At 72.9% G+C, this 115,343-nt stretch carries 96 protein-coding genes and 2 tRNA genes (2 of these 98 cut by a window edge); 39 read left to right on the forward strand and 59 right to left on the reverse strand.

Annotated elements, in window-relative coordinates; translation table 11 throughout:
- The 4 genes from ACZ6X9_RS19685 to ACZ6X9_RS19700 all read right to left on the reverse strand — a co-directional run.
- On the reverse strand, window positions 1–319 hold the 5' portion of the coding sequence (locus ACZ6X9_RS19685) for a SurA N-terminal domain-containing protein (protein ID WP_469779276.1). The gene continues 299 nt to the left of window position 1, outside the view; the window shows 319 of its 618 coding nt (coding positions 1–319); it begins with the start codon at window positions 317–319; the stop codon falls past the left edge of the window.
- Between the two features lie 534 nt (window positions 320–853).
- The gene (locus ACZ6X9_RS19690; RefSeq protein ID WP_469779277.1) at window positions 854–2,599 is read right to left on the reverse strand and encodes a protein kinase domain-containing protein; all 1,746 of its coding nucleotides are present in this window, start codon (window positions 2,597–2,599) and stop codon (window positions 854–856) included.
- Window positions 2,596–3,813 carry a hypothetical protein gene (locus ACZ6X9_RS19695; protein ID WP_469779278.1) on the reverse strand — a complete coding sequence of 406 codons (1,218 nt, stop codon included), beginning with the start codon at window positions 3,811–3,813 and terminating at the stop codon, window positions 2,596–2,598. The genes ACZ6X9_RS19690 and ACZ6X9_RS19695 overlap by 4 nt, the downstream gene beginning before the upstream one ends.
- A 610-nt stretch (window positions 3,814–4,423) precedes the next feature.
- Entirely contained in the window at window positions 4,424–6,490 is a 2,067-nt protein-coding gene (locus ACZ6X9_RS19700) for an N-6 DNA methylase (RefSeq protein ID WP_469779279.1), read from the reverse strand.
- Between the two features lie 186 nt (window positions 6,491–6,676).
- Between ACZ6X9_RS19700 and ACZ6X9_RS19705 the strand changes: the two genes are divergently transcribed.
- Both ACZ6X9_RS19705 and ACZ6X9_RS19710 read left to right on the forward strand, forming a co-directional pair.
- Window positions 6,677–7,387, forward strand: coding sequence for a hypothetical protein (locus ACZ6X9_RS19705; RefSeq protein WP_469779280.1), 711 nt, complete (start codon window positions 6,677–6,679; stop codon window positions 7,385–7,387).
- Window positions 7,388–7,486: 99 nt separating this feature from the next.
- Window positions 7,487–8,959 carry a DUF2079 domain-containing protein gene (locus ACZ6X9_RS19710; protein ID WP_469779281.1) on the forward strand — a complete coding sequence of 491 codons (1,473 nt, stop codon included), beginning with the start codon at window positions 7,487–7,489 and terminating at the stop codon, window positions 8,957–8,959.
- A 212-nt stretch (window positions 8,960–9,171) separates the two neighbouring features.
- On the opposite strand, the gene mfd is transcribed toward ACZ6X9_RS19710, so the two are convergent.
- The 3 genes from mfd to ACZ6X9_RS19725 all read right to left on the reverse strand — a co-directional run bounded on the left by mfd (window position 9,172) and on the right by ACZ6X9_RS19725 (window position 16,535).
- Window positions 9,172–12,699, reverse strand: a complete 3,528-nt coding sequence (gene mfd / locus ACZ6X9_RS19715) for a transcription-repair coupling factor (protein ID WP_469779282.1) — start codon at window positions 12,697–12,699, stop codon at window positions 9,172–9,174.
- A 486-nt stretch (window positions 12,700–13,185) separates the two neighbouring features.
- A complete protein-coding gene (locus tag ACZ6X9_RS19720) occupies window positions 13,186–15,750 on the reverse strand; it encodes an ABC transporter permease (RefSeq protein WP_469779283.1) in 2,565 nt (854 codons plus the stop codon).
- A complete protein-coding gene (locus ACZ6X9_RS19725) occupies window positions 15,747–16,535 on the reverse strand; it encodes an ABC transporter ATP-binding protein (RefSeq protein WP_469779284.1) in 789 nt (262 codons plus the stop codon). Before ACZ6X9_RS19725 ends, ACZ6X9_RS19720 begins: the two co-directional genes overlap by 4 nt.
- A gap of 517 nt (window positions 16,536–17,052) precedes the next feature.
- On the opposite strand from ACZ6X9_RS19725, the gene ACZ6X9_RS19730 reads away from it, so the two are divergent.
- The gene (locus tag ACZ6X9_RS19730) at window positions 17,053–18,939 is read left to right on the forward strand and encodes a lytic transglycosylase domain-containing protein (protein ID WP_469779285.1); all 1,887 of its coding nucleotides are present in this window, start codon (window positions 17,053–17,055) and stop codon (window positions 18,937–18,939) included.
- Window positions 18,940–19,000: 61 nt separating this feature from the next.
- On the opposite strand, the gene ACZ6X9_RS19735 is transcribed toward ACZ6X9_RS19730, so the two are convergent.
- The 3 genes from ACZ6X9_RS19735 to ACZ6X9_RS19745 form a co-directional block, all read right to left on the reverse strand.
- Complete coding sequence (locus ACZ6X9_RS19735) at window positions 19,001–19,903, reverse strand: cellulose-binding protein (RefSeq protein ID WP_469779286.1); 903 nt, start codon at window positions 19,901–19,903, stop codon at window positions 19,001–19,003.
- Between the two features lie 195 nt (window positions 19,904–20,098).
- Window positions 20,099–23,011 (reverse strand): SUKH-4 family immunity protein, encoded by a 2,913-nt coding sequence (locus ACZ6X9_RS19740; RefSeq protein ID WP_469779287.1) that lies wholly within the window; start codon window positions 23,009–23,011, stop codon window positions 20,099–20,101.
- Window positions 23,008–23,985: an HNH endonuclease gene (locus ACZ6X9_RS19745; protein ID WP_469779288.1), complete on the reverse strand. Its 978-nt coding sequence runs from the start codon at window positions 23,983–23,985 to the stop codon at window positions 23,008–23,010. Before ACZ6X9_RS19745 ends, ACZ6X9_RS19740 begins: the two co-directional genes overlap by 4 nt.
- A 506-nt stretch (window positions 23,986–24,491) precedes the next feature.
- Here ACZ6X9_RS19745 and ACZ6X9_RS19750 point away from each other — a divergent pair.
- Window positions 24,492–25,043, forward strand: coding sequence for a YwqJ-related putative deaminase (locus tag ACZ6X9_RS19750; protein ID WP_469779289.1), 552 nt, complete (start codon window positions 24,492–24,494; stop codon window positions 25,041–25,043).
- 5 nt (window positions 25,044–25,048) lie between these two features.
- Complete coding sequence (locus ACZ6X9_RS19755) at window positions 25,049–25,549, forward strand: SUKH-3 domain-containing protein (protein ID WP_469779290.1); 501 nt, start codon at window positions 25,049–25,051, stop codon at window positions 25,547–25,549.
- 154 nt (window positions 25,550–25,703) lie between these two features.
- On the opposite strand, the gene ACZ6X9_RS19760 is transcribed toward ACZ6X9_RS19755, so the two are convergent.
- A complete protein-coding gene (locus ACZ6X9_RS19760; RefSeq protein WP_469779291.1) occupies window positions 25,704–27,059 on the reverse strand; it encodes a sensor histidine kinase in 1,356 nt (451 codons plus the stop codon).
- 219 nt (window positions 27,060–27,278) lie between these two features.
- On the opposite strand from ACZ6X9_RS19760, the gene ACZ6X9_RS19765 reads away from it, so the two are divergent.
- The 5 genes from ACZ6X9_RS19765 to pth all read left to right on the forward strand — a co-directional run bounded on the left by ACZ6X9_RS19765 (window position 27,279) and on the right by pth (window position 31,450).
- Window positions 27,279–27,349 (forward strand) — tRNA-Gln (locus ACZ6X9_RS19765).
- Window positions 27,350–27,463: 114 nt separating this feature from the next.
- Window positions 27,464–28,921 carry a bifunctional UDP-N-acetylglucosamine diphosphorylase/glucosamine-1-phosphate N-acetyltransferase GlmU gene (gene glmU, locus ACZ6X9_RS19770; RefSeq protein WP_469779292.1) on the forward strand — a complete coding sequence of 486 codons (1,458 nt, stop codon included), beginning with the start codon at window positions 27,464–27,466 and terminating at the stop codon, window positions 28,919–28,921.
- Between the two features lie 72 nt (window positions 28,922–28,993).
- Window positions 28,994–29,971 carry a ribose-phosphate diphosphokinase gene (locus ACZ6X9_RS19775; protein WP_469779293.1) on the forward strand — a complete coding sequence of 326 codons (978 nt, stop codon included), beginning with the start codon at window positions 28,994–28,996 and terminating at the stop codon, window positions 29,969–29,971.
- 204 nt (window positions 29,972–30,175) lie between these two features.
- A complete protein-coding gene (locus ACZ6X9_RS19780; RefSeq protein ID WP_469779294.1) occupies window positions 30,176–30,754 on the forward strand; it encodes a 50S ribosomal protein L25/general stress protein Ctc in 579 nt (192 codons plus the stop codon).
- 90 nt (window positions 30,755–30,844) lie between these two features.
- Entirely contained in the window at window positions 30,845–31,450 is a 606-nt protein-coding gene (gene pth / locus ACZ6X9_RS19785; RefSeq protein ID WP_469779295.1) for an aminoacyl-tRNA hydrolase, read from the forward strand.
- Between the two features lie 248 nt (window positions 31,451–31,698).
- Here pth and ppc read toward each other — a convergent pair whose 3' ends face one another.
- The gene (gene ppc / locus ACZ6X9_RS19790) at window positions 31,699–34,440 is read right to left on the reverse strand and encodes a phosphoenolpyruvate carboxylase (protein ID WP_469779296.1); all 2,742 of its coding nucleotides are present in this window, start codon (window positions 34,438–34,440) and stop codon (window positions 31,699–31,701) included.
- Between the two features lie 196 nt (window positions 34,441–34,636).
- On the opposite strand from ppc, the gene ACZ6X9_RS19795 reads away from it, so the two are divergent.
- Window positions 34,637–35,665 (forward strand): acyl-CoA desaturase, encoded by a 1,029-nt coding sequence (locus ACZ6X9_RS19795; protein WP_469779297.1) that lies wholly within the window; start codon window positions 34,637–34,639, stop codon window positions 35,663–35,665.
- Window positions 35,662–36,354, forward strand: coding sequence for a TetR family transcriptional regulator (locus tag ACZ6X9_RS19800; protein WP_469779298.1), 693 nt, complete (start codon window positions 35,662–35,664; stop codon window positions 36,352–36,354). Before ACZ6X9_RS19795 ends, ACZ6X9_RS19800 begins: the two co-directional genes overlap by 4 nt.
- Window positions 36,355–36,388: 34 nt before the next feature.
- Here the strand turns inward: ACZ6X9_RS19800 and ACZ6X9_RS19805 are convergent, their stop codons facing one another.
- Complete coding sequence (locus ACZ6X9_RS19805; protein ID WP_469779299.1) at window positions 36,389–37,012, reverse strand: Uma2 family endonuclease; 624 nt, start codon at window positions 37,010–37,012, stop codon at window positions 36,389–36,391.
- A 132-nt stretch (window positions 37,013–37,144) separates the two neighbouring features.
- Window positions 37,145–37,969, reverse strand: a complete 825-nt coding sequence (locus ACZ6X9_RS19810) for a trans-aconitate 2-methyltransferase (protein WP_469779300.1) — start codon at window positions 37,967–37,969, stop codon at window positions 37,145–37,147.
- A 138-nt stretch (window positions 37,970–38,107) separates the two neighbouring features.
- Here ACZ6X9_RS19810 and ACZ6X9_RS19815 point away from each other — a divergent pair, with 138 nt between their 5' ends.
- Complete coding sequence (locus ACZ6X9_RS19815) at window positions 38,108–38,605, forward strand: MarR family winged helix-turn-helix transcriptional regulator (protein WP_469779301.1); 498 nt, start codon at window positions 38,108–38,110, stop codon at window positions 38,603–38,605.
- Here ACZ6X9_RS19815 and ACZ6X9_RS19820 read toward each other — a convergent pair.
- The gene (locus tag ACZ6X9_RS19820) at window positions 38,564–39,352 is read right to left on the reverse strand and encodes a LuxR C-terminal-related transcriptional regulator (protein ID WP_469779302.1); all 789 of its coding nucleotides are present in this window, start codon (window positions 39,350–39,352) and stop codon (window positions 38,564–38,566) included. The two genes, ACZ6X9_RS19815 and ACZ6X9_RS19820, sit on opposite strands and share 42 nt — an antisense overlap.
- A gap of 238 nt (window positions 39,353–39,590) precedes the next feature.
- On the opposite strand from ACZ6X9_RS19820, the gene ACZ6X9_RS19825 reads away from it, so the two are divergent.
- On the forward strand, window positions 39,591–40,043 hold the full coding sequence (locus tag ACZ6X9_RS19825; protein WP_469779303.1) for a GNAT family N-acetyltransferase: 453 nt from the start codon (window positions 39,591–39,593) through the stop codon (window positions 40,041–40,043).
- 14 nt (window positions 40,044–40,057) lie between these two features.
- Here ACZ6X9_RS19825 and galK read toward each other — a convergent pair whose 3' ends face one another.
- The 13 genes from galK to rsmI all read right to left on the reverse strand — a co-directional run bounded on the left by galK (window position 40,058) and on the right by rsmI (window position 58,169).
- Complete coding sequence (gene galK / locus ACZ6X9_RS19830; RefSeq protein WP_469779304.1) at window positions 40,058–41,197, reverse strand: galactokinase; 1,140 nt, start codon at window positions 41,195–41,197, stop codon at window positions 40,058–40,060.
- On the reverse strand, window positions 41,194–42,177 hold the full coding sequence (gene galE / locus ACZ6X9_RS19835; protein WP_469779305.1) for a UDP-glucose 4-epimerase GalE: 984 nt from the start codon (window positions 42,175–42,177) through the stop codon (window positions 41,194–41,196). Before galE ends, galK begins: the two co-directional genes overlap by 4 nt.
- Window positions 42,174–43,223 (reverse strand): galactose-1-phosphate uridylyltransferase, encoded by a 1,050-nt coding sequence (gene galT, locus ACZ6X9_RS19840; protein ID WP_469779622.1) that lies wholly within the window; start codon window positions 43,221–43,223, stop codon window positions 42,174–42,176. Before galT ends, galE begins: the two co-directional genes overlap by 4 nt.
- A gap of 528 nt (window positions 43,224–43,751) precedes the next feature.
- Complete coding sequence (locus tag ACZ6X9_RS19845) at window positions 43,752–44,483, reverse strand: response regulator transcription factor (RefSeq protein ID WP_469779306.1); 732 nt, start codon at window positions 44,481–44,483, stop codon at window positions 43,752–43,754.
- A gap of 282 nt (window positions 44,484–44,765) precedes the next feature.
- Window positions 44,766–46,703 carry a PQQ-binding-like beta-propeller repeat protein gene (locus tag ACZ6X9_RS19850; RefSeq protein ID WP_469779307.1) on the reverse strand — a complete coding sequence of 646 codons (1,938 nt, stop codon included), beginning with the start codon at window positions 46,701–46,703 and terminating at the stop codon, window positions 44,766–44,768.
- A gap of 351 nt (window positions 46,704–47,054) precedes the next feature.
- Window positions 47,055–48,872, reverse strand: coding sequence for an ABC-F family ATP-binding cassette domain-containing protein (locus ACZ6X9_RS19855; RefSeq protein WP_469779308.1), 1,818 nt, complete (start codon window positions 48,870–48,872; stop codon window positions 47,055–47,057).
- 97 nt (window positions 48,873–48,969) lie between these two features.
- The gene (locus tag ACZ6X9_RS19860) at window positions 48,970–51,501 is read right to left on the reverse strand and encodes an ABC transporter permease (protein WP_469779309.1); all 2,532 of its coding nucleotides are present in this window, start codon (window positions 51,499–51,501) and stop codon (window positions 48,970–48,972) included.
- Window positions 51,502–51,762: 261 nt separating this feature from the next.
- Complete coding sequence (locus tag ACZ6X9_RS19865) at window positions 51,763–52,680, reverse strand: 4-(cytidine 5'-diphospho)-2-C-methyl-D-erythritol kinase (RefSeq protein ID WP_469779310.1); 918 nt, start codon at window positions 52,678–52,680, stop codon at window positions 51,763–51,765.
- 129 nt (window positions 52,681–52,809) lie between these two features.
- On the reverse strand, window positions 52,810–53,685 hold the full coding sequence (rsmA, locus tag ACZ6X9_RS19870; protein ID WP_469779311.1) for a 16S rRNA (adenine(1518)-N(6)/adenine(1519)-N(6))-dimethyltransferase RsmA: 876 nt from the start codon (window positions 53,683–53,685) through the stop codon (window positions 52,810–52,812).
- Window positions 53,682–55,280: a ubiquitin-like domain-containing protein gene (locus tag ACZ6X9_RS19875; protein ID WP_469779312.1), complete on the reverse strand. Its 1,599-nt coding sequence runs from the start codon at window positions 55,278–55,280 to the stop codon at window positions 53,682–53,684. Before ACZ6X9_RS19875 ends, rsmA begins: the two co-directional genes overlap by 4 nt.
- A gap of 100 nt (window positions 55,281–55,380) precedes the next feature.
- Window positions 55,381–56,304, reverse strand: coding sequence for a TatD family hydrolase (locus ACZ6X9_RS19880; protein WP_469779313.1), 924 nt, complete (start codon window positions 56,302–56,304; stop codon window positions 55,381–55,383).
- 69 nt (window positions 56,305–56,373) lie between these two features.
- Window positions 56,374–56,820, reverse strand: coding sequence for a hypothetical protein (locus tag ACZ6X9_RS19885; RefSeq protein ID WP_469779314.1), 447 nt, complete (start codon window positions 56,818–56,820; stop codon window positions 56,374–56,376).
- 470 nt (window positions 56,821–57,290) lie between these two features.
- Window positions 57,291–58,169: a 16S rRNA (cytidine(1402)-2'-O)-methyltransferase gene (gene rsmI, locus ACZ6X9_RS19890; RefSeq protein ID WP_469779315.1), complete on the reverse strand. Its 879-nt coding sequence runs from the start codon at window positions 58,167–58,169 to the stop codon at window positions 57,291–57,293.
- A 99-nt stretch (window positions 58,170–58,268) separates the two neighbouring features.
- Between rsmI and ACZ6X9_RS19895 the strand changes: the two genes are divergently transcribed.
- Entirely contained in the window at window positions 58,269–60,041 is a 1,773-nt protein-coding gene (locus tag ACZ6X9_RS19895) for a dolichyl-phosphate-mannose--protein mannosyltransferase (RefSeq protein WP_469779316.1), read from the forward strand.
- 150 nt (window positions 60,042–60,191) lie between these two features.
- On the opposite strand, the gene ACZ6X9_RS19900 is transcribed toward ACZ6X9_RS19895, so the two are convergent.
- Together ACZ6X9_RS19900 and ACZ6X9_RS19905 are read right to left on the reverse strand one after the other, a co-directional pair.
- A complete protein-coding gene (locus ACZ6X9_RS19900; RefSeq protein ID WP_469779317.1) occupies window positions 60,192–60,905 on the reverse strand; it encodes an HAD family hydrolase in 714 nt (237 codons plus the stop codon).
- Window positions 60,895–61,758, reverse strand: coding sequence for a GntR family transcriptional regulator (locus tag ACZ6X9_RS19905; protein WP_469779318.1), 864 nt, complete (start codon window positions 61,756–61,758; stop codon window positions 60,895–60,897). The genes ACZ6X9_RS19900 and ACZ6X9_RS19905 overlap by 11 nt, the downstream gene beginning before the upstream one ends.
- A gap of 864 nt (window positions 61,759–62,622) precedes the next feature.
- Here ACZ6X9_RS19905 and ACZ6X9_RS19910 point away from each other — a divergent pair.
- The 20 genes from ACZ6X9_RS19910 (at window position 62,623) to ACZ6X9_RS20005 (ending at window position 78,712) form a co-directional block, all read left to right on the forward strand.
- Entirely contained in the window at window positions 62,623–62,892 is a 270-nt protein-coding gene (locus ACZ6X9_RS19910; protein WP_469779319.1) for a DUF6284 family protein, read from the forward strand.
- Window positions 62,889–63,335 (forward strand): Pycsar system effector family protein, encoded by a 447-nt coding sequence (locus ACZ6X9_RS19915; protein WP_469779320.1) that lies wholly within the window; start codon window positions 62,889–62,891, stop codon window positions 63,333–63,335. Before ACZ6X9_RS19910 ends, ACZ6X9_RS19915 begins: the two co-directional genes overlap by 4 nt.
- The gene (locus tag ACZ6X9_RS19920) at window positions 63,332–63,616 is read left to right on the forward strand and encodes a hypothetical protein (protein ID WP_469779321.1); all 285 of its coding nucleotides are present in this window, start codon (window positions 63,332–63,334) and stop codon (window positions 63,614–63,616) included. The genes ACZ6X9_RS19915 and ACZ6X9_RS19920 overlap by 4 nt, the downstream gene beginning before the upstream one ends.
- A gap of 29 nt (window positions 63,617–63,645) precedes the next feature.
- Window positions 63,646–64,482 (forward strand): protein spdB, encoded by an 837-nt coding sequence (locus ACZ6X9_RS19925; RefSeq protein WP_469779623.1) that lies wholly within the window; start codon window positions 63,646–63,648, stop codon window positions 64,480–64,482.
- A 72-nt stretch (window positions 64,483–64,554) separates the two neighbouring features.
- The gene (locus ACZ6X9_RS19930; protein WP_469779322.1) at window positions 64,555–64,788 is read left to right on the forward strand and encodes a hypothetical protein; all 234 of its coding nucleotides are present in this window, start codon (window positions 64,555–64,557) and stop codon (window positions 64,786–64,788) included.
- Between the two features lie 97 nt (window positions 64,789–64,885).
- On the forward strand, window positions 64,886–65,203 hold the full coding sequence (locus tag ACZ6X9_RS19935; protein WP_469779323.1) for a hypothetical protein: 318 nt from the start codon (window positions 64,886–64,888) through the stop codon (window positions 65,201–65,203).
- A 2-nt stretch (window positions 65,204–65,205) separates the two neighbouring features.
- Window positions 65,206–65,397 carry a hypothetical protein gene (locus tag ACZ6X9_RS19940; protein ID WP_469779624.1) on the forward strand — a complete coding sequence of 64 codons (192 nt, stop codon included), beginning with the start codon at window positions 65,206–65,208 and terminating at the stop codon, window positions 65,395–65,397.
- Between the two features lie 116 nt (window positions 65,398–65,513).
- Complete coding sequence (locus tag ACZ6X9_RS19945) at window positions 65,514–67,667, forward strand: FtsK/SpoIIIE domain-containing protein (protein ID WP_469779324.1); 2,154 nt, start codon at window positions 65,514–65,516, stop codon at window positions 67,665–67,667.
- A gap of 204 nt (window positions 67,668–67,871) precedes the next feature.
- The gene (locus ACZ6X9_RS19950) at window positions 67,872–68,345 is read left to right on the forward strand and encodes a hypothetical protein (protein WP_469779325.1); all 474 of its coding nucleotides are present in this window, start codon (window positions 67,872–67,874) and stop codon (window positions 68,343–68,345) included.
- A gap of 16 nt (window positions 68,346–68,361) precedes the next feature.
- Entirely contained in the window at window positions 68,362–68,502 is a 141-nt protein-coding gene (locus ACZ6X9_RS19955; RefSeq protein ID WP_469779326.1) for a hypothetical protein, read from the forward strand.
- An 88-nt stretch (window positions 68,503–68,590) separates the two neighbouring features.
- Window positions 68,591–69,847, forward strand: coding sequence for a DNA cytosine methyltransferase (locus ACZ6X9_RS19960; protein WP_469779327.1), 1,257 nt, complete (start codon window positions 68,591–68,593; stop codon window positions 69,845–69,847).
- 83 nt (window positions 69,848–69,930) lie between these two features.
- Complete coding sequence (locus ACZ6X9_RS19965; RefSeq protein ID WP_469779328.1) at window positions 69,931–70,152, forward strand: hypothetical protein; 222 nt, start codon at window positions 69,931–69,933, stop codon at window positions 70,150–70,152.
- 20 nt (window positions 70,153–70,172) lie between these two features.
- Window positions 70,173–70,562, forward strand: coding sequence for a hypothetical protein (locus ACZ6X9_RS19970; protein ID WP_469779329.1), 390 nt, complete (start codon window positions 70,173–70,175; stop codon window positions 70,560–70,562).
- Entirely contained in the window at window positions 70,559–72,430 is a 1,872-nt protein-coding gene (locus ACZ6X9_RS19975; RefSeq protein WP_469779330.1) for a DNA polymerase, read from the forward strand. The genes ACZ6X9_RS19970 and ACZ6X9_RS19975 overlap by 4 nt, the downstream gene beginning before the upstream one ends.
- Window positions 72,431–72,442: 12 nt before the next feature.
- The gene (gene ssb, locus ACZ6X9_RS19980) at window positions 72,443–72,919 is read left to right on the forward strand and encodes a single-stranded DNA-binding protein (RefSeq protein WP_469779331.1); all 477 of its coding nucleotides are present in this window, start codon (window positions 72,443–72,445) and stop codon (window positions 72,917–72,919) included.
- 113 nt (window positions 72,920–73,032) lie between these two features.
- Window positions 73,033–73,962 (forward strand): bifunctional DNA primase/polymerase, encoded by a 930-nt coding sequence (locus tag ACZ6X9_RS19985; protein ID WP_469779332.1) that lies wholly within the window; start codon window positions 73,033–73,035, stop codon window positions 73,960–73,962.
- Complete coding sequence (locus ACZ6X9_RS19990) at window positions 73,959–75,731, forward strand: ATP-binding protein (RefSeq protein WP_469779333.1); 1,773 nt, start codon at window positions 73,959–73,961, stop codon at window positions 75,729–75,731. Before ACZ6X9_RS19985 ends, ACZ6X9_RS19990 begins: the two co-directional genes overlap by 4 nt.
- Before the next feature lie 78 nt (window positions 75,732–75,809).
- Window positions 75,810–76,052, forward strand: coding sequence for a helix-turn-helix domain-containing protein (locus ACZ6X9_RS19995; RefSeq protein WP_469779625.1), 243 nt, complete (start codon window positions 75,810–75,812; stop codon window positions 76,050–76,052).
- A gap of 82 nt (window positions 76,053–76,134) precedes the next feature.
- The gene (locus ACZ6X9_RS20000) at window positions 76,135–77,400 is read left to right on the forward strand and encodes a tyrosine-type recombinase/integrase (RefSeq protein WP_469779334.1); all 1,266 of its coding nucleotides are present in this window, start codon (window positions 76,135–76,137) and stop codon (window positions 77,398–77,400) included.
- A gap of 460 nt (window positions 77,401–77,860) precedes the next feature.
- Window positions 77,861–78,712: an EamA family transporter gene (locus ACZ6X9_RS20005; protein ID WP_469779335.1), complete on the forward strand. Its 852-nt coding sequence runs from the start codon at window positions 77,861–77,863 to the stop codon at window positions 78,710–78,712.
- A 149-nt stretch (window positions 78,713–78,861) separates the two neighbouring features.
- Here the strand turns inward: ACZ6X9_RS20005 and ACZ6X9_RS20010 are convergent, their stop codons facing one another.
- From ACZ6X9_RS20010 to ACZ6X9_RS20045, 8 genes are all read right to left on the reverse strand, one after another.
- Window positions 78,862–79,647, reverse strand: a complete 786-nt coding sequence (locus tag ACZ6X9_RS20010; RefSeq protein ID WP_469779336.1) for an SDR family NAD(P)-dependent oxidoreductase — start codon at window positions 79,645–79,647, stop codon at window positions 78,862–78,864.
- Between the two features lie 45 nt (window positions 79,648–79,692).
- Window positions 79,693–80,868: a serine hydrolase domain-containing protein gene (locus tag ACZ6X9_RS20015; RefSeq protein ID WP_469779337.1), complete on the reverse strand. Its 1,176-nt coding sequence runs from the start codon at window positions 80,866–80,868 to the stop codon at window positions 79,693–79,695.
- Window positions 80,869–81,087: 219 nt separating this feature from the next.
- On the reverse strand, window positions 81,088–81,849 hold the full coding sequence (locus ACZ6X9_RS20020) for an energy-coupling factor ABC transporter ATP-binding protein (RefSeq protein WP_469779338.1): 762 nt from the start codon (window positions 81,847–81,849) through the stop codon (window positions 81,088–81,090).
- Window positions 81,846–82,637: a cobalt ECF transporter T component CbiQ gene (cbiQ, locus tag ACZ6X9_RS20025; RefSeq protein WP_469779339.1), complete on the reverse strand. Its 792-nt coding sequence runs from the start codon at window positions 82,635–82,637 to the stop codon at window positions 81,846–81,848. The genes ACZ6X9_RS20020 and cbiQ overlap by 4 nt, the downstream gene beginning before the upstream one ends.
- A 1-nt stretch (window position 82,638) precedes the next feature.
- Window positions 82,639–83,658, reverse strand: coding sequence for an energy-coupling factor ABC transporter permease (locus ACZ6X9_RS20030; RefSeq protein WP_469779340.1), 1,020 nt, complete (start codon window positions 83,656–83,658; stop codon window positions 82,639–82,641).
- A gap of 286 nt (window positions 83,659–83,944) precedes the next feature.
- Window positions 83,945–85,141, reverse strand: coding sequence for a MarP family serine protease (locus ACZ6X9_RS20035; protein ID WP_469779341.1), 1,197 nt, complete (start codon window positions 85,139–85,141; stop codon window positions 83,945–83,947).
- Between the two features lie 188 nt (window positions 85,142–85,329).
- Entirely contained in the window at window positions 85,330–87,573 is a 2,244-nt protein-coding gene (locus ACZ6X9_RS20040; RefSeq protein WP_469779342.1) for an MMPL family transporter, read from the reverse strand.
- Window positions 87,574–87,724: 151 nt separating this feature from the next.
- Entirely contained in the window at window positions 87,725–88,324 is a 600-nt protein-coding gene (locus tag ACZ6X9_RS20045; protein ID WP_469779343.1) for a TetR/AcrR family transcriptional regulator, read from the reverse strand.
- Window positions 88,325–88,514: 190 nt separating this feature from the next.
- On the opposite strand from ACZ6X9_RS20045, the gene ACZ6X9_RS20050 reads away from it, so the two are divergent.
- Window positions 88,515–91,796 (forward strand): S41 family peptidase, encoded by a 3,282-nt coding sequence (locus ACZ6X9_RS20050; protein ID WP_469779344.1) that lies wholly within the window; start codon window positions 88,515–88,517, stop codon window positions 91,794–91,796.
- 202 nt (window positions 91,797–91,998) lie between these two features.
- Here ACZ6X9_RS20050 and ACZ6X9_RS20055 read toward each other — a convergent pair whose 3' ends face one another.
- The 3 genes from ACZ6X9_RS20055 to ACZ6X9_RS20065 form a co-directional block, all read right to left on the reverse strand.
- On the reverse strand, window positions 91,999–92,175 hold the full coding sequence (locus ACZ6X9_RS20055) for a hypothetical protein (protein WP_469779345.1): 177 nt from the start codon (window positions 92,173–92,175) through the stop codon (window positions 91,999–92,001).
- Window positions 92,176–92,253: 78 nt separating this feature from the next.
- Window positions 92,254–93,165, reverse strand: coding sequence for an SDR family oxidoreductase (locus ACZ6X9_RS20060; RefSeq protein ID WP_469779346.1), 912 nt, complete (start codon window positions 93,163–93,165; stop codon window positions 92,254–92,256).
- Complete coding sequence (locus ACZ6X9_RS20065; protein WP_469779347.1) at window positions 93,162–94,682, reverse strand: flavin-containing monooxygenase; 1,521 nt, start codon at window positions 94,680–94,682, stop codon at window positions 93,162–93,164. Before ACZ6X9_RS20065 ends, ACZ6X9_RS20060 begins: the two co-directional genes overlap by 4 nt.
- A 308-nt stretch (window positions 94,683–94,990) precedes the next feature.
- Here ACZ6X9_RS20065 and ACZ6X9_RS20070 point away from each other — a divergent pair, with 308 nt between their 5' ends.
- Complete coding sequence (locus ACZ6X9_RS20070) at window positions 94,991–95,764, forward strand: MerR family transcriptional regulator (RefSeq protein WP_469779626.1); 774 nt, start codon at window positions 94,991–94,993, stop codon at window positions 95,762–95,764.
- 211 nt (window positions 95,765–95,975) lie between these two features.
- On the opposite strand, the gene ACZ6X9_RS20075 is transcribed toward ACZ6X9_RS20070, so the two are convergent.
- A complete protein-coding gene (locus ACZ6X9_RS20075; RefSeq protein ID WP_469779348.1) occupies window positions 95,976–96,767 on the reverse strand; it encodes an exodeoxyribonuclease III in 792 nt (263 codons plus the stop codon).
- Between the two features lie 66 nt (window positions 96,768–96,833).
- Here ACZ6X9_RS20075 and ACZ6X9_RS20080 point away from each other — a divergent pair, with 66 nt between their 5' ends.
- Window positions 96,834–97,361: a GNAT family N-acetyltransferase gene (locus tag ACZ6X9_RS20080; RefSeq protein ID WP_469779349.1), complete on the forward strand. Its 528-nt coding sequence runs from the start codon at window positions 96,834–96,836 to the stop codon at window positions 97,359–97,361.
- Window positions 97,362–97,552: 191 nt separating this feature from the next.
- Here the strand turns inward: ACZ6X9_RS20080 and ACZ6X9_RS20085 are convergent, their stop codons facing one another.
- Window positions 97,553–98,830 carry an ATP-binding protein gene (locus tag ACZ6X9_RS20085; protein WP_469779350.1) on the reverse strand — a complete coding sequence of 426 codons (1,278 nt, stop codon included), beginning with the start codon at window positions 98,828–98,830 and terminating at the stop codon, window positions 97,553–97,555.
- Window positions 98,831–98,862: 32 nt separating this feature from the next.
- The gene (locus ACZ6X9_RS20090) at window positions 98,863–99,321 is read right to left on the reverse strand and encodes a hypothetical protein (protein ID WP_469779351.1); all 459 of its coding nucleotides are present in this window, start codon (window positions 99,319–99,321) and stop codon (window positions 98,863–98,865) included.
- A gap of 442 nt (window positions 99,322–99,763) precedes the next feature.
- On the opposite strand from ACZ6X9_RS20090, the gene ACZ6X9_RS20095 reads away from it, so the two are divergent.
- Window positions 99,764–102,058: an alpha-N-acetylglucosaminidase gene (locus ACZ6X9_RS20095; protein ID WP_469779352.1), complete on the forward strand. Its 2,295-nt coding sequence runs from the start codon at window positions 99,764–99,766 to the stop codon at window positions 102,056–102,058.
- Between the two features lie 65 nt (window positions 102,059–102,123).
- Here the strand turns inward: ACZ6X9_RS20095 and ACZ6X9_RS20100 are convergent, their stop codons facing one another.
- The 15 genes from ACZ6X9_RS20100 to moaC form a co-directional block, all read right to left on the reverse strand.
- The gene (locus tag ACZ6X9_RS20100; protein WP_469779353.1) at window positions 102,124–103,581 is read right to left on the reverse strand and encodes a hypothetical protein; all 1,458 of its coding nucleotides are present in this window, start codon (window positions 103,579–103,581) and stop codon (window positions 102,124–102,126) included.
- Window positions 103,582–103,780: 199 nt separating this feature from the next.
- Entirely contained in the window at window positions 103,781–104,644 is an 864-nt protein-coding gene (locus ACZ6X9_RS20105; protein ID WP_469779354.1) for a putative RNA methyltransferase, read from the reverse strand.
- Between the two features lie 261 nt (window positions 104,645–104,905).
- Window positions 104,906–105,772: a YwqG family protein gene (locus ACZ6X9_RS20110; RefSeq protein WP_469779355.1), complete on the reverse strand. Its 867-nt coding sequence runs from the start codon at window positions 105,770–105,772 to the stop codon at window positions 104,906–104,908.
- A 148-nt stretch (window positions 105,773–105,920) separates the two neighbouring features.
- Window positions 105,921–107,387, reverse strand: coding sequence for a SulP family inorganic anion transporter (locus ACZ6X9_RS20115; protein ID WP_469779356.1), 1,467 nt, complete (start codon window positions 107,385–107,387; stop codon window positions 105,921–105,923).
- A gap of 65 nt (window positions 107,388–107,452) precedes the next feature.
- Complete coding sequence (locus ACZ6X9_RS20120) at window positions 107,453–108,049, reverse strand: carbonic anhydrase (protein ID WP_469779357.1); 597 nt, start codon at window positions 108,047–108,049, stop codon at window positions 107,453–107,455.
- Window positions 108,050–108,714: 665 nt separating this feature from the next.
- Window positions 108,715–109,299 carry a dihydrofolate reductase family protein gene (locus tag ACZ6X9_RS20125; protein WP_469779358.1) on the reverse strand — a complete coding sequence of 195 codons (585 nt, stop codon included), beginning with the start codon at window positions 109,297–109,299 and terminating at the stop codon, window positions 108,715–108,717.
- A gap of 316 nt (window positions 109,300–109,615) precedes the next feature.
- A complete protein-coding gene (locus ACZ6X9_RS20130) occupies window positions 109,616–110,131 on the reverse strand; it encodes a hypothetical protein (protein ID WP_469779359.1) in 516 nt (171 codons plus the stop codon).
- Between the two features lie 2 nt (window positions 110,132–110,133).
- Window positions 110,134–110,631, reverse strand: coding sequence for a hypothetical protein (locus tag ACZ6X9_RS20135; RefSeq protein WP_469779360.1), 498 nt, complete (start codon window positions 110,629–110,631; stop codon window positions 110,134–110,136).
- Window positions 110,632–110,657: 26 nt separating this feature from the next.
- Entirely contained in the window at window positions 110,658–111,998 is a 1,341-nt protein-coding gene (locus tag ACZ6X9_RS20140) for a hypothetical protein (protein WP_469779361.1), read from the reverse strand.
- A gap of 15 nt (window positions 111,999–112,013) precedes the next feature.
- Window positions 112,014–112,394, reverse strand: coding sequence for a hypothetical protein (locus ACZ6X9_RS20145; protein WP_469779362.1), 381 nt, complete (start codon window positions 112,392–112,394; stop codon window positions 112,014–112,016).
- 253 nt (window positions 112,395–112,647) lie between these two features.
- Window positions 112,648–112,721: transfer RNA gene (locus tag ACZ6X9_RS20150), tRNA-Ala, on the reverse strand.
- A 121-nt stretch (window positions 112,722–112,842) separates the two neighbouring features.
- Entirely contained in the window at window positions 112,843–113,946 is a 1,104-nt protein-coding gene (sepX, locus tag ACZ6X9_RS20155; protein WP_469779363.1) for a divisome protein SepX/GlpR, read from the reverse strand.
- Between the two features lie 151 nt (window positions 113,947–114,097).
- Complete coding sequence (locus ACZ6X9_RS20160; protein WP_469779627.1) at window positions 114,098–114,736, reverse strand: GNAT family N-acetyltransferase; 639 nt, start codon at window positions 114,734–114,736, stop codon at window positions 114,098–114,100.
- Window positions 114,737–114,738: 2 nt separating this feature from the next.
- The gene (locus ACZ6X9_RS20165) at window positions 114,739–115,296 is read right to left on the reverse strand and encodes a MogA/MoaB family molybdenum cofactor biosynthesis protein (protein ID WP_469779364.1); all 558 of its coding nucleotides are present in this window, start codon (window positions 115,294–115,296) and stop codon (window positions 114,739–114,741) included.
- On the reverse strand, window positions 115,293–115,343 hold the 3' end of the coding sequence (gene moaC, locus ACZ6X9_RS20170) for a cyclic pyranopterin monophosphate synthase MoaC (protein WP_469779365.1). Its footprint extends 441 nt past the window's final position; only the last 51 of its 492 coding nucleotides appear in the window; the start codon falls outside the window, past its right edge; it ends in the stop codon at window positions 115,293–115,295. Before moaC ends, ACZ6X9_RS20165 begins: the two co-directional genes overlap by 4 nt.

The raw sequence follows: 115,343 nt of genomic DNA on the forward strand, positions 1-115,343 counted from the left end.
GCTCCTCCTGGAGCTCGCGCCGGGTGACGTCCACCCCGTTGTCGCGCCCGGCCTTCTCGATGATCCGGTACTGGACGAGCCGGATGAGGGTGTCCTGACTGAGCCGCGCGCTGTTGGCCGTGAGCTGCTCACCCTGCGGCGACGACTCCTGCGCGTCGCGCACGTCCTTCACCTGGCGCTGCAACTGCGCCACGGTGATCCGGTCGTCGCCGACGACGGCCGCGGCGCCGGGGTGCGGAGTGGAACCGCAGGCGGTCAGCAGGGGTGTCGCGGCCAACAGCCCGGCGGCGGCGGAGAGCGCGGTCCTTCGGCGGATCATGGAGCCTCCCGGCAGTGCTCGTGCGGCGGTACGGCGATCGACCTGGCGTTGATCGATGGTAGGGAGTCCGTGTGGCGGAGGCCACTGCTTCGACCGACGATTCGCCGATATCCGGGGCGGGTGGGCCTGTTGGGGCTGGCGTGACTGAAGGTGTCTCAGCAACTCGTGTTCTGGCACCGACGTCGGCGTCGGACCGTGCCGGCGGTTCACGTTCCGCCGTCGGCCCGTGCCGGTGGCCGAAGACCCACCGTCCGACCGGCCCGGCGACCGACGCTCCAGGTCAACGGCTCGGACGCCGATGGGATCGCCGCTCAGCGGCCCGCGGTGTGCAGCCTGTTTCGCGGCTTGGTTCGCGGCTTGGTTCGCGGCTTGGTTCGCGGCTTCGTTCGCCGCTTGGCTCGCGGCTTGGCTCGCGACTCGGCTCACGGCTTCGTTCTTGGCTTGGCTCGCGGCTTGGCTCGCGGCTTGGCTCGCGGCTTGGCTCGCGGCCCGCCGTGCGGCCCGCGGGCTCGGAGGAACCGCCGGGCCAACGGCTCACGCCCGGACCTCTCCCAGCCAGCGGAGCGTGTGGCGGATCTCCGCGGGGAGCGGATGGTGCGGCCCGTGCACTCGCTCGGCGTCGAAGAGCAGGGTCATCAGCGTCTCGTGCGCGGCGTGCCGGTCGCCGAGCGACAGCAGGAGGTGACCCGTGCGCCGGCGTATCTCGAACGCGGTGGCCAGGTCGTCCGGATCGCGCTGGAAGTGCGGCAGCAGCGCGCGGTACTCGTCCAGCGCCCCGGCCGCCTCGCCCAGTTGCTCCAGGCACTGGGCGGCGTCGTACCGGAAGCGCAGCACCTGGCGGGCCGCCCGGGGGCCGGTCTCCGCGGCGTAGTCGTCCATCAGCCGGTGCAGTTCGGGGAGAGCGCGGCGGTACTGGCCGTCGTCCATGAGCGTCGCCGCGTACTGCTTGCGCAGACTCCGGACGACGCCGGAGTGCTCGCCGTGCTCGGCCGCGGCGGCCGGGAGGATCGCCCCCAGGATGTCGACGGCCTGGGTGATGCCGCCCTGGTCGAGCAGCCGCTTGACCTCTTCGACGGCACCGGCGACGTCTGCACCGCCGGGGGCGGCGGGGGCCGCGGTGTGGGCGGGAGCGCCGGTGTGGACGGGGGCACCGGTGTGGGCGGGGGCACCGGTGTGGGCGGGGGCCGCGGTTCCGCCCACGGCCACGGCCGCTCCTCCGGCCATGACCGCCGCCCCGGGTACGGCCGCCGCCCCGGGTGCGGGGACTCCGCCGAAGCCGGGGGTTCCCGCGAGGGCCGCCACCCCCGCCGGGGCGGGGACGGTCGTGGAACGGTCGGGCCAGGGGGCGTGCGGCTGGAGGAAGGGGCGCGTGGGGTTCATCGGGCCCATGACGGAACCGGGGTGGCCCGGGGGCCCGTCGTAGGGACCGTCCGTCGTCCGGCCGGGCGTGGGAAGCAGCGGGGCCAGGGCCCGGTAGACCTCCTGGGCGTCGGCGGGGCGGTCCTGCGGATCCTTGGCGAGCAGCCGCAACACCAGTTCCTCCAGCGCTGCGGGCGCCTCGGGCCGGACCCGGCGGACGGGGACGGGCGATTCGTAAAGATGCCGGTGCAGCACCCCGAGCGCCGTCGATCCGGCGAACGGCACCTCTCCGCTGAGCAGTTCGTGCAACAGCACGCCGAGCGCGTAGAGATCGGTGTACGGGCCGACGGCGCCGCCCATCGCCTGCTCGGGCGCCATATAGGCGGGGCTGCCGATCGGCGAGCCGGTACGGGTGAGGCGGGTGGTGTCGGCATCCATGACCGAGGCGACGCCGAGGTCCAGCACGAGCACGGAACCGTCCGGCCGGACCATCACGTTCCGCGGCTTGAGGTCGCGGTGGATGATCGGGACGGCGTGCACCGCCGCGAGCACCGAGCAGAGCTGCGCCGCCACCGAGACGGCCCACTGCCAGGGGTACGGCTCGTGCTCGGCGAGGTGATCGGCGAGGTCGGTGCCTTCGACGTACTGCATGACGAGGTAGAGGTCCTCGCCGTCGCTGCCCGCGTCGTGCACGGTGACCAGGCCGTGGTGGTCCACCTGGGCGGTCACCCGGCACTCACGGACGAAGCGGCGGCGGAGCTCGTCCCCGCCGTCGGTGCCGGCCATCCGGTCGGGGCGCAGCAGTTTCACGGCCACGCGGCGGTCCAGCCGCCGGTCGTAGCCGGTCCACACCTGCCCCATGCCGCCCTGACCGATGACCGTGGCCAGCTCGTACCGGTCGGCGATGACACGCCCGTTCACTGCTCCCGCTCCCCTTGGTGACCCGGCCCCCTACGGAGGAGGTCGCTCAGTTCGTCCAGCTCCGCCCTGACCTCGTGGATCCGCTGCGGACGCCGTGCCCCGTCCGTCGGAGCGGGCGGCGGCCGGCGCGGCCCTTGCGCGTGCGGTCCGTACGGTGCGTGTGGTGCGTGCGGTGTGTGCGAGTTCGGTGCGTGCGGGTCCGCTGCCTGCGACTGCGGTGTGTGCGGCAGGTGGGGTACCTGCGAGTGTGTGGGCGGCTGGTGCGGGATGTGGTGGTGGCCTTGATCGCCGGGATACCGCGCGGGAGATGGGGCGACGGTCTGAGGGGACTGCGCGTGCGGGTATCCGTAGGCCGGCACCTGCCCGGCGAAGGGTGGCCCGCCTTGATCCCCCCTCGAATACGGAGCGCCCTGCGAGGAATGGGACGCGGGCTCCTCGGCCGGGGCAGGTCGCGCGTGCCGCGGCCGGTACGGGCGCTCCGCACCGGCGCCGGTGGCCGAGGTGTCGGGGCGCAGGGCGCCCCCCTGAGGAAAGGCCGGAGGGTGCGTCGCGGAGTTACCGGTCACCGCATGACCAGTCATCAGCTCTCCATAGGGCCCCGCCCCATAACCGCTCGGCGCGGGCCCGGTCGGCCCCAAACCGGGCCGGCCGACGACAGGCTGACCGACGACCGACTGGCCGACGGCTGACTGGCCGACGGCTGACTGGCCGACGACGGGTGCGGCACGGTGGGGTCCGCCGTAGTACGGCGGCGGCAGATGGCCCCCGGCTCCGCCGGCCAACTGCCCGCCGGGATGGGCCTGAGCGTAGGGACCGAGGACGCCACCCGTCGGAAAGACGCCTCGTGCGACACCGGACCGTTCCTCTTCCCACCGGGCCACGGCAGCCCGGTGGTGACGGACGTCGGACCACAGGTAGTGCGCGGTGGTGAGCAGCCCGGTCACGATCGCACAGCTCATACCCACGGTGTTCCAGACCGTCTTGGCGTAACGGTCCCCCAGCATGATGATCCAGGCCACGGAGGCCACCAACACCACCCAGAACAGGGCCCAGTCCCGTGCCCTCCGCCGGACGATGGCCACCCGCAGCGTGGGTATCCAGCTCAGCAGGAACAGCGAGCAGACGGTGATGGCGACGATGACCACGCGGATAGTGACGACCATCGCGCCACCGGGACGGTGGGGCTGCCGCTGTGCCGGGCCGGGGCCATTCATCACTGCTCCTGGGGTACGGGATGTGACAGAGCCTATCCACCGCCCCCTGCACGATCGCGAGGGTCGCCCGGATCAGACGGCGGAGGGGTTGCCCCACAGACCACGATCACATCTTCACGGCCCGTCCGGCCACCCCGCGTCGGCCCGTTCGACCGTCCCGCACTGTGTCCTTGAACTCCCCCTATCGTCGCCTTCGGCTACTCCTTCCGGCCGTCCCGCACCGGACCTCTTAAACACGGGGCCTCTTCAGCACCGGACCTCGTAAGCACGGGACCTCTTCAGCACGGGACCTCTTCAGCACGGGACCTCTTCGGGCATCCTGCGCCGACTCGCCCAACCGGTGCCTCCGCCCGGCCCGGATGGGCCCCACCGACTCGTCCGGCCGGGCTCCGTCGGCTCGTTCACCACTGCCGCCTTGTCCGGTTCGGCCACGCCACCCGGCCCCATTCCGCTTGAAGGCCCGACACATTCCGCCTGGAAGCCGGCTCGGCCCGACTGGTCCGGCCGGTCCGACTGGTCCGGCCAGTCCGCCTGGTCCGGCCGGCCCGACTGCCCGGCTGTCCAGCCGCCCGACCGCCCGGCATCCCGGCTGCCCGGTCATGACACCCCGTCAGTCCGGCCGCACGGTCCCGTCCGTCAGGCCGTCGTACAGCCCTTGGACCAACTGTTCCCCCAGCCGCTCGGTGAGCCGCATCGCTTCCTCGAAGGCGGCCAGGGCGCGGAACCGGGCGCCGTAGCGGCGCTGTTCGGGGAGGGGCAGCCTCGGCACCTGGAGCCGGCGCACGTCGAGCCGGGTCGCCGTGGACGCGTAGCTGCTCGCTTGGCGCTGGTTGGCGGTGCCGCGCAGGAACCCGGCGAGGAACCAGGGGTCGAGCGCCGCCGGGTCGGGCCGGAGCAGGAAGAGCCCCCGGCCGAGGGCCGCCCCTGCGGTGGCCGTGTCGACGACGCGGGCCACCGTGACGTCGCCGAGCACCGGTACCACGACGTCGTCCGTCTCGACCAGCACCGGCTCCTCGGCCGGGCCCTCCGGCAGGGTGCCGGAGGGGGCCGTACCCGCCTTGACGTCGTAGTCGGTGAGCACGGGGGGCGCGTCGGGTCCGGCGGCGGCCCCGGGGCCGCCGGCCCGGAGGACGAGGGCACCGGCCCGTGCGAGCTCCCCCACGGTGGTGGTCGGCCAGCGGGCGCTCGAGCTCTCTTCCGGTATGGCGGGGGCGAGTTCGGCGGCCCGGCCCAGGGCCACGGTGAGCCGGTCCCGGACGTCCGCGAGGTCGGCGACCCCATCGGCCGACGCGGGCGGCGGGAGGTGGCGGGCCGGGGCCAGGTCCACGTCGTCGTCCAGCAGGTCGATCACCGGCAGGGAGCGGTGCTGTCCCGGTTTCTCCTCCACCGTGCCGGACCGGTCGAAGGTCTCCCAGGCTTCCAGCACGGCACCGCTGACGGCCTGCCAGGGCAGCTTGTCGCGGCCGGCCGGGGCGAGGTCGGCGGTGTCGACGAGCAGCACCTGCGGGGTGGGCGACTGCTGCCCGCCGGGCCGGCGCAGCACCCACAGGTGCAGCGGGATGCCGTACGGCGGGGCGGCGCCGGCCGGCAGGGAGATCACGGCGCGCAGCGCGCCGCGGCGGAGCAGGTCGGCGCGGATGCGGCGGCCGGACCGGCGGGAGGCGACGGCCGGTGGCATCAGCAGGACGGCGGTGCCCCCTTCGCGCAGGCGGGCGAGGGCGTGCTGCACCCAGGCGAGCTCCGACTCGGTGCGTGCGGGGAACCCGTACTCCCAGCGCGGGTCGTAGGCCAGCTCCTCGTGACCCCAGTTGCGTTCGTTGAACGGCGGGTGGCAGAGCACGACATCGACGGCCAGGTCCGTGAAGGCGTCCGCGCGCAGGCTGTCGCCCGGGCGCACCCGCACCTGGGCGTCGGAGTGCAGGGCCAGGCGCAGGGCGGTGAGCGCGGCGAGGTCGGGGTCGGCCTCCTGGCCGAGGACGGAGAGCCGCTCGGCAGGGGCGGCCGAACCGGCCGCGCTGAGCAGTCCGCCGGTACCGCAGGCGGGGTCGAGGACCGTGCGGTCCCGCCGGTCACCCTTGGGACCGTGACCCACGGCGGCCATGAGCTCGGCGACGCCCGGCGGAGTGAGGGAGTACTGCCGGGGGTTGGCGTCCAGGTGGCGGCCGAGCAGGAATTCGTAGGCGGGGGCGGCGCCCCGCACCGTGGCGAGGTCGGCGGCGCCGCGCAGCAGGCCGGAGGAGACGGCGAGCTCGGCGGGGCCGGGGACCGCGACGGCGTGGTGCTCGCCGAGGCGGGCGGCCAGCGCCGCTTCCAGAGCGGTGGGCAGAGCCTCGGCGAGCTCGACGTCGGAGAGCTCCACCAGCTCCAGCCAGTCCGTGGGCCGGTCCCGGACCAGGAGCAGGACGGAACCCGCGTAACGGAGAGCGGTGACGGCACCGGCCGGATGCCCGACGAGCTGCTGCCAGACCCGCTCCCGCAGCGGGACCTCCTCGATCTTGCCCTGATCCCTCAGCCACCGCTCGACGTCGGTGAGGTAGAAGGTCGGGCTGGTCTCCGTACCCCCTATGGGCTGAGGAAAGTCCGGGTGGCGGCGGCGCCAGTTGCTGACCGCCGCACGTCCCACTCCGGCCAGCCGGGCGATCCCGGCCGCGGTCACTTCCACCGCGCTCTCCGACACCTGACTCCCCTCCTCCTCGCTGCTTGCCGCAACGTCTGTTGTGGTGCCGAGCATACCCCTGCCTCGCGCACCGACCCATTCACAGGCGTGAAGTCACTCGACCCCGTGAACGCCGTTGACTCGGTTCACAAGAACTGCTGTGATTGACCCATCGGTTCACAGAACTCGCGCCGAAAGGTGTTCGCCATGTATCAGCACGCCCAGCAGAAGCAGCGGAACTGGTTCGCCCGGCACAAGCTGCTCACAGCGGCCGGTGCCGTGGTCGTCATCGTGGGAGCGGGCGCCGCGGTCTCAGGCGGCGACGACGGGGACGGTGCTTCCGGCAAGGTCGTGACCGCCGGCGACGGAAGCACGGCGGGCAAGGGATCCGGCGCCGGCAAGGAGCGGAAGAAGGCCGACATCCCCGGCAGCGGAACGTTCCAGGTCGGGGCGGACATCAAGGCCGGCACCTACCGGAGCGTCGGCAACAAGTCCTCCGGCAACTGTTACTGGGAGCGGGCCAAGGACTCCAAAGGCGACCCCGACTCGATCATCGCCAACGACAATGTCACCGGCTCCAGCTACGTGACCATCAAGGCGGACGACAAGATCTTCAAGTCCCAGGGTTGCAAGGGCTGGGAGCGCGTCCCGGCCAAGGCGGGCGGTGCCCCGCAGACCACCTCGGTGTCCGGTGACGGCATGTACCGGGTGGGGGCCGACATATCCCCCGGCACTTACCGGTCCACCGGCAACAAGGCGGACGGCAACTGCTACTGGGAGCGAGCCAAGGACGCGCTGCACGGCATGGACTCGATAGCGGCCAACGAGAACGTCACCGGCAACGGCATCGTGACGATCACCCCGCAGGACGCCTACTTCAAGACCAGCGGCTGCGCCGACTGGAAGAAGACCGGTTGAGCCGGCACCGGGTGACGACCGGGCCCGCCACGGCCTCCGGCGGTTCCGCGTATCTTTTCGAAGTCGCCCCCGAGAAAACCAGCAGGAGGAGAGAACCCCATGGACTCGGCCGCAGCCGCCGTCTCGGCGCCGGGCCCTGATACGGCCGCCGCCCCGGCCGGGAGCCGGGCGTGGACCAGCACCCTGCGGGCACCGCGGCTCGACCCCTACTGGCTGGCCGGAGCCCTGTTCGTCCTCTACGCCGCCCTCTCGGTGACCCGGCACCGCCGGATGCTGACCATCTCCTGGGACCTCGGGATATTCGAGCAGGCCATCCGGACCTACGCCCACCTCCAGGCGCCCGTCGCCGACCTCAAGGGTCCCGGCGCCAACATCCTCGGCGACCACTTCAGCCCGATCACCGCCCTGGCCGCCCCCTTCTACCGGCTCTTCCCCGGCCCCGTGACCCTGCTCCTCCTCCAGGCCGCGCTCTTCGCGCTGTCCGCCGTCCCCGTCGTCCGGCTCGCCGCCGGAAAGCTGGGCCGGGCCCGCGGGCTGGCGATAGGCATCGCCTACGGCTTCTCCTGGGGCATACAGCGCGCAGTCGACTTCGACTTCCACGAGATCGCCTTCGCCATGCCGCTCCTGGCGTTCTCCCTGGAAGCCGCGGTCGGCCGGCGATGGCGTACGGCCCTGTGGTGGGCCCTGCCCCTGGTCCTGGTCAAGGAAGACCTGGGCGTCACGGTCGCCGCGATCGGTGCGGCGATCCTCCTGCTGGAGCGCCGGGACCGGCGCCACGGCCCGGACGGGGCCGGGCGCGACACCACGGCGACGACGGTCGGCGGCATCCTCGTCGTCTTCGGCCTCGCGGCCAGTGTCCTGGCCCTCGGCGTGGCGATCCCGTCCTTCAACAACACCGGCACCTACGGCTACTGGAACAAGATCGACGGCGGTTCCTCCGCGACCATCCCGCCACTGACGGCACTCCGCACCCTGCTGTGGATACTGCTGCCGACCACTGGCCTGCTGGCTCTCCGGTCACCGGTCGCGGTCGTCGCCCTGCCGACGCTCGCCTGGCGGTTCGTCTCCCACGACGACCACTACTGGGGGACGGACTGGCACTACAACGCCGTCCTGATGCCCGTCGTCCTCATCGCGCTGACCGATGCCCTCGCCACCGCCCACCGCAGCCCGCGGGCCTGGCTGCGCCGGTACGCCCGTCAGCTCCCCGCCGCCGTGGCCGGGGCGGCCCTGGCCTTCAGCGCCTCCCTCCCCCTCTACAGCCTGACCGAGCCCGCCACCTACGAGATACCCGCGAGCGTCAGGGCCACCGAGCGGCTGCTGGCGCGCATACCGGACGACGCCACCGTCGAAGCGTCGGATGTCGCCGCCATAAGCCGACTGACCAGCCGTTGCCGCGTCTTCTGGTGGGGGGACACCCAAGGGATAACGCCCGCCTACATAGCCGAGCGCGCCGACGGCGGCAGGCCGGTCAAGGATCTCGTCGCCGACGCGGCGCGGATGCATCCGGGGGCCCGGTACGCCCTGGTGGGCGTCGAAGGCACGACCGTGGTGCTCAAGCGCGTCGCCTGACACCCCTCGTCTGACGCTCCCCGCCTAGCCCCCCTCGCCTGACCCTCCCCGCCCAGCCCCCCTCGTCTGACGCTCCCCCCCCTGGCCCCCCGCCTGCTACCGGCCGCCGCGCACCCGCCGCCCGGTGCGGGCCGGGCGGCGGGTGTGAAGGCGGCGCCCGGTCCCGGGTTCACCAGGGGGCGGCGGGAACGCCGGCCACGCGGCCCGGCCGGTCAGCCGAGGATGGTCGTGAGGAACTCGCCGGTCCAGGCCAGCAGTTCCCGACCGACCAGCGGCTTGCCGCCGATGGGGCGGGTGGCGGGCCGGGGTACGAGGATCTGCCGGTTGGCGGGCTTCATGACGGTGCGCGGGTAGAGCCGCTTGAGCCGCAGCTCCTGCGACTCGCGCAGTTCGACCGGGCCGAAGCGGACGTTGGAGCCCTGCAGGGTGATGTCCGTGACCCCGCAGGCCCGGGCGAGCATGCGCAGGCCCGCGACGAGCAGCAGGTTCTCCACCGGCTCGGGGAGCTTGCCGTAGCGGTCGGTGAGCTCCTCGCGGACGGCCTTGATGTCCTCCTCGCTGTTGGCGGAGGCGATGGCCCGGTACGCCTGGAGGCGCAGCCGCTCGCCCGGCGCGTAGTCGTGCGGGACGTGCGCGTCCACCGGCAGTTCGATCTTGACCTCGAGTGGCGGCGGCTCCTCCGCGCCGCCGGCCTCCAGGGAGGCGCGGTAGTCCGCGACCGCCTCGCCGACCATGCGGATGTAGAGGTCGAAACCGACGCCGGCGATGTGCCCGGACTGCTCGCCGCCCAGCAGGTTGCCGGCGCCGCGGATCTCCAGGTCCTTCATCGCCACGTACATGCCGGCGCCCATCTCGGTGTGCTGGGCGATGGTGGCCAGCCGCTCGTGGGCGGTCTCGGTGAGCGGCTTCTCCGGCGGATACAGGAAGTAGGCGTACCCCCGCTCGCGGCTGCGGCCGACGCGGCCGCGGAGCTGGTGGAGCTGGGAGAGGCCGAAGTTGTCGCCGCGCTCGACGATGAGGGTGTTGGCGTTGGAGATGTCGATGCCGGATTCCACGATCGTCGTGGAGACCAGCACGTCGAACTTCTTCTCCCAGAAGTCGACCACGACCTGCTCCAGCGCGGACTCCGACATCTGTCCGTGCGCGGTGGCGATCCGGGCCTCCGGCACGATCTCGCGCAGCCGGGCGGCGGCCCGGTCGATGGACTCGACGCGGTTGTGGATGTAGAAGACCTGCCCCTCGCGGAGCAGTTCGCGCCGGATGGCGGCGCCGATCTGCTTGGGGTCGTAGGGGCCGACGAAGGTGAGGACCGGGTGGCGCTCCTCGGGCGGAGTGGTGATCGTGGACATCTCTCGGATGCCGGTGACGGCCATCTCCAGCGTCCGCGGGATCGGCGTCGCGGACATGGTGAGGACGTCCACGTTGGCGCGCAGCTTCTTCAGTTGCTCCTTGTGCTCGACGCCGAAGCGCTGCTCCTCGTCGACGATGACCAGGCCCAGGTCCTTGAACTTGGTCTCGGAGGAGAACAGCCGGTGGGTGCCGATGACGATGTCCACGGACCCCTCGCGCAGCCCCTCCAGCACCGCCTTCGCCTCGGTGTCCGTCTGGAACCGGGAGAGCGCCTTCACCACCACGGGGAACTGGGCGTACCGCTCGGAGAAGGTGCCGAAGTGCTGCTGCACGAGCAGCGTGGTGGGCACCAGCACCGCCACCTGCTTGCCGTCCTGTACCGCCTTGAAGGCGGCGCGCACGGCGATCTCCGTCTTGCCGTAGCCGACGTCGCCGCAGACCAGGCGGTCCATGGGGACGGACTTCTCCATGTCCTCCTTGACCTCGGCGATGGTGGTGAGCTGGTCCGGGGTCTCGGCGTAGGGGAAGGCGTCCTCCAGCTCCCGCTGCCAGGGGGTGTCCGGGCCGAAGGAGTGGCCGGGGGCGGCCATTCGCGCCGAGTAGAGCTTGATCAGGTCGGCGGCGATCTCCTTGACGGCCTTCTTGGCGCGCGCCTTGGTCTTGGTCCAGTCGGCGCCGCCGAGCCGGTGCAGCGTCGGCGCCTCGCCGCCCACGTACTTGGTGACCTGCTCCAGTTGGTCGGTGGGGATGTAGAGGCGGTCGCCGGGCTGGCCGCGCTTGGCGGGGGCGTACTCGACGAGCAGGTACTCGCGGGTGGCGCCCTGGACGGTGCGCTGGACCATCTCGATGTAGCGGCCGACGCCGTGCTGCTCGTGGACGATGTAGTCGCCCGCCTGGAGGGTCAGCGGGTCGATGGTCTTGCGGCGGCGGGCCGGCATCCGGCCCATGTCCTTGCTCGCGGACTTCTGGCCGGACAGGTCGGTCTCGGTGAGGACGGCGATCTTCAGGTCCGGGTGGACGAAGCCGCTGTCGAGGCTGCCGCAGGAGACGTGCACCAGGGCCGGGGAGAAGTCGTCGAGTTCGGGGTCGAGCCGGGCCGGGATGCCTTCGCCGCCCAGCACCTCCACCGTGCGCGCGGCCGGCCCGTGCCCCTCGGTGAGGAACAGCGTCCGCCAGCCGTCGGCCAGCCAGCCCTTGGTGTCGGCCAGGGCGCGGGCGGTGTCGCCGCGGTAGGTCTCGGGGGCGTGCATGCCCAGGGTGAGGGTATCGCCGTCCGGGTCCTCGTCGGCGGCGAAGGGGCTGACGGACCACCACATCATGCCCAGTTCGCGGGCCCGGTCGCGGACGTCGGCGATGCTCCACAGCGAGGCGGCGTCCACATCGATGGGCGCCTTGCCGCCGCCCGCGGTGGCGGCCCACGACGCCTGGAGGAACTCCTGGGAGGTGGCGACGAGGTCCGCGGCGCGGGTCCGCACCCGCTCCGGGTCGCAGACGACGGCCATGCTGCCGGCCGGGAGGACGTCGAGCAGCAGCTCCATGTCGTCCACCAGTACCGGGGCGAGGGACTCCATGCCCTCGACCGCGATGCCCTCGGCGATCTTCCCGAGCAGCTCGCCGAGCTCCGGGTGGTCCTCGGCGAGCGCGGCGGCCCGCTCCCGTACGGCGTCGGTGAGCAGCAGCTCGCGGCAGGGCGGCGCCCACAGTCCGTGCTCGGCGACCTCCAGGGACCGCTGGTCGGCCACCTTGAAGTAGCGGATCTCCTCCACGTCGTCGCCCCAGAACTCCACCCGCAGCGGGTGCTCCTCGGTGGGCGGGAAGACGTCGAGGATGCCACCGCGGACGGCGAACTCGCCGCGCTTCTCGACCAGTTCGACCCGGGCGTACGCGGCGGCGGCCAGCGCCTCCGTGATCTCGCCGAGGTCGGCGCTCTGCCCGCTGCGCAGGCTGACGGGCTCCAGGTCGCCGAGCCCCTTGACCTGCGGCTGGAGGACGGAACGGACGGGCGCGACGACGACGCTGACCGGCCCGGCGGCCGGGTCGTCGGGGCTGGGGTGGGCGAGCCGGCGGAGCACGGCCAGCCGGCGGCCGACGGTGTCCGAGCGCGGGGAGAGGCGCTCATGCGGCAGCGTCTCCCAGGACGGGTACTCCACGACGCCGTCCGGCGGCAGGATCGAGCGCAGCGCCGCGGCCAGGTCCTCGGCCTCCCGCCCGGTGGCGGTGACGGCCAGGACGGGACGGCCCGTGCGGGCCAGGGCGGCGATGGTGAAGGGCCGGGCGGCGGGCGGTCCGACGAGGTCGATGTGCGGCCGGTTGCCGTCGCCCGCGGCCTTCACCGCTTCGGCGAGCGCCGGATCGTTGACGACGGCGTCGAGCAGACCGTGCAGGCTCATGAGGGGCTTCCGTCCCGGGAGGGTGACAACACGAATCGCCCGACGCGTGAGGGACGAGCCGGGTGTGTCTCCAGCGTACGACGCGGCGGTGGGGTCGGTGCGGCCGTCGGGGTCCGGGCGGGTGGGCGGCGCGGGTGGCCCGCGCGGCGGCGGTCGGTGGGCGCCCCCCGGGTGCCCCGGACGGGCTTCCGAGGCGGCCCCGGACGGCCCGAACAGCCCGGACGGCCCGGATGGCCCGGATGGCCCGGACAGCCCGGACGGCTTCGGGGCCGGTGCCCCCAGGGAGAGCTTGCCCCTGTCCCGCCCCTTCCCGTTTCTTGCGGGGGCGAGCCCCCCCGCACCCCCGGAACCGCGCTCCGCGCGGTTGTCCTCAAGCGCCGGACGGGCTGGGTGGTGGGCGGGGGTGCGGGGGTGCGTCCGGGGACAGCAAGGGCCCGGCCGCGCACCCCCGTCGCGCGGTCGGACCCCGGGCGGTCCCCAGTGGGGTCAGTCGGTGGCGATGGCGTTGAGGACGTTCATCCGGCCGGCCCGGAAGGCCGGGACCAGGGCCGCGAGGAGGCCGACCACCGCGGAGCCGAGGAAGACGGCGGTGATCGTCGGCCAGGGGATGTCGAGGACGCCGAGGCCTTCCAGGGCCAGGAGCTTCTGGGCGGTCGTGCCCCAGCCCATGCCGAGGCCGAGGCCCAGCAGGGCGCCGAAGAGGGCGATGACCACCGACTCCAGGCGGATCATGCGGCGCAACTGGCGGCGGGAGAGGCCGATGGCGCGCATCAGGCCGATCTCGCGGGTCCGCTCGACGACCGAGAGGGCGAGGGTGTTCACGACACCGAGGATCGCGACGATGATCGCCAGGGCCAGCAGCCCGTAGATGATGTTGAGGAGCTGGCCGACCTGGTCCTTGATCATGGCCTTGTAGTCGGCCTGGTCACGGACCTTGACCTGCGGGTAGTCGGCGACGGCGGCCTTGAGGGAGGCGGCCGCCTCCGTGGCCCTGCCGTCCTCCGCCTTGGCGAGGATCATGCCGGTCAGCGGCATCGTGCCGGCCGGCATGTACTGCCGGACGGTGGCGATGTCCACGTACATCGCGCCCTTGTCGAGGGCGGTGTCGTCCGAGGTGAGGGCGTTGACCCGGAGCCGGGCGGTCCGGCCGTCGATCATGGCGACGGTCAGCCGGTCGCCACGCCGGATGCCGTGGTCCTTGGCGAAGCCCTCGGGCACGGACATGGCGTCCTTGGTGTAGACGTCCTTCAGCCGGCCCTGGACGGTCTCGGACCGGACGTCGTCGGCGTAGGTGGGGTCGGTGGCGGAGAGCCGCTGGGTGGCGGTCTTGCCGTCGGGGGTGGTGATTTTGGCCATGACGCTGGCGTAGCGGCTGAAGTGCCGGATGTCGTGGGCCGACAGGACGGCCTTCTCCACGGCCGGGCTCAGCGCCTTGTCGCCGCCGTCCTGGATGATGAAGTCCGCTCCGACGGACTTGTCCAATTGGTCGGTGGCGGAGGCGACCATCGAGGAGCCCACCACCGACAGGGCGGCGACCAGCGCGAGGCCGATCATCAGGGCGGAGCCTGTGGCTCCGGTGCGCCGGGGGTTGCGCAGCGCGTTGCGCTCCGCGAGCCGTCCGACGGGGCCGAAGACGCGGAGCACCACGGCGCCGAGGGCGCGGACGAGGAAGCCGGCGAGCAGCGGTCCCACGACGACGAACCCGACGAGGGACAGCAGGACGCCGAGGCCGAGGTACCCCGAACCGGCGGCGGCCTCGTCGGCGTTCCCGGCGGCGAGCAGCGCGGCGGCGCCGGCGGCGGTGAGTGCCAGCCCGATACCGGCCCGGACCCGTCCGGCGCGGCCGTCGGCGGGGGTGCCGGCGTCGCGCAGGGCGGCCATCGGGGAGATCTTCCCGGCCCGGCGGGCGGGCAGGTAGGCGGCGAGCACGGTGACGAGCACGCCGATGGCCAGGCCGACGAGCGGCGTGGTGGCCTTGACGGTCAGTTCGCCGGTGTCCAGGTTCATGCCGAGGGACCGCATGATCTGCATCAGGCCGACGGCCAGGCCGATGCCGCCGCCGATGCCCAGCACCGAGCCGATGACGCCGAGCATCAGCGCCTCGACGAGCACGGACCGGTTGACCTGGCGGCGGCCGGCGCCGATGGCCCGCATCAGGCCGATCTCGCGGGTGCGCTGGGCGACCAGCATGGAGAAGGTGTTGACGATCAGGAAGACGCCCACGAGGACGGCGATGCCGGCGAAGCCCAGCAGCGCGTACTTCATGACGTCGAGGACGGATCCGAAGTCCTTCTTGTTCTCCTTCTTCGTCTCGGCGGCGGTGTGCACGGTCAGGTGCGGGCCGACGGCCGCGGTGACGCGCTCCTTGAGCTGCTCGTGGCTGACGCCGGGGGCGGCGGTCAGCCCGAAGCCGCTGTACGCGCCGCTGGTGCCGAGCAGCCGGGTCTGGGCGGTGCGGGTGTCGAGGTAGACGATCGCGGCGCCCGGGTTGGTGGTCTTGTAGGTGGCGAGGCCGACGACGCGGACGCGGAAGTCGCCCGGGGCCGCGATGACGCGGAGCGTGTCGCCGATCCGCACGCCGCGCTTGTCGGCGGTGTCGGAGTCGAGGACGGCCTCGGCCGCCCCACGCGGCTCGTGGCCGCTGGTGATCTCGACGGACTTCTTCTGCCGCTCGCTCCAGTTGGTGCCCACCGTGGGGGCGCCGGAGTCGGGGCCGATGTCCTTGTTCCGGGCGTCGGCGACGGTGATCTGCTGGTTGCTCGCCTCGGGCTCGACCCGGGCGACGCCGGGCACGGCGGCCAGCTTCCCCTGGAGGGAGGCGGGTACGGTCTGCGGCGTGCCGGTCTGCTGGACGTCGTCCTTCTTCTCGGGCGTGACCGAGACGTCGGACGAGGTGGCCGCGAAGAGCTTGTCGAACGTCGCGTTCATGGTGTCGGTGAACACCAGCGTGCCGCAGACGAACGCCACTGACAGCAGCACGGCCACGGCGGACAGCGCCATCCGGCCCTTGTGGGCCAGGAGGTTGCGCAGGGAGGTCTTGAGGACGGTCACGACACCCGCCCGCGGGCGTCGAAGTGCTTCATGCGCTCGAGGACCATGTCGGCGGTCGGCTGGTGCATCTCGTCGACGATCCGCCCGTCCGCCAGGTAGAGCACGCGATCGGCGTAGGAGGCGGCGACGGCGTCGTGGGTGACCATCACGATGGTCTGGCCGAGTTCGTCCACCGAGCGGCGGAGGAAGCCCAGGACCTCGGCACCGGCGCGGGAGTCGAGGTTGCCGGTCGGCTCGTCACCGAAGATGATCTCGGGCCGGGCGGCGAGCGCGCGGGCCACGGCGACGCGCTGCTGCTGACCGCCGGAGAGCTGGTTGGGCCGGTGCTTGAGGCGTCCCGCCAGGCCGACGGTCTCCACCACCCGGTCCAGCCACGCCCGGTCGGGCTTGCGGCCGGCGATGTCCATGGGGAGCGTGATGTTCTCGAGGGCGTTGAGGGTCGGCAGGAGGTTGAACGCCTGGAAGATGAAGCCGATCCGGTCGCGGCGCAACTGGGTGAGCTTCTTGTCCTTGAGCCGGGTTATCTCCGTCTCGTCGATCCAGATCTCGCCCGAGGTGACCGTGTCGAGTCCGGCGAGGCAGTGCATCAGGGTCGACTTGCCGGAGCCGGACGGGCCCATGATGGCCGTGAACCGCCCGCGGGCGATGTCCACGTCCACGTGGTCCAGCGCGGTGACGCGGGTCTCCCCCGAGCCGTACGCCTTGAGGACCTGACGTGCCCTCGCCGCCACGGCCGTCCGCCCTCCGCCGGTCCCGGTCACGGGAATCGATACAGCCGTCTTCACGGTGAGGTCTCCTGTTTCTGCTTCGCCCGGGGGTTCCGTCCGGGGTGCGTCCGGCGGGCCTCTCCGGCCCTGCTCCAGCCTGCTGTTCCGCGGCGAGCACCGCGATGGGGCCCGGCGGTGTACCGGGGGTGGGGCTGTCCCCACCCCCGGTGCCCCGACGGGCCACAGAACGAGCGTAGGGAGCGGTGGGGCCGTCCCTCCTCCTGCTGGGGGACGAGCGCCACCGGTGGGGACGTAGGGGCCGACCCCTAGGGGACGCACCCCTCCACGCGGGTGCCTTCTCAGGGTCGTGCAGAATCGGAATGCCCTCTTCCGGGCGCCGTGCGCCAAGGGCGAACGGGCGAAACGGCCGAACCGCCGTCCCTTCCGGGGGAACGCGTCGCGAAGAAACCGTGAAGCCCGTCCCGGGGCAAGACAATTGGGGCTTGAGGGAATTAGTGTTCGGGTCTATGGCCGAGGGGGGCGTCCGACAGCCTCCCCTGCGCCCGGCCGCCGGTCTCCCAAGGAAGCAGCCTCAGTGAAGATACTTCGTACGCGCGCTGCCAGCGTCTCCCGACAGGGACTGTGCACTGCTCTGCTCGTCGCCAGCCTCACCACCGCGGCGGTGGGCGCCAGTCCGCCGCACAACGCGGCGGACGCCGGCGACCCCGCCCCCGGGCCCGGCAACCCGCAGAGACTGCCGCATGGCTCCCCCAACCTCGCCCTGCCCGACCTCGTCCCCCCGCCGGGTACACCGGGAGCGCCGGGCAGCGGCACTTCCGACACCGGGCCGGACAAGGCCACCGGCATCCCCGCGACCGCCCTGGCCGCCTACAAGAACGCCGAGAAGCTCGCCAAGGAACAGTGGCCGGACTGCCACGTGCCCTGGGAACTCATCGCGGGCATCGGCAAGGTGGAGTCCGACCACGGCGGCATGGGCGGCGGCCTCCGCCCCGACGGATCCAGCGCGAAGCCCATCGTCGGTCCGCCGCTGACGGGCGAGAAGTTCGCCCTCGTCCGCGACACGGACGGCGGCCGGTACGACGGCGACGGGCAGTTCGACCACGCCGTCGGGCCGATGCAGTTCATCCCGTCCACCTGGCAGGCCTACGCCGCCGACGGGCGCGGAATCGGCAAGAAGGACCCCAACAACATCTTCGACGCGGCGGCCGGCACGGCTCGTTACCTGTGCGCCGGCGGCGTCGATCTGACCAGGCAGGCGGACGTCGAGAAAGCCGTCCTCCGCTACAACTCCTCCCGCGACTACCTCAACACGGTGCTCGCGTGGATGCGGACGTACCAGAACGGCGGCGGGGGTGCCGTGTCCGATCTGCCCGTCGGGTCGCCGTCGGGCGGCACCACCCTGCCGACGATCCCGACGATTCCGACGGTGCCGTCGGTCCCGACCGTCCCCCCGGTTCCCGGCACGACCGGCACCACACCGCCCCGGCCGACGCCCGGGAACACGACGCCGAGCACGCCGAAGCCCACGCCGAAGCCCGACCGGAACAAGCCGGGCGGTGGCGACAAGGACAAGCCCGGCAAGGACAAGCCGGGGGACCACAAGCCGAAGCCGCCGGCCACGGCGGCCCGCTTGGTGCTCGCGAGCAAGCCGAAGCTGGAGATGATCGTCGGCCAGACCTACGGGAACCAGCTCAAGGCGCGCGCGCTCACCGCCGGGGGGAAGGGCGTCAAGGGCACCCAGGTCGAGTTCAAGGTCCTGGAGGAGGGCGGACCGCACTTCGCGGGCGGAGCCACGACAGCCACCGGCTTCACCGACGACAACGGCTACGTCAGCGTTCCCGAGCTCACCGCAGGCGGGAAGACCGACGAGTACACGATTCAGGCGACCATCGCCGGGCGCGAGGACGCGAAGGTCACGTTCACCGCGGTGGTCAAGGCGGCCCCCCATGCCGTCGAGATCTCACAGGTCGACGACACCCCCCTGAAAGCCAAGCCCGGTGGGACCTTCCGGGACATCACCGTCCAGGCGAACTCCGATGGCGCACCCCTGGCCGGAGTGAAGATCACGGCGAGCATCCTCGGCAAGAACGGCGAGAAGATCGAGGCCGGGCCCTACTTCAAGGGTGACGGCTCCAAGGAGCCCCGCACGGTGACGCTCAAGGACCTGACCGACAAGAACGGACAGGTGCGGCTGCCGGAACTGGCAGCCGGCAACCGGACAGGAACCTTCAAGCTCCGCCTCAGTGCCGGCAAGGGCACGTCATTGGACTTGGTTCTGACCGTCGGCAGCAAGCCGGCCGACCCCACCGAGCCCGGCGACAAGGGCAAGGGCAAGGACCAAGGCACCCCCGACAAGGGCGACAAGGGCGGCCGGAGCACGAAGGGAACGCCGAAGAAGGGCACGGCGACCCCGAGCTCCAGCCCCAGCGCCACCCCCAAGGCAGGCCGCACCACCGACTGACCCACAGCCACCACCCCGTACGTCCCGTCCGCCCCACCAGGCGGACGGGACGTGCGGCGTCTCAGTCCTCCAGCGCCGGGTCCTCCGCGACCGGCTTGCCCGTCAGGGCGGCGAGGCTGTGCCGCACATGGGCCATGTGCGATCGCAACTCCTCGCGCCGCTCCTCGTGCTCGCGGAGCACCCGCTCGGTCTCGCGGGCGATCCGCTCCTCGCGCACCCGGGCCTGGGCGATCAGCGACGCGGCCTGGGCCTCCGCGTCCTCCTGGCCGTGCCGGGCCGCCTCCTCGGCGTCCGCGTACCGGCGCTGGGCCTCGTTGAGCGTCGACCGCGCGTACTCCTCCATCGCGGCGACGCGCGCGTCCATGGCGGCCTCACGCTCGGCGTCCTCGCGGCCCGCCGCGTCCCAGCGTTCGGCGTGGTCCTTCTCCTGGTCGGCGAGCATGGCGGCGGTGCGCTCGCGCATCTCCTGGAGGGCCGCCTCGGCGTCGGCGCGCCACTGCTTGGCGTCCTGCCGGGCCGTCGCACGGAGCTCGTCGGCGACCGTCTGGGCCGCCAGTTGCGCCTGCCGGGCCCACTCCTCGGCCTCGGCCCGGACCTCGACCTGGTACTCGTGGGCGGCGTCGCGGACCTTGCGGGCGTAGGCACCGGCCGCGTCGTGCAGCTCCGCGGCCTCGGCCTCGGTGCGCTCCTTCAGGCCGAGCGCCTCCGCCTCGGCGGTGGCGATCAGGCCCTGGGCGCGTGGCCCCAGCGTCTCGTAGGTCTGCGGGGGCAACTGCGCCACCGTCTGGTGGAGGCGCTGGGCCTCGTCCTCCATCTCGCGGGCGAGGACGGTCAGCCGCGCCGCGCGCTCCCAGGCGGTGTCGCGCTGCCGCGCGAACTCGGCGAGGGCGCGCTCAACCTGGTCAGGCCGGTAGCCGCGGCCTCGTACGACAGTGAAACCGTCAGGTGACACCGATGCACTCATGCTTGTAGCCCCTTATATCCGGAAACCCGGTCTGCGACGCGGTCAGGCGCACATCATTCCCGCACGAGGGAAGTGCCCAAAACACGACACTCCGCCTGGTTGTTCTGTCAAGGATGCGCCGACCGACAGGGCAGAGCGCCCGGCTCCCCGTGCGCGGGGCCGAGCGCCCTGCCGCCGTCGTCTCCCGGCCGGCCGCTAGAAGAGACCGTCCCACATCTGCTCCAGCAGCACCGCCCACCAGTTCTCCGGCGAGGAGAAGGCCGCCGGGTCCAGTGCGGCGATCTGGTCCTGGAAATCCACGGTCCAGCGCCCCGCCTGCTCGGGCGTCAGACCGTAGCGCCAGCGCCACATGCGCCCGAGCAACGCCAAAGAGCGTACGAACTGAGGAAGGCTCGTGTTGACGAACTGCGGCACCGCCGGACGGCCGTCGGGGGCCGCTTCCAGCGGCACGGCGACGATGTGCGCCGTCCCGTACTGGACGCACAACTGCCGCCCGAAGTCGCTGCCCATCACCAGGTACGAGCCGGCGTCCGACGCCGGCTGGATCCCCCGTTCGACCGCCAGTTCCGCGAGCGTCGGCACCGGGCGTCCCGGCTGGGCCTGGGCCCAGAAGAACGGTCCGAAGTCGGCCGGCAGACCGGCCCACACCAGCGTCTGGGCCACCACCTCCGGCACGCCCTGCCGGGAGACGGCCCGCTGGTCGAAGCGGAAGACGCCCTGCGGACCGAACGAGTCCAGCAGTTCGCGCGCGATCGCGTCGGCCGCGAGCGGCGGGGCCGGGCGCACCTGGTGCGGCTGCGGCAGCGGCACCCGGTTCGGGGCCGGACGGGCGGGGGCGCCGGCGACCTGGTGCAGCTCGCCCTGGTGCTCCAGCAGGTGACGTACGCCCTGCTGGCGGCCGGCGTGGTCGCTGCCGTACGCCGCGGTGTGGCTGACCCGCACCTGCGGCCAGGTCTCGCGGATCATCCGGGCACAATAACCGCCCGGCAGATCACAGGACTCCAGCTCGGTGTGGAGCTCCAGCACCTGCTGCGGCGGGATGTTCATCGCCCGCAGTTCGTGCAGGATCTGCCACTCCGGATGCGGGGTGCCCGGCGCGCTGCGGCGGATGACCTGCTGCTCCGAGCCGTCCTGGGCGCGGTAGCGGAGGACGGCCATGTAGCCGGGGCCGACGGTCGGGACGCCGGCCGGCGCCTGCGGGTAACCGTAACCGCCGGGCGGCTGCGGGGCGTTGGGCGCCGGCGGGACGCCCGGCGTACCGGGACCCGCGAGCATGGTGGCCGCGGCGTGCACGCCCCCCGGCGGGGTGCCCGGGGCGCCGGGCGCGCCGGGGGCGTGCGGGCCGGGCGCACCGGTGCCGGACGCGGCGCCCGGGATGCCGGGGGCGGCCGGCGGGTGCACGCCGGGGCTCCCCGGAGTGCCCGGCGGCGTGGAACCGCCCGGGGCGCCGGGGGTGTTCGGGACACCCGGGACGCCCGGTGCGGCGGGGGCGTTCGGGACTCCCGGCCCGTTCGGCCCGGCGAGCATCGTCGCGGCGGCGTGCACACCGCCCGGCGGGGTTCCGGGCGGTGTTCCGGGCGGCGCGGGCGGTACGGGGGCGGCACCGGGGGCCATGGGCGCGCCGGGTACGGGCGGGACGCCCGGGGCGGACGGGCCGCCCGAGGGCCCGCCCGACGGGCCGCCACCGGCACCGACCGGGGCGCCGGGAGCGCCGGGCATCCCGGGCGCGGCGGGTGCACCGGGCACACCAGGCGTCGCGAGCATCGTCGCCGCGTAGGCGGCCGACCCGCCCGCGGGGGTCTGCCGACCCGAACCGGCCGGGCCCTCCGGGGCGTTGGGAGTCACCGGCGGCGCGGCCGGCGGTGCGGCCGGCCCCGTGGGCGGCGCCGCGGGCGGCGGGACGGCCGCGCCGGGCGCGGCGGGCGGCACGGCCGGAGCGCCCGGCGCGGACCGCCGGGCCTCCGGGTCCTCCAGCGCGGGGGCCAGTCGCGTTCGCGGCAGCGAACTGCCCCCGGGCATCAGCTCGGTCTTGGCATCCGGCCGTACGCCCGGCGCGGGCGTGTCGTCGTCGTCGGAACCGGACAGCGCCGGCGCGAGGACGGTCGCGGGCAGGTTCCCGGTGTCGTCACCGTCGGCACCGGCCGACACGTCGGCACCGGCCCAGACGGGCTCGGGGGCCGGCGGCGGTGACGCGGCGGGAGCGGAAGAGGCGGAGGCGGAGGAGGCGGCCGGACCGGCCGCGGCGGAAGACGGCGACGAGGGCGACGAGGGCGAGGACGGGCTCGGCTCCTCGCCCGCGCCCGGGGTGCCAGGCGCGCCGGGGGTGCCGGACGGCGCGGATGCGCCGGTCTCACCGGTCGCCCCGGAAGCACGCGCGGCCCCAGCGGCACCAGCAGCACCAGCCGCACCCGACGTACCGCTCGACGACGAAGCGGCGGCAGGCGAAGCGGAGGCAGCGGACCCGGACGTCCCGTTCCCCGGAGCGCCCGGCGCCCGGCCGGCCTCTCCCGCGCCACCGGCGGTGCCGCTGCCCGCCGCCCCGTCCGAGGCGCCCGCCGGCGCCCCACCCGACGCACCCCCGTGGGGCACGCCACCGGACGTACCGCCACCGGTCGTACCGCCACCCGACGTCTCACCCGACCCGCCGGACGCGGACGCGGGCGTCCCGCCCGTACCGGACGACGACGCCACCCCCTCCCGCTCGCGGTCGCGCTTGCGGTCGGGGATGCCCATCGCGTCCGCCGCGTCCTGGAGCCACTGCGGCGGGCTCAGCAGGAACGACGTCGCGTTCAGGTCCACCCGCTGCGGCGGGTCGTCCGCCACCGGCGCCGGCTCGGCCGTGGTGCCGTACTCCTCCTCGTACCGCCGGATCACCTCGCCCACCGGCAGACCGGGCCACAGCGTGGTCTCACCGCTGTCGCGCGCGATGACCAGCCGCGACCGGGCGGTGTCCGTGGAGGCCACGCCCTCGCGGTCCTCGGCCCAGGCGACGAAGCCCAGGTCGAACTCCCGCACCTTCACCTCGCGGTGCAGATACGCCGGAACGTCTCCGTTGACCCAGCGCTCCGCGCGCTCCTGAGCCTGCGCGAAGGTCACCACCGCGCTCATCCCTCCACCGGGACGGCGTACGCGAAGCCGCCGTCGACCATCAGGTTCGCCACCGTCTCCAGCTCGGGCGGCCCGCCCGCGAGCCGGGTGAGGAAGGCGTCGAAGTCCTCACCGCAGGGCAGCAGCAGTCGCTCCACCCGCTCCCGCACCGTCCAGCCGTCCTGGTCCCGGGCGTCGTCGTAGGGGCAGAACCAGACCGAACCGGTCGCCTCGCCCTTCACCTTGACCGCCAGCACACCGCCCTGCACGAAGGCCACCCCGAGGTAGTCCTTGGTGAAGTGGTCGCGCAGGCACTTGTTGACGTAGACGAGGTCGTTGACCGCCGCCTCGTCGCGGACCGTGAAGAACGGCTGGTCCAGCAGCAGCCCCAGCTCGGCGTCGAGCGCGACGCCCACCGGGGCGCAGCCGCCGGCCGCCTTGAGGAACGCCCGGTAGGCGCCGGGCAGCCGGTAGCCGAGGTCCTCCTCGACGCCCTGGACCTGCTCCTCCGTCACCGCCAGTTCCCGCTGCGGGAGCGCGAAGTGCACCGGGCGGGTCTCCTGGAGCGGCCGGGTGCCGCGCTTCTCCTGGTCCACGGCGGCCGTCGCCAGGCCGCCGTGGTGCCGCAGCAGCGCCTTCACCTCGGCCGGCACCAGCTCCAGCCGGCGCGTTCCGGCCACGTGGTGCCAGGTCCAGCCGTGCGGGGTGGCCACCGGGTGCAGGCTCGCCCAGAGTTCGTGGCCCTCCGCGTGCAGCGCGGCGTTGGCCGAGACGTAGTCGGTCAGGCGCAGCTCGTCCACGCCGAAGCCCTCCGGCGGGTCCGCGATCTCGGCGGCGGCCCGGGCGTAGGGGGAGAAGTCGGGGTACCCGTCCTCGTCCACCCGTACGCCCTGGGGGTAACGGCCGTGCCGGACGGGGTCCGGGAAGTGCACGACCTGCCCGGCGTAGGCCGTGTTCGGTGGCGCGGCCTGCTGCCCGAGCCGACCTGTCGTCATGGCGGATGCCCCCTGCTTGACTGGCGTGTTCGGCGACGTTCGCGGCCCCGGCGGCGGGTGACGGAGCCCATGGCCGGGACGGCTTCGTGACGGACAGCCTATGCGGTGGCGCAAGACGGGCTCCCGCCCGTGTGGGGGACGGCGCCGGCGGTACCTCGGGCACCGCGGGCCGGATGCCGGACGGCGAAAGCGGTCTTCGGCGGCCCGGCGGACTCCGGCCGCCTCCGGCGTACCGGAGAACGGCCGCCGCGATCACCGGACGAACCCCCCTGAAACACCCCCCGTAAAGCGGCGGAGTCCCCGGAAGCCGGGAGAACCGCAGAAACCCCTCACGTCCCGGCAAACCCCCGCACCGCGGCCGCCTCACCCCCGTGCCACGACTCGGTCCCCTCTCACCTATTCCGGCACACCAGGCACACGCAACACCGCCCTGCCTTCCACTCCCACCACCCCGTTTGGCAGGCTGATCCCCGCAACAGGGGGATTGCAGGGAGGGAAGAACCACCATGCACACGACGCAGGACCGCCAACCCCTGACCGGGAACGCCGACGGACGCGGCGCGACGCCCGGCGACCCCCGGCTCAGTTGGAGCACGACCGAGGACGCCGAACGTCCACCCGTACTGCTCCACCGCCGCGACGGCATCCTGCCCGCCGTCGCCGCCGCGCTCTCCGTCCGCGGCACCACGCTGACCTGCACCGCGGGCAAGGCCGAACAGCCGCCCGCCCTGCACCCCCTGGTCCAGGACTTCCTGGACACGCTCACCAGCGACCGCCGCGAGCGCTTCACCGGGCGCTGCCCCGAGGCGCTGCTCCTCACCCGCTTCCTCACCACCCACGAGGCGGGCCGCAGCAAACGCGCCTCCCGCAAACCCCTCACCCACGGCGAGGCCCGTCGCGCGCTCAAGCAGTCGAAGATCACCGCCCGGCACATCCGCGAGGACGGCGATCCCCGGCACGGCGCCTACGCCCCGCCCTGCCGGTCCTGTACCGCGCTCCTCGCCCACTTCGGCGTCCGCGCCATCGACCCCACCCCCACGGAACGAGGCAGGCCCTGACCTCCATGCGCGCTTTCGACCGCACCGCAGCCACCCGGTTCCCCGTCGCCGTCGACGCCGCCCTGCGCGAGGCGGGCTGGCAGCCCGGCCGCTGGGACATCAAGGCCGCCGAGAAGTGGGCCGACGCCCTGCGCGCCCACGTGTCGCCCGCCGGGCACCGGCACACCGTCTTCCCCGCCGCCGTCGAGGCCTGGGCGGAGTTCGGCGGTCTGCGCATCGCCGGGCCCGGGTCGGGCAAGCACATCGCGCCGACGCCGTTCCACATCGACCCACTGCACGGGCTGCACCTCGCCCGGACCGTCGCCGACCTCGGCCGGGCGCTCGGCACCGAGGTGTGCCCGCTCGGGCAGGAGCTCGACGGTCAGGCGGTGCTCACGATCGACGCGCACGGGCGGGTGTACAGCCTGGACCACACCGGCGACTGGTACCTCGGCTCCGACATCGACCACGCGATCGGAGCGCTGGTCACGGGGACGCGGCCGGCCCGGCTCTCGTTCGCCGGCTGAGGCGGCGCGCGGGGTGGGCTCGCGGGCGGCTGCCCCAACCCCGTCCCTTCGCCGTTTCCCGGCGGCGGAGCCCCGGCCCCCGGCATCGCGGCCGTGCCGCGAAGTTCTCAACCGCCGGTCGGGCCGTTCACGCCTCAATCGCCGGACGGGCCGTTCACGCCGCGTCCGCCGCCTCCGCCGCGTCCGGGATCACGGCCGAGACCCGGAACCCGCCGCGCTCGGTGGGCCCGGAGACGAACACGCCGCCCAGCGCCGTGACCCGCTCCCGCATGCCGACCAGGCCGTTGCCGCCGCTCGGCAGCCCGGCGTCCGTCCCGCCCTCCGAGGGCCCGTTCTCCACCTGGAGGGCCACCTCGCCCTCCCGGTGCGCCACACGCACCCGGGCCGCCGCCCCCGGGGCGTGCTTGTGGACGTTGGTCAAAGCTTCCTGCACCACCCGGTAGGCGGTGCTCTCCACCCGCGCGGTGTACGTCCGCTGCTCGCCCTCGACGGAGAGCTCGACGGCCATTCCCGCCTGCCGCGACTGTCCCACCAGGTCGGCCAACCGCCCGAGGCACGGGCCGTCCGGGGCGCCGGTGGCCAGGGCGTCGGCAGACCGGCGGACCCGCGCCGAGGCCGCCGCGGCCACCGCCGCCAGCCGCTCCGGTTCCCGGGCCGCCGCCGGCCGGGCCGCGTCGTCGGGTTTCGCCCGCAGTACGCCGAGCATCTCCCGCAGCTCGGTCAGCGCCTGCCGGCCCATGTCCCCGACCAGTTCCGCGTTGCGCGACGCCTTCTCGGGGTCCTTCAGGGCCACGGCCTGGAGCGCCGCCGCGTGCACCACCATCAGGGACACCCGGTGCGCCACCACGTCGTGCATCTCGCGGGCGATCCGCGTGCGCTCCTCGCTCCGGGCCCACTCGGCCCGTTCCTCGGCCCGTTCGGCCAGCAGCGACAGCTCCCGCTCCAGCCCGTCGGCCCGCTCCCGCAGGCTCTCCACCAGCCTCCGGCGGGCGCCCACGTACAGGCCGAGGAGCAGCGGCGGCGCCGTCAGCCCGAGGGCCATCACCGAGGAGAAGAGCAGGGACGCCCCGAGGCCGGGCTGGTAGCCCGACTGCGCGGTGTCGCGGTGGAACCGCGCGGCGGCGACGACCAGCGTGCCGGCCAGGGACGCGACCGCGAGGACGACGATGATGCGCCGCGGCACGTCCGACGCGGCGAGTGTGTACAGCCCGACGACCCCGAGCAGGAACCCCATCTCGGCCGGGGTGACGGCGATCGACACCAGCACCACCGCCACCGGCCACCTCCGGCGCACCAGCAGCGCGCCGCCGACCGGTATCCCCGTCAGCGCTCCGAGCGCCCCGGGCACCCCCACCTCGTGTGCGAACGAGAGCCCCTCGAAGACGCACTCGATCACCGACACCAGCGCCAGTACGACGTCCAGCACCATGCTCCGCCGCCTGGCCCACCACCACGGCCCCGCGGGCGCGCCCCGGGCGCCCGCCTCCGTGATTGCCCCCGTTGTGGTCATACCAACCAGACTACGGGGGCGGGCCAACGGTTTTGGAGAAACTGACAGCGGCACGCAAACGGCAGGAACGGAAGCGAAGCAGGCCCGGACGCGCCCCCGCGCCGTCCGGGACGACCGCACCCGAGCCGTCCGGCACCGTCGCGTCGAGGCCGGGCGGTACGGCATAGTGGTGTCTGCACGTTCGCCCGATCAAGCAATCCGGGCACAACAGGCGAACCATCCCGGGTCGTCTAATGGCAGGACAAATGGTTTTGGTCCATTGAATGAGGGTTCGATTCCTTCCCCGGGAGCCTGCTTCGGGTCCTGACCGCCCTGGTCAGGACCCGTCCGCGTTCCGGCCCTTCTACGCACCGGTATCCTGCGGGTGTCACCCCCTCGTAACCCCGAAGCCGAAGGGCACACCCGTGAGCGCCAACCGCCCGGCAGCCGTCGTCGTTCTCGCAGCGGGTGAGGGCACCCGCATGAAGTCGGCGACCCCCAAGGTCCTGCACACGATCTGCGGCCGGTCCCTCGTCGGGCACGTCGTCGCCGCCGCGCGTGAACTGGAGCCGGAGCAGCTCGTCGTGATCGTCGGGCACGCCCGGGAGCAGGTGTCGGCGCACCTCGGGGAGATCGACGCCGGCGTCCGTACCGCCGTGCAGCTCGAGCAGAACGGCACCGGCCACGCGGTGCGCATGGGCCTGGAGGAGCTGTCCCGGGAGGGCATCCGCCCCGACGGCACGGTGATCGTCGTCTGCGGTGACACCCCCCTGCTCACCGGCGCCACCCTGAAGCGCCTGGCCGACACCCACGCCGCCGACGGCAACGCGGTCACGGTGCTGTCGGCCGAGGTGCCGGACTCCACGGGCTACGGGCGGATCGTCCGGGACGCGGCGACGGGCGCGGTGACGGAGATCGTCGAGCACAAGGACGCCACCGAGGAGCAGCGGGCGATCCGCGAGATCAACTCCGGGGTGTTCGCGTTCGACGGCCGGCTGCTGGCGGACGCGCTGGGCAAGGTGCGGACGGACAACAGCCAGGGCGAGGAGTACCTCACCGACGTGCTGGGGATCCTGCGCGAGGCCGGGCACCGGGTGGGCGCCGCGGTCGCCGGTGACCACCGCGAGATCCTGGGCATCAACAACCGCGTCCAGTTGGCGGAGGCCCGCCGGCTGCTCAACGAGCGGCTGCTGCACGACGCGATGACGAGCGGTGTGACGGTCGTGGACCCGGCGACGACGTGGGTGGACGTCACGGTGACGTTCGAGCCCGACGCGCTGGTGCACCCCGGCACCCAGTTGCTGGGCGCCACGCACGTGGCCGGAGGCGCCGAGGTCGGCCCCCACACCCGTTTGACGGACACGCGGGTCGAGGCCGGTGCCCGGGTGGACAACACGGTGGCCGAGGGCGCGTTCATCGGCGCCGGCGCCACCGTGGGCCCGTTCGCCTATCTGCGGCCCGGCACCCACCTCGGCCCCAAGTCGAAGGCCGGCGCGTACGTGGAGATGAAGAACGCCGAGATCGGCGAGGGCACCAAGGTGCCGCACCTCTCCTACGTGGGCGACGCCACCATCGGCGAGTACACCAACATCGGCGCCGCGAGCGTCTTCGTGAACTACGACGGCGTCAACAAGCACCACACGACGATCGGCTCGCACTGCCGCACCGGGTCGGACAACATGTTTGTGGCTCCGGTCACGATCGGGGACGGCGTGTACACCGCCGCCGGCTCCGTCATCACCAAGGATGTGCCCCCGGGTTCGCTCGCTGTCGCACGCGGCCAGCAGCGGAATATCGAGGGTTGGGTGGCTCGAAAGCGCCCGGGAAGCGCCGCCGCACAGGCCGCTTCCGCCGCTCTCCAGGAGCACGACGGGGAGCAGTGACCTGACACGGGACCGCCGAACGGGGCGTACCGTGATAAGCGCACACAAAGCGACATCCAAGGAGACTGTGCTGTGACCGGGATCAAGACGACCGGCGAGAAGAAGCTGATGCTCTTCTCCGGCCGCGCCCACCCCGAGCTTGCCGAGGAGGTCGCGCACCAGCTTGGCGTCGGCCTGGTCCCGACCAAGGCCTTCGACTTCGCCAACGGTGAGATCTACGTCCGCTTCCAGGAGTCGGCGCGCGGCGCCGACTGCTTCCTGATGCAGAGCCACACGGCCCCCATCAACAAGTGGGTCATGGAACAGCTCATCATGATCGACGCTCTGAAGCGGGCCTCCGCCCGGAGCATCACCGTGATCCTGCCGTTCTACGGCTACGCCCGTCAGGACAAGAAGCACCGCGGCCGCGAGCCCATCTCGGCCCGCCTGATCGCCGACCTGATGAAGACGGCCGGCGCCGACCGCATCCTCACGGTCGACCTGCACACCGACCAGATCCAGGGCTTCTTCGACGGCCCGGTCGACCACCTGTTCGCGCTGCCGATCCTGGCGGACTACGTGGGCGCCAAGGTCGACCGCGACAAGCTCACCGTCGTCTCCCCGGACGCCGGCCGCGTGCGCGTCGCCGACCGCTGGTGCGACCGGCTCGGCGCCCCGCTGGCCATCGTCCACAAGCGCCGCGACAAGGATGTCGCCAACCAGGTCACGGTGCACGAGGTCGTCGGTGACGTGAAGGATCGTGTCTGCGTGCTGGTGGACGACATGATCGACACCGGTGGCACCATCTGCGCCGCGGCGGACGCCCTGTTCGCCCACGGTGCCGCGGACGTCATCGTCACCGCCACCCACGGTGTGCTCTCCGGCCCGGCCGCCGACCGGCTGAAGAACTCCAAGGTCAGCGAGTTCGTGTTCACCAACACCCTGCCGACCCCGGGCGAGCTGGAGCTCGACAAGATCACGGTGCTGTCGATCGCCCCGACGATCGCCCGCGCGGTGCGCGAGGTCTTCGAGGACGGTTCGGTCACGAGCCTCTTCGACGAGCAGGCCTGACGGTCCTCGTGGACCGATCCTGACGGTCCTCGTAGATCGATTTCGGTGCGGCCTCCCGCGCCGGGTAGACTCCTGGAGTTGCTCGGCGAGGGAGGCCGCACCGTTTTCGTGCCGGTGTGGCGGTCCGTTATCGACGCGCTCTTCGTAGCAGGCCGTTCGTGGGCCGGGTGACCCTGTCCGCACACGACCTCCGAGGAGTGCACCATGGCCGAGATCAAGCTCGCCGCCGCCGTCCGCACCGAGTTCGGCAAGGGCTCCGCCCGCCGCATCCGCCGCGCCAACCAGGTTCCCGCCGTCATCTACGGTCACGGTGGCGAGCCGGTCCACGTGTCCCTCCCGGGCCACGACCTGATGATGGCGCTGAAGACCCCCAACGTCCTGCTCTCCCTGGACATCGAGGGCCGCTCCGAGCTCGTCATCCCCAAGCAGGTCCAGCGTGACGCCCTGAAGGGCTTCCTGGAGCACGTCGACCTGCTGGTCGTCGAGCGCGGCGAGAAGGTCACCGTCGAGATCCCGGTGCAGACCGAGGGCGACCTGGCCCCCGGCAACAACCTGCTCGAGCACACCCTGACCGCCCTGCCGGTCCAGGCCGAGGCCACCCACATCCCCGAGGCCGTCACCGTCTCCATCGCGGGCCTCGAGGCCGGTGCCTCCGTCCTCGCCAAGGACGTCGTCCTGCCGGCCGGCATCGAGCTGGCCGTGGACGCCGACGCGGTCGTCCTGCACGTCGTCGCCGGCCAGTCCGCCGCCGCGGACGAGGCCGCCGAGGGCGCCGAGGCCTGAGCCTCGCGCTGAGCCTCACTTTTCCTCCGGCCGCCGCCCCGCTCCTGACCCGGAGCGGGGCGGCGGTCGGCGTATGAAGGAGTTATGCGGATGACGACGACGGACGGCATGAGCACGAGCCCCTGGCTCATCATGGGCCTGGGCAACCCGGGCGCCGAGTACGCGGGCAACCGGCACAACGTGGGCTTCATGGTCGCCGACCTGCTCGCGGAGCGGATCGGCGCGAAGTTCAAGGCGCACAAGGCGGGCCGGGCCCAGGTGGCCGAGGGACGGCTGGGCGCGCCCGGCCCGTCGAGCCGCCGCGTCGTGATCGCCAAGCCGATGTCCTTCATGAACCTGTCCGGCGGGCCGACGGCCGCGCTGCGCGACTTCTACAAGGTCCCGGTCGAGCGGATCGTGGCCGTCCACGACGAGCTGGACATCGACTTCGGGCAGTTGCGGCTGAAGCTCGGAGGTGGGGACAACGGGCACAACGGTCTGAAGTCGATCACCAAGACGCTGGGGTCCGACTACTGCCGGGTGCGGTTCGGGATCGGGCGGCCGCCGGGGCGGATGCAGGTCGCCGACTTCGTGCTGAAGGATTTCTCCGCGGCGGAGCGGAAGGATCTCGCCTTCGAGGTGGACCGGGCCGCGGACGCGGTCGAGTCGCTGATCGTGGACGGGCTGGAGCGGGCGCAGGGGACGTACAACTCGTAGGGGTGCCCCTGTCCCGCCCCTTCCCGTTTCTTGCAGGGGCTGCGCCCCCGCACCCCCGAAACCGCGCTGCGCGCGGTTGTCCTCAAACGCCGGACGGGCTGGAGTGTGCCTGAGGTGGCACTTTCAGCCCGTCCGGCGTTTGAGGACGAGCGGCGAAGCCGCGACAAGCGGGGTCTGGGGCGCAGCCCCAGGAAACGGCGAAGGGGCGGGACCGGGGCGCCGCCCGCCGCAGGCGCCCCACCACGGCCTCACCCGGTGTTGCGCAACCCCGCCGCCACACCGTTCACCGTGAGCAGCAACGCCCGCGCCAGCAGCGGATCGGGCGTCTCCCCACGGGCCGCCGCCTCCCGCTGCCGATGCAGCAGCGTGACCTGGAGGTAGGAGATCGGGTCGAGGTAGGCGTCCCGGATGTGGAACGTCTGCCGCAACACCGGGTTGGAGTCGAGCAGTTCCCGCTCACCCGTGATGCGCAGCACCTCCTGGACGGTCAGCTCGTGCTCGGCCCGGATGGCCTCGAAGACGTGCTTGAGCTCGTCGGGCACGAGCGTGTCGACGTAGTGCCGCGCGATGCGCAGATCGGTCTTCGCGAGCGTCATCTCCACGTTGGAGAGGAAGTTGCGGAAGAAGTGCCAGTGCTCGTGCATCTCCTCCAGGACCGTGTCGAGGCCGGCCTCGCGGGCGGCCTTGAGGCCGGAGCCGACGCCGTACCAGCCGGGGACGATCTGCCGGGACTGGGTCCAGCCGAAGACCCACGGGATGGCCCGGAGTCCGTCGAGGCCGGCGCCGGAGTCGGGGCGGCGGGACGGGCGGGAGCCGAGGTGGAGTTCGGCGAGCTGGTCCACGGGGGTGGAGGCGAAGAAGTACGCGGGCAGGTCGGGGTCCTCGACGAGCCGCCGGTACGCGCCGTGGGCCGCGTCCGACACCGTGTCCATCGCCGCGTCCCAGCGGGCGAGCGCCTCGTCGGACTGGCGGGGCGCGGTGTGCAGGGCGGACGCCTGGAGGGTGGCGGCGACGGTCAGTTCGAGGTTCTCCCGGGCGAGGGCCGGGATCAGGTACTTGTCGGAGATGACCTCGCCCTGCTCGGTGACCTTGATCTCGCCGTCGAGCGTGCCCCAGGGCTGGGCGAGGATCGCGTCGTGGGTGGGGCCGCCGCCGCGGCCGACGGTGCCGCCGCGGCCGTGGAACAGCCGGAGCCGGACGCCGTAGCGGTGGGCGACGTCGCGCAGCCGGCGCTGGGCGCGGTGGATCTCCCACTGGCTGGTGGTGATGCCGCCGAACTTGGAGGAGTCCGAGTAGCCGAGCATGACCTCCTGGACGTCGCCGCGGAGGGCGACGAGCCGCCGGTAGGAGGGGTCGGCGAGCATGTCGTCGAGGATCCGGTCGGCTTCCCTGAGCTCGTCGGTGGTCTCCAGCAGCGGCACGATGCCGATCTTCGCCCAGCCGCCGTGCAGGTCCATCAGCCCGGCCTCGCGGGCGAGGACGGCGGCGGCGAAGACGTCGTCGGCGCCCTGGCACATGGAGATGATGTACGACTCGACGACCTCGGGGCCGAAGCGCTGCAGGGCCTCCCGGACGGTGTGGAAGACGCCGAGGGTCTTCTCGCCGGCCGCGTCGAGCGGGGCCGGGCTGGGGGCGAGCGGGCGGCGTGAGCGCAGCTCCTTGGCGAGCAGCTTGCGGCGGTACTCGCGCGGCATGTCGGCGTAGCGCCAGGACTCCTCGCCGAGCCGGTCGAAGAGCTGGCCGAGGGCGTGGTGGTGGGCGTCGGCGTGCTCGCGGACGTCCATGGTGGCCAGGTGGAGGCCGAACGCGGCGAGGGTGCGCAGGGCGCGCTCCAGCCGGCCGTCGGCGATGAGGCCGCCGCGGTGGGCGCGCAGCGAGTCCTGGATCAACTGGAGGTCGGCGAGCAGGTCGGCGGTGCCGAGGTAGTCGCGGCCCTCCTGGTGGGGGGTGTTGTGGGCCAGGCGCTCGCGGGTGTTGAGGAGCTTCTGGCGGATGCAGGTGGCCTTGAGCCGGTAGGGCTCTTCGGCGTTGAGCCGCTTGTAGCGAGGGCTGATCTCCGGGAGGAGCTCCAGGTCGCGCTGGAGGGAGGCGAGCAGCTCCTCGGTGGCGCCGCTGTTGCGGATGGAGTTGGAGAGGGCGACGCGCAGCTTGTCGACGAGCTCGACGGCGTCGGTGATGCCGTGCTCGTGCTGGAGGATCAGCACGTCCCAGGTGACCTGGGGGGTGACGTTGGGGTTGCCGTCGCGGTCGCCGCCGATCCAGGTGCCGAAGGTGAGCGGGCGGGTGGCGGCGGGCAGCGGGACGCCGACCCGGTCGAGCTCGGCGGCCAGGTCCTCCAGGACGTCGCCGACGGCACCGGCGTGCAGTTCGTCCAGGTAGTAGATGGCGTTGCGGGCCTCGTCGGTGGGCTCCGGGCGGGCGACGCGGAGCTCGTCGGTCTGCCAGAGCAGGTCGATGTTCTCGGCGAGGCGGAGGTCGGTGCGGCGCTTCTCGCCCTCGCCGGTGGCCTGGTGGCCGAGGAGCTCGGCGATGCGCAGGAGCTTGTTGAGGACGCTGCGGCGGGCGGCCTCGGTGGGGTGCGCGGTGAAGACGGGACGGACGCCGAGATGCGCGACGGCTTCCTTGAGGTGCTCGGGGTCGGCGTCCTTCAGCCGGTCCGCCGTACGGGCCAGGATCGAACCCTCGGCGTCGCGCCGGGCGCCGAGCTCCCGGGCGCGGTGCACCTGCTCGGTGACGTTGGCCAGGTGGAAGTAGGTGGAGAAGGCGCGCACCAGCTTGGCGGCGGTCTCCGGGTCGGTCTCCCCCAGCAGGCGAGCGGCGGCCTCGCCGTCGGTCCGGGTGAGCGCCCGGACGCGTTCGACCAGAGCGAGGAGTTCCTCACCTTCCTGGCGGACGAGGGTCGCGCCGAGGAGGTCGCCCAGGCGGCGGATGTCGGCGCGCAGTGCGGCGCTGCGCCGTGCTTCGAGGCTGGTGGGGTCGGCACTGCTCACAGGTGCTGCTCCTAGCGGTGTTTCCGAGCACGTCTGGAGGGGTGTGGCGGACCGCGCTGTCCGACGCCCACCAGCATAGGTCGCCACCCGACGCGCGGTCTCCGACAGCCCTCTTGCCCCCCGCCGGGGCCCTGCCATACTTACGTTGCCGTAGGTTACGGAACCGTAGCCAGCTCCCGACCCCCACGAGGAATCCATGACTGCAAGCCCCGACCTGATCGAGGACGTGCCGAAGGCCCGGGAAGAGACCCCGCTCCCCGTCGCCACGCTGGGTGGAGACAGCAAGCGCTCGATCGAACAGATCACCCTGCTGCTGTTCATCACCATCCCCTTCGTCGCCCTGCTCGCCGCGATCCCCCTGGCCTGGGGCTGGGGAGTCAGTTGGCTGGACCTGGGGCTGATGACGGCGATGTACTTCATCGGCTGCCACGGCATCACCATCGGTTACCACCGCTACTTCACCCACGGTTCGTTCAAGGCCAAACGCCCACTGCGCATCGCCCTGGCGATCATGGGCTCGCTGGCGGTGGAGGGGCCGGTGGTGCGCTGGGTGGCGGACCACCGCAGGCACCACAAGTTCTCCGACGCCGAGGGGGACCCGCACTCGCCGTGGCGTTACGGGGAGACCGTTCCGGCCCTGCTGAAGGGCCTGTGGTGGGCACACGTCGGCTGGATGTTCGACGAGGAGCGGACGCCGCAGCACAAGTACGCGCCGGACCTCATCAAGGACCCGGCGATCCGCTTCGTCTCCCGGACGTTCATCCTGTGGACGACGGTCTCGCTGCTGATCCCTCCGCTGGTCGGCGGGCTGGTGACGTGGTCCTGGCAGGGGGCGGCGACGGCGTTCTTCTGGGGTTCACTGGTCCGGGTGGCGCTGCTGCACCATGTGACCTGGTCGATCAACTCGATCTGCCACGCGGTCGGCAAGCGGCCGTTCAAGTCCCGCGACCGCTCCGGGAACGTCTGGTGGCTGGCGATCCTGTCCTGCGGCGAGTCCTGGCACAACCTGCACCACGCCGACCCGACCTCGGCGCGGCACGGGGTGCTGCGGGGCCAGATCGACTCCAGCGCCCGGCTCATCCGCTGGTTCGAGCTGGCCGGCTGGGCGTCCGACGTCCGCTGGCCGAACGCGGGCCGCATCGCGTCCCGCCGCAAGCCCCGGCCCGGCGAGGAGAGCCTGCCGGCGGCCGACGGCGAGAAGAAGGACGCCGCTCAGGCGGCATGATGGACGGCGTGGCGATCGACAGCAAAACCTCCGGTAAGAAGGACCTGACCCCCGCACAGGGGGCCAGACGCACCCGCCGGGTGCGGATGACCGGCGCGGAGCGCCGGGAGCAGTTGCTGGACATCGGTCGCACACTCTTCGCCGAGCGGGGTTTCGAGGGCACGTCGGTGGAGGAGATCGCGGCCAAGGCCGGGGTCTCCAAACCCGTGGTCTACGAACACTTCGGCGGCAAGGAGGGGCTGTACGCGGTGGTGGTCGACCGCGAGATGCGGCAGCTCCTCGACATGGTGACGGGCGCCCTCACCGCGGGCCACCCGCGCGAGCTCCTGGAACAGGCCGCGTTCGCCCTGCTCGACTACATCGAGACGTTCACGGACGGCTTCCGCATCCTCGTCCGCGACTCCCCCGTGGCCCAGTCGACGGGCACCTTCGCCTCGCTGATCAGCGACATCGCCACGCAGGTCGAGGACATCCTCGGCATGGAGTTCAAGGCCCGCGGCTTCGACCAGAAGCTGGCCCCCCTCTACGCCCAGGCCCTGGTCGGCATGGTGGCCCTGACCGGCCAGTGGTGGCTCGACGTCCGCAAGCCCAAGAAGGCGGAGGTGGCCGCCCACCTGGTCAACCTCGCCTGGCACGGGCTGGACGGCCTGGAACAGCGGCCCCGGCTGGTGGGCCACCGCAAGAGCTGAGCCGCCCCGGCGGGGCGGCAGGCGAGGGCGGCGGTCAGGACGCGGTGATCGCCGCGCCGATGGCGAAGCCTTTCGCCGGGCCGGCGGGGATCACGGCGTCAGTGCCGTAGGGGACGCGGTGCTCCTCCTCGTAGACGGCCTTGTCGGGGTTCGGCTGCGTCAACAGGACGACGGCCCCGTCGCCGTCGAAGTCGTCGACAAGGATGTAAAGCGGGATGCCGGCCCGGGCGTATTCGCGGCGCTTGCGGACGCGATCGCGCTCCAGATTGCGCCGCCCTGGCGAGACGACCTCGATGGCGGCTTCCACAGTGGCCACGGCGACGCCCAGCTCTTCCGGCCCCAGGTCCTCCACCGCGTCGGCCGATGCGATGAAGAGGTCGGGGATCCAGACCTTGCCCTGGTGAATGAGGTTGAGGTCGTGGTGAACCGCATGCTCACCGCCTTCGAGGTGGCTCTCAAGGCGACGTCGGAGACGGTTGATCAGAACGCCGTGACGGACACGGCCGGTGGGCGACACCTCGATGGACCCCTCGATGATCTCAGCGCGGTAGCCCTCGGGGAGATCCATGGCCTTCCACGTCTCCCACAGAAACGTGTCCAGATCGGCCACCGGTTCGTCATCCGCCACCGGGATCACCTCGTGCGCGAGTGCGGTCATCGTGAAGCACCTCCTCCTTCAGTCTGGGCGCGGGCGCCATTGCGGCACAAGCGACGCCACGGACGCTAGGAGCTCCCGAACGGCCCGCACGGCCGTTCCTCGCCTTCTTCACGCGAAAGGGTGATCGGATGATCACCCCTCACCCCCCGGTTTCCGCGCCACCACGAAGATCCGCCGGAACGGGAAGACCGTCCCGTGCGGGCCCGGCGGGTATGCCTCGCGGAGGAGCGTCGCGTACTCGGCGAGGAATGCGTCCCGTTCCTCCGGGTCGTCGGCGAGGGCGGTCAGGACGGGGCGGAGGCCGGTGCCCATGAGCCAGTCGAGGACGGGGTCGGGGCCCGGGAGGAGGTGGGTGTAGGTGGTTTCCCAGGCGTCGACGGTCAGGCCGAGGTCGGTGAGGAGGGTGAGGTAGGCGGCCGGGTCGAGGACGTGGACGGGGCCTCGGGCGGCGCCGGCGAGACGGTCGCGCCGGCGCGGGGTGTCGCAGAGGCGGCGCATCAGGGTGTGTGAGGGCGCGTCCTGGTTGCCGGGGACCTGGAAGGCGAGGACGCCACCGGGGGTGAGCGCCTCGGTCCAGGCGGGGAAGGACGCGGGGTGGTCGGGGACCCACTGGAGCAGGGCGTTGGCGATGAGGAGGTCGAGGGGGCCGTCCGGGGTCCAGTGGGACGCGTCGGCGGCGGCGAAGGCGATCCGGCCGCCGCCGCTGGTGGGGCCCGCATGCGCGGCGGCGGCGCGCAGCATCTCGGGGGAGTTGTCGAGCCCGGTGATCAGGGCGTCAGGCCAGCGTTCGGCGAGCAGGACGGTGGCGTTGCCGGGACCGCAGCCGAGGTCGGTGATCCGAGCCGGGCCGGCACCCGGCAGCTCGGGGACGCGGGCGAGGAGGTCGTGGAAGGGGCGGGCGCGGGGGCCGGAGTGGCGGAGGTACTGCCGCGGGTCCCAGGTCGGGGTGTGGGGCATGGGGGCCTCCCGGGGTGAGGAGGGCGGAGGGCTCTGCTGAACCCAGCACCCTCTGAGGGCTCTGCTGAACCCAGCGTCCTCCCCTAACTATCTTGACGTCAAGAGACTTCATGTCGACAGACCCACTACACTGATCCCATGGAGGACGAGGTCGATCGACTGGTCGCAGCGTGGCGCCGGGAGCGCCCGGACCTCGACGTGGAGCCGCTGGAGGTGCTGAGCCGGGTCAGCCGGCTCGCGCGGCACCTCGACCGGGCACGGCGGATCGCGTTCGCCGAGCACCAGCTCGAGCCCTGGGAGTTCGACGTCCTGACGTCGCTGCGCCGCGCGGGCGAGCCGTATCAACTGTCCCCCGGCCAGTTGCTGACGCAGACCCTGGTCACCTCCGGCACCATGACCAACCGTATCGACCGGCTCGCCAAGAAGGGCCTGGTCCGCCGGGAGCCCGACCCCAACGACCGGCGCGGTGTGCTGGTGCGGCTGACGGAGGAGGGGCGGGACCGCGCGGACGAGGCGCTCGCCGGGCTGCTCGCCCAGGAGCGGGCGATCCTCGCCGAGCTCTCCACCGCGCAGCGCGTGGAACTCGCGGCGCTGCTACGCCAGTTGACCGCCCCGTTCGACAACGTCCCCGGCTAGGTCGACCGGGCCCACCCCGGCCCGGCGGGCCAGCGCGACGGCGGCGAGCGTGGAGTGCACGCCCAGTTTGCCCAGCACGTTCTGCATGTGCGTCCGCACGGTGTGCGGAGAGAGGAACAGCCGTTCGGCCACGGCCTTCCGGCCGAGCCCGGCCACCATGCAGCGGAGCACCTCCCGCTCGCGCGGGGTGAGCGACTCCACCAGCCGCTCGCTCTCCGTACGGTGCTTGCGCGCGGCCGTCAGCTCCCGCAGGACGCCCGTCAGCAGGGCGGGCGGCAGATGCGTCTCGTCCCGCAGCACACCTCGTATCACCGCCAGCAGACGGGACAGCGAGCAGTCCTTCGCCACCCAGCCACCGGCTCCGGCCTGCAGCGCCGCCGCCGCGCGACGTGGATCGTCCCGCTCCGCGAGCACGACCGTGCGCACCCCCGGATGCCCGGAGCGCACCCCGGCCACCAGGGAGATCCCGTCCACCACACCCTCGGGCTGACCCGTCAACGGCCGCCCGGGAGGCCGGCGCTGCTCCGGGACACGGGCCGCTTCCACGGCCGCCGCGCCCAGGTCGGCGTCGATCAACAGGACGTCGAAACGCCGCCCTTCCGCCGCCGCACGCTCCAGGGCGCGCAGCGCCGCCGGCCCACTGCCGGCCGCCGAGACGTCCACGTCCTGCTCGGCCGCGAGGGCGGCGGCGAGCGACTCGGCGAAGATGCGGTGGTCGTCGACCACCAATACCCGAATACGTGCCACAACCACCCCCAAATTCGGGGAGGCGTGCAGTGCGGGTACGGCGCCCGGTACGGAGCCGTCGCACGCGCACGGCCGCCGCCGTGCCCTGACAACTACCCCACCCCGGGCGTCGTACCTGCCTGTCTCGCCCCCTGATCGGCGTCGGCCCCCACCGACGCTGTGCTCAGCGTACGGCCGGGGTCCGACAACGGAAGCCGAATCGCAAAACTGCTTGACTCGGATGTTTATCGTGAGCTTTATGTTCAGTATTGAGGTAGTGAACGACACGGAACGACGCGATGTGGTGAAGAAGCGCCTCATCGCTGACAACTCCGAACGGTCCGCTGTCCTCCGCTCCTTGCGCGGCACCCCCGTCGACGACTGCGTCCCCCTCGAGGTCTACGCCGTGGACGAGAACGGGGAGTTGGCGGGTGGCCTGGCCGGATACGTGCAGTACCGCTGGCTGCACATCGACCTCCTCTGGGTCGACGCGCGGCACCGCGGCACGGGACTCGGCGGCCGGCTCGTCGCCGACGCCGAGGAGAGCGCCCGCCGACGGCACGGCTGCGTCGGCAGCCGGGTGGAGACCTGGGACTTCCAGGCCCCGGACTTCTACCGCAAGCAGGGCTACCGTGTGGTGGCCACGGTGGAGGACTACCCGCCGGGCATCACCGAGTACACATTGATCAAGTCCCTGACCACTCAAGGGTGATCGGGCCGCCCCGGTCAGCCGTCCCGCCGCGCGCCCTCCCCCGCCGACACGGCGAAGACGGCCGGCGTCCCGAACCCGGCGGCGGCGAAGGCCGTGCCGACGGCCCGGGCCACCGCATCCGCCCGCTCCGCCGCCACCAGCGCGATCGCCGACCCGCCGAAGCCCCCGCCGGTCATCCGGGCGCCCAGCGCGCCGGCCGCGAGGGCGGTGTCGACCGCCAGGTCCAGCTCGGGGCAGGAGACGGCGAAGTCGTCGCGGAGCGAGGCGTGCCCGGCGGTGAGCAGCGGCCCGCACGCCCGGAGCTCCCCGGCCGCCAGCAGCGCGGCCACCCGCGCCACCCGCTCGTTCTCCGTGACGACGTGCCGGACCACCGGTCGCAGCTCGGCCGGTAACACACCGAGGGCGTGCGGAAGTTGCGCGGGCGTCACGCCCCGCAGGGCGCGTACGCCGAGCGCCCGCGCGCCCGCCTCGCACGCGGCGCGGCGCGCCGCGTAGGCGCCGTCCGCGAGTGCGTGCCGGACGCCGACGTCGACGACGAGCAGCCGCAGCCCGTGCGCGGCCGGGTCGAACGGCAGGTGGCGGACGGTGAGGTCCCGGGTGTCGAGGTGCAGCGCGTGCCCGGCGCGGCAGTGGGTGGCGGCGGTCTGGTCCATGATCCCGCAGGGGACGCCGACGAAGTCGTGCTCCGCCCGGCGCGCGAGGCGGGCCAGGTCCGCCGGGTCCGGCGCGAGGCCGTGGACGCCGGTGACGGCCAGCGCCGTGGCGACCTCCAGGGCGGCGGACGAGGAGAGGCCGGCCCCCCGCGGCACGTCGCTCTCGACGTGCAGGTCCGCCCCGCCCATGGCGTACCCCGCCGCGCGCAGCGCCCAGACGACGCCCGCCGGGTAGGCGGCCCAGCCCCGGACCCGCCCCGGCACGAGCGCGGCCGGTTCCAGGGTGACCACCCCGCCGGGCACCCGCTCCGAGTGCAGCCGCAGCAGCCCGTCCGGCCGCGCGGCCGCGGCCACCCGGGTGCGCCGCGACAGCGCCACCGGCAGGACCGCGCCCTCGTTGTAGTCGGTGTGTTCACCGATGAGGTTGACGCGGCCGGGTGCCGACCAGACGCCGTCCGGCGCGCGGCCGTAGACCGCCCGGAACCCCTCCGTGGGGTTCACCGCGGCTCCGCGCGGCGGGCGAACTCCCAGGCGTCCGCGACGATCCCGGCCAGTCCGGGGCGCTTGGGCTTCCAGCCGAGGACCTCGCGGGCGCGCTCGGCGGAGGCGACGAGGACGGCCGGGTCGCCGGGCCGGCGGGGGCCCGTACGGCACGGCAGCGGGTGTCCGGTCACCTCGCGGGCGGTCTCGACGACCTGGCGGACGGAGAAGCCGTTGCCGTTGCCGAGGTTGCAGATCAGGTGTTCACCGGGGCGGGCGGCCTCCAGGGCGAGGAGATGCGCCTCGGCCAGGTCGCTCACGTGCAGGTAGTCGCGGACGCAGGTGCCGTCCGGCGTGGGGTAGTCGTCCCCGTGCACGGTGATCTCCGGCCGTGTGCCGAGGGCCGCCTGGAGGACGAGCGGGATCAGGTGGGTCTCGGGGGCGTGCCGCTCGCCGTACCGGCCGTGGGCGCCCGCGACGTTGAAGTAGCGCAGCGAGACGGCGGCGAGTCCGTGGGCCGCGCACTCCCCCGCGATCATGTGGTCGACGGCGAGCTTGGTGGCGCCGTAGGGGTTGTTGGGGGCGGTGGTGTCGGTCTCGGTCAGCGGGACGGGGTCCCGCGGGTCGCCGTAGGTGGCGGCGGTGGAGGAGAAGACCAGGGTGCGGACGCCCGCGGCCCGCATGGCGTCGAGGAGGTCGAGGCTGCCGCCGACGTTGTTGCGCCAGTACTTCTCGGGGGCGGCCACGGACTCCCCCACCTGCGAGCAGGCGGCGAAGTGCAGCACGGCGTCGTACGAGCCGTCCAGCCAGCGCGCGGCGTCCTGCACACGCCCCTCGATGAAGCGCGCGCCGGTCGGGACGGCGTCGCGGTGTCCGGTGGACAGGTCGTCGAGCACGGTCACGGCGTGCCCGGCGGCCAGCAGATGGGCCGCGACGACGCTGCCGATGTACCCCGCGCCGCCCGTGACCAGGCACGTCCTCATGCTCGTGCTCGCGTTCATGGACTCGCCGCCTCTCGCAGTCGCTCCGCCGCGGTCTCCGGCGGCACATCGTTGACGAACACGCTCATGCCGGACTCGGAACCCGCGAGGAATTTGAGCTTGCCGGGAGCCCGTCGGACGGTGAAGAGCTCGGCGTGGAGCGCGAATTCACTCCTGAGGGGGTGGCGCACGGGCGCCTGGTGCCAGCCCGAGACGTACGGCGTGGGCGGCGCGTCCGGTCCGAAGAGGCGGTCGAAGCGGCGGAGCAGCTCCCGGTGGAGGCCCGGCAGCTCGGCACGGGCCGCCGGTCCGAGGGCGGGCAGGTCGGGCACCCGGCACCGCGGGTACAAGTGCACCTCGTACGGCCAGCGGGCGGCGTACGGGACGAAGGCCGTCCAGTGCTCCCCGGCGAGGACGACGCGGCATCCGTCGGCCTCCTCACGGGCCACGACGTCGTCGTACAGGTTCCGTCCGCCGGTGCGCTCGCGGTGGGCGGCGACGGAGGCGAGGGCGCGTTCCGTGCGCGGGGTGACGAAGGGGTAGGCGTAGATCTGGCCGTGCGGATGCGCGAGGGTGACGCCGATCTCCGCGCCGCGGTTCTCGAAGCAGTAGACCTGGGCGGTGCCGGGGCGGGCGGAGAGCTCGGCCGTGCGGTCAATCCAGGCGGCGAGGACGAGGGCGGCCCGTTCGTCGTCCAGTCCGGCGGCCGAGCCGTGGTGGTCGGCGGTGAAGCAGACCACCTCACAGCGGCCTCCCTCGGGACCGGCGAGGGCCGGGAAGCGGTTCTCGAAGACGACGACCTCGTAGTCGGCGTCCGGGATCTCGGTGGGCCGGCCGGGCCGGGAGGGGCAGAGCGGACAGGCGTCGGACGGCGGGTGGTGGGTGCGGCCCTGGCGGTGGGCGGCGACGACGACGGTGTCGCCGAGCAGCGGGTCGGTGCGCAGCTCGCTGCCACGGCCCCCGGCGGCAAGCGGCGGCGTGCCGTCCGCGGGACCGCACGGGGCGGCCGACGCCGGTGTACCCGGCGGGGCCGCACCGGCGGCATGGGCCGCGTCCGCGGCGTCCACCGCCTCGCGGTCCGGCTCAGGGCCGGCACCGGGCCCGCGTGGGCCGGCCGGTGCCGGGGGCCTGGCGCGGGTCCGGGCGGTCGGGCCGGTGACGGCCGGATCCGGCACGACGCCGTCCGGGCACGGGCCGGGCGGGCCCGCGCGCCGGGCGCCGTCCGAGGCGTCCGGCGAGGTGCCGGGCGCCGGCCCCGACGCGTCGGGTCCGTCGCGGCCCGGCCGGCGGCGGTCCACCGCGTCGCGGACCGTGCCGTCCCGGGCGTCGTAGTAGAGCAGCTCGCGGCCGTCGGCGAGCCGGGTGGCCGTTCTCTTCACGTCCGCACTCTGCCCGCTCGTCCCGTCCGGCACACCGGCCCCGCAGCCGGCCGCTCGCGCGCCCGTGAACCCCCGTACGCTCCGCCATCCGACCGGGAGCGGAAGCGTGCCTCCGGGGGACCGGCCCCGTCCCACCGTCGCGCCCGCTCGCCCGCACGCCACACCGCCCGGCCGGAAAGTGGCGGTCCGCCCCGGCGGACCGGCCAGGCCCCGCCGTCAGGGCGCCTGGCGGCCCACCGTGCCTCGCGCCACGGCGGGTGCGGGCATCGCGGCGGGCGGCCGGCCGCCTGCGGCCCGGTCGAGCAGGCCGGTGCGGGCCGCCAGGGCGGCGGCCTCCAGCCGGGAGCCCACGCCCAGCTTCATCAGCACCCGCTGCACATGCGTCCGGGCGGTGCTGGGCGCTATGCCCATGCCGGCCGCGATCAGCCGGGTGTCCTCGCCCTCGGCCACCCGGACCAGCACCTCGACCTCGCGCGGAGTCAGCAACTGGAGCAGCCGGGCGCCCTCGTCGTCCGGCTGGGCGGCCGGGTTGAGCAGCTCGGCGAAGGCTCCCTGGAGGAGCTGGGGCTCCACCGCGGCCTCGCCGGCGCGGGCCTTCATCATGGCGCGCTCGACGCCCTCGATGCGCTCGTTGTGCCGGACGTAGCCGGACGCGCCGGCGGCGAAGGCGGCGGCGATGCCGAGCGGGCTGGGCACCGGGCCGAGCACCACGACGGCGACCTGCGGACGCTCGCGTTTGATCCGGACCACCGGGTCGAAGGCCCCGGGCTCCGCCGGCGCGGCGGTGCCGAGCAGGCACACCTCGGGTGCCCGGCTCACCACCAGATCGGCCGCCCCCGCGCTCGGCGCCGCCGCGGCCAGCACCCGGTGCCCCCGCAACTTCAGCGCCGAGGCGAGCGCCTCGGCCAGCAGCCGGTGGTCGTCGACCACCATGAGCCGCACGCCCATGCGCTGCCCCCCTGTCGCCCGCGTACGTCTCTCGTCGCCCTCTGCCCCCGGAAGCTACACGCTTGTTCGACGTTCCGCGCCCCCTACTCGTGAGAAGTCCCCCGGAATGCCGAAATCCCTGTCAATCACGTGTACTTCGCGTCTGAAACGGATCGTTCAGGCATGTACGCGTGATGGACAGGGATACGGCGCGGAGCGCTCGCGAAATGATCAACTCCCGTAGCGGCAGTGATCGTTCCGTGCGTCGGGGCCGAGGACGCGCCCGGCCCCGGCTCCGTCAGCTCACTCGGCCCCCCAGACCATGGCGACGTACTCCTTGCCGCCCGCGAAAGCGCTGGGCTTGTGCAGGAACTTGCGGCCCAGGTACAGCCGGCCCTGCGCCCAGATCGCCTGCTCGAACAGGGGGGAAATCTGGTTCTCCGTCTGCTGGGTGGCGACCGGGTTCTTCAGCAGCTCTCTGGCGGCGAAGGTCTGCGGGTCGATGCGCAGGACCAGGCCGCCCGCACGCCAGCCGGCGGTCTGGTAGCCGATGACCGCGCCGTCCTTCTCCACGCCCAGGGGCACCAGGGTGGAGCCGAGGCGGCCGTCGGTCTTGCCCTTGGTCTGCCCGTTGGACAGGTCGAAGGCGACGATCTCGTTGATGTTGCCGATGTCGCCGGTCTTGCCGGTCTGGTGGTCGTCCGTGGGCAGGTAGAGGCTGTCCTTGCCGACGGCCAGCTTCGAGCAGGCCTCCACACCGCTCGACGAGCAGCGCGGCTGGTACTTGCCGTTCTCCGTGGAGATCTTGCTGCGCAGCTTGCCGTCGGGGCCGCTGTCGTCGATGGCCATGAAGTCGGAGACGCCGGTACCGCTGTGGTCGCCCACCTTGATGCCGACGACCAGCGGGTCGGTCGACACCACGTGCGCGCCGTCGACGCCGTTCGGCAGGGTGAACGTGGACTTGGTCCGGCCGGACGCCGGGTCGAGCGTCTGGATCTTCATCTGCGGGCGCTCGTAGTCGCCGCAGCGCCGGACCGCGACGAGCTTGCCGCCGCCGCCGTACCCGTCGTCCTTGCAGGTGTCCTCCGGCTTGGGCTTCCACAGCTCCTTGCCGTCCATCGTCCAGGCGGCGCCGCCCTGGAGGCTGCCCGCCGCGACGGTCCCGCCGCCGACGGTGACGTCATCGAACTGGATCGTCCGGTCACCGACCTTGACCGACTTCTGCCACAGCTTCTTCCCGTTGTTCAGGTCGAGGGCCACGACCTGATTGCACGGACCGCCGTAGCGGTTGCCGGAGGACGGCGGCGACTCCTCGACGACCACGGCCGTCCTGCCGTCCTCGGTGACGTGCTTCGGCGCCCAGCAGATGTCGCCCGAGAGCGGGATCTCCCACTGCTTTCCGCCCGCCAGGCCGTAGCCGACGACCTTGTCGAGGTCGCTCTTGGCGAAGACCTTGTCGGTGACCCACATGCCGGCGGCGGACCGGCTGTCCTCGACCACCGGCTGGTCGGCGCCGAAGAGGAGCTTGCCCTCCTTCGGCCGGAGGTCCTCCGTGCCGCCCTTGCCGCCGCCTCCCTTGTTCTGCTCCTGCTTCCCGTTCTTCGCGGCGGAGTTGGCGGGCTTGTCCTTCTTGCCGTCACCGCCCTGGGTGGCGAACCAGACGCCTCCGCCGACGGCGAGCACCAGTGCGGTGACCGCGCTGACGATCACCGTCATCCGCTTCTTGGAGCCCCCGCCGGACGGCGCGGGCGGGGCCGGGTAACCGCCGCCCCCGTACTGCGGGAACGGCTGGACGGGCGTGGGGGCGCCGGGGCCGGCCGGACCGGGGTAACCGTAACCGCCCGCCGGGAAGGGCGGGGTGTGCGGGGCGCCCGGCGGCGGGGCCAGAGGCGCGCCGGGGGGCGCGGGCGGAGCCTGGGGGGCACCCGGCGGCGGTGGGGGCGCCTGCGGATAGCCGTACACCGGCTGGGTCGGCTGCTGCGGTGCGGCCGGCTGCCCGGCCGGCGGCCGCGGCGGCATCGCCGGCGGGGCGCCGAACCCGGGCGCGGTGCCCTGCGGCGCGCCGAAGCCCGGGGCCCCGTCCTGCGGCGCGCCGGACGCGACGACCGTGGGCGTCGGGCCGGGCCGGTCCTGGGGCGCCGCCACCGTCGGGGTGGGGTCCTGGGGCGCGCCGAAGCCTCCGGCCGGCTGCTCCGGGGGCACCCCCTGCGGTGGCTGAGGCGGCTTGGGCGGCTGTGACATCGGCTTTCCTCTTTACGCGCGGGAAGCCGCGGCCCGACCGGCCTCCCCCGCGATCCCGGTGGCGGGCGGCCATCGGGAAGGAGCGCATCGGGTGCGGATCCCGCCAGTGAGCGGCAGGCGAGCGGGGGTTCTTTGTATCACTCCGCTCCGGCGCCGCAGGGAGGGCCGAGGGAGGTGCGGAGCCACCGATACCGGGCTGTGACGAGACCGTTGTGGCTTCGATGGAGGGGGCGCCGGGAACCCGTCGAAGGCCGGCGCGGGCGCGCGGCACTCGCCGCACGCCCGGGCGCGCGCCCCGGACCGAGACGCGTCGTCAGCCCAGGACCGCCACGCGTCATCCGCCCCGGACCGTCACGCGTCGTCGGCCAGCTCCAGCCAGCGCGTCTCCAGTTCCTCGCGCTCCGCGGCGAGTTCGCGCAGCTCGGCGTCGAGCTTGGCCACCGCCTCGAAATCGGTGGCCTGTTCGGCGATGCGCTCGTGCAGCTTCGCCTCCAGCTCGCTCACCTTGTCGAGCCGGCGCTCGATCTTCTGGAGCTCCTTCTTGGCGGCCCGGGCGTCGCCCGAGCTCTTCTGTCCGGCGCCCTTCTGCTTCGCCGGGGCCGCGGCGGCGGGGGCGGCGGGCACCGCCGCGTCGAGGACCGCCTGCCGCCGCTCCAGGTACTCGTCCAGGCCGCGCGGCAGCATCCGCAGGAAGCGGTCGCCGAGCAGGGCGAACACCCGGTCGGTGGTGCGCTCGACGAAGTACCGGTCGTGGCTGATGACGACCATCGAGCCGGGCCAGCCGTCGAGCAGGTCCTCCAACTGGGTCAGGGTCTCGATGTCGAGGTCGTTGGTGGGCTCGTCGAGGAAGAGGACGTTGGGCTCGTCCATCAGCAGCCGCAGGATCTGGAGCCGGCGCCGCTCACCGCCGGAGAGGTCGCCGACGGGCGTCCACTGCTTCTCCTTGGTGAAGCCGAACTTCTCGCAGAGCTGTCCCGCGGTCATCTCCCGGCCCTTGCCGAGGTCGACGCGGTCGCGCACCTGCTGGACGGCCTCCAGCACCCGCAGGGCGGGGTTGAGCTCGGCGACCTCCTGGGAAAGGTAGGCGAGCTTGACGGTCTTGCCCACCACGACCTTCCCCTTGGCGGGCTGCTTCTCGCCCTGGGTCCTGGCGGCCTCGGCGAGGGTGCGCAGCAGCGAGGTCTTGCCCGCGCCGTTGACGCCGACGAGGCCGACCCGGTCGCCGGGGCCGAGCTGCCAGGTCAGGTGCTCGATGAGGACCTTGGGGCCGGCCTGGACGGTCACGTCCTCCAGGTCGAAGACGGTCTTGCCCAGCCGGGAGCTCGCGAACTTCATCAGCTCGGAGCTGTCGCGCGGCGGCGGGACGTCCGCGATCAGCTCGTTGGCGGCCTCGATGCGGAAGCGCGGCTTACTGGTGCGGGCCGGGGCGCCGCGGCGCAGCCAGGCGAGCTCCTTGCGCATCAGGTTCTGCCGCTTGGTCTCCTCGGTGGCGGCGATCCGCTCGCGCTCGGCGCGGGCGAAGACGTAGTCGCTGTAGCCGCCCTCGTAGTCGTGGACGGTGCCGCGCTGGACGTCCCACATGCGGGTGCAGACCTGGTCGAGGAACCAGCGGTCGTGCGTGACGCAGACGAGCGCCGAGCGGCGGGCCCGCAGGTGGCCGGCGAGCCAGGAGATGCCCTCGACGTCCAGGTGGTTGGTGGGCTCGTCGAGGACGATGAGGTCCTGGTCGGCGATCAGCAGCTTGGCGAGCGCGATGCGGCGGCGCTCGCCGCCGGAGAGCGGGCCGATGACGGTGTCCAGGCCCTGCGGGAAACCGGGCAGGTCGAGGCCGCCGAAAAGACCGGTGAGCACGTCGCGGATCTTGGCGTTGCCCGCCCACTCGTGGTCGGCGAGGTCGCCGATGACCTCGTGCCGGACGGTGGCCCCGGGGTCGAGGGAGTCATGCTGGGTGAGCACGCCCAGACGCACGTGGCCCGCGTGGGTGACCCGGCCCTTGTCGGCCTCCTCCAGCTTGGCGAGGATGCGGATCAGAGTGGTCTTGCCGTCGCCGTTGCGGCCGACCACGCCGATCCGGTCGCCCTCGTTGACGCCGAGGGAGACGCCGTCGAGCAGCGCACGGGTGCCGTACACCTTGTCGACGGCTTCCAGATTGACCAGGTTGGCTGCCATTCCGCTCCTCGCTCCGCGGTCTCCCCTTCAGGAGCCCTGTCATCCTCCCTTCAGGATCCCACGCCCGCCGGAGGTCCCGGCCGCGGCGTCTCCCCCGTCACGCCTTCGCCGCCTCCACCGGCCGGGCGCGCAGCGCGGCCCAGGTGGGAACGAGCGTCGAGACGAGCGTCACGGCCACGGCGGCGGCCACCACGGCGAGGTAGATCGAGGCGGGCCCGGACGGCAGCGGGCTGTCCGAGACGGACAGGCAGAACGGGACGAGCGTCGTGGCCGCCGCGAGGGTGCCGAGGATCAGGCCGACCGCGGTCACGTACAGGCTCTCGATCGCCATCATCCGCATCACCTGCCCCTTGGTGGACCCGGTGAGCCGCTGGAGGGCGAACTCCCGGCGCCGGGCGCCGACCGCGACGACCGTCGAGTTGACGACGGCGAGGGTGGTGTAGGCCACGAGCATGCCCACGATGAGGTAGTTCGCCCACATCTGCGTGCGGGTGTTCTCCTTCCGCTGGGCGGTCACCTCGTCCCGGTCGCTGACCTTCAGCCCCGGGTGCCGCGCCGCGAACCGGCTCAGTTCGCCGGTGAGCCGCTCGGCGGGGATCCCGGGCGCGGCCTTGACCAGGATCTGCGCGGGCAGCCCGGCGGTGGTGTGCCGGGCGAGCAGCGAAGCGCTGGTCAGGGCCGTCTCGAAGCCCTCGCGGGCCGGGAAGACGGCCACGATCCGGACGTCGACCGAGGCGCCGTCGCCCATCTTCAGTCCGATGGTGTCGCCGACCCCGCGGTGCATGCGGCGGGCGGCGGCCTCGGGGAGCGCGACGGCGTTCCCCTTCAGGTCGGCCAGCCGGCCGGCCGTCGGCCGGGTCGCGAGGACCTGGCCGGCGCCCTCCGCGTCGATGCCCTGGAGGGCCGTGCCGTGCTTGTTCTCGTCACCGTCGTGCGGACGCACGGTGTACGCGAAGCCGGTGGCCGTCGCGCTCGCGGCGGCGACGCCGGGCAGTCGGCGCACGGCGGTCGCCAGCGCGGGGTCGACGCCGCCGGCCGCCGAGGTGAGCACCGCGTCGGCCCGCAGGTTCCCGGTGAACTCCCGGTCGGTGGCGGCGGCCACGCTGGTCTGGAGGTAGAGCATGCCGGTGGTGATCGCGGCCGCCAGCATCACGGGCGTGGCGACGGCGGCCGTACGGACCGCGCTCGCCCGGCAGTTGAGGGCCGCGAGCCGGCCGGACGCGCCGGTCAGCAGACGCACGGGCCAGTGCAGCAGGACGCTCACGGCCTTCGCGAACCACGGCCCCAGCAGCGCCAGGCCGATGACACAGCACATCACCGTCGGGCCGGCCGTGCTCGCCGCCACCGGGCCGCGCAGGACGAGCGCGGTGACCAGGGCGAGGGCGGTCGCGCCGGCGAGGAACAGCAGCGCGAGGCCCAGCCGCACCGGATGGAACCAGCGCTGCCGCGTGGCCGCCTCGCCCAGCGCCTCGACGGGCTTGGTGCGGACGGCCCGCAGGGTGCCGAAGAGGGTGCCGGCGACGGTCGTCAGCAGGAGGGAGCCGTACGCGGGCAGGGCGGGGATCCAGCCCTGGCTGAACTCGACGGTCTCCGCGACCATGCCGGTGTCCGTCATCCGCCCGAACAGCCACCGGCCGAGCGCGGGGCCCGCGGGCCAGGCGGCGGCCCCGGCGAGCACGGCGACCACCAGGCTCTCGCCGAGGAGCATCCGGCGCACCTGGGCCCTGGTGGTGCCGACCGCCCGCAGCAGGGCCAGCTCCCGGAACCGCTGCTGCGCGGAGAGCCCGACGGTCCCGGCGACGACGAACATCGCCACCGTGACGCCCAGGCCGCCGAAGACCCCGGAGATCGCCACCAGGTCCTCGCCGCCCGCGACCACCTCCGGGTGCTCGACGGCTCCCCGGTCGTCGCCGGTGAGCAGGGTGACGGGCTGTCCGTCGAGTGCCGCCTTGACGCCCTTCCGTACGGCACCGACGTCCGCGCCGGGCTCGGTGACGACCGCGATGTCGGCCACGGTGCCCGGATGGGCGGACAGCCGCTCGGCGTCCGCCGCGGAGAAGAACAGCGTCCGCTGCGGCACCTCCCGGCCCGCGGCGGGCCGGGCCACGCCGCTCACCCGGTACTCGGCAGAACCGCCGTGCGCCGCGACGAGGATCCGGTCGCCCGCCTCGGCCCGGGCCCGCCGGGCGAGGGCCGCGTCGAGAACGACCTCGCCGCGGCGGGGCGCGGCGCCTTCCGCGAGGGCGTACGGGGTGAGGGCCGCGGACTCCCAGGCGTGCGCCCGCGCCGTCCCGCCCCCGCCCGGCAGTGCCGCGTCGAACGTCCGCTCCCCGACGGCCTTGCGAACGCCGGGTACGGCCTCGACCTTGCCCACCAGTCCCGCCGGCAGCTCGACGCGCTCCGCGAGGACCCGCTGCTTCTTGTCTCCCGACTGGTGGTGGATCCGGTCACCCGTGACCAGGATCGGCGCCCCCGCGAGGCGCTGCGGCGGGACGTTGTTGCGGATGCCCGTCTCCATCAGCCCTCCGCAGGCCATCACGATGGTGGCGCCGATGAAGAGGGCGAGGAAAGTGGCGAGGAAGGCGCCGGCTCTGTGGCGGAGGGAGCGGAGGGCGAGTTTGCCGATCATTCCCGCAACGCTAGGTTCCGCGGCGGGGCGCGGCCCATGGGAGCAGCGGGTGGGTGGGGGGTGGGGTTTTCCCCAGTCCCTCCCCCAGAGGGGGCACCCCCACTTCACCGTTTCCTGGGGCTGCGCCCCAGACCCCGCTTTTCGCGGCTTCGCCGCTCGTCCTCAAACGCCGGACGGGCTGAAAGTGCCCGCTCAGGCACCGTTCAGCCCGTCCGGCGTTTGAGGACAAGCGCCGCAGGCGCTTTCACGAGACGCGGGCGCTCAATCCACCACGGTGGCCCCCGCCACCGGCCCCGACGCCACCCGCACCGCCCGGCACGTCCCCGACACCCGCAACGCCGCAGCCACCCGCTCCGCCTCCTCCGCGCTCTTCGCGAGGAAGGCAGTGGTCGGCCCCGACCCCGACACCATCGCCGCGAGCGCACCAGCCGAGGACCCGGCGGACAGCGTGTCCGCCAGCGACGGCCGCAGCGAAACGGCCGCGTCCTGAAGGTCGTTGGAAACGGCCGAAGCCAGCGCACCCGCGTCCCCCGCCGCGAGCGCCTCCAGAAGCGCCGCGGAAGCGGACGGCTGCCCCGGCCCCGGATCCGTCCCCGCCTCGGCCCGCAGCCGGTCGCACTCGGCGTACACGGCCGGTGTGGACAGCCCGCCGTCGGCGACGGCGAAGACCCAGTGGAACGTCCCGCCCGCCTCCAGCGGTGTGAGCCGTTCACCGCGCCCGACCCCGAGTGCCGCCCCGCCGAGCAGGCTGAAGGGCACGTCGCTGCCCAATTCGGCGCAGATGTCGAGGAGTTCCTCTCGCGACGCACCTGTCCCCCACAGCGCTTCGCACGCGAGCAGCGCACCCGCACCGTCCGCGCTGCCGCCGGCCATGCCGCCGGCGACGGGGATGTCCTTGTCGATGTGCAGGTGGACGCGCGCCTCGCGCCCGTACCGTTCGGCGAGGGCGAGGGCCGCGCGGGCGGCGAGGTTGGAGGTGTCGAGGGGCACCTGGCCGGCGTCGGGGCCGGAGCAGGTGACGCGCAGTTCGTCGGCCGGGGTGGCGGTGACGCGGTCGTACAGGGAAACGGCCAGGAAGACGTTGGCGAGGTTGTGGAAGCCGTCGGCGCGCGGGCCGGCGACGGCCAACTGGACGTTGACCTTGGCGGGGACGCGGACGGTGACGGACTGCGCGGTCACGGGGGACGGCTCCTCGGGTCGGGGGCGGCGGGCGGTCGGGCGGATCGTACGGCGGGCGCGACCGCGGGACGGTACGGCGGGCGCGGCCCGCGCGGGGCGGACCGGCACAGCCGCCGGGCCCGCCGCCGCTCAGCCCGCCTTGTGCTCGGCGATGGCCACGAACTCGTAGACCGTCAGCGACTCGCCGCGCGCCTGCGGCGAGATGCCCGCCGCGACCAGTGCGGCCTCCGCGGCGGCCGCGGAGCCCGCCCAGCCGGCGAGGGCCGCGCGCAGCGTCTTGCGGCGCTGGGCGAAGGCCGCGTCGACGACGGCGAAGACCTCTTCCCTCGTCGCCGTGGTGGCGATGGGCTCGGCGCGGCGCACGAGGGAGACGAGGCCGGAGTCGACGTTCGGGGCGGGCCAGAAGACGTTGCGGCCGATGGCGCCGGCCCGCTTGACCTCGGCGTACCAGGCGGCCTTCACCGACGGGACGCCGTACACCTTGGAGCCGGGCGGGGCGGCGAGCCGGTCGGCGACCTCGGCCTGGACCATGACGAGGGTGCGCTCGATGCTGGGGAACCGCTCCAGCATGTGCAGCAGCACGGGGACGGCGACGTTGTAGGGGAGGTTGGCGACCAGGGCGGTGGGCGGCGGGCCGGGCAGCTCGGTGACGCGCAGGGCGTCGCTGTGCACGAGTGCGAAGCGGTCGGCGCGGTCGGGGAGCCGGGCGGCGATGGTCGACGGCAGGGCCGCGGCCAGGACGTCGTCGATCTCGACGGCGGTGACCCGGTCGGCGGCCTCCAGCAGGGCGAGGGTCAGCGAGCCCAGGCCGGGGCCGACCTCGACGACCACGTCGTCGGGGCGCACGCCGGCGGTGCGGACGATGCGCCGGACCGTGTTGGCGTCGATCACGAAGTTCTGACCGCGCTGCTTGGTGGGGCGCACCCCGAGGGCGGCGGCCAGTTCGCGGATGTCGGCGGGGCCGAGCAGGGCGCCGGACTCGTCTGTGCTGGGGCTGGAGCTCACCCGTGAAGTTTACGGCCGCACACGGGCCACGGGCTCGCCCCCCGGCGGACGTAGAGCTTCTTGGCCCGCAGGGTCTGCTCCTCGGCGCTGGCGTCCTGCGGGCGCCCGCTGCCGCCGAGCGACTGCCAGGTGCCGACGTCGAACTGGTACAGGCCGCCGTACGTGCCCGACGGGTCCACCGCGTCCGGGCGTCCGCCGGCCTCGCACTGGGCGAGCCCGTGCCAGTTCAGCCCCTCCGCGCCCTGCACGGTGTCGGGCAACTTCTTGGTGCCCACCCGGATGATCTGGGTGCGGGGTTTGCGGACGATCTCCGAGGAGAGTTTCCGTGGCTTCTGGCGGACGCCGTTGACGGTCCGGAGCGCGTAGGTGATGCGTTCGACGCCCTTCTCGCCGCGCTGGGCGACGACCTCGGTGCCCTTGGCGAGGTGGGGGTCGTCGTGGCGCTCGGTGGGGAAGTCGATGGGCACCTCGCGGACCTCGCGGCCCCCCGTGATGCGCATGATCGAGACGGTCTGGCCGTCGCGCGGGAAGCTGTCGGGGTCGACGGAGGTGGTGTCCTCGCCGTGGAGGGCGATCCCGGCCTGTTCGATGGCCTCGCGGACGGTCGCGGCATTGGTGCGGATGGTGCGGGTGCGGCCGTCGGCCATGAAGGTGAGGGTCCGCTCGGTGCGGACGTCCAGGTCCAGGCCGTGCCGGCCGATGGGCGCCGAACGGGAGGCGGACAGGTAGGCGCCCTCGGCCCGGACGCCGAGCTGGCGCAGGGCGCCGTCCACGGTCCGGGCGGTGGTCCACACCTGGCGGCGCTCCCCGTCGAGGGTGAGGGTGACCGGGCGGCCGTAGCGCACGATGACCCGGTCGCCGGAGGCCAGGTCGTGGTGGCGGCCGGGGGCGACGAGGTCGTGGTCGCCGACGGCCATGCCCTCGTCGGCCAGCAGCTCCTCGACGTCGTCGGCGAAGGTGTGCAGGGTGCGCGGCGCGCCGTCGACGCTGAGCTGGACGGACTTGTCCCCGGCGACGAACGCGGAGGTGCCGCCGGCCAGGAAGGCGACCACCAGGGCCTGCGGGAGCAGCCGGCGCAGCGGGTCGCCGCCCTGCCGGGGCGCCGCCCGGGCCGCCCGCTTGCGGCGCCCGGCCCTGCGGGTGCCCGCCCGGCCGGGCGGCGGGGCCTCGCCGTAGTGCTCGTCGGGGGGCTCGCCGTCGGCTTCGTCGTCGAGGACGCTGAAGGGGCCGCTCCGGACGGCGTCCTCCGGTTCGCCCTCCTCCGAGGGCACGGCCACGGCGGGCGCGTACCCCTCGTACGGGTGACCGTCGTACGGGGTGTGGACGACGCCGGTGAGCACGGTGGCGGAGGGCGGCGCCGTGGCCGTGCCGGACGGCGCGGCGGACTGGCGGGGCACGTACGCCTCGTAGGCGGCGTGCGGTCCCGGGCCCCCTTGCCCGGGCCGGCCGCCCAGCCCGTGCCCGCCGAGGCCCCCGTGGGGTCCGTAGGGGTCGGACGGCTCGTGGCCGTCATGGGGCGGCGCGTACGGACCGTACGGCGGCGGCTCGGCCGCGCCGCGGCGCGCGGCGTGGGGGCTGCCCTGCGGATGGCTCACGACACTCCACTGGGTCCGGACTGACGGGACCGGGACTGTAGCGGAGCATCGGTGACTCTCCAAAGCCCGCCCGTCACCCTGTGTCGTCGGGATTCCGGGGTCAGTACCGGAACACGCGTGCGGTATTCGCCGCGACCGCCGTGGCCAGGGCGTCCTCGTCCACGCCCTTCACCGCCGCCATGGCCCGGAGAGTGACCGGAATGAGGTACGGCGCGTTGGGCCGTCCGCGATACGGGACGGGGGTGAGGAACGGCGCGTCGGTCTCGACGAGGATCCGGTCGAGCGGGGCGACCGCCAGGGCGTCGCGCAGCGGCTGGGCGTTCTTGAAGGTGACGTTCCCGGCGAAGGAGAGGTAGTACCCCGCCTCGGCGCAGACCTTGGCCATCGCCGCGTCACCGGAGAAGCAGTGGAAGACGACCGTCTCGGGCGCCCCCTCCTCCGCGAGTACCCGCAGGACGTCGTCGTGCGCGTCCCGGTCGTGGATGACGAGGGCCTTGCCGTGCCGCTTGGCGATGGCGATGTGCCGGCGGAACGAGCGCTCCTGCGCCGCGACGCCCTCCGGGCCGGTGCGGAAGAAGTCGAGGCCCGTCTCGCCCACGCCGCGCACGTGGTCCAGGGCGGCCAGGGCGTCGATCTCGTCCAGGGCCGCGTCGAGGGCGGCGTCGCCGCCGGGCTCCCGGGCACCCTGGCGGGACCAGCCGTCGGGATCGCCGAGCACGATCCGGGGCGCCTCGTTGGGGTGCAGGGCCACGGTGGCCCAGACGGCGTCGTGGGCCGCGGCCGTCTCGGCGGCCCAGCGGGAGCCGGCCAGGTCGCACCCCACCTGGATCACCGTCGTCACCCCGACCGCGGCGGCCTTGGCCAGGGCGTCGGCGACCGTGCCGCCCTGCATGTCCAGATGGGTGTGCGAGTCGGCCACCGGCACGTTCAGCGGCACCGGCGGGGGCGGAGGGACGTCCTTGTCGGTGTCGTTCTTCTTCCGCCCGCCGTCCGCCGTGCCGCTGTTCGTCGCTCTCGCCGCCATGTCCGGGATTCTAGGGACCGCTCCCGGGCCGTGCCCGGCCGGGCGGGGCCCCCGCCTCCCGGGACCCGCCTATTTGCGGTGGAAGGGGTGCAGCAGGTCGGACAGGTGCCACTGGCGGGGGGCCCGGGGAGCGCGGCGCTGTTCGTTGCCGACCGGGATGCCGCCGCTCATGAACGGTCCGGTGGGGGCGGCCGGCGACACGGTCGTCCGGGAGGCCAGGTGCAGGGCGTCCGCGATCTGGGAGACCTGCCCCGAGCGCATGATGCGGACGACGTGCTCCCCGCAGTTGGGGCAGGTGGGGCGGGTGAGCGGGGACGGGACGCGGTCGCCGTCCGTGTGGTACGTCACGAAGGGCCGGCCCTCCGGGTCCACGTGGTGCTCTATCGCGTACGACTGCTCCCAACTGTGGGCGCACCTCATGCAGGCGAAGGCGTACGACTCGTACACCGTGTCGTACCCGGTACGGACGGCGGTGCCGGTCTCCACGCCTCGTGCGGTCCCTGCGGTCTCGCTCATGGCAGCTCCTCTTGTCCTCCGGACAATTCCCGGTCCGTTCGGACGTTCATCGGGATCGGACGTCCCACACCCAGGGAACGCCCATTCCGGCGTCGACGCAGCAGCCCATTCCTCGAATTGGGGCAAACTTAACCGCTACATGCCCGAAGAGCCCGGGAGCGAGGCCTGGCCTTTGCCTTTCGCTCCAGCCCTTTACTTTACGGCGGGACGCGGCGTCCGGCATTTCGTGACGGACGCCACCGAGGGCAGTGGTCCAGGCCTTTCCGAAGCCGGTACCAGCGGTTCCGGCTCCTTCCGGCGGCGTCCGGCCGATTTCACGGTTCCGAAGGGGAGGCTTCCGGGTAACCGGATCGGGCCGCCCGGAAGAACACGTCCCGCGGTTACCGGCGAGCACCCTTCCGTTACCGCCCGGGAAGACCTTGCGGTACCCCCGGGGAAGACCCGGCGGCACCGCCCGGGAAGACCTTCCGCTACCGCGCGGAGATTTTGCCGTCACCCTCGGATTTCGCCGCCGTTTTCGCCGCCACGACCGCGTCGAACACCTCGCGCTTGGGCAGCCCGGCCTCGGCCGCGACCGCGGCGATGGCCTCCTTGCGGCGCTCGCCCGCCTCCTCGCGGACCCGTACCCGCCGCACCAGTTCGGCGGCGTCGACCTCGCCCGGGCCCTTCTCGGGGGCGCCCTCCACCACGACGGTGATCTCACCGCGGACGCCCTCGGCGGCCCAGGCGGCCAGCTCGGCCAGCGGGCCGCGCCGCACCTCCTCGTAGGTCTTGGTCAGTTCGCGGCAGACCGCGGCCCGCCGCTCGCCGCCGAACACCTCGGCCATCGCGGCCAGGGTGTCGTCCAGCCGGTGCGGCGCCTCGAAGTAGACGAGGGTGCGGCGCTCGTCCGCCACCTCGCGCAGCCGCCCGAGCCGCTCCCCCGCCTTGCGCGGCAGGAAGCCCTCGAAGCAGAACCGGTCCACCGGCAGCCCGGAGACGGCCAGCGCGGTCAGCACGGCGGACGGGCCGGGGACGGCGGTCACCTTGACGCCGCGCTCCACCGCGGCGGCCACCAGCCGGTAGCCGGGGTCGGAGACCGACGGCATCCCGGCGTCGGTCACCAGCAGCACCCGCGCCCCGCCGGTCAGCGCCTCCACCAGCTCGGGCGTGCGAGACGACTCGTTGCCCTCGAAGTAGGAGACGACCCGGCCCGTGGTGTGCACCCCCAGCGCCTGGGTGAGGCGGCGCAGCCGGCGGGTGTCCTCCGCGGCGATCACCTCGGCGGCGGCGAGCTCGGCGGCCAGCCGGGGCGGCGCGTCGGCGACGTCGCCGATGGGAGTTCCTGCGAGTACGAGCGTTCCAGTCACGCCCCCATCCTCGCAGGCGCCCCCCGCGGCCCCCGGGGCGCCGGGCCGCGACCGCGCGCTCCCCGGCGCCCGCGGCCACCCGTTCCCTACGATGGCGCGGTGACCAGTGACACCGCGACCCAGGGCCGGCCGAGCCGCGCGGCGGCCGGGCAGCCGCCTCCGTGGCAGAACCGGCTGCGCCGCTTCGGATACGCGGCCCCCGAGCGCCGGAGCGGCGTACGGGAGCGGCTCGTCCCGCCGTACCCGGAACCGGGCACCGGCGTGTGGACGGCGCTCGGCATCGGTCCGGGGCCCGCGCGGTTGCTCGCGCGCTCCCTGGGCTGGCTCGGGCCGCTGCTGGTCGCGCTGGTCGCGGGGCTGGCCCGGTTCCACAACCTGGGCAGCCCGCGGGCGGTGATATTCGACGAGACGTACTACGCCAAGGACGCCTGGGCGCTCTGGACGTACGGCTACGAGGCCAAGTGGCCCGACGACAAGGACCTCAACCAGCGCATCGTCGACGGGTACGACCACGTCGCCGACGTGCCGTCGTATGTGGTCCACCCGCCGGCCGGCAAGTGGGTCATCGGCCTCGGCGAGCAGTTCTTCGGTCTCACGCCCTTCGGCTGGCGCTTCATGCTCGCGCTGCTCGGCACGCTCTCCGTGCTGATGCTGTGCCGCATCGGCCGGCGGCTGTTCCGCTCCACGCTGCTGGGCTGCGTCGCGGGCGCCCTGATGGCCGTGGACGGCATGCACTTCGTCATGAGCCGCACCTCCCTGCTCGACCTGGTGCTGATGTTCTTCGTCCTGGCGGCCTTCGGCTGCGTGCTCGTCGACCGGGACACGACGCGCGCCCGGCTGGCCGCCGCGCTGCCCGAGGACGCGGCGACCGGCGACGTCCGGCCGGACGCGGAGACCGCCCGGACCCTGCGGCTCGGGTGGCGGCCGTGGCGGATCGCCGCCGGGGTGTTCCTCGGTCTCGCGGCGGCGACGAAGTGGAACGGCGCGGTCTACCTGGCCGCGTTCGGGATCCTCGTCGTGCTGTGGGACGTCGGCTCGCGCCGCCTGGCCGGCGCCCGCCGCCCGTGGCGCGCCGTGCTGCGGCGGGACGCGCCGTGGGCGTTCCTGTCCCTGGTGCCGGTCGCGATCGTGACCTATCTGACCACCTGGACCGGCTGGTTCCTCAACAGCGGCAGCTACAGCAAGACGCAGGGCTGGCAGCACAGCGGCTACTACCGGCACTGGGCGGAGACCGAGGGCGGGTACCGGACGGACGGCTTCCTGGCCGGCGTCCTCAACCCGCTGCGCAGCCTGTGGCACTACGAGGAGGAGGTGTGGAAGTTCAACACCACCCTCTCGTCGCCGCACACCTACCAGTCCAACCCGTGGAGCTGGCTGGTCCAGGGCAGGCCCGTCTCCTACTACTACGACTCGCCCGCCGCGGGCACGGACGGTTGTCCGGCCGACGCCGGGGGGAAGTGCGCGCGCGAGGTGCTGGCCCTGGGCACGCCCCTGCTGTGGTGGGCCGCCTGCTTCGCCCTCGTCTACCTGCTCTTCCGCTGGTTCTTCCGGCGCGACTGGCGGGCCGGCGCGATCCTCTGCGGAGTGGCCGCTGGTCTGCTGCCGTGGTTCAAGTGGCAGGAACGGACCATCTTCGACTTCTACACCGTCGTCTTCGTTCCGTTCCTGTGTCTCGCGGTGGCGATGATGATCGGGGCGATCAGCGGTCCACGGGGCTCGTCCGAACGGCGGCGGGTGACGGGGGTGGTCGGCGCGGGCGCGCTGTTCCTGCTCATCGTCTGGAACTTCATCTACTTCTTCCCCCTCTACACCGGGCAGCCGATCCCGCTCGACGACTGGCGGAACCGGATGTGGCTGGACACCTGGATTTAGCTGCGCAAAGAGACCACAAGCGTCCGCCAGCCGGGCGGGCGCTTGTGGTCGTTGTTGGTCGCTGGCGGGTGCCGGTGGTCGTCTTCAGACGGCCCGAAGACGGCCCGGACCACCGCGACAGGGTGGGCTTACCAGGTACGTGACCGGCAGCTATTGGGGCTGGTCGGGGGCGCGGCCGGCCATGAGTGCGTCTGCGACTACGCCCATGTCGAGTGTGATCGCGTCTGCCCCAGCACGTGACAAGACATCGTGCTTGTGCGGCTTGTTGGCGAACCCGACGACTCGGGTACCAGCGGCGCGCGCGGCTTCGACGTCGGTCACGGAATCGCCAATGAGCACGCAGCGGCGGACGTCCACACCGAGCGCACCAGCGGCGCGGAGGAGAGAGAACGGGTGCGGTTTCATCCGCTCGGGATGATGGAGAGGACGTCCGACGACCTTGTGCACCAAGTCGAGCAGGCCATGGCGCCCGAGGAAAGCCCGCACCGCCTCTTCCGAATTGTTGCTGACGATGGCTACGAGCCGGCCAGATGCAGCGGCCTCGCGGATCGCCTGCACAGCTCCCTTGGTTGGTTCTCCGGATAGCGCCACTGCCGTCAGCTCAGCATCGGTCAGCGCACGCTCAACGGCCGCTGAGAGACGACGGCTGCCCCTGGCGGACAGCTTGAGCACTTCGAGGGGATCCTCCGTTTGCTCATGCTCCGCCCAGAGTTCACCCACCTCCGCGACCACCAGCTTCCTCAACGCTTCGGCGACGTCCCGGGCGGGGTACCCGGCGAACACGTCACAGATCGGCCCGTCGAAGTCGAAGAAGACTCCCGACATGCCCTGAAACGCAGAGGCAAGCTTTGCATCAGCCGTCAAGGTCGAGGTCCCTCCCGATCGTGTCCCATACGCTGTTGAACCACATCTGGGCCTGTTCCACCTGCTGAGCTCCGCCCGACTGCTCGCTGTCGTTCCCGGAGTGGTGGAAGAGGACGGTGTCCACGCCGAGCAGGTCGTAGAACTCGACCACCTCGCCTTGGACGGAAACTTTGTTGGGGCGGACTGGGTAGTACCCGAAGAAAACGTCCTCTTCGTTGATGATGTACAGCTTGAAGAACTGGGTTCCGCCGTACACCCGCACGCGCACCTGAGCTTGCTGGACAAGCCCGAGGTGGGCCAGCTCGTGTATCGCGTTGGCGATACCGCGTGTATGACTGGCCACGATTTCGCGTGCTCGGTTCCGTAGCCGGGGGTCGTCGACCCCGTCTTCGCGCCGCACCGGCACCGGCTGCGGTACAGACATGTCCGGAACAAGGATCCGAACGTTGATGCTCGTCGGCGTGAGGCGCCCTACCCGGATCTTGTCCAAGGGCTCTTGGAGCGCGCCATGCAGGGTTTCGCTGGAAAACCCGGCGAAGTCGATCGACACCTCCTGACGCGCAAACGCCTGCTCAACGTACGGGCGTAGGCCAGACGGGCGCTCCGTCCGGTTCCGCACGAACACACCAGACCCTTTGCGAGAAACGATGAGTCCTTCGTCTTCGAGGTCTCGCAGGGCACGTTGGATCGTCGCGCGAGCGAAGCCGTAGTGCTCGGAAAGCTCCTTCTGAGAAGGGAGCTTCGCCCCGGGCGCCAGCTTCCGGGTACGAATCGCCGCTCCAAGGCTGCTGGCCACCTGTTCGTACGGCGGTCGGTCGTCATCTGGGTCAAGGGACTCCGGGGTGAAGGCCATGGGACCGATGCTACGCGGCGAACGGCCGGTTTGAGCAGGCAGGCTAGCCAGGTGTTGACGTGGCTAGCCAAGCTGGATACCTTCATCTCAATGGCGACCTGACTAGCCAAGCTAGGCAGGCACCGGAGGGCACCACTGTGCGCTCCTATGGCGCGCTGCGGGCCCGCGTTGACCGTTGCTTGAGAACTGAACAGTGATCATGCGGGACTGACGCGAGAGCGCAGGTCGCGGGAGGCGCCTAGGCCGAGGGGCCGGGGGCGAACCGCCGCGATGGACAGTGCTCTCCCCCTACGCACGGCAACGCCGCCCCGGCTATGGGGTGTGGGGATGGACCGGGAGCTGACCAGTGCGATGCACCACCGGCTGGATGGCGAGCGGCATAGACCAGCGGGGTCCCAACGCATGTGGCGAGATGAGACAGATCGCCCCCGCGACGACCGGGTGACGTCGTCCTGGCGGCACGCCAAAGGCCCACGTGAGGGCCGCTGCCTGCTGGCGTCAGAGCAGTGACGATGACGCACCCGACGTTTCCCGGCTCGGGGCCGGTACGCCTTCACCTCGGCGTTCCGGCGAAGCCGACGTGTTCCTGCGACTTGCGGGAGATCGACGTGAAACGACACATCCAGGTGCCGCCGGGCTGGACCGGCCGGCGGTGCCGTACGGCCATCCGGTCCGCTCCGGTCCCGCGGCGCTGACGCCGCGGCCGGCTGCCTCTCCTGCCCGTCCGTCCCGTGTACCGCGTGGGGACGTACGGGTGGGGGTGCGGGGAGCCGGATGTTCCGACCCCAACGGCGAGCACCCCCGGTGCATGAACACCGGGGGCGCGGTTCGGGCCGTTGCCACCTGCTAGGGAGAACACGACCCATGAACATCATCGTCACTGTTCAGGACGCCGTTACCGCGTTCGCCGACTTCATGGAGCCGACGGACGCGGAGCTGAAGGCGATCGAGCGGGAGATGCCCGTGATCCTCGCGCGCGTCGACCTGCTGGACGCCCAGATCACCACGATGGACCGCACACCCACGGAGCTGGACCGGCGCCGGATCCGCCGGGCCCACCGGCGGCTGCTGGCGGCCCGCCGGGCGCTGGCCAACAGCACGGCCGAGACGAGTGTCTCCGGGGGTGCGGCGTGAGCGCCAGCGACCGGGACCTGGTGGCCGCCCACGCCGAGGTGAAGGCGGAGATCGGGCGGACGGACTCCAAGACCGCGCTGTTGCTGGCGTTCGTCGGGGCGGTCCTCGCCGGCGCCTGGACGGTCGCCCGCGACCTGCCCCTGAACCTCCCCGCCCGCGCCGCCGGCGGTGCCGGTATCGCGCTGCTGGTGGTGGCGGCCGGTCTGCTGCTGCGGTCGGTCCGCCCGAACCTGTGCGGCCGGCACGGCTTCCCGCTGTGGGCCACGCTTACGGCCCGGGAAATCAGCGCCACCGTCTCCACGGAGCTGGCCACCGACATCGCCGGGCTCTCCCGCCTGGCGATGGCCAAGTTCACCTGCCTGCGCCGTGCGGTCGACCTGACCATGGCCGGCGGCGCCCTGCTCGTCCTCGCCGCCCTGCTCACCGCGGGAGGTGTGGCGTGAACGAGCCGACCGTAGACCTGTGTGACCTGCCGGAGGCGGCCGTGGCGCTGCTGCGCGCGGTGCACGACGCGCTGGACGTCCCGCTTCCGGGGCTGAGCGATGAGGACGAACGCGCCCATCGTGTGCTGTTGCAGCTCCGGGCCGGCGACGTGCGCGCGATCCTCACCTGCGTCTTGGGCATGGGCCACGACATCGGCCTCTCCGCCCGGACGCTGAGCGCGTGGACGTCCCAGGAACCGGTCACCTACACCCCCTGGGACGACGGCGGAGGCGCGCCGTGAAGGCCAGGACCGCTTTCCCGGCCGTGGTGATGACGGCCGTCTCCATGGTCTTGACCTTGGCCGTGGTGGTGATGTGGCTGCGCGGCTCGGTGCCGTTGCCTGTCGCTCTGACCGTCGGTCTCGGTATCGACGGGGGCTGGCTGGCCACTCTCGCCTACGAGCGCCGCCTGGCCGCGCAGGGTGACCACAGCCGCCCGGTGACGGTGCTGGGGTGGTGCTTCGGGGCGATGGCGACCGGCGTCCTGGTCGCCCATGCACTCGCCGAGCAGTCCCCCAGGGCGTGGTTGGCCGTCGCGTGGCTCCCGCTGGCCGCGAAGTCCATGTGGCTGGTACACGGATTGTGGGAGCGGACCGCGCTGACCCGAAACGCGCTGGACGTCATCCGTGACATCCAGCAAGAAGCCCGTGACGAAGCGGCCGTCGCCCGTGCCCGGCTGCGGGCGGAAGCGGCCACGCAGGAGACGCGGTTGACGGCCGTGACGGAGGCCGGGGCGCGCGTCGCACGCGTCCAGGCCGAGACCGCCAAGACCCTGTCCGAAGCCTGGTCAACGTTGGAGCGGACGCGGGCGGGTGAGGAGACCGGCAGGGCGCTGGCCAGTGTGACGAGGCCCGTCACACCCGACGGCACACCGGACGGCACGCCCCGCTGGGAACTGCCCGTGTGGGGACCGACAGACCCCGTAGCGCCCGCCCTGGACACCGGCCCGGCCCTGACGGACCAGGCACTGGATGAGCTGGTGGACGAGATCCGTCACAGCCAGACGCCGCCCCTGTCCTACCGCGAGATGGCCGCCCGCTTCCGGGCGGCCGGCCACTCCGCCTCCGAGGTCCGCCTACGGGCCGCATGGAAGCGCGTAGCCGCCTGACGAGCGGGACCCGCACCCACCCCGACGAACAGTGCACCGCCTGACCGACCACATCCAACCAGGAGATCCGCTGTGACCACCCAGAACACCACCCCTTCCAACCCGCCCCAGGGCAGCCACCACTGGATCATCACCCTGGAACTCCCCGGCCGCTCGTCCGTCACCGGCTCCGGAACGTGGACCCCGCCGGCCGGGGCGACCCGCCACGACGTGTTCACGGCCATCAGGCGCGACATCACGCGCCAGCATCCGGAGCTGACGACCGCGAACGTCGTGTTCTTCGCCCTGGAGCCCAACCAGCTCTGACCGCCCCGCACAACCTTTTCCGGTACGGGCCCCGCGCACTCGCCGCGCGGGGCCCGTACCTGTTTCGAACCGCCCGAGACCTTGAGGGGTATCCGACATGGGCAAGCCCGACACACGTCGGCTGGACCGCGCGATACAGCAGACCGACCGCAAGCTGGAGGCCGTCCGCGAGCGGGAGATGTGGCCGCTGGACGGCCGGGAGCGCCGGGCCGTCGCGAGGGCGATGACCAGCGGTTCCTACCGGGTCATCAAGGGCCGCAGCACCGATGACGCCGATCGGCGGCTTGAGTCGGTGTGGCGTGCGGCCGAGACCCGGCTGATCGCGGAGATCACCGCCCTGCACAGCGAGCGGCAGCGCGTGGTGACGGAGGCCGCCGCCGCCAAGGCCGCGAAGAAGTCCAAGGGGTGGTGGTGAGCATGTTCCAGGCCGGAGACAAGGTCACCATCGTGGCCTGCGAGGACGACCCGCGTGCGGTCGGCCGCACGGGCCGCATCGTCGACGGGGTGCCGCCGGGGCCGCTGACGAACGGCCGGTGGACCGTCAACGGCCTCGGGCTGCTGATCGCCCCCGTGCTGTGCCACAGCCACGAGCTGCGCAAGACCGGCTGACCGACGCGGCGCTGCCGTATCTGCCCGGGGTGGCCGTCCCTGCCACGGTCGCGGCCACCCCGGGCCCCTTTCCCAACTCCCGCCTCTGCTCCAGGTAGTCAGGAGTGTTTCCCATCATGGGTGACAACGTCGTTCCCCTGCACAAGAACCCCGCCCCTCCTACCAGCCCGCCCGCCGTGCCGCCGGTTGAGCCGGGCACCGTGACCACCCTGACCGTCGTTCCCGACCCGGCCCCGCAGCCGCCCGTGCCGCTGTGGGTGCGCTCCGGGCGGGCGGTGAAGCGGCTGGCTCGGGATGAGCGGACCGTGGCGGCCGCCCGCGCGGTGGCCTGCCACGGCCTCTACGTCGCCGGAGGCGCCCGGATCGTGGCCCGCCGTACCTGGGACGGCCGTACCGCCGCCCGCTACGAACGCATGCTGCGCGCCGCCGAAGCCGCGGGGAACTACGAGGTGGCGGCGGAGTGGGAGGAGCGCGGGCAGCGCTTCCGCGAGGCCCGGCACCGGCGCCGCATGGACCTGCTCCACTCGCCCGTGGACGCCGCCAAGGGCGCCCTCGTCGGTACCGGCATGGGCATCGGCACCCTGATCGCCCTTGGCGTCGTCCTCGCCATCGCCACCAAGGACCCCACCAAGGTCATCACCCCGATCATGGCCGTGATCAAGTTCATCGAACTGCTGGTCACGATCGTGACCGTGGTGTGGGGGCCGCTGGTCACCCTCGGTCCGTTTCTGGCCCTGCTCGCCCTGTGGGCCGTCGGCCGTCATCAGCAGGCCGCGCCCCAGTGGGCCCTGCCCGCCTCCGCCCGCACCGGGGAAGGGGAGATCATCACCCCGTCCATCGTGGTCAAGGCCCTGCGCGACCTGGGGATTTCCCCGCTGAAGAGCGCCATCAAGGAGATGGGCGACGCCGGTGCGTCCATGCTCAGCCCCATCCGCATCGCCGGGTGCGGCGTCGAAGTCGACGTCACGCTCCCCTCCGGCGTCGCCACCGACGAGATCCAAAAGCGCCGCCGCAAGCTCGCCGAGAACTTGACCAGGCATGAGCACGAAGTGTTCATCACCATCCCCGAAGCCGCACGGACAGTGCGGCTGTGGATCGCCGATTCCGGCGCCCTGGACGAGCCGATCGGCCCGTCCCCGCTGGTCACCGACGAGACGCTGACCGCGAACTACAAGACGGGCAAGGCACCGTGGGGTCAGGACCTGCGCGGGGACGCCGCAGCTCTCAGCCTCTACCAGCGGCACGTGCTGGTCACCGGGCTGTCCAACCAGGGCAAGACCGCCGCCCTGCGCGCGCTCGCCCTGTGGCTGGCCCTGGACCGGTCGGTGCAGTTCTGGATCGCGGACCTGAAGGGCATCGGCGACTGGGCCATGTTCCAGGGCATCGCACAGGTGCTGATCGAGGGCCCCTCCGACGATCACGTGATCCAGGCGACCGAGATGGTCGAGAACGCGGTGGAGGAGATGAACCGGCGGATCGAGGAACGCCGCAGCGATCCGACCACGGTGTTCAAGCCGCTGATCGTGCTGGTAGACGAAGCGCAGCTCGCGTTCATGTGCCCGGTCAAGGACAAGAAGAAGCGCCCCTACGGCGGCCAGGCCGCCAACTCCCGCTACTTCATGGCCGTCCGGAAGATCCACAACCAAGGTCGTGCGGTGGACGTGCTGATGTGGCAGGGCACACAGGACCCCACCGACCAGAACCTGCCCAAGCTGGTGCGCGAGGGCGCCCACACCCGGGCGTCGCTGGTGCTGGGGACCGAATCGCAGTCCCGGATGGCGCTGGGAGAAAAGGCCGTCGACGGCGGCGCCGCCCCGCACTTGCTGCGTCAGGGCCTGGACAAGGGCACCCTCGTGGTCGCCTCCGACGGCATCACCATCCCGGCCGGTCAGGCATCCATCACCGTGAGGACCCACTTCATCGACGACGAGCCGGCCGCCGAGGTCGCCGAGCGGGCGAAGGCCCTGCGCACCGGGGTGAACACCTTGACCGTGATCGACCACGGCGAGGAACGCGACGCGCTCGCCGACGTGGCCGCCGTCCTCGGCGAGGAACCCAAGCTGCGGACCAACGAGGTGCTCAAGCGGCTGCACGCCTTGGCCCCGAAGGTCTACGGCGATCAGTGGACCAACGACCGGTTGAAGCGGCTGTTGGAGGAGCACGGCGAGGAGCCGAAGAAGTCCCACGGGGTCATGGTCGTCCACCGCGATCACGTCCTGCGGGCGCTCGCCCACCGCGACGAAACCGGTTCCGCTTCCACTGCCGGATAGCGGGGAGCAACACCTCTTTGGCCCGGGGAGGCGGGGAGAACTCCCCAAACCCCTCCCCGGGCCCGTCTCCCCGCGCTGATCAGCGAAAACATCGTTTCGGGGAAGCGGGGAGCCGCCCTGCTCACACCCCCGGAACACCCCTCCACACGGCACCCCCAAGGGGGTGCCTCCGCCTCCCCGAGCGAGCGCCGGAAGGGATTCCGCATGCACCCCGACCACACCCACCACAGGCCCGCCGAGACGGCCCTGAACCTCCACCAGCCGGCCCCGCTCCCGCCCGCCGTCGCTGTGCCCGCGCCGCCGGCGGTGGTGCAGCCGACCGCCGTGCCGGCGGTGGCGAGCGTCGTCCTGCCCGACGGCCGCGTCATCACCGGCTACGCCATCGAACCCGCCCACCCCGCGCCGGTCGCGCCCAAGCCGGCCGTCTCCCGCACGGCCGTCAACGTCGCCCTCGGCGGCGCCGGCTTCCTCGCCGTCTGCGGCGGCCTGCTGCTCCTCACCACGTTCATCGCCGCTCTCACTGCGCTGATCACTCAGCTCATCGTGCTCGCCGCCGTCATCTTCGGCGGCTTCATCGCCATCCAAGTCCTCGGCCGCCGCAGCCACGACAGCGGCGTCAGTGGGACCACGGTCAACATCCGCAAAGCGATCTTCAAGCGCAACCACTTCCACGGCTGACCGGGAGGCGCACCCCATGACCGACTTCTTCGGGGACGAGTCGCAGTACTGCGACGACTGCTGTTCCTACAACTGCCCTGGGCACAGGGTCTGCGAGCAGTGCGACTGCGACTTCGACAGCGAGGACGACGGCTGCGACTGCCCCGGCTTCCTCTAGTCACGCCGAGGGCGGCCCCCCATCTCGCCAAGGATCCCGGGGCCGCCCTCGTCCAACCAGCCCGAACAGACCTGTTGGAGGTCTCAGCATGCCCCAAACCGTCCCCATCCTGCCGGAGGGCGGCAACATCAGCCTGTGCACCGGCTCCGGTGCGCTGGATCTGGCCGTGGAGGCCGTCACCGGCCTGCCGACGGCCGTGGTCGCCGAGAAGGACCCGGCCGCGTCCCGCCTGTTGGCCGCCCGGCTGCCCCGCACCCGCAACGTAGGCGACATCACGACCGTCGACTGGGCGGCGCTGGCCGCCACGCTGCCGCGCCCGGCGGCGGTGACCGCCGGCTTCCCCTGCCAGGACATCTCCAACGCCGGACCTCGGGGAGGGATCGCCGGTGACCGCTCGGGACTGTGGAAAACCGTCGCCGAAGCCGTTCGCCTGCTTCGACCCCGACTCGTCTTCCTGGAAAACGTCGCCGCCATCCGCAGCCGGGGACTCGACGTCGTCGCGGCCGACCTGGCCGCGTGCGGGTATGACGCACGATGGATGTGCCTACGCGCTTCAGATCCCGAAGTCGGGGCCTGCCACCGCCGCGACAGGTGGTTCGCCGTCGCCTATCCCGCTGCTGAAAACCCCCACCTCGCAGTTGGGGCGCAACGGCGGGCCGCAGCACCCGGACAAACGGCGGGCGGGCGGACACGGGCCGACGCTGGAGGACGAAGTGGTCTTCTTGCTGCCCCCGACGGGCACATGAGGCTGCTGCCCACCCCGGCCGCCGCCGACGGCACCGGCGGCCCCGGCACCTCCCCCAAGCGCAAGGGCGGCATGAACCTGCGCACCGCCGTCACGCTCCTGCCCACCCCCGCCTCACGCGACTGGAAGTCCGGCGCCTCCAATCTGCTGGAGCGCAACTCCCGCCCGCTGAATGAGGTGGTGGTGAACCTGCTACCGACCCCGAAGGCGTCGGACGGGCCGCACGGCGGGCCGAACCAGCGCGACCGGGCCGGGAACTACTACCTCCCCGGCCAAGCCGTCCGCCTGGACGGCCGGTGGGTGGCCACCAACGGCACCGACTACGGCCCCGCCATCCGCCGCTGGGAAACCGTCCTCGGGCGCCCGGCGCCGGAGCCGACCGAGCCGGGCACCAAGGGAAACCGCCGCCTGTCCCCGGTCTTCGTCGAGTGGATGATGGGCGCCGATCCCGGCTGGGTGACCGGCACCGACCTGGGCCTGTCCCGCTCCGACCAGCTCAAGATCCTCGGCAACGGTGTCGTCATCCACCAGGCCGTCCACGCCTACCGCGCCCTGCTCGCCACCCTCGCGCCCGTCCGCGCCGACGCGGACATCGCCTAAGAGCGCGTCCGGGGCGGCCCCGCCTCTCAGAAGACGGTGGCCGCCCCGGCCCTCAACGGACATCCCGTTGCCGGAGGTACCGCGTGAACGCCCCACAACAGAACCCCGAGACACCGCCCGCGGCCGGCTACCAGGCCGCCGACACCACCGTCTACGACGCGGCGCTGGACGGGGACGGCTACGTCTGGCTCGCCCGCCTGCTCCCGGACCCCGCCCCGCTGCCGTGCCCGCGCTGCCGCCGCCCGATGCGCCTGCCCGCGGTGCGGCTGCTGTGGCACTGCCCCGCCTGCGACACGTCCCTGTGAGACGAACAGGAGGAACACCTGTGCGCCCAGATCAGACAGCCCTGTACGTCGCCATGCGCCCCTACCGCGACACCCGCGAGCGGGACCGCGCCCTGACCCAGCACAACCGCCGCGTCACCGCCGCCCGCCGAACGGACCCGGACGGGGAGCTGGCCGCCCAGCCGCTTCTCACCACGTCGGGCGACACGATCATGGCCGTCGGAGAGGCGGAGTGCGGCATCGGGCCGCACGCGGCGTCCGTGGTCTTCTTCGCGGACTCTGAGACCCACCGCATCGAGCGGCGGGGCGGCGGGTGGTGCCGGACCGCCTTGTGCGTGCGGCACTGGAGCGCGCTGGCCCGGGACGACGAGGACGACACGCCCCTGGCCGAAGTGCGCTTCGGCCGCCCCTTGCCCAAGGCACGGCCGTGACGGCCTACACCCGCACCCACGCCGGGCACACCATGACCGTCCACGCCCCGCGCGACGCCGCCGAGTTCGACGCGGCGGCGTTCGCCGCGTTCGCCCGCTCCGACGTGGTGCTGGGCCTGGACGTGGAGACCCGGGCGATCGAAGACGGCGGCCCCGGGCACTTCGGCCCCGGCGCCGGCGTCCGCCTCGTGCAGTTCGGTACCCCCACCACCGCCTGGGTCCTCAACCCCCTCATCCCCGCCCAACGGGCGGCGATCGAGGAGGTGCTGGCGGATCCGGAGCGGCGGTTCGTCACCCACACCAACTACGACGTCCTCGCCCTCTGGTCCGCGTTCGGCATCGCCCTGGGCCAGCGGGTGGTGGACACCCACCTGCTGTCCAAGCTCATCAACCCCGACGAGCGGGCCGGGCACGGTTTGAAAGACCTCACCCTGCGGCATCTCGACGACGGGCTGGTCCAGGCCCGTGAGGCGCTGTACGGGCGGATGCGGGAGCTGGCCCCGGCCGGCTCCCGCGCCGGGAACACCCCGCTCACCTGGGGTTGGACCCACATCCCCGCCGACGATGAGACCTACGTCGTGTACGCCGGTCTCGACGCGGTCTATGTGCGTCGGTTGCTGCCGCTGCTGCTCGCCCGGTGCACGCCCGTTTCGCATCTGGTGGTCATGGAGCAGTGGCTGGCCGCGCAGTCCACCGGCATCACCGTCCGCGGCCTGCTCCTCGACCGCCCCTACACCCAGGCCCTCCTGGACGAGACCCGCGAGGATTTCGACCGGGCCGCCCAGCGGATCCGCGACGTCCTCGGTTTCCCCGGGGCGTCCCCGCGGTTCGCCGAGTGGCTGGCCGAGCAGGTTGAAGGGGTCGCGCTGCCGCGCACGGCGACGGGACGGCCCCAGGTCACCGCTGATGTCCTCGTCCAGCTCCACCAGGACATCGCCGCCGGCAACGCCCGCATCACCGGCCAGGGTCGTGAGCTGCTGGAGGCCCGGCGGGCGATGGCCGCCACCTCCAACACCATCACCAACCTCAAGTCCTTCCTTGCCGCAGCGGATGCCGACGGCCGGGTCCACCCGCAGATCAACACCCTGCGGGCCAAGACGGGCCGCATGTCGATCACGGCCCCGGCGCTTCAGACGCTGAAGAAGCATGACCCCAGGCTGAGGCACTGCTTCCGGGCCGAGGACGGGCACGCGCTGGTCGCCTGCGACTTCTCCCAGGTCGAAGTCCGGGTGGCCGCCGCGCTCTCCCGGGACCCGCGGCTGATGGACGTCATCGCCTCCGGAACCGACCTGCACGACGCCACCGCCACGCTGATGTACGGCACCGGCTTCACCAAGGAGCAACGGAGCATCTCCAAGCGGGCGACGTTCGGCACGATCTACGGCGGCGGCGCCAAGGCCCTGGCCGCACAGACCGGCGTCCCCGTCGCGACCGCCCGCGGCGTGATCCAGCGGTGGCAGCGCACCTACCCCGAAGTGATCCGCTTCGGCAAGGACATCGCCAACGCTCGCACCGTCATCACCGGCTCCGGCCGCCGAATCCCCGCCGACCCCGACCGCCCCTACGCCAACAGCAACTACATGATCCAGAGCACGGCGAGGGACCTGCTGGTGGCCGCCGTCTACGAACTCGCCACCGTCCACGGCCTGGCCGGCGCGCTGTGGCTGTTCGTCCACGACGAAGTGATCGTCCACGTCCCCGAACACGATGCGGAGCGCGTGCGCGACCTGCTCACCGCCGTGATGACCACCACCTTCCGCGGCGTCCCCATCGCAGCCGACGCCGAGATCCTCGGCACCCACTGGGGCCGCCTCCCCGAACCGCAGCGGGCGGCCCCCTCTTCCGTACCGGAGCACGCCGGAGCCTAGGAGGCCCGCACCATGCCCATCGGAGAAACCGTGATCACCCTGGTCGGCAACCTCACCGCCGACCCCGAACTCCGCCACACCGACGACGGCACCCCCTGGGTGTCCTTCAACGTCGCCTCCAACAGCAAGGCCTGGGACAAAAACCGCGCCGAATGGGGTGAAGGCCGCACCATCTACCTGCGCTGCACGGCCTGGCGCTGGCTCGCCCAGAACGCCGCCGACAGCCTCCGCAAGGGCACCCGCGTCATCATCACCGGCGCCCTGCGCCAGTACGACTACACCAGCGCCGACGGCGTCCAGCGCACCAGCTTCGGTCTGGACGTGGAGGACATCGCCGTCAGCCTCCGCTACGCCACCGCCACCGTCCACCGCACTACCAACACCGGCCCGACCGCAGGCAAGAGGCAGCCGACGGGCTGGGGCACCGCGCCGGCCGGGGACGACGCCTGGGCGACCGCCGGACCGGGCGACGACAAGCCGCCCTTCTGAGCCGTCCTCTTCCCGGCCAGCCCGGGTAACGGGCTGGCCGGTGGGCGCCCGCCCTCTCAGCAAAGACCGCGGGCGCCCTTCTCCCATCCAGCAGGAACAAGGAGGTCTCCATCATGACCCAACGCACGCCCGCCGCACAGCGGCCGGGCCCGTGGTGGGCCGCGGCCCGTGCACACGCCCTCACCGCCGCCACCCTGCACGGCCTGGCCGTCTTCCCTCTCTCCCGAAGCAAGCTCCCCGCCATCCCCAGCGCCCACCCGGAACCGACCGCCACCTGCACCGGGGAGTGCGGGCAGACGGGCCACGGTGTGCACGACGCCAGCGCCGAACCGGTCCGGGTCCGGGCGCTGTTCGCGGCGGCGCCGTGGGCGGCCGGCTACGGCATCGCCTGCGGCCGGGCGCCTCATCACCTGCTCGGCTTGGATCTGGACCGGAAGAACGGCGTGGACGGTGTAGCCGGGCTGCGGGCGCTCGTGGCCCGGCACGGGTTCCAGGTGCCGCGCACGGTCATGGTGGCCACCCCCTCCGGCGGCTGGCACCTGTGGCTCACCGCCCCCGCCGGCGTGACGATCCCTAACACCGCCGGTCTGCTCGCCCCCGGGATCGACACCCGGGGGACGGGTGGCTACCTGGTCGGCCCCGGATCCCTCGGACCGAACGGGCGCTACCGCTTCGCGGTAACTTTCAGCCAGTCCGCCATCTCCGAAGCTCCACCCGCGATCACCGACCTCCTGAAAGCCCGCCAGGCGGCCGTTCAGGGACCCCCTGGACCGAATGCCCCGGGACGGGGGTCCAGGCGCTCACGCGGCCATCTCGGGCCTCTGGTGCGGTTCGTGCGGGATTGCGGGCCCAACGATCTCAACAACCGGCTGTACTGGGCGGCCCGCACGGCGTTCGAGTCCGACGATATCGACCCCGACGCGGCCACGGCCGAGCTGCTGGCCGCCGCCATCGACCGCGGCCACCCCGAGACGCCGGCCCGCCGCACCATCGCCAGCGCGGCCAAGGGCGCCGCCCGCGCCCGGAAGGAGGCGTCTTCGTGAGCGAGAAGGGCCCCAGCCAGGCATCCCAGCTCGTCAGCATGGCCAAGGCGGGCTACAAGTTCGTGATGTCCACCGACGGCCGTCCCTACGGCGTACGCCGCAACGGCCCCAACATCGCCCGCCCCTTCAAGGGCCGCGGCGGCGTACGGGCCGCGCTCGCCAAGCAGTTCACCGAGGACAACGGCGGCCAAGTCCCCTCCGCCGGCGCCCTGGCCGACGCCATGACCGTCCTGGAAGGCATCGCGGATGCCACCGACCCCGTCCGGGTCCACCTGCGCGTCGCGCGCGCCGAGAACGGCATCGTGCTGGACCTGGGCACCGCCGACGGCAAAGCCGTCATCGTCGGCGCCGACGGCTGGAGCATCGCCGGCCGCTCTCCCGTCCTCTTCCGCCGCTCCGGCGCCATGGTCCCCCTGCCCGTGCCCCAGCAGGGCGCGGACGGGATCGCCCTGCTGCACGGCCTGGTCAACATGGACGACTCGGCCTTCCACCGCCTGGTCGCCTGGCTGGTCGCCGCCTGGATCCCGGACATCCCCCACCCGGTGCTCACCTTCAAGGGCGAGCAGGGCACCGGCAAGTCCTACACCGCCCAGATGATCGTCAACCTCGTCGACCCCTCCCCGGCGTCGAAGCGGTCCCAGCCGCGGGACATCAAGGCGTGGTCGGTCCAGGCGTTCAACTCCTGGGCCCTGTGCCTGGACAACGTGAGCGCGATCCCGCCCTGGCTGTCGGACACCCTGTGCCGGGCCGTCACCGGCGACGGCATCGTCGACCGCGCCCTGTACAGCGACGACGACGTGGTGGTCCTCACCTTCCGCCGGGTGCTGGCGATGACCACCATCGACGCCGGCGCCCTGGCCGGAGACCTGGCCGAACGGATGATGCTGCTGGACCTCCAGCCCATCACCACCCGCGCCCGCCGCGGCGAGGAAGAACTGGACGCCGCGTACACCACGGCTCGCCCGCACGTGATCGGCAGCCTCCTGGACCTGCTCGCCTCCGTCCTGCGGGAGCTCCCGGACGTGACGCTGGACAGCAAACCCCGGCTAGCGGACTTCGCCCGCGTGCTCGCCGCCGTCGACCGCGTCACCGGCTGGTCCACCCTCACCGACTACACCGACGCCGCCGAGAACATCAACGCCGATGCCCTGGAAGGCGACCCCTTCGGCTCCGCCGTGGTCGCCTGGCTGGACACCCACGGCCCCTGGTCGGGCACCGCCGCCCAGCTCATGGACGTCATCCCGCCCCCCGACGGCTACCACCCCCAGTGGCCCAAGGACGCCACCCGGGCCAGCGGCCGACTCAAGCGCATCGCACCCCTGCTGCGCTCCATCGGCATCGCCTACGACGACACCCAGCGCACCCCCGACCGCGCCCGCCAACGGCTCATCCACCTCGCCCCATCTGAAGTACGGTGCGAAACAGCGTCCGCAGTGCCCGCAGCGTCCACAACCCCCGCTGACCTGCACGAACCTGCGGACGCTAACGCGGACACTGCCCCAGACGCAGCGTCCGCACAGCGTCCGCACAACGATCATGCGGACGCTACGGGCGGCGCTGCGGACGCTAGGAACCCCTCAGCGACCGCAGCAGCGTCCGCACTCGGCACCGCCTCTGACCTGCGCCCTTGCAAGATTCCGGACGCTGCGACCGCTGCGGACACTGCCGCGCACCGCACTTCTAATCCGGGACTGCGCTGCCCCATCTGCGAACAGCCCATGACGCCGGCGCTGACCGCAGCGGGCCACCTCAAACACCCGGGTTGTTAACCACACCGCCCCGGCTCTGAGCCGCGCTGAGACGCGACTCAGAGCCGCGTGACCCCAACCCTCGGAGACGCCGTGACACTGTCCCGCCTCCTTGAGCAGACCGATCCCCGCGCCGCCCTCCGGGACGGTCTGCCGGACCGCTACCTCACCCCCGACGACATTGCCGAGATCTTCGACGTGCCGAAAGAGACCGTCTACCAGTGGCGCAAGAAGCGTCTTGGCCCGCCCGGCTTCCGCATCGGCAAGCACCTGCGCTACGACCCAGCCGACGTCCGTGCCTACGTCACCGAACGCAAGCACGCCGACCTGGACGCCGCCTGACCACGTCATCCAAAAGCCCCGGCGGGGAGAGCCGCTGTGGCAGCGGCCCCCCTGCCGCTTGTCGAGAGGAGACCACTGCCTCATGGCAGGCCACATCCAAGACCGCTGGTACAAGACCAAGCCCGGCCCCGACGGCAAACCCCACCGCCTCAAGACCGACCGCCACGGCACCGGCATGCGCTACCGCGCCCGCTACATCGGCCCCGACGGCCGCGAGAAGTCAAAGAGCTTCCGCGACGGACAAAAACGCCTCGCCGAAAAGTGGCTGAGCAAGACCGAGACCGACATGAGCACCGGCCAGTACGTCGACCCGAAGGCGGGCCGGACTACCTTCCAGCAGTACGCCGAGCGCTGGGTGTCCTCGCACGCCGGAGAGGTCAACAGCGGAGAGGGAGCCGAACGGCGGCTGCGGCTTCACGCCTACCCGAGCATCGGCAGCCGGCCGTTGGGCTCCTTCAAGCCGGAACACATCCGCACCTGGCTTGGCCAGTTGAAGAAGTCGATGCCGAACGAGGCACACCGCCGCGTGGTCGCCTCCACGGTGTCGGCCGTCTTCAACGCGGCCGTCGATGACGAGCTGCTGACGAGGAACCCCTTCAAAGCCAGCTCGGTGCAGATGCCGAAGATCGGCGATTCGGTGGTGAAGCCGTGGACCGCCGACCATGTGTTCGCCGTGCAGACCGGGCTCCCCGAGCGTTTCCGCGCAGCGGTGGACCTGGGCGCCGGGTGCGGGCTGCGGCAGGGGGAGATCTTCGGCATTTCCGAGGACGAAGTCGACTTCGAGGGCGGATGGATCACCGTGAGCCATCAGCTCAAGCGGCTCCGAGGGCAGTACGTCTTCGCTCCCCCGAAGGGTGGGAAGACGAGACAGGTGCCCCTCCCCGGGGCGGTCTCAGACGCGCTCAAGGCTCACGCCGATGCCTTCCCGACCATCACGGTCACCCTGCCGTGGCGCACTGTGGATGGCGAGCCTCGCACCAAGCGGCTGTACTTCAGCGGCGCGGCCGGCCTCCACGTGCGGGTGAGCCACTTCAACGACTTCATGTGGAAGCCCGCACTGGCCGCCGCTGGGCTCATCCCGGAGCCGGAGGAGGGTAAGCGGTACGCGTCCGCCCGAGAGCACGGCATGCACGCCCTAAGGCACTTCTACGCCTCCGTGCTCCTGGATGCCGGGGAGAGCATCAAAGCGTTGAGTCGGTACCTGGGGCACGCGGATGCGGGCTTCACGCTGCGCACGTACACGCACCTGATGCCGAGCAGCGAGCTTCGTACGCGCAAGGCGGTGGACGACCTCTACAGGGGACGTTCGAACGAAGATCACGGCCCGCAGACGGCCCGCGGGGAGTAACCATCCGCGATGGCAGCCTGTTCTGGCTGGTCACCATGCCTAAGGGGCGCGCGACGCGGAACTTCATCTACTTCTTCCCCCTCTACACCGGGCAGCCGATCCCACTGGACGACTGGCGGAACCGGATGTGGCTGGACACCTGGATCTGACGGGCCGAACTCTCCTGCTCCACCGGCACGTTGGGTGACACCTGCCACATTCGTCACTGTGGGTGCGTTGTCAGTGCCTTCCGCCGCCTGCCGGGACGACGTGGCCGCGGCGGCGACTCGGCGGGGCCGGTGGTGGCGGAGGTACTGCTGGCGGGCTGAACAACCGCTCCGGCGGCGGAGGTTTCCCGGTGGCGGAGGTTTCCCGGCGGCGGGGGTGACGGAGGTGACAGCAGACAGCGGCCGGCCCGCACTAGCGTCGCGGACATGCGCACAGCCGACTCCGCCCACGACTCCGTCCACGGGTCCGCCTCGTGACCCCGCTGGTCGTCGCCGCCGTCCTGGCCGCGGCGGTCACCCACGCCTGCTGGAACGCCATCGCCCACGGCATCCGCGACCAGTTGACGGCCTTCACCCTGGTCGGCGCAGGCAACTGCCTCGGCGGCCTGGCGGTACTGCCGCTCGCACCGGCGCCGGACCCGGCCTCCTGGCCGTACCTGGCCGTCTCCGGCGTCCTGCACGTGCTCTACATGACGCTGCTCATGCGGTCGTTCACTCTCGGCGACTTCGGCCAGGCGTACCCGATCGCCCGGGGCACCGCGCCTCTGGCGGTCACCGTGTTCGCGGCGGTCTTCGCCGGGGAGCTGCCCGACGGCTGGCAGCTCGCCGGCGTGGCCGTGGCCTCCGCCGGCCTGGTGGGCGTCGCCCTCTGGGGCATCAAGGGCTCGGGCGCTCCCCCACAGTGGCCCGCGATCGGCGCGGCCGCCGCCACCGGCCTGGCCATCGCCGGCTACACGGTCGTCGACGGCCTGGGCGTGCGCTCGTCCGGCTCCTCCCTGGGCTTCACCGCCTGGCTGATGATCCTGGAAGGCCTGCCCGTCCCGCTGTACGCCCTGGCGGTCCGGCGGCGGTCCGCCCTCGCCGCGGCGCGGCCGTACGCCGTGCGCGGCCTGCTCGGCGGCCTGATGTCGATGCTCGCCTACGGGCTGGTGTTGTGGGCGCAGACGCGCGGGCGGATGGCGCCGATCGCCGCGCTCCGGGAGTCGTCGATCATCGTCGGCGCGGCGCTCGGGACGCTCCTCTTCAAGGAGCGGTTCGGTGCGCCGCGGGTCGCGGCGGCGGTGCTGGTGGTGGCGGGGATAGGGCTGATGTTGCACGCCGGTTGAGGCCGGGTGTGCCCCGGTCCCTCTGCCCCCAACAGGCCGAAAATCAGCCTGTCCGGCGTTTGAGGACAACCGCGCGGAGCGCGGTTTCGGGAGTGCGGGGGCCGGCCCCCGCAGAAACGGTGAAAGGGCGGGACCGGGGCCCCACCCCCTCACCTCCCCCGAAGCGCCCCCCGCAGGCCGACGTTGGCCACAAGGATCCCGCCGTCGACGGGAAGGGTCACACCAGTGATCCACGACGCGTCACGGGACGCGAGGAAGGCGACCGCAGCGGCAACGTCCTCGGGCCGCCCCACCCGGCCCAGCGGGTAATGACCGGCGGCCCGCCGCAAAGCGTCCTCACGGCCGTCCCAGTTGGGCGTGTGCACCGTACCGGGCGCGATGAGGTTGACGCGGACGCCGCGCGCCGCCGCCTCGCCGGCGAGGGTGCGGGTGAGGCTCGCGAGGCCCGCCTTGGCCGCGCTGTAGGCGTGGTTGCCGAAGTCCTGCTCGCCGTTGACGGAACCGATGTTGACGATCGCGCCGCGCCCGCCGGCGGCGGCGAGGTGCGGCAGGGCCGCGCGGGCGCAGCGGAAGGCGCCGCCGAGCGTGACGTCGAGGTCGCGCTGCCAGAGGTCGTCGGAGTGGTCCTCGAAGCGCTCGGGGTCGCGGCCGCAGGAGAGGGCGTTGTTGACGAGGACGTCGAGTCCGCCGAAGCGGTCCACCGCGTGGGCCACGGCGGCTTCCACGGCCTGCCGGTCGGTGACGTCGCAGAGGTGGGCCTCGGCGGTGAGGCCGGCTTCCCGGATGGCGTGGGCGGTTTCCTCGGCCCGGTCGCCGTCCGCGTCCGTGACCAGGACGCGGGCGCCCTCGCCGGCGAGCCGCAGGGCGGTGGCGGCGCCGATGCCCCGTCCGGCGCCCGTGATCAGAACGGACCAGCCGTCGAACCGTCGCGTCATGGGAGCCCCTCTCACACCACCGGTCACACCCTCTGGGGGCGTTCCCTACCCCGCGAGGGCGCGGGCAACCGCCCGGACCAGGGCCTGCGCGCGCGGGTCGGCCGTCACGTTCTTCTGCATGCCGTTGGTGACGTAGCCGAAGGAGATGCCGGACTCGGGGTCGGCGAAGGCCAGCGAGCCGCCCCGGCCGGGGTGGCCGAAGGAGCCGGGCGCGAGCATCGGCGAGGCGGGGCCGTGCAGCATGTACCCCAGTCCGAAGCGGGTCCTGGCCATGAGGACACGGTCGGGCCCGGCCGACTCCTCACTGCGGGCCAAAGTGAGCGTGGCCGGGGCGAACAGTCTCCGCCCGCCGGCGCCGAGGTCGCCGATGAGCGCCGCGTAGAACCGCGACAGCGCCTCCGCCGTGGCGACGCCGGCCGAGGCGGGGAGCACGGCGGCCCGGTAGGCCGGGTCGTTCTCGTCGGGCAGCGGGTCGATGGCCGCGAAGGCGCGCCGGGTGAGCGACGCGGGGTCGCGGTAGGCGTCGGACACCGACTGCTTGGGGCGGACGCGCAGGCCGGGCGAGCCGGCCTGGGCGGGCGGCTCGACGTCGCCGATGCGCCCGGCGCGGTGCTGTTCGGCCTCCGGCAGTCCGAGCCACAGGTCGAGCCCCAGGGGTGCGGCGATCTCGTCGGCGATCCACGCGCCGATGTCCCGCCCGGTGACGCGCCGGACGAGTTCGCCGACGGTCCAACTGTAGGTCTGGGCGTGGTAGCCGTGGTCGGTGCCCGGCTCCCAGGCGGGCGCCTGGGCGGCGACCGCGCGGGGGCCGCTGACGCCGTCACGGGCCTGCTCGGGCGTGAGCGGGGTGTCGAGGACGGGCACGCCCGCGCGGTGCGCGAGGAGGTGCCGGACGAGGACGCGCTCCTTGCCGGCCGCCTTGAACTCGGGCCAGTAGGTGCCCACGGGCGCGTCGAGGTCCACCTGTCCGCGCTGGTGCAGCAGCAGCGGCACGGCCGCGGCGACGCCCTTGGTGGCAGAGCGCACGATCTGCGCGGTGTCCGGGGTCCACGGCGTGCCGCCGTCGACGTCCCGGGTGCCGCCCCACAGGTCGACGACCTTGCGGCCGTCCCGGTGGACGACCACGGCGGCGCCGCGCTCGCCGCGGCGCGCGAAGTTGTCGGCGAAGGCGTCCCGGACCGGTTCGAAACCGTCCGCCACCGTGCCCTGGACGTCCGTCACTGCTGTTCCGCTCCCACTAGGTCCCACCAGGCCCGTCAGCCCCACAGGTCTTGTCGACCCGATCGCCGTACATGTCCTCCCCATGGTGCATCGCGATCGGCGACCCCCGGCGACCGGGTCGCCCGCCGCCGCCGCGCGGCCGGCCGGGCGTCCCCGCTCCCCGGCGGCTTCCTGACGCCTTGCCGGGCCGGCCGCGCCCATCCCCGGGTGTGATGGGGATCACGGCACGGGCCGGTCCGGGACCGTGTGCGGGTCGAAGCCGAAGGGGAGTTCCAGCCGGTGCGCCCGGAGCAGTTCCGCGTCGCCGAGCAGCGTCCGCGTCGGCCCGTCGGCGACGATCGTCCCGCCGCCGAGCACGACGGACCGCTCGCAGAGCTCCAGTGCGTAGGGAAGGTCGTGGGTGACCATCAGCACGGTGACGTCCAGGCTCCGCAGGAGGTCGGCGAGTTCACGGCGGGAGGCGGGGTCGAGGTTGGAGGAGGGCTCGTCCAGGACGAGGATCTCGGGCTCCATGGCGAGGACGGTGGCGACCGCGACGCGCCGCCGCTGTCCGAAGGAGAGGTGGTGCGGGGGCCGGTCGGCGAAGTCGGCCATGCCGACCCGGTCCAGGGCGCGGCGCACTCGGGTCTCGAGCGCGGCGCCGCGCGTCCCGGCCGTGGCCGGGCCGAAGGCGACGTCCTCCCGGACGGTGGGCATGAACAACTGGTCGTCCGGGTCCTGGAAGACGATGCCGACCCGCCGCCGGATCTCGGCGAGGTGCGGCGCGGCGACCGGCAGCCCGGCCACCCGTACCGTCCCGGCGCCGCCGCCGAGGATGCCGTTGAGGTGCAGGACGAGGGTGGTCTTGCCGGCGCCGTTGGGTCCGAGCAGGGCCACCCGCTCGCCCTGACGGATCGTCAGGTCGATGCCGTGGAGCGCATGGTGACCGTCCGGATAGGCGAAGGCCAGCCCCACGACCTCCAGCGAGGGCGGAACCGTCACAGCGCTACCCCTTCCGTCGTCAGGCGGACCGCCAGCGCGGCCAGCGGCAGGGCGGCGGCGCCCGCCCACTGCGCGCGGCTCGCGCCGGCCGCGCCCGTCATGCCCCCGGTCTCGGGAAGGGTGCCGGTGTAGCCGCGGCTGACCATCGCGAGGTGGACGCGTTCGCCGCGCTCGTAGGCACGGATGAACAGCGCACCGGCGGACGCGGCCAGCACCCGCCAGTGGCGCGCACCGCGCGCGGTGTGCCCCCGGGACTCCCGGGCGACGCGCATGCGCCGCATCTCGTCGCTGACCACGTCCAGGTACCGGAGCATGAACGCGGCGATCTGCACCAGCGTGGCGGGTACCCGCAGCCGCCGCAGGCCCAGCAACAGGTCCCGCAGGCCGGTGGTCGAGGCGAGCAGGACGGAGGCGGCCACGCCCAGGGTGCCCTTGGCCAGCAGTGTCCCGGCGTCCCACAGCCCGGGCTCGCTCAGCGGCAGCCCCAGGACGTCCACCCGCGGCCCGCGCGCCACGAACGGCAGCAGCAGCGCGAACGCCACGAACGGCAGCTCGACCGTCAGCCGGCGCAGGACCACGCCGGCGGGCAGCCGGGCGACCGCCGTGACGGCGGCGAGCAGCGCCGCGTGACAGGCGAACGCCCACGGCGGGGTGGCCGGGGTGGCGGCCACCACGAGCATGAAGCCGCACGCAGAAACGATCTTGCACTGCGCGGGCAGCGTGTGCACCGGCGAACCGCCCGGCCGGTACAGCGCTCCGTGGACGGCCGCGGCGTGCCCGGCCCCCATGTCAGACGGCCTCGGTCCGCCGGGCCTCCTCCGCCCGTGGCGCCGGCGGCCGGGCCCGGCGGCGGCGCAGCACCACGAGGACGCCCGTACCGGCCGCCAGGGTGACGCCGGCACCGACGACCCCGGCGAGGGCGCCGGACGCGCGGTCGTCGCCGACGTCCTTCACCCGGTAGCCGGACAGCGGCGAGTCCTCGACGGCGTGGGCCCGCTCCTCGCGGTCGAGGCCCTTGTCCCGGGCCACCTTCTCCAGGCCGTCCGGGGTGCTCGCCGCGTAATGGCTGACGAAGCCGGCGAGCACGGCGGTGACGGCCATGACGACGACGGCGAAGCGGCGGCGCGGACGCGGGACGCGCGGTGGCGCGGAGGGGTCGCGGGTCGCGGCGCGGGCGCCGTGGACGAGGTCGGGGCGGACGGCCATGACCGCGCCGACCGTCATCGCCGTGATCACCGCCTCGCCCACGCCGATCAGCGCGTGCACGCCCGTCATCGCCGCGAACACCGTCGTGACGGGCACGTCGGTCGTCCCGCCGAGGGCGTAGAACAGGGTGAAGGCGCAGGCCGCGGCCGGGACGGAGACCAGCGCCGCGCCGAACGACGCGAACGTCACCGCGCGCGGCCCGCGGGGCAGCACCGCCAGCAGCCCGCGGAACACCGCGTAGCCGACGAGCGTGGTCACCACCGCCATGTCGGTGACGTTGACGCCGAGCGCGGTGAGACCGCCGTCCGCGAAGAGGAACGCCTGGGCCGTCAAAACCACCGTTATGCAGAGGAGCCCGGTCCACGGCCCGGCCAGCACGGCGGCCAGGACGCCGCCCAGCAGGTGCCCGCTGGTGCCCGCCGCGACCGGGAAGTTCAGCATCTGCACGGCGAACACGAACGCCGCGACCAGGCCCGCGAGAGGGGCGGCACCCGTCTCCTGCTCCCGGCGCGCGCCGCGCAGCGCGAGCGCCACGGCGGTGAGGGCGGTGGCTCCGGCGGCGAGGGAGACGGGTGGGTCGATGTATCCGTCGGGTACGTGCATGGGGCGCCCGCTTTCGGTCCGTGCCGATCGTGCAGGGGTGAACCGCTCGCATGATGGGCGCATTGCGAAGCCCTCGCAAGAGCGTGCGGCGCGCGCTTGCGCGCCCCCGGCGGGGGGGGTGTGCCCCGGTCCCGCCCCTTCGCCGATTCCTGGGGGCGGCGCCCCCAGACCCCCCTGTCACGGCTTCGCCGCTCGTCCTCGCGGAGCGCGGTTTCGGGGGTGCGGGGGCGCAGCCCCCGCGAGAAACGGTGAAGGGGCGGGACCGGGGCACCCCGACCGACGGCCCCTACAGCGCCGCCCTGCTCCCCGTACTCACCGCCGCGGTCGCCGTCGCCCCCAACCGCGCGTCCTCCGCGACCTGCGCGGCAGTCAGCACGTACCCCGTCTCGGCATTGGCCGTCGACCGCGCGAAAACGACCCCGTACACCTTCCCCGAAGGAGTAAGCAGCGGCCCGCCCGAGTTGCCGGGCCGAACGGTCGAGCGCACGGAATACACCTGCCGGGTGGCCAGGCCGTCCCCGTAGATGTCCTGCCCCTTCGCCCGCAGTTCGTTGGCGACCGTCGCCGCGCGCAGGTCGAGGCCGCCGTTCTCCGGGAAGCCCGCGACGACCGCGGCGTCGCCCCGCTTGGCGGTCTTGTCGAAGGGCAGCACGGGCGCGTCCAGGCCGGGTACGTCGAGGACGGCCACGTCGGTCTCGGGGTCGAAGAGGACGACCTTGGCGCGGTGTGGTCGCCCGACGCCGCCGACTCGTATGGTCGGGTCGGTCACGCCGGCGACGACGTGCGCGTTGGTCATCACGTGCTCCGCGGCGTAGACGAAGCCGCTGCCCTCCTGGCCGCGGCGCCCGCCGTCGACGTCGGCTATGCCCTCGACCTTGACGACGGACGTCCGGGCGGCCCGGTTGGCGGCGACGGTGACGGCGTCGCCGGAGGGCTTGGCGACGCTGGTGGCGGGCTCGTTCTCGAAGGGGTTGAAGACCTGGGGGAAACCGGCGCCGGTGAGGGCGTCGGTGGTCCGGCTGAACCAGGTGGGGGCCTGTTCCGGCATGGCGTCCTGGACCGCGCCGAGCACCCGGGAGTCGCGGATCTGGCCGGTGAGCAGGGTGGAGTTGGCCGAGACGAGGACGCTGGCGGCGACCCAGGAGACCAGCAGCACGGCCAGCGAGTTGACGACCGCGCCGCCGGCGCCGTCCACCCCGCGTACCGGGGCCCAGGTCAGCCGCCTCCGCAGGCTCCAGGCGAGCCGCCCGGCCAGGGCGTGCCCGAGCACGGCCGGGACGAGGACGACGAGGACCGCCACCACGGCGGCCGACGACGAGCCGGGTTCGAAGTGGCCGACGACGGACGGGAGCGCCCAGACGCCGAGCACCGCGCCGCCGAGGAAGCCGGCGAGCAGGACGGCGCTCGCGACGAGGCCGCGCCGGAAGCCGGAGACGGCGTAGCCGAGGACGACCAGGAGCAGAAGCACATCGAGCAGGTTCACCAGTGGAGCCCTTTCCCTTCACCCGCGCCCCCGACCGCGGCCACGGTCGCATGCCCCCGTGGACTAGGGAAAACGCGCGTTCCCGTACGGACGGTTCCCCGAGGTGGGCTTCGCCACGTCGAGGGCGACGGAACGGGCCCGTCCCCCGCCGTGGCGGGAGGACGGGCCCGAGGCACGTCACGCGAACGTCAGACGCGGGTGAGACGCGGGTCGGCGTCCGGGTCCGGGTCGCCGGCCCGGTCCTCCGGGGCGTCGGAGGGAGCGGCGAGCCGCTTCCGCAGCCCCTCCCCTTCGACGTCCACGTTGGGCAGCACCTTGTCCAGCCAACCGGGCAGCCACCAGGCCGCCTTGCCGAGCAGCGCGAGGACCGCCGGGACGATGGCCATGCGGACGATGAAGGCGTCGAAGAACACGGCGATGGCGAGGCCGAAGCCGATCATCTTGATCATCGACTCGGAGGAGCCGATGAAGCCGGCGAAGACGCTGATCATGATGACGGCGGCGGCCGTGACCACCCGCGCGCCGTGCCGGAAGCCGGTCACCACGGCGTCGCCCGGGCTCTCGCCGTGGACGAACGCCTCGCGCATCCGGGTCACGAGGAAGACCTCGTAGTCCATGGCCAGGCCGAAGACCACGCCGACCATGAAGATCGGCATCATGCTCATGATCGGGCCGGTCTCCTCGACGCCGAACACCCCGCTGAGCCAGCCCCACTGGAAGACGGCCACGACCGCGCCGAGCGCCGCCACCACGGAGAGCAGGAAGCCCAGGGCCGCCTTGAGCGGCACGAGCACCGACCGGAAGACGACGATCAGCAGCAGGAAGGCGAGGCCGACGACCAGCGCCAGGTACGGCAGGAGCGCGTCGTTCAGCTTCTGCGAGACGTCGATGTTCATCGCCGTCGTACCGGTGACCAGCACGGTCGCGCCGGTCTCCGCCTTCAGTCCGGCGCGCTTGTCGCGGATGGCGTGGACGAGGTTCTCGGTCTCCTCGCCGCTCGGCTTGGACTTCGGGACGACGTTGAACATCGCCGTGTCGCCGTCCTTGTTGGGCATCGCCGGCGTGACCGCGGCCACGTCGTCGAGCCCGCCGACCGCCTTGGCGACGGTCTGGGTGGCCTGCTTCGGGTCCTTGGCGCCCTTGGCGTCCACCACGACCATCAGCGGCCCGTTGTAACCGGGGCCGAAGCCCTCGGCGATCATGTCGTACGCCTTGCGCTGCGTGGTCTTGACCGGCTGCGAACTGTCGTCCGGCAGGCCGAGCTGGAGCGACGCGGCGGGCGCGGCGAGCGCGCCGAGACCGACGATGCCGGCCACCAGCACCCACACCGGGCGGCGCAGGACGAAGCGGGCCCAGCGGGTGCCCATGTTGGGCTTCTCCGCGGCCGGGGCCGCGTCCCCGTCCCCGGTCGTGGCCTTGCGGACCTTGCGGGCCAGTACCTGGCGGCCGGCGAAGCCCAGCAGCGCGGGGATGAGGGTGAGCGCGACGAGGACGGCGACGACCACCGTGCCGGCCGCGGCCATGCCCATCTTGGTGAGCATGGGAATGTTGACGACCGCGAGGCCGACCAGGGCGATGACGACGGTGAGACCGGCGAAGACCACCGCGGAACCGGCGGTTCCGACCGCGCGGCCCGCGGCCTCCTCCCGTTCCCGGCCCTCGGCGAGCTCGGCCCGGTACCGGGAGACGATGAACAGCGCGTAGTCGATGCCGACCGCGAGGCCGATCATCATCGCGAGCGTCGAGGTGTTCCCGGAGAGGTTCAGCGTGGACGCGAGCGCGGCGATGGACGAGACGCCGATGCCGACGCCGATCAGCGCGGTGAGCAGCGGCAGTCCCGCCGCGATCAGCGACCCGAAGGTGATCACCAGGACGACCGCGGAGACGATGATGCCGATGATCTCGGTGGACCCGGTCTCCGGCATCTTCTGCAGGGCGCTGCCGCCCATCTCGACGGTGAGCCCGCTCTCCCGGCCGTGCTTCTGCGCCGCGTCGAGGGTGTCGCGGGAGGCGTCGGTGAGCTTGTTGGAGGCTTCCTTGTAGGTCACCAGCACATAGGCCGTGCTGCCGTCCTTGCTCACGGTGTGCGCCTGGAACGGGCTGGGCGCCGACGCGACCTGGGGGCCGGCCAGCTCGCCGACGACCTTCTCGACGGCCGCCTTGTTCTTCGGCTCGGTGATCTTCCGGCCGTCGGGGGCCTGGAAGACGACGCGCGCGGAGGCGGCGTCGGCCTTCTTGCCGGGGTAACGCTCGGCCAGCAGGTCGAAGGCGCTCTGCGCCTCCGTGCCGGGTATGGAGAAGCTGTCGTCGGTGGCTTTGGACGCGGTGGCGGCGCCGGCGCCGGCGAGGCCGAGCAGCAGCACCCATGTGAGGGCGACGTACCAGCGGCGCCGGAAGGCGACTCTGCCGAGTCGGTACAGGAAGGTGGCCACGAGGAGTTCTGCTCCCGTCGGGTCGGAGAAACGAGCAACTGGCAGTGGGGAACCAGCCCGACGACGAGAGCGGCGCGTCAGGTGGATCGGTGGGGAGGTATGGGGTTGTTCGCGGTGGGGACCGCGGGCGTGGGGGGATACGAGCCGGAGCTCAGCGGCCGAGGGCGGGGAGCACCACGGCGTCGATGAAGCGGGCGAGGTAGGCGGCGTCCGCCGGCCGGTCCTCGATCAGCGGGCGGGTGACGAAGGCGCCGAGCACGGTGTGCGCGACGAACTCCGTCGCGGGGGCGTCCGGGGAGATCTCACCGCGTTCCACGGCCCGGTCCAGCAGCCGCCGGAGGGCCGCCTTCTCGGGTTCGACCAGCAGTTCCCGCAGGGCGCGGTGGAGGTCGGGGTTGCTGTGGGCGGCGTGTCCGAGGCCCCGCATGAGGGCCGCGTCCCGCTCCATCCGCGCGGGGTCGGCGCAGGCCGTCAGGGCCAGCAGATCACCGCGCAGGGTCCCGGTGTCGATGTCGTCGACCCTGAGCGGCTTGGTGTGCCGCAGCGCGCTCGCGACCAGCTCCGGCTTGCCCTTCCACTGGCGGTAGAGGGTGGCCTTGCTTGACCGGGTGCGGGCCGCCACGGCGTCCATGGTCAGGGCTTCGTAACCGACCTCGCGCAGGATCGCGAGCACGGCCTCGTAGAGCTCCGCCTCGCGCTCCGGCGTGAGCCGGGTGCGGCGGGCCGGCGGCGCCGCGGGTTCCTCGGGCATGCCGCACCTCCTCTCATCGGGTCTCGACCGAACATCCCAACGGAACGGCTCAACTGAACGAAACCGTTTCGTACCGTACGAGCGTACGACCGCCCTTAGCGAAACGACGCCGTTTCGACAGTGGTATGCGTCACGCGTGGCGCGTGTCACGGCCCGGGTTGCCGGTGGGCCGAACGGTGGAAACCATGAAGTGGTGAGCGATGCCTACCTGAGGTACCCCCATCTCCACGGCGATCTGCTCTGCTTCGTCGCGGAGGACGACCTGTGGCTGTCCCCGCTGCCGGGGGCGGACGGCGGCAAGGACCGCGCGTGGCGGCTGACCGTCGACCGCACACGGCTGGGCCACCCGCGGTTCTCCCCCGACGGCACCCGGATCGCCTTCACCAGTTGGCGCAGCCTCGACCCGGAGGTCCACCTCGTCCCGGTCGACGGCGGCCCGGCCCGCCGGCTGACCTACTGGGGCAGTACCGACGCCCGGGTCTGCGGCTGGACGCCGCCGCACCGGGACGGCACCAGCGACATCCTCGCCGTCTCCTCCCACGGCCAGCCCTTCTCCTACTTCTCCTGGGCCTACCGGCTGCCCACCGACGGCAGCCCGGGCCTGCGCCTGCCGTGGGGCCCGGTGTCCGACATCGCGATGCGCGGCGGACACGGTCCCGGTGCCGCGCCCGGCGAGACCCTGCTGCTCACCGGCAAGCCGCCACACGAGCCGGCCTCCTGGAAGCGCTACCGCGGCGGCGCCACGGGACGCCTGTGGCTGATGGACAAGCGGCTGGTGCCGGACCTGAACGGGCATCTGGACGCGGTGATGTTCGTCGGTGACCGGATCGCGTTCCTCTCCGACCACGAGGGCGTCGGCAACCTCTACTCCTGCCGCCCCGACGGCACCGGCCTCCACCGCCACACCGACCACGCCGACTTCTACGCCCGGCACGCCTCCACCGACGGCAGCCGGGTCGTCTACCAGTGCGGGGGCGACCTGTGGCTGGTGGACGACCTCGCTCCGGACGCCGTCCCCCGCCGGCTGGACCTCCGGCTCGGCGGGCCGCGCGCCGGGCGGCGCACGTACCAGGTGCAGGCCGCCTCGCACGTCGACGGGCTGGCCGTCGACACCACGGGCCGGGCCAGCGCCGTCCAGGTACGCGGCAGCCTCTACTGGCTCACCCACCGCGACGGCCCGGCGCGGGCCATCGCCGACACCCCGGGCGTCCGCGTCCGGCTGCCCGAGATGCTGGGCTCGACGGGCCGGGTCGCGTACATCACCGACGCGGAGGGCGAGGACGCCGTCGAGATCGCCCGGCTGCCCGGCGCGGCGGGCTCGGCGGAGCACCGGCGGCTGGCGGCGGGACGGATCGGGCGGGTGCACGAGACGCTGGCGTCACCGGACGGCTCGCGGCTGGCGATCGCCGCGCACGACGGGCGGCTGCTGCTGGTGGACACGTCAGCGGAGGGGGAAGAGGGCTCTTCGGAGGTCAGCGAGCTCGTCCGCTCCGACAACGGCCCGGTCCGCGACCTGGCGTTCTCCCCCGACTCCGACTGGCTGGCCTGGTCGCATCCGGGCGTCGGCCGCTCCCTGCGCCAAATCAGGATCGCCCGCCTCTCCGACCGGATGGTCGTGGACGTCACCAACGGCCGCTTCGAGGACGAGCAGCCGGTCTTCACCAGCGACGGCCGCTACCTCGCCTTCCTCTCCTGGCGCGGCTTCGACCCGGTGTACGACGTGCACACCGGCGACCTGTCGTTCCCGCTGGGCTGCCGCCCCTACCTCGTCCCGCTCTCCTCGGCGACCCCCTCACCGTTCGCCCTGACGGCGGAGGGCCGGCCGGCCGGGGGCGGGCTGGACACGGAAGCCACCGACGGCGGGGGCACGGTGACCGTGGAGACGGAGGGGCTGGAAAGCCGGGTGACACCGTTCCCCGTCGCCGCCTCCAAGTACTCACACCTCCGCCCGGTCTACGGCGGGGGCCTGGTGTGGCTGCGCTGGCCCATCTCCGGCGCGCTCGGCGAGACCTTCGCCAACCCCGCCGACACCTCGGGCCGCCCCACGCTCGAACACTTCGACCTGTGCAAGGCCAAGCGCACCGAACTCACCGCGTCCCTGGACTGGTTCGAGGTCAGCGGCGACGGCACCCGGCTCGTCGTCAACGACGAGGGCGAGCTGCGGGCGGCACCCGCGACGGAAGGCGGCGACGCCGACTCCGTCGTCCACATCGACATGCGCCGCATCCTGCACGAGGTGGACCCGGCCGCCGAGTGGCGGCAGGCGTACGCGGAGGCCGGCCGGATCGTCCGGGCCTACTTCTGGGAGCCCGGCATGGGCGGCGTCGACTGGGACGCGATCCTGGAGCAGTACCGCCCGCTGGTCGAACGCGTCGCCTCCCCCGACGACTTCGCCGACCTCCTCCGCGAGGTCATGGGCGAACTCGGCACCTCCCACGCCTACGTCATCGGCTCCCGCCGCAACGAGGGCCCGCCGCACTACCAGCGCGCCATCGGCCTGCTCGGCGCCAACCTCGCCCGCCTCAAGGACGGCCGCTGGGCCGTGCGCCGCATCCTGCCCGGCGACTCGTCGGACTCCAAGGCCCGTTCGCCGCTGGCCGGTTCCGGCATCCGGGAGGGCGCCGTCCTCACCCATGTGGACGGCCGCCCGGTCGATCCGGTCGCCGGCCCGTACCCGCTGCTGGCCGCCGCCGGCGGGACCACCGTCGAGCTCACCTTCGTCCCCGCGGAAGGCGAAGGACCGGCCCGTCGGGTGGCCGTGGTCCCCCTGGTCGACGAACGCCCGCTGCGCTACCAGGACTGGGTGGCCAAGCGCCGCGCGGTCGTCCGCGAGCTGAGCGGCGGCAAGTGCGGCTACCTGCACATCCCCGACATGGGCGGCTCCGGCTGGGCCCAGTTCAACCGGGACCTGCGGATGGAGATGTCCCGGCCCGCCCTCATCGTGGACGTACGCGGCAACGCGGGCGGCAACATCAGCGAACTGGTGGTGGAGAAGCTCACCCGGACCATCATCGGCTGGGACCTCACCCGCGGCGCGCAGCCCGTGAGCTACGCCTCCAACGCGCCGCGCGGCCCGATCGTCGCCATCGCCGACGAGATGACGTCCTCCGACGGCGACATGATCACCGCCGCGTTCAAGCTCCAGGGCATCGGTCCGGTCGTGGGCCTGCGCACCTGGGGCGGCGTCATCGGCATGACCGGCCGGCACCGGCTCGGCGACGGGACGGCGATCACGGTGCCGATGAACGCGGCCTGGTTCGACGCGTACGGCTGGGGCGTCGAGAACCACGGCGTCGAACCGGACGTCGAGGTCGACCGCACCCCGCTGGACTGGGCCGAGGGCCGCCACAAGCAACTCGACGACGCCGTCCGCCTGGCCCTGGACCTCCTGGAACGCCACGGCGCGACGACCCCTCCGGACTACGGCAACGTCCCGGACCGCTCCCGCCCCGAACTCCCGCCACGGAGTTAGCCCGTCCGGCGTTTGAGGACACCGGCCCCCTTCAGCCCGTCCGGCGTTTGAGGGCAGCGCGCGAAGCGTGCTTCGGGGGTGCGGGGGCTCAGCCCCCGCAAGAAACGGGAAGGGGCGGGGCTGGGGAACACACCCGAAGGGCGCACCCTGACACCCAGGGCGCGCCCTCACACGAGCAAGGTCAGCTCAACCGACCCCGCCGTCAGCGGTCGTCGATCTCATCGCGGATGTCGTCGAGGGAAGCCTGCCGCCCCTGCTCCCCCTTCTCCCGCAGCCGGTCCTGCCCCTGCTGCCCCCGCTGCTGGGCCTGCTCCTTCGCCTGCTGCATCTTTTCCTTGGCCTTCTGGGCCTTGCCCTGCATCTCGTCCTTCATACCCATGCGAGTTCACTCCTCGGGGAGATCAAACCGATCGAACCGGGACCAGCCTCACACGACCCGACGAACCCCGCATTTCGATCAGTGACGCTCCGTACTCGCCGCCCCGCGTGCCCTCCCCCGGGCATCGGCGACCCCACCGGCCCCCAGCAACCCCGGCGCCTCCCCGGAGGTGAGCCGAGGTCCGAACCGCCGCATCTCCCGCCGCCCGCCGAGAGCGGTCAGCGCGGGCAGCAGCGCCCGTACGGGCTGGGCGGCCCGCAGCCATCCTTGGGCGTACACGTGCGCCGAGCGCCGCTCGATCCCCGCCACGAGCCGTTCCACGGCCGGTTCGAGGGGGTACGTCCGGTTCGCCGGCCACGGCAGCCGCTGTCGCATCTCCCGCATCACGTCGTTCTCGTCGGCACCCCGCACCATGTCGGTGTCCGTCCAGCTCAGATAACCCACGCCGACGCGGACGCCCCGGTGCCCGACCTCGGCGCGCAGCCCGTGCGCGTACGCCTCCACACCCGCCTTGGACGCGCAGTACGCGGTCATCATCGGTGCGGGCGCGAGGGCGGCGAACGAGGCGATCTGGAGCAGGTAGCCGCGGCTCTCGACGAGGGCGGGGAGGAAGGCGCGGCCGGTGACGGCGGAGCCGATCAGGTTGACCTCGACGATCCGCCGCCAGACGGCGAAGTCGCAGCGGTCCAGCGGACCGCCGCCGGCGACACCGGCGTTGGCGACCACGATGTCGGTGCGCCCGAAGCGTGCGCCGACCTCCTCGGCGACCTGTTCCATCGCCTCCTGGTCGGTGACGTCGGCGTGCCAGGAGGCGGCCTCCGTCCGCAAGGTGCGGGCGACCCGCCGGAGTTCGTCCGGCTCCAGCCCGACGAGAGCGAGCCGGACGCCGCGCGCCGACAGCTTGCGGGCCAGCAGCTCGCCCACACCACGGGCCGCGCCGGTGACGACGGCGACCCGCCCGGCGAGCCCCTTCCCACGGGCCGCGCTCATCGTGCCACCGCCTGGGCGACGGTGGGCGCCGCGCCGCCCGTACGGCGCCGTCGGGGTTCCCGCAGTACCTGGTACTCCTGGAGGTCCACCCGCCGTGTGGCCCGCCGGAACTCGGTCGTCGTCCCCGGCCAGGCGGTGGTGTTACGGCCCTGGGAGTCGAGGTACCAACTGTCGCACCCGCCGGTGTTCCACACGGTCCGTTCCATCCGCCGCCGGAGGCCGCGATTCCAGGCGTTGACGGCGGAGGGACGGGCGACGAGCGCGGTCCGCCCGCCGAGCACGTCGAGTTGACGCAGGTAGTCGGCCAGGTAGTTGAGCTGCGACTCGATGATGAGCACCATCGAGCTGTTCCCCAGGCCGGTGTTGGGGCCGATGATGAAGAGGAGGTTGGGGAATCCCGCGGTGGTGGTGCCGCGCAGCGCGGCCATGCCGTCCTTCCACTCCTCGGCGAGGGTCCTCCCGTCGGCGCCGGTGATCCGCCGGGCGATCGGCATGTCGGTCACCCGGAACCCGGTTCCGAAGACCAGGACGTCGGCCTCCGCCCGCGTCCCGTCGGCGGCGACCAGTTCCGAGCCGCGCACCTCGCTCAGTCCGGACGCCACGACGTCGACGTTCGGCCTGGTCAGCGCCGGGAGGTAGTCGTTGGACAGCAGGATGCGCTTGCAGCCGATGCGGTAGTCGGGGGTGAGCCGGGCGCGCAGCTCCGGGTCCTTCACGGAACGGCGCAGATGGGCCTTGGCCAGCGCCTCCACCACGCCGAGCCGCTCGGGCCGCTTGGTGAACGCCCCCACCTGCAACTCCCGCAGCCCCCACAGCAGTCCGCGCCGGACGGCACGCGTCACCGGCACCCGGCTGTGCAGCCAGCGCTCGGCCCCCGTGATGCGCCGGTCCGCGCGGGGCAGGACCCAGGCCGGAGTGCGCTGGAAGAGGGTGAGCCGGGAGACGTCCGGCTGTATCGCGGGGACGATCTGGGCGGCCGACGCCCCGGTACCGACGACCGCGACGCGCTTGCCGCGCAGGTCCACGCCGTGGTCCCAGCGGGCGGAGTGGAAGACGGGCCCGGGGAACGACTCCAGGCCGGGCACGCCGGGCAGTCGCGGGTCGGAGAGCGGCCCGGTGGCGGAGACGAGGACGTCGGCGGTGTACGGTCCTGAGCCGGTCTCCAGCTCCCAGCGCATCGCCTCGGCGTCCCACCGGGCCGCCGTCACCTCCGAGTTCAGCCGGAGGTGCGGCCGGAGCCCGAAGGTGTCGGTGAGCCGCTCCAGGTACGCCTGGATGTGCGGCCGGCCGGAGAAGTTGCGGGGCCACTCGGGGTTGGGCGCGAAGGAGAACGAGTAGAGGTGCGAGGGGACATCGCAGGCGCAGCCCGGATAGGTGTTGTCCCGCCACGTCCCGCCGATCGCCCCGGCCCGCTCCAGCACGACGAAGTCCGTCACGCCCTCCCGCCGAAGCCGTACGGCCGCCCCCAGCCCCCCGAACCCGGACCCGATCACCGCCACGCGCACATGCTCGGCCATGCCCTGCCTCCCGGATCACTCCGCATCGCGCCAGTGATTGCTGGCACGGTGCGAGCGTAGGGGCGGGGCGTACCGAGCGGTAGGGGTGCGGCGCAAGGAAGTTACCGCCGGTCGCACCCACCCGCCGACCGCCTGGCCGGCGCACTCCGCGGCGCGGCGCCTCGCCCCCGTCGGAGACCGCGAAAGGACGGCCGAGGGGCACCCCGCCCCCGGCCACCCCCTACGCTGCCCGCGTGACCACCGAAGAGCCCGACGAGCCGGGCACCCCGGACGGCCCGGCGAGCACCACCGGCAAGCGCGAGTACCGCATGGCGGAACTGGCCCGGGAAGCCGGCGTCCCCGTCCGGACCCTCCGCTTCTACCGGGAACGCAAACTCCTCCCGCCCCCACGCCGCGAAGGCCGCCTGGCCTGGTACGACGACACCCACCTCGCCCGCCTCCGCACCATCGCCGCCCTCCTGGAGCGCGGCCACACCCTGGGCGGCATCGCGGACCTGCTGGCCGCCTTCGAGGGCGGCCGGGACGTGGCCGGGATCCTCGGTCTCGACGGCGTCCTGTCCACCCCGTGGTCACGGGAGACCCCGGTCCGCCTGGGCGCGGAACAACTGGCGGACACCTTCGCGGGCCAGGTCACGCCCGAGAACCTCGCCGCCGCCCTCGACATCGGGTATCTCGCCGTGGACGGCGAGGAGTTCGTCCACGTCAGCCGCCGCCTCCTGGAGGCGTCCACCGAACTCGTCCGCGCGGGCATCCCGTTGTCCGCCGTCCTGGAGGCGGCCCGCCACGTCCGCACCCACGCCGACGCGCTGGCCGGAATCTTCACGGCCCTCATCCGCACCCACGTCCTCGACCCCGCCCTCACCCACGCCGCCACCGGCACCCCGCTCCCGCACCCCGAGGCCGACCGCATCGCCCGCACCCTGGAACGACTGCGCCCGGTCGCGCAGTCGGTGGTCGACGCGGAGGTCTCCATGGCGATGGACCGCCACATAAGAGCGAACGCGGAAGCGTGGACCCAGGCGCCCCCGCCGGCAGCCGCCGCCGAGAAGAACGCGGCTCACCGCGACACGACATCCACCTGAACGTCCGCGGGAGCCGCACACCGCAGCGAAGCAGCCGCGCTCCGTCCCCTGCGAAGCCGACTCCCGGCCGAGCGAATTCCGAGAGAGGAGGTCACAGGAGCGCTTCAGCCGCGTACCGCCGCGTAGCCCCGGGGCGGGGCCGCACCGGCGGGCCGCGCTCCCTCCCCTGCTCGGGGCGGCCCCGTTCCTGCGCGGGGCGGCCCCGTTCCCGCTACTCCCCGTACACCACCGTCACCGGTGCATGATCGCTCCACCGCTCCGCGTGCGAAGCCGCCCGCTCGACGTGTGCCTTCAGGACGCGCTCCGCGAGCCCGGGCGTCGCGACGTGGTAGTCGATGCGCCAGCCGGAGTCGTTGTCGAAGGCACGGCCGCGGTAGGACCACCAGGAGTAGGGACCGGCGACGTCGGGGTGCTGGGCGCGGACGACGTCGACGTACTCCTCGAAGACCTTGGTGAGCCAGGCGCGCTCCTCGGGGAGGAAGCCGGCGCTCTTCCGGTTGGCCTTCCAGTTCTTGAGGTCGGCCTCCTGGTGGGCGATGTTCCAGTCGCCGCAGACGAGGACCTCGCGGCCGTCCGCCGCCGCGCGGCCCTTCAGGGACACCAGGTAGGGGAGGAACGCGTCCATGAAGCGCTCCTTCTCGTCCTGGCGCTCGGTACCGACCTCGCCCGAGGGCAGGTAGAGGCTGGCGACGGTGACGCCGGGCAGGTCGATCTCCAGGTAGCGCCCGCTGCCGTCGAACTCGGCGGAGCCGAACCCGACCCGTACCGCGTCGGGCGCGCGCCGGGAGTAGACGGAGACGCCGGCCCGGCCCTTGGCCGCCGCGGGGGCGTGGAAGGCGTGCCAGCCCTCGGGGCCGCGGACCTCGTCCGGAAGCTGCTGCGGCTCGGCGCGGACCTCCTGGAGGCACACGACGTCGGCGTCGGTCGCCGCCAGCCACTCCACGAAGCCCTTCTTGGCGGCGGCCCGCAGACCGTTCACGTTTACGGAAGTCACAGTGAGCATTCCGGAACGATACCGACTTTGCGGGCGCCCCTGTCGCGTCCGGTCAGGTGATCGTACGATCGCGGGATGCGGATTCTGCCTGTGTCCTTCGACCATCCGGACGCCGTGAGACTCAGCGACGAAGTGCAGCTCGAGTACCAGGCGCGCTACGGCGACGAGGGCGACCTCACCCCGCTGGAGCCCGCGCACTTCGCCCCGCCGCGTGGCCTTTATCTCATCGCGTACGAGGACGACGGGACGCCCGTGGCCTCCGGCGGCTGGCGCGCACAGGACCGCAACGCGGAGGGGTACGCGGACGGCGACGCCGAGCTCAAGCGGATGTACGTGGTGCCGGCCGCGCGGGGGCGCGGGCTGGCGCGGCGGATCCTCGCGCTGCTGGAGGAGGACGCGCGGGCGGCGGGCCGGACGCGGATGGTCCTGGAGACCGGCACCGCGCAGCCGGAGGCGATCGCGCTCTACGCGTCGAGCGGGTACGTGCCGGCGGAGCGGAAGTTCGGGATCTACCGGGAATACGAGCAGAGCCGCTGCCTGACCAAGCCGCTCTCGCAGGGGCCCCTGCCCTCGCCCGTCGGGGTCGCCGGGGCCGAGGCCTGATCCCCGGGCCTGATCTCCGCGGTCTGATCCCCGGGGCCTGATCCCCCGGGCGTGGATCCCCGACCCCAAGGGCGACCACCGCTCACCGCCACCGCCGTAAGCCTCGGAGCGCGAAAACGCCGAAACACCGAAGCGCCTAAGCACCGACCCGCCGACCCGCCGACCCGCCGACCCGCCGACCCGCCGAAGCGTCAGTCCGGCGGCCCGGACTCCGGTCCCCGCCCCCGCTCCGAAGGTTCCGCTTCCGGTTCCGGCGGTACGGCCCCCCGCACCGCCCCCCGCAGGTCGAGCACCGCCTCCGCCCCGCCCCCCGGCGGGTTCGCGAAGGTCAGCGGAGCGCCCAGCACCCGCGCCTGCCCCGCCGCGATCGTCAGCCCGAGGCCGAGCCCCGCGCCGGAGTCCGTGCGGAACCGCTGCGGCCCGTGGGCCAGCAGCGGCTCGGGGAAACCGGGGCCGGCGTCGCGGACGCGGATGACGCCGCCGTCCACTTCGGCGACGACGGGCTCGGCGCCGTGCCGGTAGGCGTTGGTGACGAGGTTGGTCAGTATCCGTTCGACGCGCCGCGCGTCCGTCTCCACCAGGCAGTCGCGCACCACCCGCACCTCGGCCGCCGTACCGCCCGGCCCGGCCGCCGCGCCGGCCGCGCGCCGGGTGAGGTCGCCGAGGGCGCGGACGTCGGTCTCCACCCGTTCGGTGTCCGCGTCCAGCCGGGCCACCTCCAGGACGTCCTCCATGAGGGTGTGCACCCGCCGCGCCCGCTCCCGGACCATCTCGGCGGGCCGGCCGGGCGGCAGCAGGGCCGCCGCGGCGACCAGACCGGCGACCGGGGTGCGCAGTTCGTGCGCGATGTTGGCGGTCACCTCACGCTCGGCCTGGAGGCGGGCGGCGAGCGCGTCGGCCATGGTGTTGACGGCGATGGTCAGCCGGGCGATCTCGTCCTTGCCGCCGCGGGGCCGGAGCCGGGCCGTGAGGTCGCCTTCGGCGATGCGCTCCGCGATGCGGGCCGAGGCGTTCAGCCGGCGTCCGGCGAACGTCGCCAGGCCGACGCCGACGATCCCGGAGAACGCGGTGCCCAGCCCGCCGGCCGCCCAGAGGACGTCGTCGAGGTCCTCCAGGTTGCGGGTCTCACGGCGGTAGGGCCGCTTCAGGACGATCATGTCGTCGCCGAGCCGGGTGGCCGCCCACAGCATCGGTTCCCGGCCGCTCCGGTCCAGGTAGGTGGCGCGTTCGCCGTTCTCCGCCGCCTCGCGCAGGGGGGCCGGGACGCCGTCGGGATTGACGAGCGTGTGCGGCCGGTCGAGGCCCGCGGCGTGGTCCTCGACGGCCGAGGTCAGCCGGGCCTCGATCGTCTCGCGGGCCGTCGCCAGTTGGTTGACGCCGGTGCGGTGGTGCACGACGAACCCGATGAGGACGGCGACGAGCGCGGCGGTGACGGTGATCGCCGCGCCGATCTTCGTTCGCAGTCCCATGGTCCAGGCTCCTCGACGGCCGACGCCGGCGGCTAACGCCCCGGCACGAAGAGCCGCAGATCACGCAGCTCGCTGTGCTGCCCGCCCGGGAGCCCGTCGACGAGGACGGAGACCCGGCTGTAGTAGGAGTGACGATCCTGCCCTACGCGCCCGGAGAACCGGACGCGGGCCCCGCGCGGCCGGTCCCCGCAGGCCGGCGCGCACCACGGACCGGTGACCGTGCCCGCCGCCTCGGCGACCGGCCCGCCCCAGGACCGCCAGCGCAGTCGGGCGAGCCGTACGACCCCCGCGACCTCGAACGTCGCCGGACGGCTCACTCCCGGCCGGCCGGGCCCCTCGCTGACGTGCACGGGCAGCGCGACCGGGACCGGCGTCCGCGCCGGACCGCTCACCTCCAGCCCGCCGGGCTCGGCGCAGCCGGTGAGCAGCCCGCCGGACAGGCCCGTGGCGAGGAGGGTGAGGATGCCGGGGACGGCACCGGGTCGTCGCACGGCATTCCTCGGGTACGGGAGGGGGCCCGGGGACGGAAGGGCCCTCGGGGACGGCGGTGGAGGCGATGGCTGAAGGGGCGGCGGGAGGGGTGGCAGAAGGGACGGCGGAACAGACCGACCGGACGGTATGGACCGCTCCTGCGCAACGGAGGTCACAGGCATAACAGAGGTCACAGACCCAACGGATGCCACGGAGGAAGCCGCCGAGACGGGCGAAACCGTCGACATACCCAGGCCGACCGGGGCCGCGAGGGCAACCGAGGCGACCGGAAGACGCCGAACGGGCGATGCACCACCGACCCGAAAGAGGTTGTTCGAGGTAAATGTTACCGGTGTGACCGATTCGCCCAGGGCACTCTTGACGTTCGGCAGTCGTGGGCTCATAGGATCTCGGCGCTCAAGTGGTCCAGGCCGGTAGCCGCTGCTGCCTCGGAGGTCACTCATGCACATCGCCCGTCGCTCGGTCCTCGGCGCCCTGGCCGGCTCCGCCGCGCTCGGCGCCTTCGGCGCCTCCCCGGCGGACGCCGCGGCATCCGCCCAGCCACCCCCCGGCGCCCCGGGAGCCCCCCACGTCCCGCCCGTTCCGGAGAGACCGGACGCGTCGGCCGCCGCCGGTGCGGACGCCGACCGGAGCGCCGGTACGGGCGGCGACGGCGCCGCCGCCGCGGCCCTGGCCCGGCTGCTCCCCCGCCACCACCGCCAGGTCGCCTTCCGCACGGTCCCCCGCCACGCCGGCAAGGACGTCTACCGGGTCACCGGCCGGGCCGGGCACATCCTCGTCGAGGGCAGCACGCCGGCCGTCCAGCTCACGGGCTTCCACCGCTACCTGCGGGACGTCGCCCACGCGCACGTCTCCTGGGCCGGCGAGCGGACGGCCCTGCCCGCCACGCTCCCCGCGGTCCGGGGCGGCGTCGCCGCCGAGGCGAACGTCCGCCACCGCTTCGCCCTCAACGATACGAACGACGGGTACACCGGCCCCTACCGGGACTGGGCCTACTGGGAACGCGAAATCGACGTCCTCGCGCTGCACGGCTACAACGAGGTGCTGGTCTACGCGGGCGCCGACGAGGTCTACCGTCGAACGTTCATCGAACACGGTTACACCGACGCGGAATGCCGGAATTGGGTTCCCGGCCCCGCCCACCAGCCCTGGTGGCTCATGCAGAACATGAGCGCCTTCGGGGGCCCGCTCTCCCGCGCCCTGCTCGACCGCCGGACCGCCCTGGCGCAGCGGATCGTCCGCCGGCTGCGCGAGCTCGGCATCACCCCCGTCCTCCCGGGGTACGCCGGCACCGTCCCGCCCGGCTTCACCCGCCGCAACAAGGGCGCCCGCACCGTCCCGCAGGGCGACTGGGCCGGTTTCCCCCGGCCCGACTGGCTCGACCCGCGCACCGCCCACTTCGCCCGCGTCGCCCGCACGTACTACCGGGTGCAGCAGGACCTCTACGGCGCCTCCTCGATGTACAAGATCGACCTGCTGCACGAGGGCGGCACCCCGGGGCCCGTCCCCGTCGGCGCCGCGGCGAAGGCCGTCGAGAAGGCGCTGCGCACCGCGCACCCCGGCGCCACCTGGGCCATCCTCGGCTGGCAGACCAACCCCCGGCGGGAGATCCTCGACGCGGTCGACCGCTCCCGGATGCTCGTCCTCGACGGCATCCCGGACCACTACCCGCGCGTCACCGACCGCGAGAAGGACTGGGGCGGCACGCCGTACGCGTTCGGCACCATCTGGAACTTCGGCGGCCACACGGCGATGGGCGCCAACACCCAGGACTGGGTCTCCCTCTTCCACCACTGGCGCACCAAGAAGGGCAGCGCGCTGCGCGGCATCGCGCTGATGCCGGAGGCGGCCGACAACAACCCCGCCGCGTTCGCCCTCTTCTCCGACCTGGCCTGGACCGAGGGCCGCGTGGACCTGAAGGACTGGTTCGCCCGCTGGCCCGTCCAGCGGTACGGCGCCGCCGACGCGAACGCCCGCCGCGCCTGGGACGTCCTGCGCCGCACCGCCTACGGCACCACGCGCGGCGACGGCTGGAGCGAGGCGGCCGACGGCCTCTTCGGTGCCCGCCCGGACCTGGCCGTCAACCGTGCCGCCGCCTGGTCCCCGCGGCAGTTGCGCTACGACGCCGCCGCCTTCGACGAGGCCCTGCCCGCGCTGCTCGCCGTCGCCCCCGCGCTGCGCGGCAGCTCCGCGTACCGGTACGACCTGATGGACGTCGCCCGGCAGTGCGTCAGCAACCGCAGCCGGCTGCTGCTCCCCCGGATCAAGGCCGCCTACGACGCCGGCGACCGGGCCCGCTTCCGGTCCCTGACCCGGCAGTGGCTGGACTGGATGACGCTCCTGGAGGAGATCGTCACCACCAGCGAACGCCACCTGCTGGGCCGCTGGATCGCCGAGGCCCGCGCCTGGGGCGCCACGGCCGCCGAACGCGACCGGCTGGAGCACGACGCCGTCTCCCTGCTCACCGTCTGGGGACCGCGCGCCTCGGCGGACGGCGGCAAGCTGCACGACTACGCCAACCGTGAGTGGGCGGGACTGGTCGGCGGCCTGTACCAACTGCGCTGGACGACGTACTTCACGGAGCTGGAGGCGGCGCTCACGGCGCGGCGGAAGCCCAAGCCGATCGACTGGTACGCCCTGGAGGACGGCTGGACGCGCAAGCGGCCCGCGTCCCCGGCGAAACCGTCGGGCGACGTGGTCGCGGTGGCCAGGAAGGTGGCGGCGCGGCTGGCATAGCCCGCCGGGAGTGCCCCCTGGGGGTGGGGCTGGGGCCGGGGGCACACCCCCCGGCCCCACCCGGGTCAGCCCTTCGACCCGGCGAGCTTCCACTCCCGGTGCAGCCCCGGCAACGGCAGCTTCCGCTCGAACACCGGCGTGCCGAAGATCCTCAACTGAAGCTGGAGCGCGCCGTTGAGGTCGACGCCGCCGAACGCCCCCCACTTGCCCTTCAGCGACTTCTTCCCGTCGCTCGACGCCTTGGCGGCGACCTCGCCCTCGGCCCGCAGGTACGGCGACAGGTCGCCCGTCACGCCGACGGTGCCGTACAGCCCGACGGACGCCTCCGCGCCCAGCGCGGCGCGCACCCGGCCCCCGGCCGCGACCGTGGCGCGCACCGGCGAACCCTTCATGGCCGTCTTGCTGACGGGTGCCCAGCCCTTGGCCCGGCTGTACGAGCCGCCGACCCGGAAGTCGCCCTTGACGTCCTGCTTCACATCGACGGTGATCTTCCCGTCGGCGTCCACCTGGAGGTAGCAGGTGAGGTCGGCGTTGACGACGACCGGGACGGGCCCGACCTGGACGACGGGGGCGGCGTGCAGCTTGGCGAACGGCAGGCGCAGCGGCTTGCCCTCCGTCGACGCGGCGGCCCGGCCCTTCAGCTCCCACTGCGCCGACCAGTCACCGGCCAGGGCGAGGGACGCCGTACCGGGCGCGCGGCCGTCGGTGCCCCGGCCGTCGTAGGAGAAGTCGACCTCGGGGGCCAGTTGCACGAAGCCGTCGACCGACGCCTTGGCCGAGGCGGGGGCACCCTTGGCGGTGGCGACGGCGGTGGACACGTCCACGCGCAGGTTGCCGAGGGGCAGCTTCGCGCCCTGCGGCCCGAAGCGGAGGTTGCCGCGCTTGGCCCAGGACACCTTGACGCCCGGCACCAGCGGCTTCACCTGGACGGCGGACGGGTCGACGGCCACGGTGCCGTTCGCCTTGGCGTCGCCGAGGAGCGCGGGGAGGGTGGCGGGCGCGGTGCGCACCTCCAGGCCCTTGTCCGTGGTCCCGACCACCTTCGTCACCTTGGCGAGGACGCCGTTCGGGGCGCCCGGCGTGGGCGCGCTGGCGAAGACGTCGCCGACGGCGACGGTCTTCGCGGGGGCCGCCGGGCCGTTACCGGGCTTCCCGGGCTTGTCACTCGGCCGCGCGCCCGGCTTGCCACCGGGCTTGGTGGCCGTGACGCCGGAGATGACGGCGCGGCCGGTCGTCCGGTCGTAGGAGGCCACCTTGAGCGTCGACGTCCGCGCCCGCTCCTGCCGGGGGGCCGCCGACGGACGGTCCGTCGGAGTGCCGGGCGCGACCGCGGCGGCGCGCGCCCCCAGGGGAGCCGCGGCGACCGCGAGTTCCTGCGGTGCGGCCGGTGCGGCGGCGGCCGGCGCCGCGGCCCGGTCGTCCGGCTTGTCGGCGGCCTCCGGGCCGGACGACGAACACCCGGCGACGGCCAGGGACATGGCGGTCAGGGCGGGGAACAGCACACTCTTGTGGCGCTTGCGCAATTCGGATCCTCGGGGGCGTGCCGCGCGACAGGCGGGACAAACTGCGATTACTCACTGGTAAGGAACCGCATGATCCTGTCATGCACGCCACGACCCGGGGATCCGTCGGGTGGCGATCACCGGATGATCTACGCCACAGCGGCACCGTGGCGGCATCCGCCCGCGCGGACAACGCGCCGCACGCGTGAGTGCCCTTCGGTCACCCGGCCCGGTACACCGACACCAGACAGGAGACGGTGACCGGCACCGGCAACGTCAACTCGGCGACGCGGTCGCGTAGTTCGCCGGGCTCCACATGCCGCGCACTGGGGCCCATCAGCACCAGGTTCATCACGTCCTCCGCCGACAGGGTGACGGTGTGCTCGTGCGTCTCCGTGCTCTCGGCCCGGAACCGGTCGCCGAGCGTCCGCCGCAGCCGGTCCTCCTTGTCCGCGTCCACCGTGAGCAGCCCCAGGCTCTCCCGTAGCCCGGCCAGGTGACGGGCGGTCGGCGTGACGACGACGAGCGCGCCACCGGGCCGCAGCACACGGTGGAACTCTTCGCCGTTGCGTGGCGCGAAGACGTTCAGCACGACGTCCACGGACCCGCCGCGCACCGGCAGCGGGCGCCAGACGTCCCAGGTCGCCGCCCACGCCCGGGTGTGTGCCCGGGCCGCCTGCCGCAGCGCGTACTTCGAGGCGTCGAGTCCCAGTCCGACGGCGCCCGGCAGCGCGTCCAGGGCGGCGGCGAGGTAGTACCCGGTGCCGGCGCCGGCGTCGAGCAGGGTGCCGTCGTCCGGACAGAGCGGCGCCACGGCCCGGGCCAGGGCCGCCGCCAGCGGGGCGTAGTGCCCCGACCCGAGGAACGCCGTCCGGGCGCGCACCATGTCGGCCGTGTCGGCGCTGCCCGCCCGCATGTTGCCGGTCAGCAGGCCGACGTAACCCTGCCGGGCGACGTCGAACGCGTGACGGCCCGCGCAGCGTACGGATCCGTCGGCCTGGACGAGCCGCTCACCGCAGTGCGGGCACATCAGGACGTCGAGAAGGCGGAGCCGCGCCTCGGGCGCGACGTGAAGGGCGGGCATGCGTGGTCCTCCGCAGCGGTGGGCCGCGTGTCAGCAGGGAACGGTCGGGACCGTCGGCGGCCCGGGCCGACGCCTCGGGCGTGATCCCGCCTCGGCGCGAAGCGTGCGGAAGACTGGAGAACGCCTGGTCACGAGGCTAACACGGGGCCCTCCGGCCCCTGGTGGCCCACGCGCGGCGACCCGCGGGCCGCCTCGGTCCCCGTCCCCGCCCCTCAGGCTCTTCTCTCCCTCACCCTCCCGACCGTCCGGCTCCACCGCCCCTCAGCAGCACTGCCACGTGAACAGCGCCCGGTCGAACCGCCGCTCCGCCAGGTCCCGCGGACGTATCAGCCAGTACAGCGCGCCCGTGTCCCCCCACATCATGTCGGCGGCGGAGTCACTGTCGAACTGGGCGAGCAGCATCCACTCCCGGGCCTCCTCCACCACCCGCGGGTCGTTCCACTTCACACCCAGCGCACCGCAGGCCACCTCCGTCTCGACCGGGCCCTGTATCGCGTCGGCCCAGCCGCCGACCCGGTGCGCGGTGCCGGTGCCGAGGCGCCACAAGGCGTCGCAGAAGGCCCGGTCGTGGACCGGGTGCTCGAAGTACGGCTCCCCGGAGCTGAGGTCCCCCGCGAACTCCGCCTCGACCACGGGGTGGCCGGGGTCGACGGGGGCCGTCACCTCGGGCCGTACGGCCAGCGGCACGCGCGGGTACGCCTCCGCGCCGTCGGGCGCCTCCCGCGGGGCCGCGGGCGTACCGGCCGGCACGTACACCACGCGGGCGCCCGGCCGGGACTCCGGGTCGCCCGGGTCGACGAACTCCTCGCCGTCGTCGACCCGTCCGTCGAAGTAGAAGAAGTTCAGCGTGCCGTCGGAGGGGAAGGCCACGTCCAGCGCCGCGACGGTCAGGGCCGCGCAGTCCACGGAGGCGACGAACGCCAGCGGCCCGCGCCCCTCCCACTCGGGCCACTCCACGTCGTCCGGGAGCCGGGGCAGCCCGCCGAGCGCCCCACCCGGCTCCTCCCCGTCGGCCGCCGGGACCAGCCGGGCACTCGGCCGCAGCAGCGCCGACCAACGCTCGGCGACGTCGGACGGAAGGTGGGCGCGGGCGATGGCCCGCAGCGAGTCTGCGGTGGGCTGCGTCATGCTCCGATGATGCCGGGCACCACTGACAACGCCCCTCCTGCCACCACGGCCCCACGCGTTCTTCCAACGCCGTAACCCGCCAGGGCACTTCGCGCACCGGTCGGGGCCCGGCGGGACGGCTCCCACCGGGCCCTGACCGCCCCTGGACTCACGCCTTCGTCAGAGCCTCGATCGTCGTGCCCCGCTGCTCGGCCCAGGCCTCCAGGACCGTGCGGCACGCGTGGTCGAGGTGGCGCAGTTGCGACAGGTCGAGTTCGACCGGGCGGTCCACCGGGAGCGCCTCCAGCGTCTCCAGCATCCGGGGCAGCCGGAGGAACGTCGCGTTGCCGCCGGCCGTGACGGTCAGCCGCCCCTCCGCCGACTCCCGCACGTCGAGGTGGATCTGCGACGTCTCCCAGGCGGACTTGACGACCGCCAGCAGCAGGCCGACGAGGACGCCCTCGAACATGTTGGTGACGATGATGCCGATCGCGGTGACCGCCAGCACCACCGCCTCGCCCCGGTGCTTCCGCCAGAGCGGCAGGATCTGCCGCGCCGGGACGAGCTTGCAGCCGGCGTGCACGAGGACGCCCGCCAGGGCGGCCAGCGGAATGATCCCGACCGCGGCCGGCAGGAGCGCGGAGAACAACAGCAGCCAGGCACCGTGCAGGACGCGCGCGTTCCTGGTGCGGGCACCCGCCTGGACGTTGGCCGAACTGCGCACGATCACGGCCGTCATGGGCAGGGCTCCCAGGATGCCGCAGACCGTGTTCCCCACACCCTGCGCCATCAGCTCCTTGTCGTACTCGGTGCGCGGACCGTCGTGCATCCGGTCCACCGCCGCCGCGCTGAACAGGCTCTCCGCCGAGGCGATCAGGGCGAAGGCGAGGACGGTGCCCAGCGCGGCCGGGCTGCCGAGGGCCCCGAAGCCGTCGGCGCCGGGCGGCCGGACCGCCTGGACGATGCCCTCGAACTCGACGTGGGCCACGGACAGCCCGGCCAGGGCGCTGACGGCCGTGGCGAGGGCCACTGCCACGAGAGGCGCGGGCACCATCCGCGCCCTGGCCGGGAGCTTCTGCCAGAGGACGAGGACGGCGATCGTGCCCGCGCCCAGCAGGAACGGGGTGAGGGCATCGGCGTCCGTCGCCACGGTGCCGAGCAGCCCCGGCAACCCGGTGATCTTGTCGACACCGGACCGGGGCTGCTTGGCCCCGGCCATGGTGTAGAGCTGGCCGAAGAGCAGGACGAGCCCGATACCGGCGAGCATGCCCTGCACGACGGCCACCGACACGGCCCGGAAGAGCCGACCGAAGTGCAGGGCGCCCAGAACGATCTGCACCAGACCGGTGGCCAGGACGATGGCACCCAGCGCTCCCAGGCCGAACGCGTGGACCGCCTCGAAGACCAGCACGGTGAGCCCGGCCGCGGGGCCGCTCACCTGAAGCGAACTGCCGGGCAGGCAGCCGACCACCAGGCCGCCCACGATGCCGGTGATCAGACCGAGTTCGGCGGGCACCCCGGAGGCCACGGCCACGCCCACGCACAGCGGGAGGGCCACCAGGAAGACGACGAGCGAGGCCAGGACGTCCTGCCTCAGGGTGACGGGATCTTTGAGGTGCTTGAGGATCGAGAGCATGACCGCGGCTTCCTCGCGCTGTGAGGGGACGGGGACGGTGGCCGCCCGAGCGGCGGGCGAACGCGTCACAGCAGGTGGAACCGCCCGTCGGGCCGGTGCTCCCTGACCGCACCGGTGTGCACCTCGTAGTACCAGGCGTGCAGTCCGACCCTCCCGTCGGCGAGGCGCTCGGCGACGCACGGGTGCGTGCGCAACCGCTCCAGTTGCTCGACCGCGTGCCGCTGCACCGGTTCGGCCAGGTCGGGCGTACCGGCCTCCACCGGCTCGTTCCACGGCCACGCGACCGTCCGCTCCAGCCAGCCCCGCACGGCCGGCACGGCGGACAGGTCGTCCCCGCCGACGAGCGCCCGCACGGCGCCGCAGTGGGAGTGGCCGCAGACCACGATGTCGCGTACGCCCAGCACGCGGACCGCGTACTCGACGGTCGCCGTCTCACCGGTGGGGTGCTCGCCGTCGTACGAGGGAACGACGTTTCCGGCGGTGCGCAGCTCGAAAAGCTCGCCGGGGCGGGCGCCGGTGATCAGTGACGGCACCACACGCGAGTCGGAACAGGTGATGAAGAGGGCATCCGGGCGTTGACCGGCCTCCAGGGCACGGAACTCGTCTGCTCGCTCCGCCACATGGGCGGCGAAGGACCGGGCGTTGGCTGTCAAGGACCTCATGGTGGCCTTTCTCCCGCGTCCCGCCGTTTCCGGGCAGGGCGCGGTGTGTTCAAGGTCAGCACTGGGGTGTCGGACGCCGGCGGACCCGTCGGGGGCACGCCGGAAGAGGCCGTGCCGTCGCCGGCGCGGAAAGCGAAGACGCGCCGGGGGTGACGGCACACGCCCCGGGCGGTGAGAGGGCCGGGCTACCGCCCGGAGAACGCCACCGTGGCGAGGTGGACGGACCGGAGGCCGACGGGGTCGGGCAGCCGTTCCGGTCGGCCGGCGGTCCTGTCCGGAATCCGTCGTTCCATCAGCACATACTCCCCCGAGTACCGTGGCTCATCGGTCGTGTGGTCACCGCGCCGTGTGCGCGGAGGCGCCTACGGCGGCCGGCCGGCCGTTCCGGCGGCTGTAGCAGCCGTTGGCCACTACGCTACCCGCAGCGTCCGGTCAAAAGATAGCCAAATCCTGTTCTCACAAAGGCAATTGGCGCTCGGCGCCGACCCGCGCGACGGGGGCGCACAACCGCGGCGGACGAGATGACCACACACCCCTCCGCCCCGCTTCGCGGCACCCCTCAACCATGCGGCGAAAAGGCGATCAGGCCAGCCCGGTACCGGGCTGGCCTGATCGCGATGACCCACGACAACCGCCGACGGATGCCCCCGCCCCGGCCGCTGCCGCTACCGCTTGCGGACGTACTTCCTCACGAGCACGCCATTGCCGAAGACGCGCACCGACTCCAGCGTGAAGTCCGTCGCCCGGAAGCCCGAGCCGAACATCGGCATCCCGGAACCGTAGACCTGCGGATAGGTCTTGATGACCAGTTCGTCCACCTCGTCCACGAGTTCACCGGCGATCCGCGACCCGCCGCAGAGCCAGATGCCCTTCTCGCCCTCCTCCGCCTTGAGTTCACGGACGGCGGCGACGACATCCCCGGTCAGCAGCTTCACGTTCGGGTCGGGCGATTCCGTCAGCGTCCGAGACGCCACGTACTCCCGCAAGTGCCCGTAAGGGCTGGTGAACCCGGCGTCCAGGCCGATCTGATAGCTGCCCCTCCCCTGGACGACGGTGTCGAAATGCCGGTTCTCCAGCCCCTCCAGCCCGAGGAGGTCACGCCCCTCGGCGGAAACGGTCTCGGGGTACTCGGCCGTGAGGTACTCCAGGAACTCCTCGTCGACGAAGGCCATCATGGAGGACGCGTCACCCTCCGGGTCGCCGATGAACCCGTCGATCGAGCAGGCGACGAAGTAGGTGAGCTTGCGCAAGAGGGAGCCTCGTTTCACTGGGTGACGTATACCGGCATCCGATCCGACATCCGATGGCCGACCCGGCGGCCGAGGCGGCGGCCGGGGCGGCGTCTCGACACGGGTCACTGACCACTCCGCACATAGTGCTTCATCCGTAGTGGTTTCACAAGAGGTCCGGCCGGCCGAACCGGCAGGCGTGCCCGAACACCTCCTCGGGCACCCCTCGGACCGGGCCCGGAAACGCCGAGATCCCGCCCGACGTCTCCGTCGGACGGGATCTCGTTCTCCGCTTTCGTGACGGCAGGGCGTCACCCGGCACCAGCGGGGCGGGCGGTCACAGCCTGAAGAGCACTCCGCGCCAGACCCACCCGGCACCGGTGACCGTGTCGCGCAGCGGGTTCTTCATCTCCCGCGAGTCGTAAGCGAACGTCTCGACCCTGCGCCGCCGGCCGTCAGGCCCGCGCTCGTACGTCCACTGTTTGGAGACCGTGGTCGTCGCTCCGCGGCTGTACTCCGCCGACGTGGCGATCCGGGGTGTGTCGCCGACCCATGTCACCTCCCATTGCTCGTCGAGCGTGCGCACCTCATGCTTCTCCGGTACCAGTCGCATCCGGATGCGGTGCTGCCGGTCCAGTCGGCTCCGGGCGAAGAAGGTGTGCCACGCGGGCTCCTCCACCCGCAACTGCGCCACCAGGTCCGCCTTCTCCTTGGGAAGGGCGTCCCGTACGACGTACGGAACATCGGGACCATTGAGCGCGAGCAACGCCGCCCGAAGCTTGGCGGCGGGCAGCGGCACGGTACCGCCGACCGGATACCGGGTTCCGGTGAACCCGTCCCACAGCGGGGCCATCCCTACGCCCCCGCCCTGGTGTCCGGGCGAATCGAGCGCAGGAACTCCTCGAAGTCGCCTGCCACACCACCCTCCTGGGCCGCGGTGGACGTCAGGACGAACCGGATCACCGCGCGCTGGTGCGGGCTGCCGGGATCCACCATGGCCAGGTAGACCTGGTTCTGCACGAGATCACGGCGCGCACCACCGGCGTCGGCCGACAGAGTCAGCCGCTGGGCCAGACCGGGCGCGGCCTCGGCACCGAACTCGTCCCGCCTGGTGACCACCACCGACTCGCCGACCTCCCGGAGACGCAGCACCGCCTCGTCGGCCATGTCGGCCAAGGTCGCCGCGTCCGGACGGAAGTCGCCGTCGACGGTGATGTTGGCCGTGAACCCGGCGTCCGGTCGCGGATGAAGCGCGACGAAGGCCACGCCGGGTGCGCCGGCCTCGTCCGGAGGCGCCGGAGTCCAGCCTTCCGGCAGGCTGAATTCGATCGGCACCGGCAATGTTGTGGGCATGTCGGCCCTCCTTTCACACGTGTACATCACTTGACCAGGCCGACGATGCCGTTCTTCAGGCTGACGGCACCGTCCTTGACGTCACCGGCCGTGTCGACCACGAAGTCCGCCGCCTTGCCGACGGCGTGGGTCACCTTCTTCGGATCGACCGTGAACTCCACGCCCACGGCGCCGCCGATACCGGGGGAGATGCCGACCTTGCCTCCGAAGTGGAACTTGCCGTCTTCCCCTTTCTCATAAGTCCATTTGGCCTCCACGCCCGAACCGGCCCAGGCCTCGGCAGTACCACCGACGCCGATACCACCGACCTCCGCGCCTCCGGCGCCGGAAGCCTTGGCGCCTTCGAACGCCTTGAAGCCGCCGCTGAGACCTTTCCGGTTGGCGCTGACGCTCGCGGAAGCCTCCTCACCGGCGAAAGCCTCGGTGCGTCCATAGAGACCGAATTGCTCGCGTTCCAGACGCGCCTCGGCCAGGCCTCTGGTGCCTATGGACCCCTCGAACTTCCCGTTCACTCCCGAGTTGCTGAATCCCCAGTTCGCGGTGGACCTGGCTCCCGCGTAGGCGTCGGCGACTCCGGAGAGCCGCCATTCCCCGTCGGTCGTCGACCCCTTGGCCGTCACATGCCCGAGATCGGCGTACGCCTTGGCCGAACCCTCCTTGCCGTACTTGACGCCGCCGAGGGTGAACCCGGTGTCGGGTCCGGTCGCCGACGCCGTGCCCTCGCGCCTCCACTCACGGGTGTCCGCTGATGTCTCCGCCCAGCGCTTCTGGAAAAGTTTGAGATCACCCATCGCATCGTTGTTGAAGTTGTGCCCTCCCATGGAGTAGTTGCCCGTGGGGTCGATGCCGGAGGCCGCTTGCAGGGCGCGTCGGACATCCTTGTCCACTTCGTCCACCTGCCGGACGGCCTTCTTGATCGCCTGAGTCCACGCGGTCTCGGCCTCTCGTGTCCTCTGGCAGAAACCCTCGTAATCCGGATCCTTCCTCGCGTACGCGTCGACCCTGCCCCAGTCGTATGTGGCCTTGCCTTGGGAGTCGATGAGGAAGTGCTTCTTCCGAGCATCGACCACCAGATCCTTCACCGCCTTGACCAGCACGGTGAATTGCGTATGGGCGCCTCGCAGCAGCGACGCGATCGCCTTCGCCTGTTTCTGCGCCGCGACGAGCTGTTCCTGTGTCGCCTTGAACCGAGCGGACGCCGCCACAGCGGCCAGGCCCACCCAACGGCCGTCTTCCGCTACCGAACGCACCTTGCTCTTGTAGTGGGTCTCGACGCTCTTGAACGCCTCGGCCATGGCGTCCCACTTGGCGGCCGCCGTGTTCAGAGGCTCCAGTTTCGTGGTGACGACTTCTTGATAGGTCAGCATGGTGTTCGTCGTCCCCTAGTCGCCCTTCGCCTGTGGCGCGCCGTAGAACCGGCGAAGAAGGTCGCTCCTCGGCTGGTTTTCGAGCTTCTGTCCGGTTTGGCGGTCGAACTCGGAGAAACCCTCCGCCGTCTTGGTGAGCGCCACCTCATCGGCGGCGAGCCGCGACTGGAGGCCCTTCACCTGCCGGTCCCACTCCTCGTGGACCGTCTTGAGAGCCGTCGCTGTGGACCATCCATGCAATGCGGTCCTGGCGTGGGCGGTCCCCTCGTCCGCCTTCGTGCCGGCTGTGCGGACATCCGGCCGGATGTCGTTCCGGAGCGCTTTCGCAGCCGCCGCCTTGCCCGCTTCGTTCGTCTTGAGTCTGTCCGAGCCTCCTGGGCCACTCTCATGCGCCATATGGCCACCCCCTGTCTCTGTCACAGCGCTCGATCGCGCTGACACGGCAAGTTGGTGGGGCGATCATATGTACGGCTGGTTTCGAGCGACGCTCCAACTACGCGGCCTGTCCGATACGTTCCCTGCCGTCACACCGCCGTCCCAGGCCCCGCCCACTCACGGGACAGAGCCGGACCAGGAACAAAAAAAAGATCCCGCCCGATCAAAATGATCGGACGGGATCTTCGATGACTGCTCCGGAACAGTCGTGTTGTGGACCTGAGGGGATTTGAACCCCTGACCCCCTCGATGCGAACGAGGTGCGCTACCGGACTGCGCCACAGGCCCTTGCAACGAGTGAAACTCTAGCACCCCGACCGGCCGGGAAGAAAATCGCCCTTCGCGGCCCCCTGTGGCTGACCAGCGCGGGGGCGCCCGAAGGGCGGTGGTGGTGGGCCGGCGGCGGTGGTCACTCGTTGGCGGCGCGGGGGCGCTCGTCGTCCGCGTACTGGTCGAACAGCGGGGTGCGGCCGCGCTCGCGCGGGCGGCGGCGGGGGCGGGCGCCGCGGCGGTCGTCGGCCGGCTTGCGGTCGAGGGCGGGGCCGGCGGTGCTGGAGCGGGCGGCGCTCCAGGTGTCGGGGGTGCCCAGGTCGGCGGAGTCGCCGGCGCGGGGGGCGACGGGGGCGGTGACGTAGGTGGGCAGCGGGACGGGCACCGGCTCCCAGCCGTCGCCCTCGGTGCCGCGGTCGCGCTGCTGGTCCACCCACTCCGCGTGGTCGGTCTGCTCGACCAGGGCGCGGCGGCCCGCGCTGGGCGAGGGGGTCGGCGGGGCGGCCGGGGCGCTCGCGGGCTCAGCCACGACGGCGGGGGCCGGACGGCGGACGGTGTCCGCGGGGGCGGGGGCGGCGACGGTCGTGGGGTCCGCCGCCTGCTGAGGGCGCGGGCGGCCCTCACGGAGCCGCTGGGCGGCCAGTTCGGCCCGGCGCTGGTCCATGACGAAGGCGAACCGCCGTCGCTCCTGGACGCGCAGGTAGCAGATGTAGGCGCTGAGAAGCACCGCGGGGAAGCCCGGGGCCCACAGGAAGGCGATGCCGCCGACGCCCGCGACGATCGCGCCGACGGTGAAGGCGAGGAAGAGCAGCACGGTGGTGCGGCGGCGGCGCGCGAGGACCTTGGAGCGGCGGGCGCGTTCGGCCTGGGTGGGGGGAGTCTGGCCGTTCGCGGGCGGGGCGGCGGACAGGCCGGAAGAGGCGCCGGAGGATCCGGCGGAAGGCATGCCGGCGGGCCGGGCGGCGACCTTCTCGGTCGCGGCGTCCGGCTCCTCGGGGCGCACCGTCGGGGCGTCCGTCTCGGCGTCCGGTGCCGGCGCGTCGGCGGAGGCGCCGGCGCGTTCGAGCTCCTTGGCGTAACGGCGCTCCATCCCCGCCCGTCCGGACAGCAGCCGGATGGCGGTGCTGAAGCGTTCCGTCGGACGGGCTTCGTTGAGCTCGTCCTGCCTACGGAGCCACATCGGCACCAAGTAGGCGGCCCAGGCCCCGACGATGACTGCGTAGATCAGGCCGCTGCTGCTCACACTGCACACGGTAGAGGGGTCCGCTCGGCGGATTCCGCCAATTGGCGCGGTGTGTCGCACGAACCGGCTGATATCTCGAACTTTTTTTGTGATTGTTGGGTCTGAAACCGAACATCGACCGTCATTCGACAGTGAAAATCGAACGTTTATTTTATTTTGCGGTGCCGGTGCCGGTGCCGCTGCCGCTGCCGGCGGCCCGGGACCGGTGCCAGCGGCTCACCAACCCGTCCACCGCCTCCTCCGCGGTGAGCGCGTAGACCAGGTGGTCCCGCCAGGCACCGTCGATGTGCAGGTATCGCGGACGCAGCCCCTCCTCGCGGAAGCCGAGCTTCTCCACCACCCGGCGGCTCGGTGTGTTCTCCGGGCGGATGCACACCTCGACACGGTGCAGGCCGAGGGTGCGGAAGCAGTGGTCGGTGACGAGGGCGACGGCGGTCGGCATGACGCCCCGGCCGGCCACGGCCTCGTCCACCCAGTACCCGACGTGCGCCGAGCACATCGAGCCCCAGGTGATGCCCGCGATCGTCAACTGCCCCGCCAGCCGCCCCTGGTACTCGATGACGAAGGGCAGCATGCGGCCCGCGTGCGCCTCGGACCGCAGGTGACGGACCATCTGCCGGTAGGTGGGACGCCGGGCGGGCGGGCCGCCGGGCGGGGGTGGCGGGACGGTGGCCTCCCAGGGGCGCAGCCAGTCGCGGTTGCGCCGGTTGACCTCGCGCCAGGCCCGGTGGTCGCGCATCCGGATGGGGCGGAGAAGGACGTCCCCGTCCCTGAGCGCCACCGGCCACATGGTCATGCGGGGTTCCGGGGCGCGGCGCCGGGGTGGTCACCGCCGTGCAGTTGGTCCACGGCGTGCGCCAGCAGCCGGCCGAGGACGGCCAGGCCGTCCCGCACCCCGCCCGTCGAACCGGGGAGGTTGACGATCAGCGTGCGCCCGGCGACGCCGGCCAGGCCGCGGGAGAGCGCGGCCGTCGGCACCTTGGCCAGCCCCTCGGCACGGACGGCCTCGGCGATGCCGGGCACCTCGTAGTCCAGGACGGCCCGGGTGGCCTCGGGGGTGCGGTCGGTGGGCGAGATGCCCGTTCCGCCGGTGGTGACCACCACGTCGTACCCCTCGGCAACGGCCGTCCGCAGCGCGGCCTCGACCGGGTCGCCGTCGGGCACCACCAGGGGGCCCTCGACCGCGCAGCCGAGCTCGGTCAGCCCGGCGACCAGCAACGGACCGCCCCGGTCCGGGTAGACGCCGGCGGCGGCGCGGTTGGAGGCGGTGACGACCAGGGCCCTCACGGGGGCCGCCGGGACACCCCTGGGGACGTCGGGGACGCTCGTGGGGACGTCCGGGGTGCTCACGGGCGCCGCCAGTCGCCGGACTTGCCGCCGGACTTCTCCTCGACCCG

This window comes from Streptomyces sp. NPDC052910 (assembly GCF_055585605.1).

What these genes read in the sequence shown, in the direction of transcription:
- ACZ6X9_RS19955 (WP_469779326.1), top strand. Translation starts at nt 68,362, where the DNA reads ATGACCGACTTCTTCGGGGACGAGTCGCAGTACTGCGACGACTGCTGT.
- ACZ6X9_RS19855 (WP_469779308.1), bottom strand. Translation starts at nt 48,872, where the DNA reads ATGGCAGCCAACCTGGTCAATCTGGAAGCCGTCGACAAGGTGTACGGC.
- ACZ6X9_RS19815 (WP_469779301.1), top strand. Translation starts at nt 38,108, where the DNA reads ATGGAGGACGAGGTCGATCGACTGGTCGCAGCGTGGCGCCGGGAGCGC.
- ACZ6X9_RS20000 (WP_469779334.1), top strand. Translation starts at nt 76,135, where the DNA reads ATGGCAGGCCACATCCAAGACCGCTGGTACAAGACCAAGCCCGGCCCC.
- ACZ6X9_RS20160 (WP_469779627.1), bottom strand. Translation starts at nt 114,736, where the DNA reads ATGTGGCCGGTGGCGCTCAGGGACGGGGACGTCCTTCTCCGCCCCATC.
- ACZ6X9_RS19860 (WP_469779309.1), bottom strand. Translation starts at nt 51,501, where the DNA reads ATGATCGGCAAACTCGCCCTCCGCTCCCTCCGCCACAGAGCCGGCGCC.
- galE (WP_469779305.1), bottom strand. Translation starts at nt 42,177, where the DNA reads ATGAACGCGAGCACGAGCATGAGGACGTGCCTGGTCACGGGCGGCGCG.
- ACZ6X9_RS20110 (WP_469779355.1), bottom strand. Translation starts at nt 105,772, where the DNA reads ATGACGCAGCCCACCGCAGACTCGCTGCGGGCCATCGCCCGCGCCCAC.
- ACZ6X9_RS19810 (WP_469779300.1), bottom strand. Translation starts at nt 37,969, where the DNA reads ATGCCCCACACCCCGACCTGGGACCCGCGGCAGTACCTCCGCCACTCC.
- ACZ6X9_RS19795 (WP_469779297.1), top strand. Translation starts at nt 34,637, where the DNA reads ATGACTGCAAGCCCCGACCTGATCGAGGACGTGCCGAAGGCCCGGGAA.
- ACZ6X9_RS19880 (WP_469779313.1), bottom strand. Translation starts at nt 56,304, where the DNA reads ATGGCGGCGAGAGCGACGAACAGCGGCACGGCGGACGGCGGGCGGAAG.
- ACZ6X9_RS19695 (WP_469779278.1), bottom strand. Translation starts at nt 3,813, where the DNA reads ATGAATGGCCCCGGCCCGGCACAGCGGCAGCCCCACCGTCCCGGTGGC.
- ACZ6X9_RS20070 (WP_469779626.1), top strand. Translation starts at nt 94,991, where the DNA reads ATGGCGGAACTGGCCCGGGAAGCCGGCGTCCCCGTCCGGACCCTCCGC.
- ACZ6X9_RS19845 (WP_469779306.1), bottom strand. Translation starts at nt 44,483, where the DNA reads ATGGGCGTGCGGCTCATGGTGGTCGACGACCACCGGCTGCTGGCCGAG.
- ACZ6X9_RS19825 (WP_469779303.1), top strand. Translation starts at nt 39,591, where the DNA reads ATGTTCAGTATTGAGGTAGTGAACGACACGGAACGACGCGATGTGGTG.
- ACZ6X9_RS20030 (WP_469779340.1), bottom strand. Translation starts at nt 83,658, where the DNA reads ATGCACGTACCCGACGGATACATCGACCCACCCGTCTCCCTCGCCGCC.
- ACZ6X9_RS19985 (WP_469779332.1), top strand. Translation starts at nt 73,033, where the DNA reads ATGACCCAACGCACGCCCGCCGCACAGCGGCCGGGCCCGTGGTGGGCC.
- ACZ6X9_RS19760 (WP_469779291.1), bottom strand. Translation starts at nt 27,059, where the DNA reads ATGACCACAACGGGGGCAATCACGGAGGCGGGCGCCCGGGGCGCGCCC.
- ACZ6X9_RS19750 (WP_469779289.1), top strand. Translation starts at nt 24,492, where the DNA reads ATGCACACGACGCAGGACCGCCAACCCCTGACCGGGAACGCCGACGGA.
- ACZ6X9_RS19755 (WP_469779290.1), top strand. Translation starts at nt 25,049, where the DNA reads ATGCGCGCTTTCGACCGCACCGCAGCCACCCGGTTCCCCGTCGCCGTC.
- ACZ6X9_RS19925 (WP_469779623.1), top strand. Translation starts at nt 63,646, where the DNA reads ATGACGGCCGTCTCCATGGTCTTGACCTTGGCCGTGGTGGTGATGTGG.
- ACZ6X9_RS20075 (WP_469779348.1), bottom strand. Translation starts at nt 96,767, where the DNA reads ATGCTCACTGTGACTTCCGTAAACGTGAACGGTCTGCGGGCCGCCGCC.
- ACZ6X9_RS19805 (WP_469779299.1), bottom strand. Translation starts at nt 37,012, where the DNA reads ATGACCGCACTCGCGCACGAGGTGATCCCGGTGGCGGATGACGAACCG.
- ACZ6X9_RS20055 (WP_469779345.1), bottom strand. Translation starts at nt 92,175, where the DNA reads ATGGGTATGAAGGACGAGATGCAGGGCAAGGCCCAGAAGGCCAAGGAA.
- ACZ6X9_RS20010 (WP_469779336.1), bottom strand. Translation starts at nt 79,647, where the DNA reads ATGACGCGACGGTTCGACGGCTGGTCCGTTCTGATCACGGGCGCCGGA.
- ACZ6X9_RS20065 (WP_469779347.1), bottom strand. Translation starts at nt 94,682, where the DNA reads ATGGCCGAGCATGTGCGCGTGGCGGTGATCGGGTCCGGGTTCGGGGGG.
- ACZ6X9_RS20120 (WP_469779357.1), bottom strand. Translation starts at nt 108,049, where the DNA reads ATGAGGTCCTTGACAGCCAACGCCCGGTCCTTCGCCGCCCATGTGGCG.
- ACZ6X9_RS19905 (WP_469779318.1), bottom strand. Translation starts at nt 61,758, where the DNA reads ATGGCCTTCACCCCGGAGTCCCTTGACCCAGATGACGACCGACCGCCG.
- mfd (WP_469779282.1), bottom strand. Translation starts at nt 12,699, where the DNA reads ATGAGCCTGCACGGTCTGCTCGACGCCGTCGTCAACGATCCGGCGCTC.
- ACZ6X9_RS20130 (WP_469779359.1), bottom strand. Translation starts at nt 110,131, where the DNA reads ATGGCCCCGCTGTGGGACGGGTTCACCGGAACCCGGTATCCGGTCGGC.
- ACZ6X9_RS19960 (WP_469779327.1), top strand. Translation starts at nt 68,591, where the DNA reads ATGCCCCAAACCGTCCCCATCCTGCCGGAGGGCGGCAACATCAGCCTG.
- ACZ6X9_RS19705 (WP_469779280.1), top strand. Translation starts at nt 6,677, where the DNA reads ATGTATCAGCACGCCCAGCAGAAGCAGCGGAACTGGTTCGCCCGGCAC.
- ACZ6X9_RS19885 (WP_469779314.1), bottom strand. Translation starts at nt 56,820, where the DNA reads ATGAGCGAGACCGCAGGGACCGCACGAGGCGTGGAGACCGGCACCGCC.
- ACZ6X9_RS19850 (WP_469779307.1), bottom strand. Translation starts at nt 46,703, where the DNA reads ATGTCACAGCCGCCCAAGCCGCCTCAGCCACCGCAGGGGGTGCCCCCG.
- ACZ6X9_RS20060 (WP_469779346.1), bottom strand. Translation starts at nt 93,165, where the DNA reads ATGAGCGCGGCCCGTGGGAAGGGGCTCGCCGGGCGGGTCGCCGTCGTC.
- ACZ6X9_RS19780 (WP_469779294.1), top strand. Translation starts at nt 30,176, where the DNA reads ATGGCCGAGATCAAGCTCGCCGCCGCCGTCCGCACCGAGTTCGGCAAG.
- ACZ6X9_RS20140 (WP_469779361.1), bottom strand. Translation starts at nt 111,998, where the DNA reads ATGCTGACCTATCAAGAAGTCGTCACCACGAAACTGGAGCCTCTGAAC.
- ACZ6X9_RS20095 (WP_469779352.1), top strand. Translation starts at nt 99,764, where the DNA reads ATGCACATCGCCCGTCGCTCGGTCCTCGGCGCCCTGGCCGGCTCCGCC.
- cbiQ (WP_469779339.1), bottom strand. Translation starts at nt 82,637, where the DNA reads ATGGGGGCCGGGCACGCCGCGGCCGTCCACGGAGCGCTGTACCGGCCG.
- ACZ6X9_RS19935 (WP_469779323.1), top strand. Translation starts at nt 64,886, where the DNA reads ATGGGCAAGCCCGACACACGTCGGCTGGACCGCGCGATACAGCAGACC.
- ACZ6X9_RS19950 (WP_469779325.1), top strand. Translation starts at nt 67,872, where the DNA reads ATGCACCCCGACCACACCCACCACAGGCCCGCCGAGACGGCCCTGAAC.
- ACZ6X9_RS19735 (WP_469779286.1), bottom strand. Translation starts at nt 19,903, where the DNA reads ATGAGTGCATCGGTGTCACCTGACGGTTTCACTGTCGTACGAGGCCGC.
- ACZ6X9_RS20085 (WP_469779350.1), bottom strand. Translation starts at nt 98,830, where the DNA reads ATGGGACTGCGAACGAAGATCGGCGCGGCGATCACCGTCACCGCCGCG.
- ACZ6X9_RS20135 (WP_469779360.1), bottom strand. Translation starts at nt 110,631, where the DNA reads ATGCCCACAACATTGCCGGTGCCGATCGAATTCAGCCTGCCGGAAGGC.
- ACZ6X9_RS20080 (WP_469779349.1), top strand. Translation starts at nt 96,834, where the DNA reads ATGCGGATTCTGCCTGTGTCCTTCGACCATCCGGACGCCGTGAGACTC.
- ACZ6X9_RS20045 (WP_469779343.1), bottom strand. Translation starts at nt 88,324, where the DNA reads ATGCCCGAGGAACCCGCGGCGCCGCCGGCCCGCCGCACCCGGCTCACG.
- ACZ6X9_RS19945 (WP_469779324.1), top strand. Translation starts at nt 65,514, where the DNA reads ATGGGTGACAACGTCGTTCCCCTGCACAAGAACCCCGCCCCTCCTACC.
- ACZ6X9_RS19910 (WP_469779319.1), top strand. Translation starts at nt 62,623, where the DNA reads ATGAACATCATCGTCACTGTTCAGGACGCCGTTACCGCGTTCGCCGAC.
- ACZ6X9_RS19710 (WP_469779281.1), top strand. Translation starts at nt 7,487, where the DNA reads ATGGACTCGGCCGCAGCCGCCGTCTCGGCGCCGGGCCCTGATACGGCC.
- ACZ6X9_RS20145 (WP_469779362.1), bottom strand. Translation starts at nt 112,394, where the DNA reads ATGGCGCATGAGAGTGGCCCAGGAGGCTCGGACAGACTCAAGACGAAC.
- ACZ6X9_RS19940 (WP_469779624.1), top strand. Translation starts at nt 65,206, where the DNA reads ATGTTCCAGGCCGGAGACAAGGTCACCATCGTGGCCTGCGAGGACGAC.
- ACZ6X9_RS19740 (WP_469779287.1), bottom strand. Translation starts at nt 23,011, where the DNA reads ATGAGCGCGGTGGTGACCTTCGCGCAGGCTCAGGAGCGCGCGGAGCGC.
- ACZ6X9_RS20105 (WP_469779354.1), bottom strand. Translation starts at nt 104,644, where the DNA reads ATGCCCGCCCTTCACGTCGCGCCCGAGGCGCGGCTCCGCCTTCTCGAC.
- pth (WP_469779295.1), top strand. Translation starts at nt 30,845, where the DNA reads ATGACGACGACGGACGGCATGAGCACGAGCCCCTGGCTCATCATGGGC.
- ACZ6X9_RS19800 (WP_469779298.1), top strand. Translation starts at nt 35,662, where the DNA reads ATGATGGACGGCGTGGCGATCGACAGCAAAACCTCCGGTAAGAAGGAC.
- ssb (WP_469779331.1), top strand. Translation starts at nt 72,443, where the DNA reads ATGCCCATCGGAGAAACCGTGATCACCCTGGTCGGCAACCTCACCGCC.
- ACZ6X9_RS19745 (WP_469779288.1), bottom strand. Translation starts at nt 23,985, where the DNA reads ATGACGACAGGTCGGCTCGGGCAGCAGGCCGCGCCACCGAACACGGCC.
- ACZ6X9_RS20115 (WP_469779356.1), bottom strand. Translation starts at nt 107,387, where the DNA reads ATGCTCTCGATCCTCAAGCACCTCAAAGATCCCGTCACCCTGAGGCAG.